We start from the raw sequence: 99298 nt of genomic DNA, 5'->3' as shown, positions 1-99298 counted from the left end.
CTTCTGGATGGAAATCAACAAGGTGTGTGGCCTGAGCCTCCCGAAAATGCCTTGCCGGGCTGGATGCCTGAGATTTAGCCGGTCGATACAGCAGGGTGAGGCGGGCCTCTCCCGGGGAAAGCATGTTCGTTGCATACCAAGCGAATCATGGGCAGCGATGGCCCGCGCGCCAATGCGGCACAGGCCAACTCCACGCTGCAGCGCATCGCCTGCCGCGCCTAGCTGGTCCAGCGTAAAGACGCAATATCGTGCGTATAGATGGGGTAGTTCATCCAAAGGCCCTGCAAGCCCTTGCGTGCCACGGCACTGATCTGTGAATTAAACAACCAGACGTTGGCTGCATCCTGGGCTAAATACCGTTGCATGGCGGCGTACAACAACTGGCGCTCACGCGGGTTGCGGGATGCTGCGTGGCGATGTGTCAGGTCGCGGAAATCTGCGCTGTCATAGCCAAAGTAATACCCGGGATCGGCATAGATCATGTGATCCAGCGGCTCGACATGGTTGATCAGCGTCAGATCGAAGTTGCCCTGGAAGGTATGGTTAAGCCACTCCTGCCACGTCACTGGCTGGAGGCGCACCCGAATGCCAACTTTCTCCAAATACGCGGCGATGAAGGGGCCTCCTTCGCGGGCGTACGGCACGGGAAGCAGGGTCAGCGTGAGTTCCAGGGGCGCCTTCACGCCAGCTTGTTGGAGCAGCTCTTTGGCACGCTCCGGGCTGTAAGCATGCAGGTGCGCAAGATTCAGGAAGCCAGGGTCCGTAGGGGCAAAGTGGCTGCCGATGACATTGCCTTTGCCCTGCAAAATGCTGCTGACGAAAGCTTGGCGATCGATTGCATGGGTGATTGCACGGCGTACCCGTAAATCTTTCAAGACAGGGTGGCGGTGGTTGACGGCCAGCATGCCTTTGCCACTGGACGACCCCAGTAGCACTTGGTAGCGCGGATCGCCGTGGAAGCGGTGCAGATCGTGTGTGATGAAATTGATGAAGACATCCACCTCGCCTTGCTCCAAGGCTCGAGCCTGCTCTTCCAAATTATTGATAAAACGGAACGTGGCGTGCTCGATCGCTGCTTTTTCTGGTGCTCGAAAGGTTGCAGACTTGCGCATTTGCACACTGTGCCCCTTATGCCACCTGACAAATGCATACGGACCAGTACCAATCGGTTGCGTGGCGGCAGAGGCGGCTGAATTAGGGTGAAGGATGACTGCGCTGGCTTCTCCCAGGTGAAAAAGAAAATGTGGATCAGGATTGCGCAGTTCTAGCTCGAAGCGAAGAGCGCCTTTGGCGGTCATGCGCTGAATGTTGTCAAAGACGCTTTTCTTGGCCTTGTTTGGAGAGTTCGGGGCCTGTGCTTGGCGAAAGCTGAAGAGCACACACTCCACATCCAGCGCAGCGCCATCGTGAAAGCGCACATTGGGCACCAACTCAAAGGTGTAGATGCGTTGACTGGCGTCGATCTGCCAGCGGGATGCCAGCAACGGTTCGACGGCTCCGTTTTCGCTGATTTTGACCAAACCCTCAAAGATGTTGTAGAGCACAACTTGGCCGCAGGCTGCTGCTGCAAATCGTGTGGGGTCAAGGCCATCAGGCTCCAGTGCAATATTCAGCGTCACGCTGTCACGCCGGGTTTGAGCGATTGCGGACAGTGGCAGGCAAGCGGCCAACCCAGTCGCACCCAATTGCTGGAGGCAGTGGCGACGAGGAAGATTCGGTGCAGGCTTGAGAGGGGGCATGGCGTGCTTGGTTATTGGCTGGTAATACAGCGTGTATCTATTAGTATCTGATAATGGAGTGAGCGCATGCTGCTTGTTGGCAGTTATTTGACGCCAAGTATTAATGTTAAGAGGCTGGGTTTTATCTTTCCAACCTGCAGACAATCTGTGACCTCGCGTATAGGCATGACCCATCGGTCGCCGACAGATTGCTGAATCGGCATGCACAAGCTTCAACAGTACAAAGACAAACATCTCTGGCATGTGATCGCAGTCGTGATCATCGTGCAAGTTGTACTCGCTTGGGCAGGCATACACGTCTATACAGAGCGTGAGCTGCGTTATCGCCACCAAATAGAGAGTGGGCTCAAGGGCAACAACGACCGGGTACTCCAGAGTTTGGCCAAGTGGCGGGCCAGCACGCTGGCTGCAGCAGAGTCACTGATGGACGATAGGCTGTTTTCCCGGGCCTTATCACGCTGGCTGGTTCAGTACGAAGCACTGGTACGCGATGATTTGGAAAACCGTCTGCGCAGCCTGACGGAGCGCAACGAATTTGCCAAAGTGCTGTTACTTGATACCGATGGGCGCATCCTGCTAGCAACGGCGGGTGCGGAGGAGCGCATGCTCCCTGCGCGTGAACATGCGGCGTTGCAGCAAGCCTTGCAGCAAGCGCAAGCGGTGGTGGTTGAACCTTACCAACAGATCCAGTTTGCATACCCCACGTTCTCCGTGCTCACCCCTTTGTACGATGGTTTGCAGCCTTTGGGTGCGCTGTGGATGGTGGTGGACTTGCGCGCCAACTTGTTCCCACTCTTGAATGCGATTCAGCAAGGCAGCGCTACCGCGGAATCGATGTTGTTGCAGCGCGAAGGCTCGGACGTGGTGCACATCAATCCGTTGCGGCATCGCATTTCCCAGCCATTGGAAAGACTGGCTTCGATGGAGCAGGATGATGACCTGGTGGCGGTGCAGGCGTTCGCTGGTATTCGTGGCGTTCTTTACGGTCCTGACTATCGCAGGCACCAGGTGTTGGCAGCAAGTGGTGTGGTGCCCGATTCACCCTGGTTACTGGTGAGCAAAATCGATGTAACCGAAGCGTTTGCACACGATCAGCGCAAAGAAGGCGTTTTTTTAGGCCTGCTGATTGGGGTTTCTGCATTCCTCATGTTATCCACGGTGCTGTACTGGATATGGCTCACGGGGAAGCGCGAACATGTGCTCAAACTGGAACTCGAAAACCACATGAGGTGGCTGGAGCGAGCGCAGAAAACGGCATTGCTGGGCTTTTTCTCGATTGATTGGTCCAACCAGAAGATCGCGCTGTCTCCGATGGCGGCAGAGATCTTGGGTACGCAAGGGCTGCAGCAGCTCACTTTCTCCGATTTCGCGCGCTACATACCCTCAGAACAAATCAAACCCATACTGCGCAAACTCTTGGACGTACGACGTGACAGGACGGTGCAAAAAATTGAATTTGATCTGCGTACTCAGCACCAGCAAGCACAGATACGTACTGTGGAGTGCTGGTGCGAAATGGAAGATGTCGCTGTATACGATCAAACAGCCAAGATCATTGGAACCATCCAGGACATCACGCAACGCAAGGCAACAGACCAAGCACTGGAGCAATACCGCAACTTGCTGGAGCACCAGGTACGCAAAGACAGCTTAACGGGACTGTCCAACCGCCGAGCCTTGGATGAGGAGCTTGATCGAGCATGGCGACATGCCATTCGGGAAAACCAACCTTTGGCGGTTTTGGTAATTGATATTGACCATTTCAAAGGCTACAACGACTACTATGGCCATTTGCAGGGGGATGTGTGTCTGCAGCAAGTCGCCCAAGTCCTTAAAAAGCATGTGCAACGCGGTCACGATCATGTATTTCGCTTTGGCGGGGAAGAGTTTGTGGTGTTACTGCCGAACACCACGCTCTCGCAGGCACGGCAGATGGCCGTCCATCTTTGCCAGACCGTTCAAATGCAATCCATCGAAAATGAAGCAGCGCCTGAGAGACAGGTGGTCACTATCAGTGTCGGAGTGGCCTGTATGACACCGACAAAGAGCGATAGTCTGCGAGACTGCCCTTTGATGGAAATGGCGGATGCCGCGCTATATCAAGCTAAAAGTGCTGGGCGTAACCAAGTCTGCGTGCAAAGATCAGACTGACCTTGTTCGGGTATTTTTGAAAGCTGCTCCGAGTGGCGCCTCTGCACACATCCTGTGTGAGGCGAGCGTCCCTCCAAGCTGAATCACACCGAGTTGGGTGGCGGTTAGGACGTGTTTACATTGCCCAATTGCTCAAGGATTAGCGCTGAGGTAAAGGCGATGTACCCGACATCCAGCCTGTCGTAACGTGTAAAGAAACGACGATAGGCGTTTATTCGCTGAAACACTTGCTGGCCTTCGTTGCACTGGCGGTATTGCCTTTTATCTAACCGCCTGGGATGCCCTCGTCTTGGGTGTGCAGCCTCGACAGTAGTAAGTTGCGCCGCAGTGCTGCTGCCCGAATGTCATCGCCTTCGTAGGCGCTATCCGTGAGCAGATAGACAAGTGCAGGTTGTGGGCCAATGACTGCTGTTATGCCTACAAGCCGTCCTGTTGATCTGTTCGATGCTGACAGCAGGCGAGTAATGCGCGCCCGTACAACGAGCGGTGCATTGCGCTTCATGCATGGTCAATCTGGCTTATTCAGGGTGCGTGGTACGTTTTCTGATGAACAGGCGGTGAACACCTTGTTCATCTTGCCTTCAGGACGATCTTGCAACAATTTCACCTAAGCAGAAAACTGAACCCATGCTTGCTGTCGTACCAATGGTAAGTGACTTGGATGGTCGCAAGCAGGAGGGGGCTGCGTGAACCGCGCATTGTCATAAGGCGTCAACTGTGCAAGTCTTTATGCATGGGCCATTTGTTGTAGGAACATTCGATGAAATATCCACTTTCTTTGCGCCGTAGCTTGCTGGTGTTGTCGCTGGGTCTGAGCGCCTTGCCCACCTGGGCGGATGACGATTGCGAAGCACCGTTAAATCGCTGGCAGACACGCGAGGCGGTACGTCAAATGGGGGTTGCACAAGGCTGGCAAATTCAGCGCCTCAAGATTGACGATGGTTGCTATGAAGTACGCGGCATAGATGCCCAAGGACGCAGCTTCAAAGCCAAGATTGACCCGGAAACGCTGCAGGTGTTGAAGATGAAGCAAGACCGCCACCAGCGCACTCGGGAGCATGCGCGCGATCACGAGGAGGGGGAGGCGGAGCAGCACAAGCGCTCACCGTCATCGGAAGGTGCGCCGATGTCTACCCCCGCACCTGCATCTGGCTCCATTCCGCGTGGCCAGGTTGAGTAACTGCTGTCCTTCATTCTCACGAGGAGTATCACCATGTCCAAGCCCATATCTACCATTTTGGCCACTGCCTGTGCGCTGGCTCTCCCCACACTGGCGCATAGCCGCCCACTCACATTGACCGCACAGCTCAAGAACTACGGTGGTGATGGCGCTTACCTGGCAGCGTACTTGACCGATGCCAAGGGCACGTATGTCCGCACCCTGTGGGTGGCTGGTGGTAAGGCTAAGTACTACAAACACTTGGCAGACTGGAACCGACTCTCGGCCGCTGATGCCAAACGTCTGAACGGGGTCACTGGTGCCAGCGTGGGTGCGGGGCGGACGCTCAAGGTCACAGCCGATCTGGCCGATGCGCTGATCGACGCTGGCTATGAAATCCGCATCGACGCAGCGGCCGAAGACATGCGGGACAGCCCATCGGAGGTGCGTATTCCGCTGTCTAGTACCAATGCAGGTAAGCCCCAGTCTGGCAAGCAGTACATCCAGTCAGCCACCTTCCAATTCCAGTAAAGAGACGCACATGGCCTGGAAAGCAATTCACCGCTGGCTGGGACTGACCTTGGGAGCCCTGGCGGTGGTGCTGGGACTCAGTGGCGCCGTGCTTGCAATTGACCCAGTGCAGCAAGCCTGGGAGGCTCCGGCGGTTCCAGGCGATTTGCCCGTTGCTACGCTGGTGGATCGTGTGTCCCACACCGTCTCTGGTGTGGAAGAAATCCGGCGGCTTCCCTCGGGTGCCATCGTGGCCTTCAGTTTTACGGGGGATCAGCCACAGGCGTCGTACGTGGACCCTGCTGATGGTCGGGTGCTGGGCGCATGGCATCCGTCGGCACTGCCGCGTTGGGTGAAGAATGTGCACCGTTCTCTGTTGCTGGGTGACGCCGGGCGCTGGGGCACAGCAGCTGTTGCGCTGACCATGGGGCTGCTGTGCATTTCTGCCTGGGTGCTGCTGCTGCGACGTATGGGCGGTTGGCGTCGGCTGGCTGGGCGCGTGCGTGGCTCGCTGGCGCAGCGTATTCACGTGGTTACAGGGCGCGTCGTGCTTGCCATTCTTTGCCTCTCCTCCATCACCGCTCTCACCATGAGCGCGTCGACGTTGGGGCTGGTAGAGCTGGACACCATGACAGAACCTGAGGTGTTGTCGGTGGTCGCCGGTCGGACAGATATGCCTGCTGCGCAGCTTGCGGCGCTGCAAAGCATTCAGGCCAAAGATTTGCGCAAGCTGAATTTGCCCTATGCCACAGACCCGCAGGACACGTGGCAGGTGGTGACCGCCCAAGGGCAAGGGTGGATCGACCGGTACTCGGGTCAGATGCTGGCCTGGCAGGAAGCCACCTTGGCGCAACGTGTGTACGACTTGGCGCTGGTGCTGCACACCGGCGAAACGGCGTGGCTCTGGGCGGTCATCTTGGGATTGGCGGGTGCCAGCGTGCTGCTGTTTTGGTGGTCGGGTATCGTCATCTGGTGGCAAGCACGCCGTCTGGCCCCCCACATCACGGGCAATGCCCCGCTGGCACAGGCGGATGTGCTTATCTTTGTAGCCAGTGAAGGCGGCAGCTCCTGGGGATTTGCCCAAACGCTGCAAGATGCGCTGCGCCAGAGTGGCCACCGTGTGCACAGCAGCGCGCTGGAGCACTTTCAAGTGCCCCCCGCAACGCGGCAGGTGTTTGTGCTCGCCGCGACCTATGGTGAAGGGCAGGCTCCTGCACATGCCCGCCACGCCTTGGAGCGCATCACCCAGCAACCGAATGCCAGTGCGGTGCCCGTCACCGTGCTGGGGTTTGGCGACCGGCAGTTCCCCGCCTTCTGCGCGTTCGCCAAAGCGCTGGATCAAACCCTGCGTGCGCAAGGCTGGCCGGCGTTGTTGCCCATCGAGTGCATCCATCAGCAATCGGGCCAGCAATTTGCGCGCTGGGGTGCTGCCCTGGGGCAAGCGCTGGGTGATTCGCTGGTGCTGGAGCATGTCCCACGCGTGCCGCCAACCACGGCGCTCACGCTGATCGCACGGCAGGACTATGTGGGTGCAACCGGACAAGCCACCGCCATCCTGCGCTTTGCATGGCCCGCACCGCGTTTGGGCACCCGCCTGCGCGGACAAAGTCTGGCGCGATTTGATGCGGGTGATCTGGTGGGCATCCTGCCCCCAGGCTCGCCAGTACCGCGCTATTACTCGCTGGCGTCGGGCTGGGACGATGGGTTCCTGGAAATCTGCGTGCGCCACATGCCTGCAGGCCAGTGCTCTACACACTTGCTGAACCTGCACCACGGGGATCAGATCAAGGCTTTTATCCGTTCCAATCCTGGGTTTGCCCTGCCACGATCCACACGACCAGTGATTCTGATCGGCGCGGGCACGGGAGTGGCTCCGCTGGCCGGCTTTATTCGCCGTAACGACCGTCTGCGCCCCATGCATCTTTATTTTGGGGCACGTGATCCCGCGCGAGATTTTTACTTTGGCCCTGAAATTCAACAATGGTTAGCAGAAGGACGCTTGACCACGCTGCAGACGACGTTCTCTCGCATCCCCGATGGCGGTGGCTATGTGCAAAACGCCTTGCACCGTGATGCCGAGCGCATACGGGCATTGATCACCCAAGGCGCCATCGTGCGTGTGTGCGGCAGCCGCGCCATGGCCCAAGGCGTCGCCGAGGCACTTAATGCGGTCCTGCAACCACTGGCGTGGAGCGTTGCCACGCTGAAAGCCGAGGAGCGTTATGCCGAAGATGTCTTCTGAAGCAGCAGTCCGTAGCCAGCGTATGACATTGCATGGCCCAACGATGGGTACTCGCTGGTCTGCCAGTATCGACGCGGGCTCAGCTGCTGAGTTGTCTGTCTTGCGGCAAGACCTTGCTGCTGCGGTGGAGCAAGTGGATGCACAGATGTCGCCCTGGAAACCGCACAGCGACCTGGTGCGCCTGAACCGTGCGCCTGTGGACGAATGGGTGCCCCTCTCTCCTGAAATATTGGAGGTGCTGGACTGCGCACTGGAGGTGCAGCGCCTGAGTGCAGGTGCATTCCATCCCTGCGTGGGTGCTTTGGTCGATGCCTGGGGGTTTGGTGCAGCGCGCGAGACGGCCGACGCGCAAGCCATTCGCGCAGCACGCCAGTCTTTGCCCCTTGCTGCGCACGGATGCTTGGAACTGGACAAAGCGGCAGGCCGTGTTCGCAAGCATGTGGCGTTGCAAATCGACTTGTGCGGCATTGCGAAAGGATACGCGGTAGACCGCATGGCCGATGTGCTACATAAGCACGGCGTGCAGCATGCGCTGGTGGCGCTGGATGGGGAACTGCGCGCTGTGGGCCCCCAGGCCAGCGGCATGCCCTGGGCCGTGGCATTGGAAAGCCCTGAGACTGGCAGCCGCACAGTACACAGTGTGATTGAGCTGGAAGATCTGGCCGTGGCCACCTCGGGTGACTACCGCCGTTACCTGGAGGTAGGCAATCAGCGCCTGGCACACACCATGGATGCACGCAGCGGTGCTCCCGTGAACAACGCCGTAGCTTCCGTCACCGTGCTGGCACGCACTTGCATGCAGGCGGATGCCTGGGCCACGGCCTTGCTGGTTGCAGGCCCTGATGAAGGGTTGGCGATGGCACAGCGGATGGGCATGGATGTGCTCTTCTTGCTCCGTCATGCGCGAGGGTTGACGGAGGTGGGGTTGGGCAGGTTTGGCAACTCGGTAGATCCGTTCCAGTGTGCTGATCGGGCCAATCGAAATAGGTAAGTGGCGTGCCGGCAGCAGCAATGATCTTGCAGCTTATGCATTAATTTCTTCAGCAAATCTTGCTGGTTTATGAGGCTTCTATTGGCCCTGAACTAGAAGGCCTGCTCGTCTGCTATTTCTTCTCCATACAAAAAATTTTTCTTGTGCTGCTCATAAACAAGCATGCAGCATAAAAAATAATTTAAATAAATTCATGAGTGACAACTTGCGTGAATAATATTTTTTATATTCATCAAAATTTCTATTAATATTTATCGATGCTTTAAAGATCTTATTTTTTAATGGTTTCTTCGCGCTTTTGGTCGATAAAAAATAATTATGCTTTGGTTGTTTTGCATAGGCTCTATTTTATTTTGGCAGTTTGTTGGGTTTTTCGATTTGATGATTAGCCTGGATGCGATTTTTTGCTTTTAATTACCTTGAATAACTTAATTTTACACAGTGTGAGATTTCCGTTTTTCTTACAAAGAATTTAGGGCGCAAAACAGATTGTTTTCTATAATTAAATTTTGAGTTCAGCCGAGGATAAGTAGGTGAAATCTGCAGACTTCTTATGCAGCCGTTGAGGTTTTATTTACAGTCCCGGTATTTCATGTGTGTAGGTATATGCCCACGGCAGCATGCCTGCCTGCCCGACAAAATGGATTATTTGAGATCGGTAGATTCTGTTTTGTGCCACGCAAAAGTGGTCACCCCTTAATAAGTCTTGACAAAGACTATCTGGGTTCTGATAAACAGCAACGATCTAAAGGAGTGCTCATGCAGTTCACGCAAAAAATTCTCTCGGTATGTGTGGCAACACTGATGGCGTCGTCTGCCTTCGCTTTAACACCTGCGGAAAAAAATGCAGAAAAAACACGAATTGAGGCGGAGTACAAAGCTGCCAAGCAGCAATGCAAATCGATGAAGGGCAACGCCAAAGATGTATGCGAAAAGCAAGCGAGTGGTCACGAAAAAGTGGGCAAGGCCGAACTGAATTTTCGTGCAGACGGTAGCGAGTCCAATCGCCATAAACTTGCCAAAGCGAAGGCCGATGCGGACTATGACGTAGCGAAGGAAGAGTGTGACGATCTCTCGGGCAATGCCAAAGATGTGTGTGTAAAAGATGCCAAGGCTGCGCATGTAAAGGCCTTGGAGGCGGCCAAGGTCGCTGAGGCACGCATGGAGACCAATACTAACGCCGCCAGCAAGAAAGCGGATGTAGCCGATGCGCGCCAGGAAGCGGCGGAAAAAGTGCGTGATGCTGAGTACCAAGCCGCCAAAGAACGTTGCGATGCGATGTCAGGCAATGCAAAAGACGCTTGCGTAGCCGATGCCAAGCGCAAGTTTGCGCAATAAGCACGCGACATCCGTGCAACCTGACCCCAGGGGCCTTCGGGCCCTTTTTTATTGGCTGCGTACTGGGGGGGCGGAACCCAAGCTCTCGCGGTTTGTCTTTGTGGGTCATGCGCTCAGAGAGCGAAAGTTAACGCAGGGCTTGGCTGAGACAAATCCGGTGCGCATCTTCCTTCGCGCTGGGATTTGTACGCATAAGACAGACGCATTGCACTGCTTTCTCCATGCCAGCAAAAGCACATAGGGCGGGCTGAAAGCGCTGCCCTAAGAGGTCACAGCGTCAGGGGCCGCTTGTTTCATGGAAGGCTTGGCCCCTAGCTTGGACATCAAAATGGGGTGCGAGGGACTGCTCAGGTCTTGAATCACGAATGCACCGTCTGAGTGCAGGTACAGACACAGTCCAGAGTGCTCAATGCTCTGCAGGTGGCAAGGATCGCCCTCAAGGTTTTGCCAGCCATCCTCCGCACGCAGTTGCATATGCCGAAAGGCTTCAATGTCTTTGTCCGGGGTCGCGGACTCCATATTCACCTTGAGCCAAGTGGAGTGCACCAATTCGAACGCTTCCTCCCGGGAAGCGCAGTCGGGTGCTTTTTCTAGCGCCGCCAAAAAAGCAAAGATTCGGCGTATGCGTTGCTGGGGCATATGGTCTCCCTATATTCTTGTCATAGGTCAATGTAGCTGTTTCAGCACAGCGTGGCGTGAAAAAATTAAAGGTTTTTCACAATCGGCCACAGGTAATTTTAAGACGTGATCGGCGTGCTTTTTTCTGGTAGGACGCCCAGCGCTTCAAGCCTTCAAGCCTTGGGGCGGCGATAGGGTGAACGGAATTCGCGGGGCCTGGTAAGAAACCATTTTTTCGTTGGCCGCGTGGGTGTCAGGCCGCTGTTTACGAGCATGTTCGCCCAGAGTCACCGCCTGTGCGGGCAGGGCACGCAGGCATGGTCTTCAGGGCTATAGGGCATCGGTGGCAGGCATCAGGCCCAGCCGTTTGGCCAGGCGCTGCAAGTTAGCTCGATCCATGTGCAATGCACGGGCGGCGGCGGCCCAGCGGTAACCGTGGGTTTGGAGGGCTTGCTCGACCAGGTGGCGTTCGTACTGTGCCACGGCGCTGCGCAAACTCACACCGTCAGCACAAGCGGTGGGGGCAGTGAAATTTAGGTCAAATTGGCCTTTGCTGCTTGCTGCATCTGCGCCAGCAGCTATCAATGCGGGAGTTAATGCAAAGTCTTGGGCCGTGACCCCCAAGAACTGCCCGGCGGGGCGTGGTCGCCGCAGGGCGTGCAATACAGCGCGGCGCACGGCATGCTCCAGCTCGCGGACATTGCCAGGCCAGTGGTGGGCCAGCAATGCGGACTGCGCATCGGCCTCCAGCCGTAGTCCATCCAGCCCGAACTGTGAGCGTGTGCGCTCCAGAAAATAGCCCGCCAGCACCAGCACATCCCCTTCGCGCGCGCGCAGCGGCGGCACCTGCAGGGGGTAGACGCTGAGCCGGTGGAAGAAGTCTGCCCGCATGCGCCCGGCATGCACCGCAGCAGCCAGGTCTTGGTTGGTGGCGGCGATGATGCGCACATCCACCGTGCGTTCGCGGTCCAACCCCAGTCGCTGGATCTGTCCGCTTTGCAGCACGCGCAGCAGCTTGGCCTGGGTGACCAGGGGCAGCTCCCCCACTTCATCCAGAAACAGTGTGCCTTGGTGCGCCTGCTCGAATTTGCCTTGGCGGTCACCCACGGCGCCGGTGAAGGCCCCGCGCACATGGCCAAACAGTTCGCTTTCCACCAGCGTGTCGGGCAGGGCGGCGCAGTTGATGCTGACAAAAGCCTGGTCGGCACGGTCAGACTGCGCGTGCAGCGCCTGGGCCACCAGTTCTTTGCCCACACCGGTTTCACCCGTGATGAGTACTGCCAGATCACTGGCCGCGACGGTGGCAATGTCGCGCTGCAAGGCGCGCATGGCTGCGCTGTGGCCCAGCAGGCGTGGCGAAGCAACGGGGGTGTGACGGCGAAAGTGTTCGGCGCGCTGGCGTTCGTTGTGCACGCTTTGCTCGAGCTGGCGCAGGTGGGCTGCGGTGGCGACGGTGGCTGAAGCCAAGTTGCAGAAGGCCTGCAGCGTGTGCAGGGGGCCATCCCCCGAAAAACGCCCGGGTTGCAGCGCATCCAGCGTCAGCAGTCCCCAGGGTTGCCCGTCAACCTGCAGCACGCAGCCCATGCAGTCGTGTACCGGCAGCGGTGCGCCGGAATGGTGGGCCACCAAGCCGTCATAGGGGTCGGGCAGGTCGGTGTCGGTGGGAAAGCGCAGCGCTTGGCCTGCCGCCAACAGTGCGGCAAAGCGGGGGTGCTCGGCAACGCGAAAACGCCGGCCCAGGGTGTCTGGGCTCAGGCCATCAATCGCCAGGGGGCGCAACCAGTCATCCCCGTTTTCTCCGCTCTCGCAGCGCAATAGCGCGGCGGCATCGCCGGGGAGCACGGCGCGCAGCGCAGCCAACAAACGGCGGTAACGCTCTGTCTCGGGCAAGCGGCTGGGCAACTCCGCCACCAGAGGCAGCAGGGCGTTCAGCAGGATGGTGGATGTTGTCATATTGACATCATATGTTGTCTATATGACATGAATTGATGCGCGTCAAAAAGACATATTTTTCAATAAGTGATTGATATGTTTCAATAAATTTGTTGGCACAGGCTTTGCGGAGTAGATTGCATGAATGCCGATCCGCACCGCGGCCCATGGGGGGCCGCACGCAGACGGCCATGGAGAGATGTTCCACATGCTGACCGACCGCCAACGCGCCATTGTCAAATCCACCGTGCCCCTGCTGGAAACCGGGGGCGAGGCGCTGACCACCCATTTCTACCGCCTGATGCTGTCTGAAAGCACCGAGGTGCAGCCCCTGTTCAACAGCGTGCACCAGCAAACAGGCGCACAACCCCGTGCGCTGGCCCGCAGCGTGCTGATGTACGCCAAGCACATTGATGACTTGTCCGGTTTGGGCGATCTGCCCGCGCAGATCATCCACAAGCATGTCTCGCTGCAGGTGCAGCCCGAGCATTACCCGATTGTGGGCGGCTTTTTGCTGCGCGCCATCCGCGAAGTGCTGGGCGCCGAGGTAGCCACCGATGAGGTGATTGATGCTTGGACCGCCGCCTACGGGCAACTTGCCGACATCCTGATCGGTGCGGAAAAAGCCACGTACGACGCCAATGCCGATGCTCCCGGAGGCTGGAAGGGTGCGCGCCGTTTTGTGGTGGCCGCCAAGCAGGCAGAAACGCCCGAGATCACCAGCTTCACTCTGCACCCCGAAGACGGAGGCGCCGTGCTGGCCTACCAGCCCGGGCAGTTCATCGGCCTGCGGGTGGAGGTGGACGGCAAGGAGCAGCGGCGCAACTACTCGCTGTCGCAGCTGGCCGATGGCCGCAGCCTGCGCATCAGCGTCAAACGCGAAGCGCAGGGCGTGGTCTCCAACCACTTGCACCAGCAGGTGCAGGTGGGGGATGTGCTCGAGGTCTTCCCGCCCGCTGGGCACTTCACCCTCGATGACACGGCCAAACCCCTGGTATTGATGGGTGCGGGCGTGGGCATTACCCCGCTGATGGCGATGCTGCAACAAGGCTTGCTGGCGGGCCGCGCGGTTACCTTCATTCATTGCGCACGCAGCCCCGAGTTGCAGGCGTTTCGCAGCGATTTGCTGAGCCTGGCCGCGCAGCACCCGCAGTTGCAACTGCGCTTTGGCTATGAACAAGCGGCCGACCAGTTGCCTGCCCGTGGAGCCGAGGTAGCCCAAGGCATGCCCGATGCCGACTTGCTGACCCGCTGGCTGCCCGCCGAGCGCGACGTGCAGGCCTACTACCTGGGCCCGGTGGGCTTTATGCGCCTGGCCAAGCAGGTGCTGCACCGTGCGGGGGTGCCGGATGCGCAGGCGCGCTGCGAGTTTTTCGGCCCTGCCCAGACCTTGGCAGCCTGAAACCCTGCTGATGGTGGTGCCAGCAGCCTGTGGCATGCTGGGGGTGTGGGTGATCTGCACCACTGCGGTGCTTGCACCAATGCACCACCTACCACCTGCCCGCACCGCTGCGGGCTGACCCCGCCTTCGGGCGGGGTTTTGTCGTTTGGAATGTCATGCAATTTGGAAATGGATGGAAACCTGTCGTGGCGCCTGCTGCCCGGCTGGATGTGCTGCGCGTAGGTTTGGGTGCGGTATTGGGGCTGGCAATCGCCGCCGTAATGGTGCAATTGGCGCTGTGGCGTGGCGTGCAAGGCGGATGGGCCTTGTTTGCCCCCTTGGGGGCTACGGCGGTGCTGGTGTTTGCCGTGCACACGGGCCCGCTGTCACAGCCGTGGTCCTGTGTGGTGGGCAATACCGTCTCGGCCCTGTGGGCCTTGCTGGTGGTGGCCTGCTGGCCCTCGCCGGCGCCGGACTGGCTGCTGCCTGCGGTGGCGGTCGGCGGGGCGGTAGCTGGCATGCAACTCACGCGCGCCCTGCACCCGCCAGGGGGGGCGGTGGCTTTGCTGCTGGTGCTGGAAGCCCAGCACGGCGTACACCACAGCTGGAGCTATGCCTTCTTGCCGATTGGTCTGCTGACGCTGGCCCTGGTGCTGGTGGGGGTGGCCTACCACCACGCCTGGGGCAAACACTATCCCTTGCAGGTGGCGGCGCCCCAAGCTGCGGGCAAGAAAGAGCTGCACTTGCAGTCCGATGGGTTGTCGAACGCAGATCTGCAAGCCCTGCTGGCACGTTTTGACCAAGACTACAACCTGACACCGCAAGAGCTGGGGCAATTGGTGCGTGCGGCCGAGGAGCAGGCCATCTCCCGGCGCTTGGGGAGCGTCACCTGTGCACAGGTGATGACGGCTGCGCTGTGGACCTGCAGGCCCACGGACGATGTGGACAAGCTGGCGGCGCAGTTTCGGCAACACCCCATCAAAAGCTTACCGGTGACTGATGCGCAGGGGCGCTTGCTGGGTGTGGTGGCACGCAATGCATTGTTTGACTGGCTGTGGCAGCAGCAACCGCATGCCCGTCACAAGCACCCGCGCAGCATCTGGCGGCTGTGGGGGCGAAAACCTGCGGCGACAGCGTCTGTACATGCGGCAGCGCTGATTGAGGACGCGCCACTGAGTGTGGAAGACCATACCCCGGTGCTGCACCTGCTGGAGACCTTGTCCCAACACAGCGTGCCTTTTGTTGCGGTGCTGCGCCAGGGCAAGCTGGTGGGCATTCTGACGCGTACCGATGTCATGCGCATTCTGATGGAGCTGGCTTTGTAACGCCCTGGGTTGGTGGTGGGCCCTGCGGTGCAGGTGCTGTGTGGAATGGCTCCCGTGTGCAGCGCTTGCTGCAGGAACCCAATGGCCGGTTATGGGCAAGCCGGGCCGTGTCTGCAAGCCACCCCTGGCACTGGGTACATTCCACGCTGTCGCACCCAGGTTTGAAGGCATGGGTGCATTGTTTTTTGTGCACCTTGTCAGCGGCAGGGTGCTTTGCTTGCAGGGGCAGCTTGGCTGCCCCGTGATTGCCCATGACTTTGTTTGCTTCCCCGCCTGCGGCTGCCCCAGCAGCTTGTGATGTGTCTGCCCCCTGGGCGCTGCAGTGCACGGCCTTTGATGCGCCTGCATCCAACCAGTTGCGGGTGCAGGCCGATGTACTGGTCTGTGTGAATGCGCAGGGCGTGATTGAGGCGGTGCTGCAGCAGGGCGACCCGCGCCGGCAGGCTGCGCAAGCCGCCCATGCGGCTGCCGGTACGCTGCGCAGTCTGCCGGCTGGCAGCTACCTGCTGCCCGGCATGGTGGATTTGCATGTGCATGCCCCCCAGTGGCCGCAAAACGGCAAAGCGCTGGATGTGCCGCTGGAAGTTTGGCTGCAGGACAACACCTTCCCGCTGGAGGCGCGCTACCGCGACCCCACGTTTGCCCAGCGCGTGTACGACGTGGTCGTGCCTACGCTGCTGGCCAACGGCACCACCACAGCCATGTACTTTGGCACCGTGGACAACGCGGGCAACCAGGTGCTGGCCGAGCGCTGCCTGGCCCACGGCCAGCGCGCGCTGGTGGGCAAGGTGGCCATGGATGAGCCCACGCAGTGCCCACCGTATTACAAAGACGCCAGTGCGGCCCATGCCGTGGCCGACACCCAAGCCTTTATGGACTGGCTGCGTGCCCACCCTGCTAACGCGCAGCAGCGCGTGCTGCCCGTCATCACCCCGCGCTTTATTCCGTCTTGCACCGACGCGCTGTTGCAAGGCCTGGGCGATCTGGCCCAGCGCACCGGTGTCCATGTGCAAACGCATTGCTCCGAAAGCGACTGGGCCCATGGCCATGTGCTGGCGCGCACCGGCACCACCGATGCGCATGCGCTGCACCGCTTTGGTCTCATGACGCGCCGCACCGTGGTGGCCCATGCCAACTTTCTAACGCTCGAGGACGTGGCGCTGATGGCGCGCACCGGTGCTTCGGTGGCGCATTGCCCGCTGTCCAACTTCTACTTTGCCAACAGCGTGTTTCCCGCACGCACGGGCCTGCAGCAACAACTGGGTATGGGGCTGGCTACCGACATTTCGGGCGGCTACAGCCCCAGCATGTTCGATGCCTGCCGCCATGCAATGACGGCGGCGTTGGCGCTGCACGAAGGCACCGACCCCGACCAGCCCAGCAGCGCGCGCGGTCGCGCCGCCCAAGGCCGCCCCGCCAGGATTGACCATGTGTTTGCGCTGTGGCTGGCCACAGCCGCAGGGGGGCAGGCGCTGGATTTGCCGATTGGCCGTATTGAGTCCGGCTACGCCATGGATGCCATCGCCGTGGATTGCCTGGCGCCGGATTCCAATATCTGGCTGTGGGCGGGCGAGGACAGCGACGCCGATGTGCTGCAAAAAATCATGCACAACGCCACCCGCGCCAATGTGGCGCAGGTGTGGGTGCAGGGGCAGCAAGTCCACGCACGCACCTGATACGTACCAGCGGGTGTCGCAGCCTTGGCCCGCCGCCTTTTTGGCCTGTTTGGATAGTGCTGTATGGGCCTAGCCACTGCGCCTATCCCCAATTTCCTCGTTTTCTTTTTGCCCTTTCGCCCTGTCTGCCATGAACGACCCCCACACCGCTTACGAAGGGCATCTGATTGCCCGCCCCGAAGACCGTGTCACCTTCTCCAAAGCCTTGTTGCTGGGCCTGCAACACGTCATGGCCATGGATGTGTACGTGGTGCCCTTCATCATTGCCTCTGCGCTGGCGCTGTCACAGGCCGATGCAGCGTCCTTCATCCAGTCCACGTTTTTGGCGGCGGGCATTGGCACCATCATTCAGACCGCATGGTGCATGCGCATGCCGGTGGCCCAAGGGCCGTCCTACATTCCGCTGGGCGCCATTTTGGCGATTGCGTTTGCTGCAGGCGGCGGTTACGCCGGCTTGGGCACCGTGTTCGGTGCGCTGATTCCTGGTGCGCTGCTGGTCATGCTGCTGGGCATGACCGGCGGGTTTCACCGCCTGGTGCGCTGGCTGGTGCCGCCGATTGTGGGCGGCACCATCATCTTGGTGGTGGGCTTGTCGCTGCTGCCGATTGCGCTGACGGCCAATGTGTTCAACGTGCACGGTGGCACCACGCTCAACCAGTCGCTGCTGCTGGCCGCTACATCGGCAGTGCTGCTGATTGTGGCCATGATGCTGGGCCTGCGCTGGAACAACCGTCTGGGGCTGTGGATGCGTGTGTCGTCCGTGGTGATTGCGCTGGTGGGCGGCACCTTGGTGGCCTGGGCCATGGGCCTGTTTTCGTGGAGCAGCATTGCCGCGGCGCCCTGGTTCACGTTGCCCAAGCTGGTGGGGGTGGACTATGCCCTGCACTTTTCGCTGCCCGCCATCCTGACTTTTGTGGTGATTTACCTGGTGGTGATTGCCGAAACCACCGGTACCTGGTTTGCCGTGTCGGCGGTCATCGACCAGCCCATCACCGACCAGCAGCTGGACCGTGGCGCGGTGGGCGAAGGCCTGAGCTGCGGCGTGGCCGCGCTGGTGGGCGGCACCCCCGTCACCGGTTACTCCACCAATGCAGGCGTGATCTCCATCACTGGCGTGGCCAGCCGCATGGTGTTTATCGCAGCCGGGCTGGTGCTGGTGGGTCTGGGCTTTTTGGGTAAATTCTCGGCGGCGATTGCGGCCATTCCTTCGTCGGTGATTGGCGGTATGTTTGCTGTGGTGTGCATCACCATTGCCATGGCGGGTATCCGTATCCTGCGCCATGTGCATCTGGATGAACGCGCCATGCTGGTGGTGGGGGTGCCCATCATCTGCTCGTTTTTTGCCACCTTGGCGCCCAAGGAGTGGGTGGCTTCGCTGCCTGACATGCTGCAGTACCTGCTGGGCTCGGCGGTGACCATCGGCGCCATGGCGGCCATGGTGCTCAACCAGATCCTGCCGCGCGCTGCGAGCGATCGCGCGCCCAAGTCCCAGGCTTAAGCGCTGCGCTGGCGCGCTGAACGCACGCCGCCCCTCCGGCACCAGCACAGCGCCTGCCAATCAGCATGTTGGTGGTGGTGCTGTTGTGGCGGCACTTCAACGTACCGGCGGGTACTGCCTTTACACAGCGCGGTAGCGATGGGGGCGTGAAGCCGGTAGAGTGGCGCACTCTTTTAGCCTTCCTTGGGTCATGTCTCGCAAACCTTCCGCCCCACCCACACCCGACAGCTTTGATGCTTTCTTGCAGCCTTCCGATGTAGAGCAGATTTACATCGTGCTGTCGCTGGCCAAGCAGTCCCACGGCAATGATCTGGCACGTGGCATGCAGGCCCTGCTGGAGCTGCCCGCCGCATTCGCCCGCCAGGCGGTGGCGCACCAAGACCGCATTGCCAAGCGCCATTACGGCATTGCCACGCTGTTTGGTGTGATTGTGCTGGCCATGGGCTATGTGATGTACCAAGCGTTCACCACGCCGGGCGTGGGCTTGCCGGGGCTGCTGCTGCCTGCGGCCATGGCCTGTTTTGCGGCCTGGCGCATGGAGCGCTCCGTGCACCGGGGGCGCCAGGGCAATCTGCTGCTGCTGCGCCTGCTGGATGCGCTGGACGGTCAGCCCTACAGCTACGACGCAGCCGCTTTCACGGCGTTTATGGCGCAGCACCCCGCATTGCACGCGGCCCAGCCGCCGCAGCAAATGGCCCTGAAAGATTTGGCACGCTTGAAGTTCGACGAACTGGCGCAGCGCGGGCAGGCGGCGCAGCTTGAGCCGCATGTGAAAAATAAATAGCAGCTAGCGCTCATCAAAAAAGGACTTCAGAGTGTTTTGTCTCTGAAGTCCTTTTTTATTCAGCGCAGGCAGCTCTTATTTTTTAAGCACTGGCACATCCACAAAATCATCCAGGCGCAGGCCTTTCTCGGCCAGCAGCGCCTCCAGCACGGGCTTGAGCTTGCCCAGACTGGCTTGTACGGTTTCGCGCACCGTGTCTACCACTACCTGCGTGCTGCGTTCGATTTCGATGTTGACCTCATCGCCCACGCGCTTGTGGCCAAACACGGTCATGCGCAGGGTTTCAGGAATCAGCCACACCTCAAACCAGCCTTCTTGGCGGCTGACTTCCGCCACCGTCAGGCTGGCGCCATTGATGGCGATATAGCCTTTGGCAAACACATAGGGGCGAAAGGCCTCGGGAATGCCAAAGCGAATCTTGTGGTTGGTGTCGGTGTGCAGCACCTGCAGCACGGGCGCGGTGAAATCCACATGACCCGACAGCGGGTGGCCGCCAATCTCTGCACCGTCTTTGGCAGCGCGCTCCACGTTCAGCACATCGCCCACCTGGCAGCGGCCCAGCGTGGTGATGTTCAGGCTCTGCTGCATCACATCAAAGGTGGCGCGCGTGGGGGAGAGCAGCTCGGTCACCGTCAGGCACACGCCATCGTGCGAGACGCTGGCGCCAATGGCCAGGTCCTGGCAAAAGCCTTCCGGGAATTGCATGGTGAAGGTACGCAGACCGTCTTGGTCGTGCAGCGCGGCAATCGTTGCCACGGCTTGGATGATGCCGGTGAACACGGGGTGAAGCCCTCAATCAAACAGTGAAAACAAAGGTTTGGGCGCAGTGTAAGGCGCGCTGTGGCACAGCAAGATGTGTACGGGCAATCAGGCTACAAAGCGCTGGTACAGCGCCGCAGCCCACACACCGCCGCACAGCAGCAGGCACAGCAGCACGGCGCCGCTGCCCACGTCTTTGGCCATTTTGGACAGGGCATGCCACTCGGGGCCAATCCGGTCAATCGCCGCTTCAATGCCGGTGTTGAGCAGCTCGGCCACCAGCACCAGCACCACCACGGCAGCCAGCAGCGCGGTTTCTACCCAGGTCTGCCCTAGCCAAAAGCTGGCAGGCACCAGCACCACGGCCAGCAGTGTCTCTTGCCGAAAGGCGGCAGATTCTTGGATGGCGGCGACCAGCCCTTCCACGGAATAGCGCCCGGCGTGCCAGATGCGCGAGAAGCCGCGGCGTTGCTTTTGAATGTTGACAGGTTCGGTGGTGGGGGTGGGCATAGCGCAGTCCAAAGCAAAAAAAATCGCCACCCGCTGGTGGTGCTGTGGCGATTGTAGAAACTCTGGGCTGGGTCTGGGTGCCCAGCGCTAGGCGGATTGCGCCTGCAGGGCGGCGCGGCTCAGGCGTTGCACGGCCTCGGCCATGTCCTGCGCCTCGGTAGCGGCGAAGGACAGGCGCAGCGCGTGTCTCTCTGCAGCGTCAGGGTAGAAGGCTTTGCCCGGTACATAGAGCACCCCGTGCTGCACGGCCGCCTCAAACAAGCGCTGCGGTGCGATGTGGGGCGCAATGTCGGCCCAGACAAACATGCCGCCTGCAGGCATGGTGCAGCGCAGGGGCTGATCGGGGATGGCATTCAAGCCCTGCACCAAGGCATGCATGCGCCGTTGGTACTCGGCGCGGGCGCGCTGCACCGTGGGCGCGTAGCGGCCGCTGTGCAAATAGCTGGTGGCCACCATCTGCGCCATGGGCGAGGTGCATAAATCCACGGTTTGCTTGGCCACTGCGCAGCGGCGCAGCAAGGCCTGGTCTGCCAGCATCCAGCCAATGCGCAGTGCCGGGGCCACGGTTTTGGACAGGCTGGAGAGGTAGACCACCGGGTTGCGCCCGGCAGGGGCCAGGTGCGCGGCCATGCTGCGCAATGTGGCGGGTGTGCCGCTGGCCGTGTCCTGTGCGTGGGTAAAGTGCAGTTCGCCATAAGGGTCGTCTTCCACGATCCAGAAGCCGTATTGCAGGGCCAGCTGCACCAAAGCCTGGCGGCGCTGGCCACTGAGCAAACTGCCACGCGGATTGGAGAAGTTGGGCACGGTATAGAGCAGCTTGGGGCGCTGCGCAGCAGGCATCTGCGCCAGCAGTTCGGCCAGTGCATCGGTGTGCAGGCCGTCGGCATCCATGGGTACGCCCACAATGTTTGCTTGGGCCAGGCGTAGGGCTTGCAGGGTGGCGGGGTAGGCGGGCACTTCCACCAAGGCGGTGTCGCCGGGCTGCAGCAGCACGCGCACCAGCAGGTCAAAGGCCTGTTGCGAGCCCGTGGTCACCAACACATCCGGCGCGCTGGCTGTCATGCCGCGCGCTTGCGCTTGCTGCGCCAAGGCATCGCGCATGGCAGGCAAGCCTTCGGTGGCACCGTATTGCAAGGCGCTGATGCCTTGGCCCATGGCGTGGCTGGCAGCCTGTGCCAGGCCTTCGGCATCCAGCAAACTGGCCGAGGGGTAGCCGCCCGCCAGGGACATCATGCCGGGGCGACTCAGAAGTGGAAACAGCTCCCGAATCGGGGAGCCGGCGGGCTCGGCAAACAGCGGGGGAAAAGCCGCCAGCGGCGTGAGGGTGGGCGTGGTGTTCATGCGGACCAAAAATTGAGCCCACGGCGGGTGGTGCCGTGGGCGTTGCGGGATCAGGCCGTCACACCCTGCCAGGCAGCGCGCACTTGCGCCATGGAGCGCTCCTGGGCTTGCGCGTACAGCGCAATCTCATCGTGCACCTGGGCGCCCAGTGCCGCTTCAAACACTTGCTGCGCGGCATTGGCTTGGTAGTGCTTTTGCTCGTCGCCGCCCAGGTTGGATTGGAAGATGCCTGCGGCGCTGACTGGCAAAAAGTCTTCGTAAGTAATTGGTTCTGCCTGCACCAAGCCCTGAGCAATCAGGGCCTCCCAGTCGGCCGTGCTCTGCGGGAGCTGGGCCGGTGCCGGGGCACCCGCAGGCACGCTGTAGCGGTAAAAAGCCAGACCCTGGCTGCGCAGTTGCACATGGGTGTCCGGGAATTGCGCAAATGCCTGCTCCAGGCGCGTGCTGTAGTCAGGCGCGGCACTGCCGGCGCTGCCCATGCTGCGCACCTGGGCCAGCAACTGGTCATACAGCGCACGGCCCTGGTGCGTCAGGGCGACGCCGCGTTGCTCAATTTCGCCAAAACGGGCGGTGTGTGCACCATTGCTGTCGCCTTGCGCATCGGTAAAGCGGATGGCTTCCTTGAGGGCTTTGAAGCTGGTTTGGCGCAACAAAATCGGGCAGCGGCGGCGTGGCGGGCCTTCCACCACCTCCTTGGCATCCATGCCGTGGGCAGGCATGCCTGCTTGCGCCGCATCAATATCCAGCGTGCGTGGCGTCAGGTGGTTGATGTGTGGGCCTTTGAAGCACACCACATCTGCAATCAAGCGGTGGGCTTTTTGCAGCGCATCGTAGGTGGCTGCATCCACGGTGGCATCGCTGTGCCAGCGGAACGTCTCCAGCGTTTCTTGCACAAATGCGTTGGCATCGGCATCGCTGAGGCCGCCTTGAGCTTCCGACTGCGCAATCAGCGCCAGTGCACGCGGGGTGAAGATGTGACGGCGCGCCAGAATGTCGCTGGCTTGCTGGCGCAAGTCGGGGTCGGCAATCAGCTCCAGGCGCAGCAGCGAGGTAAACACGCGAAACGGGTTGACGCGCAGTGCGGCATCGCTGATCGGGCGAAAAGCGGTGGAGTGCACAGGCACGCCTGCCACCGAGAGGTCGTAGTAACCCACGGGTTCCATGCCCATGACGGCAAACAAACGGCGCAGCGTGGCCAGCTCTTGCGCCGTGCCCACGCGGATGGCGCCGTGGCGCTCGATATCCAGGCGCTCCAGCTCCCCGGTGCGCACCATCTGGGCATGCAACTCGGCGTCTGCTTGCAGCGTCTGCTGGTTCACCTCGGCCACCAGCGCCACCAGGCTGCCGTATTGCGGCACTTCGGTGCGGTACATCTGGGACATGGCGCGTGAAAAACGGGTGCGAATTTCATCGCTGGAGACGAAAGCGGCGGTGGGGTGATGCGTGGCGCTCATGAGTAGGCAGTGGGAAAGACGGTGAAAAAGCAGGGTGCGCCAGCGCGCAGTGATCGTATTACTACGCATGGATGCCACCCCAATTCCAAGGCATGGTGGTGCAGGCTTTGACTTTGGTCAAACGATAATCTGGTGCCGATGTCATGCAAGCCAGGAATGACCTCGGATTCCTCCATGTTTGCCAGCACCTGGGTGCTGGGGTTTTTATGCAGCTATCCCGACGTTTTTTGCCCCCGATGTCTTTGTTGTGTGCGTTTGAGGCCTCTGCCCGCCACCAGAGCTTTACGGCTGCCGCTGCTGAGCTGCACCTCACGCAAAGTGCGGTCAGCCGCCAAATCCGCGCCCTGGAAGACCGGCTGGGCATAGATTTGTTTGTGCGCGAACGCCAGACAGTGCGCCTGAGCCCCGCCGGGCAGGCCTATGCCCAAGAAATTCGCGGTGCGCTGATGCGCATCTCCAATGCCACCTTGGGCTTGCGCACCAACCCGCAAGGCGGCAGCCTGAATTTGGCCATCTTGCCCACGTTTGGCACACGCTGGCTGGCACCGCGATTGCCGCAGTTTTTCAGCGCACACCCGGGCATCACCATCAACCTCACCACGCGCTTGTCGCAGTTTGACTTTCAGCTCGAAGCCGTCGATGCGGGCATCCACTTTGGCCTGCCACATTGGCCCGGCGCGGAGCTGGCGTTTTTGATGAGTGAAACCGTGGTGCCAGCCTGCAGCCCTGCAATGTGGGCGCAGCACCAGTTTGCCCAGCCGCAGGATTTGTTGCGGGCACCGCTGCTGCACCTGGCATCACGCCCCGACGCCTGGCACCGCTGGTTTGAGCACCAGGGCCACCCCACCAGCGAGGTGCCCGGCATGTTGTTTGACCAGTTCGCTACGGCAGCGCAGGCCGCTACTGCGGGCGTGGGCGTGGCGTTGCTGCCTTCGTTTTTGATAGCTCAGGAATTGGCCAGCGGAGAGCTGGTGCGCGCCCTGCCGCAGTTGCCTGAAATGGAAAGTGCCGAGCGCTATTACCTGGCCTGGCCCACCAGCCGCAGCGCTTATCCGCCCCTGCAGGCATTTCGCACCTGGATTCAAGCCTCGGCCAGCAGCTTTATGGCGCAGCATGTGCAAGGCCCAGCGACAGAAGCCCACTAGTAGCCCTGAGCGCGGTGCTGGCTAGATCCTGGTGCCAGCCTTTTGGATGATGGCTGCATTGCTGGCGCTTTCTTCGCGCAGCACTTCTTCAAACGTGGCTTGATCCTGTTGCAAGGCGATGTTGTCCGTAGCTTTGAGGATGGCTTGAATGTCATCGGTTTGCACCAACTCCTGCACCAGGGTGTTGATTCGCTGGACTACTTTTGCGGGTGTGCCAGCAGGCGCCATAAAGCCAAATAGCGAGGTCAGGTTGGCTTGGGGCGCGCCGAGTTCGGCTAAGGTTGGAATATCTGGGTGGCTGGGCGCGCGCTGTGGGCCGGTGGTGGCCAGAACGCGCAGCTTGCCTTGCTCAATCAGGCTGTTAATGGTGGAAAAAGGGTTGCCCAGCATCAGCTCAAAATGTCCGCCTACCGCATCGGTCACGATCTGCCCCACGCCCTTGTAAGGCACATGGGTGAACTGCAAACCCGTTTGGGCCTGTAACTGCTCCACCATGATGTGGCCAACCGAACCGATGCCTGATGTCGCAATCCGCACACTGCCCGGTTGTGCTTGGGCCTGCTGCAGCAAATCGTTCCAGCTCTTGCCCAAAAAGCTGCTGGTGGCCAGAACGTATACGGGTGAATACATCATGGGAGCCACCGCAACCACATCCTTAAATGGCTGGTAGGGCAGCTTCATCAGGTGGGGTGACAACGTGAGCGGGCTGATGGCACTGAGTGCCAGCGTATAGCCATCAGGTGCGGCCTTTGTCACGTCTGCCATGCCCAGCGTGCCGCCAGCACCTCCTTTGTTTTCCACAAAAAAGCTCTGGCCCAGCGCTTGTCCCATCTTTTCCACCAGCTTGCGGCCCACGCTGTCCGTGACACCTCCTGCTGCATAAGGAATCACTACGCGCACAGGCTTTTGGGGCCAAGCGCTTTGTGCCCAGACTTGGGGCAGGCCCAGTGCCAGCGCACTGGTACACAGGAAATGTCGACGATGCATCATGTTGATCTCGGTTCGGCAGCGACCGCGCTGTTGGGAGCGCTGTGTCCTGCCTGTGGATTCGACGCAAGACGGTGCCACAAGCGGTGGCCTATAGAAAGAAAGGGCGGCGTGTTGGCACGCGCTGGCAGCGCATGCGTGACGGTCATCTCTGAGGGCATTCAGCCACGCGGGGTTGGCAATGCTGCAATGCCCGCGTGGAGCGCCTTACAGGCTGTACGCTTCCAGCGGCTTGTCGTTGGGTGCTTGCAGCAGCTGCTTGAGGGTGTCACCCATGGGCAGGTTCAAAGACATGTTCTTGGGGGGAATCGGCTGCACAAACCACTTGTCATAGATCTGCGCCACTTCGCCCGACTTCATCATGCTGACCAGGGCATCGTCTACTGCTTTTTTGAAGCTGGGATCATCCTTGCGGAACAGCAGTGCAATCGGCTCGGAGCCCAGCACTTCGCCCACAATTTTGTAGCCCTTGGGGTCTTTGGAATTGGCAATCACACCGGCAAGCAAGTTGTCGTCCAGCACAAAGGCTTCGGCGCGGCCCGCTTCCAGCATCATGAAGCTCTCGAAGTGGTCTTTGCCCAGTTGGGTGGGCAAATTCACGTTGTGGTCCTTGGAAAACTTGCGCAGCAATTGCACCGCTGTGGTGCCTGCGGAAGCCGCCACGGTTTTGCCATCGAGCTGCTTGAACGAGGTGATGGGCGAGTCTGCCCGCACCGCCATGCGCACTTCGCTCACATAGGTGGTGACCGCAAACGACACCTGTTTTTGGCGGCTGAGGTTGTTGGTGGTGGGGCCACAGCCCATGTCCACCGTGCCGTTTTGCACCAGGGGCAATGTGTTTTGGGCCGTCATGGCCATGTACTCAATCTTGGCCTGGGGGGCGATGCGGGCCAGCACCTTCTCGCACAGTTCGACGTGGTAGCCCACAAACTGGGCATGAGAGCCCAGTGCGTACGCCATGGGTGCAGAGCTCTCGCGCACGCCAATCGTGACTTTGCCTTGTTGCTGAATTTTTTCGAGGGTGCTGCCAGTTTGGGCGTGCACGCTGAATGCCGAGGCCAAGGCGACACAGGCCAGGCTCCAGCGGGTGGAAAATTTCGTCATACCGATCTCCTTCGTGGTGTTATCAGCAATCTGCGTGCCAGGCACAGCAGATGCCGTCGTCGTCAAGGACTTGCGTCAACTATCTGGCAATTGGCGACGCAGGCATAACGATGAAACGGAAGGAGGTCATGCGGGGTGTGTATGACCTGGGGGTGACCCTAGGGTCGGGGAGATGCGGCCTTGCTGCGTGACCGCTGCGCAGCAGCCGCCGTCGTCCCCTATGGGTCTCAGGCTCACAGCACCCTGTTAGGTGCAGCTTAAGCCCCCTGCAAGCGGGCGTCTGCAGGCGCATCCCACCAGCCACTGACCAGCCCCTGCGGCTTGCGCAATGCGCGCACCCAGGCGCAATCGGGCCAAGCGGCTTGCTGCACATTCATGCCGGCAAACACGCCATAACCTTCACCGGCCACGATGTCGCCGTCGGCCTGCATGCTCTCGCCAGCGCGAATGCTGCAGGCGGCGCGGATATCGCCCAGCGCCTTGATGCCCCAGCCTGCCTGAATGTGGTTGCCGCAGTGCAGGCTGTCCTGCGTGGCAATGCCGTGGCCCGCCTCCAGCAGGCCTTGCACGTGGATGGCACCGCCCGCCCGCACGCCCTTGGCGCATTGCAGGCTGCCTTGCACCTCAATGCCTTGGCCCGCCACGGCTTCGCCGCTCAAGGTCACGTTGCCTGTGCAGCGCAACTCCCAGCCTGCGCGCACATGCTCGGCACGCATATCGTCCGCCACTTCCACACTCCACGCGGCCTTGACGCTGCCACCCGCTTGCAGCGTCTGGGCAAAGAGGGCGCCACCGCAGTGGATGTCTTCCTTGACCTCCAGCGTGCCCGCGCGAATGCCTGCCCCCACCTGCAGGCTGCGGCCCACCAGCAACTGGCCGGGCACACGCACATCGCCGCGCACGATCAGCGCGCCCGCAAACACAAAGTTATCGGCCTCCAAATGCTCCAGCTCCAGCACGGCATTGGTGCTGCCAAAGTTCTCCAGCAGCCAGCGTGCGTCGTCCACGCGGCCTGCAGCCACCTGGGTGTCCATGGCCGTCTGGTAGTCAGCGCCGCTCAGGTTGTTGCGCACAAACCAGCGATAGCCCATGGCACAGGGGTTTTTGCCGCGTAAAAAAGTCTGGGTCAGTTCCATGTCCATGGGTCAAGCTCGTCGGTTCCGGGGAGAAGGGGACGGACACGTGGCTGGGGCCTGGCTGCCAATGCAGACGTGGTGGGGCCAAGGTGCGCACATGCCCTTGCTGGGTGCAAGAGGTAGAGGCCGTGCGGAGGGGATGAAGGGGTGTGGTCTTACGCCTTCCGCACGGCGGCGGAAAGCATGGCGGTGACACCGCTGAGGCTGACGAAGGCGGTCGGAATGCCGTGGCGCTGGGCCTGCTGGCGGCGCAGCGCACGCGCACAGGCCTGTGGCGCCGCTGCCAAGGCAGAGCGGCGCAGACCAGCAGCAAAAGATGCGAGCGCGTGCAGCATAAGAAGGGGGAGAAGGGCCTGTGCGGCGGAAAAAATTACCGCCTGCAATTATGGCCAGTCCCCTAATCTGGCACGGCCAGGTGCGACATTCTTGCGGCGGCCAAGCCGCAGGCCTGCATGGCGGCAGATTCCTTGCTGCCGTGCAAGGCATCGGGCTTTGGTTAACATCGCTGCCTCCTGCGGGCGCGCGCCCGTGATGGCTGGGCGCACATGGTGCGCACCACCCTGCGCGCGCCACGCCCCCCTTTTTTTGCCTGCGTTGCGCGGTAGCGGCGCTGACGTGGGCAGGTCTTTTGAGACTGTCGTATGACCCAGAACACCCCCCCGTCCTTTTTCAGCCGCATCGCCATTGCGATCGGTAGTTTCTTTGCCATCCTCGGCAACGGCCGCCTGGCCGCCGATGTGGTGCGCGTGCGCGCGGGTGAAGCCTTGGCCGCCGATGTTGCCCCCAAGGAAATCCGCGTCGAAGTCCCCGTGGAAAAGATCGTCGAAGTCCGCGTGGAAGTGCCCGTGGAGAAAGTCGTCGAAAAAACGGTGGAACAGCGTGTCGAAGTCCCCGTTGAGAAGATCGTCGAAAAAACCGTGGAAGTGCCCACGCAAACCGCCGCCCTGCAGCTGCTGGGCCTGCTGCAGCGCGAAGCGCGCTTTGTGGACTTCATCCAGGAAGACGTTGCCCCCTATACCGATGCTGAAATTGGTGCCGCCGCCCGCGTGGTGCACGAAGGTTGCCGCAAGGTGCTGCGCGAGCACTTTGCGATCCAGCCCGTGCGCACCGAGGCCGAAGGCAGCCGCATCACCCTGCAAGCAGGGTTTGATGCCACCGCCGTGCGCTTGACCGGCAATGTGGTGGGCCAGGCCCCCTTCTCCGGCACCCTGGGCCACCGTGGCTGGCAAGTCACCGAAGTCAAGCTGCCCCAGCTGACCGATACCGCCGCCGCCCACGTCATCGCGCAAGCCGAAGTGGAGCTGTAAACCATGAATATGTTGGCTTCCATCGCCCAGTCGGGCCACGCGGCTGCAGCGGGCCAGGCAACTGCAAATACTGTAGCTGTTAGTGCAGATGCAGCAAGCGCTACAGGCCAAAATGGCTTGAAATCTGCCGCCGCCCAATACAGCATTGGTATTGACCTGGGCACCACGCACTGCGCGCTGTCCTTTGTCCACAAAACCGCCAGCGACGGCGAACAGGTGGTGCAGGGCGTGCTGGACATTCCCCAGCTCACCGCGCCCGGCAGCGTGGAGGCCAAGCCCCTGCTGCCGTCCTTTCTGTACCTGCCGCACGAGAGCGAGCTGACCGAGGCCGAGCGCACCCTGCCCGGCGCGCCCAGCGACTGCATCACCGGCGAATTTGCCCGCAGCCGCGGCGCGGCCACGCCCATCCGCCTGGTCAGCAGTGCCAAAAGCTGGCTGTGCCATCCCGGCGTGGACCGCCGCGCAGCGATCTTGCCGGCCGATGCGCCCGAGGAAGTCAGCCGCATCTCGCCGCTGACCGCCTCCACCCGCTATCTGGAGCACCTGCGCCGCGCGTGGGAGCAGGCCCACCCCGAGGCACCGTTTGCCCAGCAAGACATCACCGTCACCATCCCCGCCTCGTTCGACCCCGCCGCGCGCGAGCTGACGGCCGAGGCCTGCAAGGCCGCCGGTTTTGCCAATCTGACCCTGCTGGAAGAGCCGCAGGCCGCGCTGTACAGCTGGATTCAGGCCAGCGGCGGCCACTGGCGCAAACAGGTGCAGCATGGCGACGTCATCCTGGTGGTGGACGTGGGCGGTGGCACCACCGACCTCTCGCTGATTGCCGTGCTGGAGCGCGATGGCAACCTGGCGCTGCAACGCATTGCCGTGGGCGAGCACATTCTGCTGGGTGGCGACAACATGGACCTGGCGCTGGCCTATGGCGTGGCGCGCAAGCTGGCGCAAGAGGGCAAGCCGCTGGACGCGTGGCAGACCCGCGCCCTGGCCCACGGCTGCCGCGCCGCCAAGGAGCAATTGCTGGCCGATGCCAACCTGCCATCCGTGCCCGTGGTCGTGCCCAGCCGGGGCAGCAAACTGATTGGCGGCAGCATCCGCACCGAAGTCACGCGCGATGAAGTGCTGGCTCTGCTGGTCGAAGGCTTCTTCCCCAAGGTCAAGGTCAGCGACAAGCCCCAGACCCGCGCGCGTGCCGCGCTCACGCAGCTGGGCCTGCCCTATGCGCAGGACGCCGCCGTCACGCGCCATCTGGCCGCCTTCCTGACGCGCCAAGTGCATGCGCTGGCCGAGATTGAGGGCCTGAACATCGATCAGGTGCAAGGTTCTACCTTCCTGCACCCCACCGCCATCCTGTTCAACGGCGGTGTGCTCAAGGCCCCGCAGATCGAGCAGCGCATTCTGGAAGTCATCAACGGCTGGCTGGACGACGAGGCCTGCGAGCCCGCCCGCCTGCTGGACGGCGCCAACCTGGACCTGGCCGTCGCCCGTGGCGCGGCCTACTACGGCCACATCACCACCACCGGCCGCGGCGTGCGCATCCGTGGCGGCACGGCCCAGTCGTACTACGTGGGCGTGGAAAGCAACATGCCCGCCATCCCCGGCATGGAGCCACCCATCTCCGCCCTGTGCCTGGCCCCGTTTGGCATGGAAGAAGGCACGGCCACTGCCGTGCCTGACCTGGAGCTAGGCCTGGTCGTGGGCGAACCCGTGCGCCTGCGCTTCTTTGGCTCCTCCGTGCGCCGCACCGACACCGTGGGCACCATGCTGGACTTCTGGGGCCCCGAAGAGCTGGTCGAGTTGCAAGAGATTGAGCTGAACCTGCCTGCTGCGGGCCGTGCCGCTGGCGAGGTGGTGCCGGTGACGCTGGAAGCCCGCGTGGCGGACATCGGCACGCTGGAGCTGAATGCGGTGCCGGTCGGTGGCAGCGAGCGCTGGAAGGTGGAGTTGGATGTGCGTGCGGAGACTACTTCCGACGAGGGGTAAGCGGCCTCGTCGCTCACCGCTGGTGAAAAGTTGTTTTCAAAGCCTGCTGGCCGATGGTTAGTGGGCTTTTTTATTGGTGTTTTTAGGTTCTGGCGCTGATTTGGCAAGCGCTGGCAGCTATTTTTATTTCTTGTTTTGCGCTTCTGCTGCGTGTTTGTTGACAGAGGCCGGTTCGTCGCCCCGGCGGGCGAGTAACTTTCTTGTCCGCGACAAGAAAGTTACCAAAGAAGCGCGTCTGCCGACGGCTCTCCGGCGGAACTCACTGCGCGCTTGCAGCGCTCCGTTCAAACAGCCGCCGAAAATATGAAGGACTTCCACGAAGTGGGGCGCGACGCTTGCGCGCGCTATTAGTGCTCCAAGCTGGGATATCTATTAGTAACAAAGCCTGGGGCTTATATGCCCATTTCTAGAACTGTTCCTGTTCAGGAGTTGGGAAGTTCCAATACTCTCGCGTTTCAATAGTCCAATTTATATGATTTGATATTCCATCAAGATCTGGGAATAGTGTCGCTTCATTAATTCCATAATAAGAAAGCTGAGATCGCAAAGTTTTTCGATAGCTTTCGCATATACGGATTTCTTCTAAGTCGATGATTCCAGGATCACTTTTTGAAAGAGATTCTTGAGGGTTAGGATGAATGCTAAAAATTCCACTTTGATTTGTGATACGGTTTGCAATTCTATTTGCTCTAAAAATTGCAAGCTTTGGATAAGCTTCAGGCGTAATGCTGCGGTCATGTGGAACAGTCCATCGGAATTTGGATGCATAGACAACAGCATCACCTGGAAGTTGGTCGCGAACCGCGAAAAAACAAGCGACTAGAGGGTTGCTGCTCCAATCTAGGAGTCTAGTTGCAAGTCCATGATGTTGGGCTACCGAAAGCCATTCCCATTCATCTTGTGGACGGTTTTTAATATAAGAAATAGCTTGTCTTTTCCAAGTTTGGAAAACGATACTGTCATTTAACTGGTTGTAAGGATGTCTGCCGGCCTTTGGTAAAAGGTTCCAGTCACAGCTGGCATGACCGCGAAAAAGCCAGCGTTTATCTGCACGATATTTATCTAATTTGATATGAAGTTCTTCAAAAGAGGTAATTTTTGACATTTTTAAATGTAGTTACGATTTATATTTGATTTTTTGGGGATTTATTAATTATCATTTCAAATAAGGATTTGATTTCTTAATACTTTCAAAAACTACAGATGACACTATGTCTGTATGGCGTATTTTTTGCAAATTCCCTTCTACCCGTGCCGAGGCGCACAGCCCCAGCCGGGAACAGCCAGACGCGCTGTTTGAGCCTGCTTTAGCAGGCGAGTTTGCGGCTGGCCCGGCTGGGGCGAGCACCGCAGGTTGCCCGGAGCGCAGCGCAGGGACACGGGCAGCAGGGTGTGCTTCTTTGCTTACTTTCTTGCACAAGCAAGAAAGTAAGGCCCTGCCGGGGGCAGCCCGGCCAGCAAAACCTAAAACAACAATAAGCAACAAATAAGCACCTAGCGCTTATCCAGCAAGCACCCCCAGCTCACATTCTTGAAAAGAACGTTTCACCCATCACCGCCCCTGCAGGGCAAAAGTCACCGCCCCCCACGCGTTGTCACCGCTTGATACGATCAAGCCCCTCCGGCTTTCCTCGCCCCCGCGTTGATTTTTCATGACTGCACTGACCGCCTCTCCCACCTACGTTGTTGGCATTGACCTGGGCACCAGCCACACCGTCGTTGCCAGCGTGCCGGTGGGTGGTGCGGCGGCAGATATTGCGTTGTTACCCATTCTCCAGCGCAGCGCTGTGGGTGAGGTGGTGGCGCAGCCGCTGCTGCCTTCGGTGCGCTACCAGGCCGCGCAGGGGGAGTTGGGTGAGGCGTGGCTGCAACCCTGGCCGCCACAAGGTGCCAGCCCCGAGGCCCCCGCCGTGATTGGTCGCTGGGCGCGGGAGTTGGGCGCGGCGGTGCCGGGGCGCTTGGTGGCCAGCGCCAAAAGCTGGCTGTCGCACACGGGGGTAGACCGCACGGCGGCCATCTTGCCCTGGGGCGCGGGGGATGAGGTGGCCAAGGTGTCGCCGCTGGCCGCGTCGGCCTCGTACCTGGCGCATGTCAAAGCCGCTTGGGATGCGGCGCACCCCGGCGCCCCTTTGCAGCAGCAAAGCGTGGTGCTCACGGTGCCCGCATCGTTTGACGAAGGCGCGCGCGCTTTGACGTTGGAGGCGGCGCAGTGGGCCGGCCTGCCGCAGGTGCAGTTGCTGGAAGAGCCCAAGGCCGCGTTCCACGACTGGTTGCTGCTGCAAGGCGCGCAACTGGCGCAGCAGTTGGCGGGCAGCCGCCTGGTGCTGGTGGTGGACGTTGGCGGGGGCACCACCGATTTGACGCTGATCCGCGTGGATGCTGCCGCAGACGGGGGCGTGCCCACGCTCACGCGCACAGCGGTGGGTGAGCATTTGATGCTGGGCGGCGACAACATGGATCTGGCGCTGGCCCACCAACTGGAGCCCGCATTTGCGGGCGCAGGCCAGCGCCTGCCTGCGCAGCGCTTTGCCCAGCTGGTGCAGCGCTGCCGCATGGCCAAAGAGCAGTTGCTGGCCGCCGATGCACCGGCGCAAGTCGGCATTACCTTGCTGGGCGGCGGCAGCCGGTTGCTGGCGGCCACGCAGACGGCCACGCTGACGCGTGACCAGGTGCAGCAGTTGGTGGTGGAAGGCTTTTTGCCCGCCGCGCAGATCACCGATGGGCCCACCAAACGCCAGGGCGCGCTGCGTGGTTTTGGGCTGCCGTACCCGGCCGATGCGGCCATCAGCCGCCATCTGGCGCAGTTTCTGCGCCAGCATGCAGACGGCGCACTGCCCGACACGGTGCTGCTCAACGGCGGCGTGTTCCACGCCCATGCACTGGTGCAGCGCCTGACGCAGCAGTTAGGGGATTGGCGCGGCAGCCCGGTGCGCGTGTTGCACAACCCGCACCCCGACTGGGCCGTGGCACGCGGTGCCGCCGCCTATGGGCTGGCACGGGTGCAGGCACAAGTGCCGCAGCAGGTGCCCCCAAGTTCCGAATCAAATCAGCCCCTGGAGCAGGCGCAGCAAGCGCCAGCAGCTATCAAAACGATCGTCCCGCACATTGGCGGTGGCGCAGCACGCAGCTATTGGCTGCTGCTGCCCGGCAAAGCAGGCGCAGCCCCCCAAGGTATTTGCCTGCTGCCGCGCGGTACCGAAGAAGGGGTGCGCATGGTGCTCAGCGGGCGGCGTTTTGCGCTCAAGCTGGGGCAGGCCGTGCGCTTTGTGTTGCTGGCCAACAGCCGCAGCAATCTGCCCGCCCAGGCCGGGCAGTTGCTGGCGCTGGAAGGCGAGGGCTGGGTGGAGCTGCCCCCGGTGGCCACGGTGCTGCCGGCCCTGCCAGGCAGCACGCAGACGCAGGTCGAAGTGCAGCTGCAAGCGTGCATGACCGAGGTGGGTACGCTGGAGGTGCGCTGCGTCAAGGTTGAGCACGGCGTGGCAGACCCTGCGCAATCGTGGTTGCTGCCGTTTGCGGTGCGCGGCGCGCTGGGCGGGCAAGAAGCTTCAGAAAGCGTAGCTGCCAGCGCAGATGCAGCAAGCGCTGAAGGCCAAAAAGGCTTGTCATCGCCAGCAGGCAGGCTGCCCGAAGCGGTGGCGCTGATCGACCGGGTGTTTGGCACGCAGGCACAGGCCGTGACAGCCAAGGAAGTGCGCCAGTTGCGCCACTCGCTGGAAAAAATCCTTGGCCCGCGCGAGGGCTGGGAGGTGGCGTTGCTGCGCGCCCTGTTCGACGCCTTGCTGGCACGTGCCAAGCGCCGCCGCCGCACGGCCGACCATGAGCGGGTGTGGTTCAACCTGGCGGGCTGGTGCCTGCGCCCCGGCGTGGGGGCCGAGCTGGATGCCTGGCGCATCACCCAGGTGTGGGCGCTGTACGGGCAAGGGCTGGGGCACGGCAAAGAGGCCGCCAATTGGACGGAGTGGTGGGTGTTCTGGCGGCGCGTGGCGGCGGGCCTGAACGAAGCGCAGCAAATGCAGCTGCTGGAAGACGTGGCGGGCCACATGCAAAAGGCTGTGCAGCAAACCGCGCGCAGTGGCGGCAAAAGCAGCCACGGCAGCTATGACGACATGCTGCGCCTGTTTGCCGCGATGGAGGCGGTGCCCTGGCAGTACCGCCAGGAAATGGGCCAGTGGATGTTGCAGCGCCTGCAGCGCCCCGATGAAACCGTGCAAACCTGGTGGGCCATTGGCCGCCTGGCGGCGCGCCAGTCGCTGGCTGCCAACGCCCATCTGGTGATGCCGCCCGAGGCAGCGCAGGAGTTTGTGCACGCTACGCTGGCGCAAGACTGGCGCAAGAACGAAACCGCCATGTTTGCGGCCGTGCAAATGGCGCGCATGACGGGTGACCGCGCCCGCGATCTGCCCGATGCCCTGCGCGCGCAGGTGCTGGAGAAAATGCGCGCCGCAGGTGCCCCAGCGCGCTGGCAGGAACTGGTAGAGCGCGTGGTGCCCATGCAGGCGCAAGACCAGCAGCGCAGCCTGGGCGACAGGCTGCCGCCGGGACTGGTGCTGCTGTAGCGGCCCTCCCGCTGAAGCTGACAATTCGCTGGCTGCGCCTGCGGCCATGGGGGCCGGTGGCGGCACGGCTCTTTATGATGCGGCGCATCCCTTCGCAGCGGGGAGCATGCCAGGAGACCCCGGGCCTTGCTGCCCCTGTTGCCACGCCGCAGCCCACCTGGCCAGCGCGTGGCTTTGCTTGCAGGCCATAAGCAGCAAGTTCGCCTTTTTCACCTTAGACGTACTTGGTGTAGCTATGAATTTGCACTTCTCTTTGTCGCGCCGCCGTGCGCTGGCTGCTGCTGCGGCAGCGTGCGTGTCGGCCGGTGCAGGCCAGGCCTGGGCACAGGCCAGCTGGCCCACCAAACCCATCACCTTTGTGGTGCCGCAAAACCCCGGCGGTGCCAATGACGTGGTGGCACGCGCTGTGGCGCAGGGGCTGGAAAGCACGCTGGGCCAGCCCGTGATTGTGGAAAACCGCCCCGGTGCCAACGGCAATGTGGGCACAGGCCAGGTGGCGCGCAGCGCCGCCGATGGCTATACGTTTTTGGTCACGGCGCAAAGCGCCTACACCATCAACCCGGCGCTGTATTCCTCGGTGCCGTTTGATCCGCTCAAAGACTTCACCCCCGTGATGCAGCTGGCCGTGGCGCCGTACCTGCTGGTGGTGAACCCGAGCTTTCCGGCCCAGAATCTGAACGAGCTGGTGGCCTATGCCAAGGCCCATCCTGGCAAGGTGGAGTACGCATCGGCCGGTAACGGCACGCTCAACCACCTGCTGGGTGAGATGCTGAAAAAGCAAAAAGGCATCGACTTGCTGCACGTGCCCTACAAGGGCGCGGCCGCTGCGGCCACCGATGTGGTGGCGGGGCAGCTGCCGATGACGTTTGGCAGCTTCCCCGGCGTGATGCCTTTTGTGGCCAGCGGCAAGCTGCGCGTGCTGGGCGTGGCCTCAGACCAGCCCACGCAGCTGGCGCCGCAAGTGCCTGTGCTGGGTAAGGACTTGGCCGTGACCAGCTGGTATGGCCTGTTTGCGCCTGCGGGCACGCCCAAGCCGATTATTGACAAGGTGTACCAGGCCGTGCGCACGGTGCTGGCCACCCCGGCCATGCAAGCGCGCCTGCAAACCCTGGGTGCTGAGCGGGTGGAGTCGTCGCCAGAGAGCTTCAAGGCCAGCTTGCCTGCCGAATTGGCGCACTGGAAGCAGGTGGTGGACGCTGCGGGCGCCCGGATTGACTGAGGCTTGGCACCCCCCAGCAGCGCTTTCCTGCGTAAGCCGCGCGACAGCGCAAGGCTTGGCAGGTGCGGTGCGCTTTGCTAGGGTGTGGCCTTTGCAATCTTTGACATTGCCGCATGCCTACTCCCAATCTCTTTAAACGTGGCTTGCAATCCGGTCAGCCGCAGATCGGCTTGTGGTCGACCTTGCCTGCGCCCTATGTGAGTGAGCTGCTGGCAGGCAGCGGTTTTGACTGGCTGCTGCTGGATGCCGAGCACACCCCCACCGATGTACCGCAGATGGTGCAGCAGCTGCAGGCCGTGGCGGCGGCCCAGGTGCGCACGGGCTGCGCACCCACGCAAGCGGTGGTGCGCCCGCCGGCGAATGACACGGTGCTCATCAAGCGCTACCTGGACATTGGCGCGCAGACGCTGTTGCTGCCCTTTGTGCAAAACGTGGAGCAGGCCAAGGCGGCCGTGGAGGCGGTGCGCTATGCCCCGCATGGGATGCGCGGTATGGGCGGCAGCATGCGCGCTTCCAACTTTGGGCGCGATGGCGACTATGTGCACCAGGCCGCCGACGAGATTTGCCTGCTGGTGCAGGTGGAAACGCGCGATGCCTTGGTTCATCTGGAAGAGATTGCCAGTGTGGATGGCATTGACGGCGTGTTCATTGGCCCGGCCGATTTGTCGGCCAGCCTGGGCTATGCCGGCAACTCCAGCCACCCTGATATGCAACTCATCATCAATGATGCGCTGCAGCGGGTGCGCCAATGCGGCAAGGCACCGGGCATTTTGGTGACCCAGCCCGAGCGCGTGCAAAGCTGCATCCACCACGGCGCTTTGTTTGTGGCGGTGGGCATGGACATGCTGCTGCTGCGCAGTGGTGCCGACGCGCTGGCGGCACGTTTTAAGCCGCAGCAGATTGTGCCGGCGGCAAGCGCGGCCATGTATTGAGCGTGGTCTGGCGGTTCAGTCCATGTATTGCATGCTTAGAAAACTGCAGCACCTGGCGCAGGTGTAGCATGGCTTAGAGGGCTTTTTTGATCTCAAAAAGCTTGGTAAGTCTTTGGCTGCTGCCCGCAAATGCAGCGGCGTTATTGATGTTTTTTGGCGAGGTAAATCACCATGTCTCACACATACCCGGATACCCAGTTGCTCATCAACGGCCAATGGCAGCCCGCTGCCAGCGGCAAAACCATGCCCGTGCACAACCCCGCCACCGGCGAAGTGATTGGGCGGCTGGCCCATGCGGGCAAGGAAGACCTGGACCGCGCCCTCGCTGCCGCTGAAAAAGGCTTTGCCATCTGGAAGCACACCAGCGCCCATGAGCGCCAGGCCACCATGCGCAAGGCGGCGGCGCTGCTGCGCGAGCGCGCCGATGCGATTGCCGCGTTGCTGACGCAAGAGCAGGGCAAACCGCTGGCCGAAGCCCGTGTGGAAGTGCTGGCGGGCGTGGGCATCATCGAGTGGTTTGCAGATGAGGCCCTGCGCCTGTACGGCCGCATCGTGCCCGCGCGCCGGGGCGATGTGCAGCAGCTGGTGATCAAAGAGCCGGTGGGCCCCGTGGCAGCCTTCACGCCCTGGAACTTCCCCGTCAACCAGATCGTGCGCAAGATCAGCGCGGCGCTGGCCACGGGCTGCTCCTTCCTGTGCAAAGCACCCGAGGAAACACCGGCTTCGCCCGCCGCGCTGTTCCAGTGCTTTGTGGATGCGGGCGTGCCTGCGGGCGTGATCGGGCTGGTCTATGGCGACCCGCACGAAATCTCCAGCTACCTGATTCCCCACCCCGTGATCCGCAAGATCACCTTCACCGGCTCCACCCCCGTGGGCAAGCAACTGGCGGCCATGGCGGGCGCGCACATGAAGCGCTGCACCATGGAGCTGGGCGGCCACGCCCCGGTCATCATTGCCGAAGATGCCGATGTGGCGCTGGCCGTGAAGGCAGCGGGGGCCGCCAAGCTGCGCAATGCGGGGCAGGTATGCATCTCGCCCACGCGTTTTTTGGTGCACCACAGTCTGGAAAAAGCCTTTACCGAACAGGTGGTGGCTTACTTTGAATCGATCCAAGTGGGCAACGGGCTGGAGGCGGGCACCACCATGGGGCCGCTGGCCAATCCACGCCGCATCACGGCCATGAAGTCTTTGGTGGCCAACGCCCAGGCGCAGGGCGCCAAGCTGCTGCTGGGTGGCAAAACGCTGGGCGATGCCGGTAATTTTTACGCCCCCACGGTGCTGGCCGATGTGCCGCTGAGTGCCGAAGTGTTCAACAACGAGCCCTTTGGCCCCGTGGTGGCCATGCGCACTTTTGACCAGCTGGACGAGGCCATTGCCGAGGGCAACCGCCTGCCCTACGGCTTGGCGGCGTATGCGTTTACCCGTTCACTCAAGCACGCCCACCAACTGAGTCAGCAGGTGGAAACCGGCATGCTGTGGATCAACCAGCCCGCGGTGGCATCGGCCGAGATGCCATTTGGCGGGGTGAAGGACTCGGGCTATGGCTCTGAAGGTGGCAGCGAGGCACTGGAGGCTTACCTGATTCCCAAGGCCGTCTCGATTGCCATGGTGTAGCCCGGCGCACGTTGACTGACCCATACCAAGGCCGCTGCAAGCGGCCTTGTTTTTTGAAGGGCCAGGGAGTGCTCCCATCCAGCGTGGGAAACCCTGTGCCTGGTGAAGGGCACCTGGCGAGCCACTGCAATGCAGCTCCCGCTTCACGGGGCGCCGCGCAGTGAAAACTTTTATTCAGCGGCAGCCAAGGTTGATGTGAACACGCTTAACGGGCAGGGCGGCGGCTGCCCAGCGGGGTACCGTCGGCAGCGCGGGCATCGGTGTCAACCAGGCCTTTTTTCAGGTCGCGGTGGGCTTGTTCTATAACTGGGTCTGGCTGGGGGGCGGTCATGTCGATGGAGGCATCGCGCTCATGGGGTAGCTTGCTAGCAGCTTCTGCATCACTGGGGCGCTGTTTGCGCTGGGTGTTGATGTGCGGCGCTTGGGGTGCTGCGGTATCGGTAGTTGGGTGAGGGGGCTTGGATGCTGAGTTGGGCATAGCGGTTCTCCTTGCTGGCAGTGTGCGCGAGGTCTGCGCACGTGGCTGTAGGGCAAGGGCGGATGGGTGCGCGCGATTGAAAAGTTCTTTTCAATGTGTGACGAACTCCCTGCTGGCCAGATGCGGTGACCAATGCAGTCCTACAGCTGTGCGTGGCAATCTGCGGCAACATGCAGCCATGTGCAGGCAGCGTGTTGGGCTGCAGGCGCTGAAAAAAACTTTTGCCATGACACCAAGGAGGACGTGTATGACGACATTGACCCCCGGCGTATCCCAACCCGGTTTTACCGAACTGTTTGCCCAGTTGGGCTTGGACAATGATGAGGCCAGCATTCAAGCATTTTTGCGCCAGCACCACCCCTTGGCGGACGATGTGCTGCTGCACGATGCCCCGTTCTGGAGCCCCCAGCAGGCGCAGATGCTCAAGGAAAAAATCCGTTGCGACGATGACTGGGCGATTGTGGTGGACCAGTTGAGCGTGGCGCTGCGCAAAAAGCCCGATCTGCACAAGCTGTAGGGATGACAGCGCTACAGGCGGGCGCGGCGCAGAAGCTGTGCATGCTGCACGCGCTGCGCAGCTAGCGTGTCCATCGCAGCCACCCGCCCTAGCAGGCCGCTTTGCAGTTTTGCAAGCGGCCTGTTTTTTTGCGGAATGAGGCCCCCGCCCACCCCACAAAAAACGGCCCCTGTACGTTGTTGCTTCGCGCTGGGTCTGGGTGGTAGCCGCCAACCTGCGGTGGGTTGGCTGGGTGGTGGGCACGGCAAAGTCTCCGGGAACGCGTCAGCGGGATGGTTCTATGCAATATATAGCGGTTCACGCACGCTGGATCTGCGTGAGAGGCACTTTGGAGGCTTGATCCCTGATGCCCTGCCCGTGGCTGCGATCAGCCCAGCCAGTAGGTCAGCAAGCCTCCCGCGCCCAACAGCCAGGCAAACAAGATGGCAGCCAGCAGCAAGGGCTTGATGCCTGCTGCGCGCACAGCTTGCCAATGGGTGGTCAGGCCCAGGGCGGCCATGGCGATGGCCAGCAGCAGGTTGTCCAGCTCCACCCCCATGCGCACTACTGCGCCGGGCAAGATGCCCAGCGAATGGATGCCTGCAACGGCCACAAATCCCAGAGCGAACCAGGGAATGCTGATGCCCCCTGCATCCCCTGCTGCAGCGCCTTCTTGGCGCAGGCTGTGTGCCAGCGCTGCCGAAAGCAGCAGCAAGAAGGGGGCCAGCATCATCACGCGCACCATTTTGGCGATGACGGCAGTGTTGGTTGCTTCGGGGCTGACGGCCGCGCCCGCAGCCACCACTTGTGCCACTTCATGCACGGTGGCTCCCACATACAGGCCGTACTGCTGGGCATCCATGGGTATCCAGCCGTGGGTGGCATTCCATTGGTACAGCGCGGGGTAGAGGAAGGTGCCTACCGTGCCAAACACCACCACGGTGGCAATCGCCACGGCCACATCCTGCGCACGGCCTTTGGCCACAGGGGCGGTGGCCAGCACTGCAGCGGCGCCACAGATGGAGCTGCCCGCGCCGATCAGCAAGGTGGTGCGCTTGTCCAGGCCGAACACCCGCAGGCCCAGGATGCAAGCCAGGCCAAAGGTGCTGGCCAGCACCAGCGCATCCAGCGCAACGCCGGCCCAGCCGACCTGGCTAATGTCCTGGAACGTCAGGCGCAGGCCATACAGCACGATGCCGGCGCGCAGCAGTTGTTGCTTGCTCAGCGCCACGCCGGGCGTGGTGGCGTGGGCCCAGCGGGGGTACACGGTGTTGCCCAGCAGCAAGCCCAGCACGATAGCTACGGTGAGTGCGCCCAGGCCGTGCTGGGTGAACCAAGGAAGCTGTGCCAAGTAGATGGCAGTGAGAGCTACAGCGGTGCTGAGTGCCAAGCCGGGAGCGGTGCGGCGCAGCCATTGCCAGGGTTGAAAAGCCAGTGAGGAAGCGGACAAGGTATTCATAAGCGAGCCTGTCTCTGGGGTTCAAAAAGAGCAGGTGCCTTGCACTTTAGATAAGTTGGTTATATATGTATAACGATTAGTTTTTGTATGATTAACCGGTTAAATCGATAGATAGAAAGCCCACCAAACCATGCTGCATCTCACGCTGCGCCAGCTGGAAATTTTTTGTGCCGTGGCACAAAGCGGCTCCACCGTGGCTGCGGCCGAGGTGGTGGGGCTGTCGCAATCGGCTACCAGTGCGGCGCTGCAGCAGCTAGAAGCTGCGCTGAACACCCAGGTGTTTGAGCGCGTGGGGCGCAACCTGGTGCTGAACGATGCGGGGCGTGCGTTGCTGCCGCAGGCGCTGTCGGTGCTGGAGCAGGTGCGTGGCATGGAGCAGGCCTTTGCCGGTACAGGCGGTGGTGGTTTGCCGGTGCGCTTGTGCGTGGCCGCCAGCACCACGGTGGGCAGTTATGTGCTGCCGCCGGTGCTGGCTTTGCTGGCACGCAGCCACCCGCACATCAGCGTGGATGTGCGCATTGCGAATACGCGGGAGGTGGAGCACGCCGTGCAGGCGCTGGAAGTGGATGTTGGCCTGATCGAAGGCAGCAGCCACGGCGTGGGGCTGGCGGTGCAGCCGTGGATTGCTGACGAATTGGTGGTGGTGGCTGCGCCCGGTGATGCCCTGGTGCGGGCTGCGCAGACCAAACCGGTGGGAGTTGCCATGCTGCGCCAGGCGCGCTGGCTGCTGCGTGAAGAGGGGTCAGGCACGCGGGAGATGGTGGAATACGCCTTGCTGCCGCGCCTGCACCAGTTGCCCGCTGCGGCGGTGCTGGGCAGCTCCGAGGCGATTGCGCGCTGCGTGGCGCAGGGCTTGGGCATCAGCTGTTTGCCCCGGGTGCTGGTGCAATCCATGCTCAACGATGGCAGCCTGGTGGTGCTGCCCACATCGCTGACCCGCATGGAGCGGCACTTTTGCATCGTGCAACGCGCGGGCAAGCATGTGTCTGCAGCGTTGCAGGCCTTTTTGGATGCCTGCGCCGCGCAGGCGGTGCGGCAGGCGGGTGCTGTGGAGGTTTAAAAACAAGAGCTGCTTGCGCTGTATTTGCAAGCATTTGCTGTGTAGTTCGATTTGAAATACTTTCAAATCAAGCGCTGGAAGCTCTTATTTTTGCAGCGAGTTATTTCACCGGAATGGGGGTGCTGCGCGGCACGGGCACGGCCGCCACGCTGTTTTGGGGTGAACCCTCGATCACCCGGTCCGAATAGGTCATGTACACCAGCGTGTTGCGCTTGGCGTCCACCATGCGCACCACGCGCAGGCGCTTGAACACCAACGAGGTGCGCTCGCTAAACACCTCTTCCTGCTGCCGGATGGGGGCGGCAAAGCTGACCGGGCCTGTGGCCTGGCAGCTGATGGAGGCCTCGGAGCGGTCTTCGGCCAGCCCCAGCCCACCCTTGATGCCGCCCGTCTTGGCGCGCGAGACATAGCAGGTCACGCCCGCTACCTTGGGGTCGTCATAGGCGTCCACCACAATTTTGTGGTCAGGGCCTATGAACTTGAACACGGTGTCCACCGCGCCAATGGTTTCCGAGTCCGCTGCGGCATATCCGCAGCCCAGCAGGAGCAGGGCGCTGGCCACCCACAATCTTTGTGCTTTCATAGTGCGCAAGCATACGGCTTGCACGCCTGCTTTGCACCGCTGTGATGCACCAGCACGGCTTGCAGGTTTGCAGGCCCTGGCCTGCAGCAGAGGCCTTAGCAAGAGAAAATTGCGGTCTTGCTGTTCAGCGCCACTCCAGAGCCAAGCCTTTGGGTGGGGCGCAGCGCGGTCTGTGCCCACAGGCCGTTGCTTTTATTCTGCTTTTTTCCATGTCCCGACTTTCTTCTGCGGCGCAGCCCACCGTATTGGCTGCGCCAGCTTTGCTGTTGATGGCCGTTGCCTGCGGCCTGTGCGCAGGCGGCAATTACTACAACCAGGCACTGCTGCACTCTATCGCTTTGTACTTTGGGGTGGACGATGCTGCGGCAGGCCTGTCGGTGACCGTCGCGCAGGTGGCCTATGCCGTGGGCCTGCTCTTGATTACCCCGCTGGGCGACAAGCTGGAGCGCCGCCGCATGGCCGTGGTGCTGATGTTGCTGGCAGCGGTCGGCCATGCCTTGGTGGGCTGGTCAGAGAGTTTTGCGGTGTTCATGGCGGGCACGCTGATGGCGGGGCTGTTTTCGGTGGCAGCGCAGGTGCTGGTGCCCATGGCAGCGGCTTTGGCCGCACCCGGTCATGCGGGGCGCAATGTGGGGCTGGTGCTCAGCGGTTTGCTGGTGGGCATTTTGCTCTCGCGCAGCGTAGCCGGTGGTTTGTCTGCCGTGGGTGACTGGCGGCTGGTGTACCAAGTCACCGCCGTCACCATGGTGCTGATGGCACTGGGCATGCGCAGGATCTTGCCCACTTCCCGCCACCCCCAGCCCTTGCCCTACGTGCACGTGCTGCGCTCCATGGGCCACCTGCTGCGCACCCAGCAGGCACTGCGGCTGCGCACCACCGCCAGTGCGCTGGCCTTTGCTTCGGTCAGCGTGATGTTTGCCACCATGGCGCTGGTGCTGTCGGCACAGCCTTTGCAACTGAGTGATGCACAGATTGGCCTGGTGGGGCTGGCGGGGGTGACCGGTGCACTGATTGCACAAATGGCAGGCCGCTTGGCAGACCAAGGCCGTGGCAATGCGTTGCTACGCTGGGGTGCGCTGACTTTGCTGCTGTCGTGGCTGCCGCTGTGGTGGGGCCAAGCCAATGTGTGGTGGTTTGTGGCGGGGGTGCTGGTGATGGACTTGGGCCTGCAAGCCGTCAATGTGACCAACCAGTCGAGCATCGCCAACTTGCTGCCGGATGCGCGCAGCCGCATGAATGCGGTTTATATGACGGGTTACTTTGCGGGTGCTTCTGCAGGCTCTGCCTTGGGGGTGTGGGCATGGAATGCAGCGGGCTGGCTGGGCGCTTGCAGCATGGGGGCCGTGCTGGCTGCTTTGGCCGCCCTGAGCGTTTGGCGCGGCGTGCGCTGGAGCCAGCGCCAGGGACTGACTCAGGCAGCACCAGCGGCCTGAGCACCGCAGTTCCCCTCTGCGTGCTTGGCCGTCACGGACTCTGAGTCAGGGGCGTTGCGGCCACGTGTTCAATCCGGTTGCGGCCATGGTGCTTGGCGGCATACAGCTGCTGATCCACGGCATTCAGGAAATCGGTGTGCAGGGCCACTTCGTCAGGCACTACGGTGCCCGCACCGATGCTGACGGTCACGCGCCGGTTGAACGGCGACAGTGCATGGACGATGGATTTTTTCTGGATCAGGCGCTGGCAACGTTCAGCCACCTTGTGCGCGACTTCGGCGTTGGCTCCAGGCAGCAGCACGATAAATTCCTCGCCGCCGTAGCGCGCCACCAGATCCCGGGGGCCGTCCAGTGCCAGACTCAGCATCTGGGCGATATCTATCAGGCAGCCATCGCCCTGGATGTGGCCGTACAGGTCGTTGTACTGCTTGAAGAAGTCCACATCGAAGAGCAGCACGGACAAGGGCTGCTGTTCGCGCTGTGCCTGCTCCCAGGCCGCTTCGAAGTGGGCATCAAAACTGCGGCGATTGGCGATGTTGGTCAACCCATCCTTGAAGGACAGCACCTCCAGCTCCTTTTGCAGGCTCAGCAGCTTTTCCTCGGTTTTCTTGCGCTCGCTGATGTCGAACATGAAACCGACCAGCGCTTCCGCCTCACCCTGGCTGTTACGCACCACGTGCACCACGTCGCGGATCCAGACGTAGCCGTTGTCCTTGGTCAGTGCCCGGTAGTCGGCCTCGTGGTCTATGCCCGCCTGCGACTGGGTCACGCAGAAATTCACCACCCGTTCGCGGTCGTCGGGGTGCATGCGCATGGCCCAGTCTTCCACGCTCACCCAGCTGTCGGCACTCCATCCCAGCAGTGCTTCGATCTGGGGGCCGATGTAGCTGAACTTCATTGAGGCCCAGTCAATCTTCCAGGGAATTGCCTTGGTCGACTCCAGTAGGGTCTTGTAGACGCCGTCATCGTTCTCGAAATTACCCACCTTGGACATATGCATTTCCTCTCCGGATCACTGCGGCGCCGTGTTTGTACTGCGAAGCAAGTTGTGTGTGTAAATGTAGAACATCTCGGCCGGTGCGCAACAGTCTGTAAGGGCTTGTCCGCTGAACGGTTGCAGTTGCGGGGTATGGTTGGCCCATCAGCCCAAAAAAATGGCTCCTCAAGGAGGAGCCATGCGCAGGCGATGTCGCGTCCAGATCAGGCTTTGGCAGCCTCTTGCACATGCTTGCGCAGGTGTTCAAGCGACTCCTCCACCTGGTCCACCAGCACCAGGCACAGGTCGCCCGGTTGCAGGCGGCTCAGTGCATGGTCGATGGCGATGAACTCACCGTGGATGTCGGTGCTGTAGCTGGTGCGTGCAGCACCTTCCAAGCCCTTTTTCAGCAAGGCAATCACTTCACCGTCTTCGCGGCCACGCTGGCAGGCGTCTTGATAGAGGATGACGTCGTCAAACGCAGCGCCCAGAATGCGGGTTTGTTCAATGATGTCCTGGTCACGGCGGTCACCGGCACCGCTGATGACCACGCTGCGGCGCTTGGCGGGGATAGCAGATACGGCCTGTGTCAGCGCACGGATGGCATCGGGGTTGTGACCGTAGTCGGCCACGATGGTCGCGCCCTTGTAATCCATCACATTGAAACGGCCTGGCGCATTGGCGGCATCGTTGTTGAACGAGGCCAAGCCACGGCGAATGGTGTCCCACGGCAGGTCGGCGGCCCATGCGGCTCCTACAGAGGCCATGGCGTTGTCCACCTGGAAGCCAATCGTGCCGTTGCGCGTCAGCGGAATCTCAGCCAGCGCAATGCTTTCCTTGAACGCACCTTCGGCGCAGACGATGTGGCCGTCATCCACATACACCACGCGGTTGCCCTGGGCGCGGTGCGTAGCCATGACGTGGTGGTGGCGGTCGGCACCAAAGTAGATGGTCTTGCCTTGGCAGACATTGGCCATGGGGGCCACGTGGGGGTCGATGGCGTTGAGCACGGCGTAGCCTGTAGGGGCCACGTTTTGCACGATGACGCGCTTCAAGACCATCACGTCTTCCACGGTGGTGATGAAGTTCAGACCCAGGTGGTCGCCTTCGCCCACGTTGGTGACCACGGCCACCTGGCAGCGGTCAAAGCCCAGACCTTCGCGCAAGATGCCACCGCGTGCGCACTCCAAAATGGCGGCATCCACTTCGGGGTGGGCCAGCACATTGCGGGCGCTTTTGGGGCCCGAGCAGTCGCCGCTGTCGATCTGGCGGCCATTCACATACACGCCGTCGGTGTTGGTCATGCCCACCCGCAGGCCTTGCGTGGCGAAGATGTGGCTGATCAAGCGGGTGGTCGTGGTTTTGCCGTTGGTGCCGGTAACGGCCACCACAGGAATGCGGCCATCCTCACCGGGGCCAAACAGCAGGTCGATCATGGGTGTGCCCACGTTGCGGGGCTTGCCAAACGAGGGGGCCAAATGCATGCGCAGGCCGGGTGCGGCGTTGACTTCCACAATGCCGCCGTTTTGCTCTTCCAGCGGTTTGAGCATGGTTTCGCACACCACGTCCACGCCGCAAATGTCCAGGCCCACGCAGGCCGCAGCTTCAATCGCGCGGGCAGCAATGTCGGGGTGCACATCGTCCATCACGTCGGTGGCGCTGCCGCCGGTGGACAGGTTGGCGTTGTTGCGCAGCACCACACGCTGGCCTTGGGCCGGGATGGAATCGGGGGTCAGCCCTTCGGCAGCGATGCGGCCCAGAGCGATGTCGTCCAGGCGAATCTTGGTCAGTGCCGTGCCGTGGCCCGATCCGCGGCGCGGGTCTTGGTTGACGATGTCCACCAGCTCCCGGATAGTGTGCTGGCCATCGCCCAGCACCTGGGGCGGATCGCGGCGTGCCGCAGCCACCAAGTGGTCGCCCACCACCAGCAGGCGGAAGTCATGGCCGGGCAAGAAGCGCTCCACCATGACCACGGTGCCGAACTCCATGGAGGTGGCGTAGGCCTTTTCCAGCTGCTCGCGGGTGGTGATGTTGACCGTCACGCCCTTGCCCTGGTTGCCGTCCTGGGGTTTGACCACCACGGGCAGGCCCACCTCCAGCGCGACGGCCCAGGCATCTTCTACGTCCTTGACGGGGCGCCCCATGGGCACGGGTACGCCGGCGGCGTGCAGCAGGCGCTTGGTCAGGTCCTTGTCCTGGGCAATTGATTCGGCGACCGAGCTGGTCTGGTCGACTTCCGCAGCCTGGAATTTGCGGGCTTTGCTGCCCCAGCCCAGTTGTACCAAGCTGCCTGCCGTCAAGCGGCGGAAAGGTATGCCGCGCGAAATCGCTGCGTTGAGCAGCGAGCCGGTGGAGGGGCCCACGCGTTCGTCTTCATCGAGGGCGTGCAACTCGGCAATCGCGGCTTTGGCGTCAAAGTCTGTATCGTTCAGCGCCGCGCGGATCAGAGCCTCGGCCAATGCCACGGCACGTTTGCCCACGGCTTCCTCGGTGTATTCCACCACCACCTGGTAGGTGCCGGTTTCCACGGTTTCGTGCGTGCGGCTGAAGGTGACGGGGCAACCGGCTTGCGCTTGCAGGGCCAAAGCCGCGGCTTCCAGGGCGTGGGCCAGGGACAAGGTGTTGTCCATGCCTTGGCCTTGCAGGCCGCCAATCGCCGGAAAACGCGCGCGCAGCTTGTCTTCAAAGCCGGGAATCAGCGTGAAATTCTGCTCCTCCGGGGTGCAGTGCACGATGGATTCGATCGCAGTGTTGCGGCTCCAGAGGTTGGGGCCGCGCAGGGCGCGGGTGCGGGAAATTTCCATGGTCTGTCTTTCCGCCAACTTAATGGTCAAATTGGCTTCTAACGTAGATGTGACAAGCGCTGATAGCTATCTTTTAATTCATGCAGGCTGGTAATCAAACGTCTTGATACCGGCCGCAATCAATTCGGGGGAGATGTCCAGCGCCCACGCGGTGGCAATCGCCGCCAGCAAGGCCGAGGAGTCAGGCTCAAAACCATTGACGGGGCGCAGTGCCTCCAGCTTGCCCAAGGCGCGCTCGGTGCTGCCGTGCGCCAGCAGTACGTCGGTGCCGCTGAGCACAACGGCACGGCCACCGGCCTCGCGGTGGGCCAGCACCATCGCGCTCTTGGGGTCGTGGGTATAGAACAACACCTGGCCATCGCACAGGCGGGCCAAGTCTGCGGTGCGCTCATCGTCCGCGTTGAGCACGCCTGCGCCGTGGCTGAGCACCACATCAATTTGGGTGCGCATGACGCGGGTCATTTGCTCGGCTTCCAGCACATCGTGGTCGGCCAGTTGTTCAAAGCCATCCATATCGGTGACCACGCCGACTTGGCAGCGGTCATAGGCCAGGCCTTCTTCCAGGATAGAGCGGGCGGTGGTTTGAATGACGGCGGCTTCGGCCAGGCGGTTGACCAGCAGGCGGTGGGCGGCGTGCCAGTTGGTGTTGTCGCCTTTTTGCGTCAAGCGGCCTTCCAGGAAAGTGCCCTCGCTGCTGGCCACGCCGGTGCGTTTGCCGCTCAGTTGCAGCAACCAGCCCACCAGGCGCGCGATGAAGGCGTTGTGGCGTGTGCCCGCAATGCCCACCACGGGAATGCGTGCGGCTTGGCCGTCGCTGTCACCGTCGGTGGTGGGGAACAGGTGCTCCACAATCGCTTGGCCCACGGGGCGCGCCACGCCCACGCTGGGCTTGAGGTGCATCAGCAGACCTGGGCCGCCGTTGACTTCCAAAATCGCGCCGCCTTGGGCTTGCAGCGGCTGGGTGATGTCGTGGCACACCAGGTCGACGCCTGCAATATCCAGTCCCACCACCTTGGCCGACAGGGCGGCCATGTAGGCAGTCTCTGGGTGCACCGCATCGGTGCAGTCCACGGTGACCACCTTGGCGCGCGGGTTGGGGCCGCCTTCGGGGTATTCGCCGCGCGAGGCCGCCACCATCTTGCCGCCCACAATCAGCAGGCGGTGTACGTGGCCAGGAATGTGGCGCTCCACCATCACGTAGCGCGTGAGCTTGCGCGCTTCGTCATAGGCGGCGCGCACTTCGGCTTCGGTGCTCAGGTTGACGCCCACGCCTTGGCCTTTGTTGGAGTTATAGGGTTTGACCGTGACGGGCAGGCCCATGTAGTCAGCCTCTTCCCAGGCTTGGTCGGCGGACTTCACCAACTCCCACTCGGGCACGGGCACGCCGCAGGCTTTGATGAGTTGTTTGCTCAGGTCTTTGTCTTCAGCAATGCCAAAGCCAATCGCGCTGGTCTTGTCGGTCTCGGTGCTCCAGATGCGGCGCTGTGCGGCGCCATAGCCCAGTTGCACCAGGTTGCCGTCGTTCAGGCGGATGCAGGGAATACGGCGTTCTGCGGCAGCATTGACGATGCTGGCGGTGCTGGGGCCGAGGTAGCGGTTCTCGATCTCGGCTTTGATGGCTTGCACGGCGGCAGGCACATCAAAAGGCCGGTCGTTGATGGCCGCCATGATGAGCGCATGGCCTTGCTGCAGGGCCACGTGGGCCACCGACTCTTCGGGGCAGCGGAACACCATGCGGTAGACGCCGTGCTGCGACACCGAGCGGGTCTGGCCAAATTCGGCCGGCATGCCCGCCATGTTCAGCAACTCGATGATGGTGTGCTCCAGCACATGGCCGCACCAGGTGCCATCGCGCAGCCGCTCTAGAAAGCCCCCGCGGTGACCTACGCCACAATGGTGCTCCATCAGGCCGGGCAACCACGCCGTCAGGCGGGGGGTAAAGCCCTCAATCTTGTTGGACGGGTAGTCTTCCAACTCGCCCAGGTCCAACCACACTTCAAGAACTGGACGGTAAGTCCAGACGCTGGGGCCACGCAGGTAGGTGGTACGAAGCAGTTGGATGTCTTTGAATGTCGCCATGAATATCAGCGTTGAAGTGAAAGGCTGGGGTCAAAGGCCACAGTCCGGAAATGAAGGGCTATTGTGTGCAGCAGGTAAAGCCAAGGCTGTTTGTCAGCCAAACTCACCCTTGATGCGTTCAAGGAAGTAGCTCCTACTTGGGTGTGCTGTGTTCTTGCAGAGAATACGCCATACCCCCACCCTTTGGCAGTGTGGCCAACGCTGGGTTCTAACGATTCAACATGCAACATCACCATCCTGTAGATACCTCTGGTGTCTTCAATGGCCCTCTGGGGGCTGAACTGCGAGCGCAACTCGCACCCCATGAAAACGTGCAAGCAGCCCTGGCGGTTGACTTGACGGTCTCGCTGCGCTTTGCACCCGGGGTGCTGGCGCTGACCGAAACCCGTATTGTGGGCAAAGATGCGGACAGTGAGTGGCTAAGTTGGCCTTTGACTGCAGATTTACAGTTGCGGCTGATAGACCACGCTGGCGTAGGCACGCTGGAGTTGCATGACAGCCACCAGCGCTTGGCCTTGTGGCGCTTTACCCTCAACCAGCAGCCGCAGGTGCTGCGCTTTTTGCAGCGTTTTGAGCAGTTGCGCGATGCCACTGCTGCTGGCACCTTGGCGCAAGCACTGGTGCAGGTGGATGAAAGCCGCTGCAGCGTGTGCAGCGAAATTTTGCCCCCCGACAGTGACGAGTGCCCCGCCTGCGCACGCCAAGCCGGGCCCAAAACCTCGACCTGGGTGTTGCTGCGCATTGGTCGTTTTGCCAAGCCTTACAAGGGTTTGCTGATTCTGGGCTTTGTGCTGACGCTGCTGTCCACCGCTGCCACCTTGGTGCCGCCTTATCTGACGATTCCGCTGATGGATGACATCCTCATCCCCTACCAAAGCGGCACGCCGATTGATCCGTGGCTGGTGTCCCTGTGCTTGGGTGGCTTGCTGCTGTCAGCGCTGCTGGCCTGGGGCTTGGGCTGGGCGCGCACCTGGGTGATGGCCAAGGTGTCCGAGCGCATTGGCGCCGACATGCGCACCACCACCTACGCCCACATGATGAAGCAGTCGCTGGAGTACTTTGGCGGCAAGCGCACGGGCGATTTGATGAGCCGTATCAGTGCCGACACGGACCGCATCAACATGTTTCTGTCGCTGTACGCGCTGGATTTTGTGACCGACGTGATCATGATCGTCATGACGGCCGTGATCTTGGCATCCATCAACCCGTGGCTGGCGCTGGTGACCTTGGTGCCGCTGCCATTCATTGCCTGGCTGATTCAAAAAGTGCGTGGCCGCCTGAGCGTGGGCTTTGACCGCATCAGCCGTGTCTGGGCGGATGTGACCAATGTGCTGTCAGACACCATTCCGGGCGTGCGCGTGGTCAAGGCGTTTGCGCAGGAAGAGCACGAAATCGAGCGTTTTCGCCAAGCCAACGTACGCAATCTGGAGGTCAATGACCGGGTGAACAAGGTCTGGTCGCTGTTCTCGCCCACCGTGGGTCTGATGACCGAAATCGGACTGCTGGTGGTCTGGGGTTTCGGTATCTGGCTGGTCTCGAACGACCAGATCACCGTCGGCGTGCTCTCGGCCTTTATTGCCTATATCGGGCGTTTCTACACACGGCTGGACTCCATGAGCCGGATTGTGAACATTACGCAAAAAGCGGCGGCCGGGGCCAAGCGCATTTTTGATGTGCTGGACCAGGTCAGCAGCGTGCCAGAGCCGACCAACCCCGTGCAGCTGCCGCAGCCGGTGAAGGGTCGCATCTCGTTGCACGATGTGGGCTTCCGCTATGGCAGTCGCCAGGTGATCCGCAATTTGAATTTGGACATTCAGCCGGGCGAGATGATCGGTCTGGTGGGCCATAGTGGCTCGGGCAAGAGCACCTTGGTCAATTTGATTAACCGCTTTTACGACGTGACTGAAGGCAGCATTCAGCTCGATGGTGTGGATGTGCGCCGCTTGGCGGTGGCAGATTACCGCCGCAATATTGGTCTGGTGCTGCAAGAGCCTTTCTTGTTCTTCGGCACCGTGGCGGAAAACATTGCCTATGGCAAGCCCAATGCCACACGTGCCGAGATCGTTGCGGCGGCCCGCGCCGCCCATGCGCACGAGTTCATCCTGCGTCTGCCGCACGGCTATGACTCGGTGGTGGGTGAGCGTGGCCAGGGCCTGTCGGGCGGTGAGCGCCAGCGCATCAGCATTGCGCGCGCGCTCTTGATTGACCCGCGCTTACTGATCCTGGATGAGGCCACCTCGGCGGTGGACACCGAGACGGAAAAGGAAATCCAAAAAGCGCTGGATAACCTGGTGCAAGGGCGCACCACGATCGCAATTGCCCACCGCCTTTCCACATTGCGAAAAGCCGACCGTCTGGTGGTGATGGATCGGGGCGAGATTGTGGAAGTAGGCCCGCACGACGCACTCATGGCTGCCAAGGGCGCTTATTGGCGCCTGTACGAGGCGCAGGCGCGCCGCGCCGAGGAAGATGCGCAAGCCGCAGGCCTGACCTTGGCAGCGCATGAAGGAGAGAAAGTATGAACGTCACCGCGCTCCAGCTGAGCCGCAACTCCCATGGCCGTTTGTGCCTGACGCTGCCCAACGGCACCGTACATGAGGGGCTGACCCCGGTGCGGGCGTTCCCCATCGAAGCGCCTGAAGAAGCGATTTCTCTGGTGGGCGGCGATGGCAAAGAGGTGTACTGGATTGCCCAGCTCAGCGAGGTACCCGCTGCCGCGCGCCAGTTGCTCGACGAAGAATTTGCGGTGCGTGAGTTTGTCCCCGAAGTGCAGCGCATTGAAGCCATTGATGCCATCTCGGTGCCCAGCGTCTGGACTGTCATTACTGACAAAGGGCCTGCGCAACTGGGCTTGAAGGCCGAGGAAGACATCCGCAAACTGCAGGGCCACCATCATTTGCTCATCACCAGCCGCGACGGGGTGCAATACCGGATTACCGACGCACGCAAACTGGATCGCCAGTCGCAAAAGTTCTTGGAGCTGTTTTTGTAAGGCGCGTAAGTGCTTGATTGGGCTTGAAAATGTCAGGTGTGGCGCGGGGCAGAAAAAAAGATGAAAATTTCTCTCAAGTTCTGTTGCAGTGTGCCGATAAAGAAGACGGAACCAATTCCTGTCGCTGTGTTTGACCGTTAACCGAGGGCCCCACTATGCAAATCCCACCTGTAGACCGTAACCCTATCCAGTGGACGAATACCCAAGGTGCCAATTTGTATTCCACGGGTGCCTCGGGGCCTGCCGCCATTCGCCCGGTGCATGCGGTGAATGCGGTGGAGTCCACCGACCAGCTGGGCGAGGGTGTCACGGTCACCATCAAAAATCCTGAAAGGCCCACCGACAAAAGCGTGCAAGACCGCGATTGGACCGAAGTGCAGGCCAAGCAGATCAAGGAAGAAGAAAAACAGCCGCCCAAAGAGCCCATCTACAAAGAGCTGATTGAGCACATCCAGTCCATGTGGCGCGCCAGCGCGATGGCAGTGGAGGCGGCCCAGGAAGCCCAGAAGGTGGACCAGCAAGAGCGCAATATGCTGCTGGTGCGCAATGAGCCGCTGACGTACGACGAGCCCAAGGTCAAGCGTACCGGCGGTTTGTAAGCAGCCTTGAGAGCGACAAAAAAAGCCACCTGCGGGTGGCTTTTTTCATGGGGTGAAATTTCGTGGCTCAGCGGGCACGGTTGGCAATTCCGCTGCTGACATGCCCGGCAGGCACGTGGGCGCTGGCCGATTGCACATGGCCGGTTTGGTCGTCAAAAAAGAAGTCGGGCGCAAATTCGCGCAGGAACTCGCCTTTGGAGAGGCCGCCGAGGAACATGGCCTCGTCCACCTCAATCTGCCAGTCCATCAGCGTGCGAATGGCGCGCTCGTGCGCTGGGGCGCTGCGCGCGGTGACTAGGGCAGTGCGCAAGCGCATACCGCCCGTGGCGCCTTGGCCAGCAGCTTGTTGCAGGCGGTGCAGGGCTACCAGCAAGGGTTTGAAAGGGCCATCCGGCAGCGGCAGGGCCACGTGTTCCACTTCGTGGCGCAAAAAAGCATCCAGCCCTTGCGACTGGTAGACGCGCTCGGCCTCATCAGAAAACAGCACGGCGTCGCCGTCAAAGGCGATGCGCACCTCCTGCGGGTGGGCGTTGCTGGCGTCGGCCGATTCAGTCACCACCCGCGCAGCTGGGTAGCCCAGGCCCAGTGCCTCGGTCACGTCGGCTGCGTTGGCGGATAGAAACAAATGGGCGCCCAGCGGGCGCAGATAGCCGAAGGGGTCGCGCCCTTGGGTGAATACGCCGCGCTGGATGCTGTCCAGCCCATGCGCTTTGGCGCTGCGAAACACGCGCATGCCGCTGACCGGGTCGTTGCGCGAGAGCACCACCACCTCCACGCGGCGCTGGCCGTCCTGGTTGAAGGCCAGCAGCTTGCGCACCAGCGGCAGCGCCACACCGGGTGCAGCGGGCACATCCAGCCGCTGGCGCTGCAGCTGCACATAGGCGCTCGGGTCTTGCTCAAACAGCTGGTTTTCCACTTCAAAGTTGAAGAGGGCGCGCGATGAGATGGCGACGACGAGTTGGTCTTGCAGCGATGCGGCCATGGGGAGGACTGCGGTTTAGGCGGGTTGAACAGCTTGCGCGGCAATCTCCAGACTGCGCAGGCGCAAAGCCGGATCGTACACATCGCTGACCAAAATCAGCTCATCGGCCTCGGTGGCTTCCTGGATGCTCGCAAAGCCTGCGCGTACGGTGTCGGGGCTGCCCACCACAGACATGGCCAGAAAGTCGCGGATGGCGGCCTGCTCACGCGGGCCGATGCTGTCCATAAACCCGGCGATGGGCGCTGGCAGCTTGCCGCGCTGGCCGGTCAAGATGCCCAGCACGCGCTGCTCGGTACTGCTGGCCAAGAACTGTGCTTCAGCATCCGTCGGGGCGGCCACCACGGGCACCCCTACCATCACATAGGGCTTGGCCAGGGTGGCCGAGGGGCGAAACAGCTGGCGGTACAGCGCAATCGCCTGGTGCAAAAAGCGCGGTGCAAAGTGCGAGGCAAAGGCGTAGGGCAAGCCCTTCATGGCCGCCAGCTGGGCCGAGAACAGGCTGGAGCCCAGCAGCCAGATGGGGATGTGGGTGTCTGTGCCTGGCGTGGCGCTGATGCGGGCATGTGGGTCGGCCGGGCCCAGCAGGCGCTGCAGCTCGGCCACGTCGCGGGGGAAGTCTTCCTCCGTCTCGACGCGGTCGCGGCGCAGGGCGCGCATGGTGGCGCCGTCCGTGCCGGGCGCGCGGCCCAGGCCCAGGTCAATGCGGCCGGGGTACAGCTCGGCCAGCGTGCCAAAGGCTTCGGCCACGACCAGCGGTGCATGGTTGGGCAGCATGATGCCGCCCGAGCCCACGCGGATGCGCTCGGTCTTGCCTGCAATATGCCCAATCAGCACGGCAGTGGCCGAGCTGGCAATGCCTGGCATGTTGTGGTGTTCGGCCAGCCAGTAGCGGGTAAAGCCCAGCGCTTCGGCTTTTTGGGCGGTTTGCACGGCCAGATCCAGCGCTTGGCGCGTGGTGCCGCCTTCGCGCACGGCCACCAGGTCCAGCATGGAAAGCTTGGGGGGGTTGAAAGGCATAGGACACGTTCTCCCGACGATGGCTCTTGAAATGAAAGCGGCTAGCGCTTGTAGGTATTGGTTTTCAGCGCTAAATGGCTGCGAAAACCAATGATTTCAAGCGCAAGAAGCTCACTTTTTTTGCATGGCGCGTGCAGTGACCGCATTTTTGCTGATGATGGCCACAAGCACGGCCCAGGCCACTGCTACCGCGGCCACACCCCAGTGCTGCTCGCCCAGTTCCATGGCGATGATGGTCAGCGGCAAGGCAATCAGCGCCCCCAAGCGGATAAAGCGCTGCAGCAGCACGGTGCTCAGGCGGTCACGCAAGACCAGCAAGGCGATCACACTGACCACGGCCAAAAAACTGATGTAGAGAAAAGCATCGCCACCATACGGAGTGGCCCAAGTACGCAGAGATTCAAGCATGCGCACATTGTGCGGCAGAGCCGTTTTCCCCGGTCGCGGCAAAGCCTTGTGGGGCCCAGGTAATCTGGGCAACCAGGCGAGTTAGGCCAGTGCCTGCAAGGCTGCGGCGTGCGCCTTCCACGGCAGCTGTTGCCACTGGCCAAAGCCTGGGGCGGGCAGTTGCCAGTCTGGCGCGCTGGGCTGGGCGTGGCCATAGCGCAGCAGCCATTGCACGCAGCGGATCACCCCTGCATGCGTGACCCACACCACATCGCGCGTGCCCAGGCGGCTGTCGTGCTGCCAACTCTCGACCAGTGCGCTGCGCACGCGCGCCAGCATGGTGGCCAGGCTCTCGCCGTCGCCGGGGGCATGGGCATACAGGTCTTGGGACCAGGCATCGACGGCGGCGCGGCCAATGTCGTTCCACGACTGCCCTTCCCAGCGGCCAAAATCCATTTCCTGCAAACGTGCATCCCTACTCAAAAATGCCTCTGGCGCTTGCAGGGAAAGCGCAAGCTGATCACATCTTTGCAAGGGAGAGTGGCGTACCATGGTGCCGCCTGGCATGGCTGCGGCAAAGCGCATGCCCGCTTGCAGCGTGGAGCTGGGGTCAGCCGGTACATCCAGCTGGCCGTAGCACACGCCTGGGGCAATCAACGGTTGGGCATGGCGCAGCAGCCACAGTGATGCCTGGGCCATGGCTTAGATCACGTAGGGGGCCAGCAGCAGCCCGCAGACCCCATACATGGTCAGTTCACACACTTGCTGGGTGGCGCCCAGGCAATCGCCCGTCATGCCGCCCAAGCGGCGCTCAAAGCGCCAGCCCATGTAGCTGGTGACCACGGCAGCCGTCAGCAGCAGGGCCCACACCGTGGTCCAGCCCAGATACACCGAGACGGCAGCCAGCGCAGGCAGGCACCACAGCATGCCCGTGGCAACGCCGCCCCAGGACAGTGGTGTGCCCGCAATGTGCAGGGTTTTGGAGGCCGCAGGCTTGCTGACATGCGGCAGCACGCGCATCAGCACCAGGGGCGCGCCGCGCGAGAGCACGTGCACGCAGCACAGCAGCAGCGCCGCAGCGGCCACATCAATCTGCACCAGCAAGGCTACGCACACCACCTTGGTCAGCAGTCCCATGCACAGCGCCATCACCCCGTAGGAGCCCAGGCGCGAGTCTTTCATCACCTCCAGCGCACGCTCTGCAGGCAGGTGGCCGCCCAAGCCATCGGCCACATCGGCCAGCCCGTCTTCGTGAAACCCACCGGTGATTGCCAGCGTGGCCACGGTGCTGAGCACGGCCGACATCCACGGCAGCATGGGGTGCGTGGCCAGTGCGTAATTGCAGGCCAGCACCACGGCCGCCGCTGCCAGCCCCACCAGCCAGCCCACGCCCGGCAAATGCGCCGCGCTGGCGCGCTGCAAGGCAGGGCTCCAGCCTACCCAAGCCGCCAGCCGCCCTGTCACCGGAATGCGGCTGAAGAATTGCACGGCCAGTAAAAAGTGGCGAAGCGCTTGCATGGTTGCTTAAAAAGTAGAGCTGCCAGCGCTTGTCCGATAAGCGCTAGCGGTCAAAAAGGCTGCAAACTTTATTTCAAGAACAGCTGGTAGGCGGGGTTGTGGGTTTCTTCCACCCAGGGGTAGCCCAGTTGCTTGAGGAAGGCGTCGAACTTCTTGCTGTCCTTGGCGGGCACCTGCATGCCCACCAGAATGCGGCCATAGTCCGCACCCTGGTTGCGGTAGTGAAACAGCGAGATATTCCAGGTCGGCGCCATCAGGCTCAAAAACTTGAACAGCGCGCCGGGCCGCTCGGGGAAGACAAAGCGCAGCAAACGCTCGTCCTGCGCCAGGGGCGAATGGCCGCCCACCATGTGGCGCAGGTGCTCTTTGGCCATTTCGTCAAACGTCAGGTCGATCGCTTCAAAGCCGTTTTTCTGGAAGTTCTTGCAGATCTTCTCGCTCTCACCCTTGGTGGGCGTGGTCAGGCCGACAAAGACGTGGGCCTTGTTCTCGTGGCTGATGCGGTAGTTGAACTCCGTCACACTGCGGGGGCCGCCGGGCAGCTTGCCCACCACTTCGCAAAAGCGCTTGAAGCTGCCGCGCTCTTCCGGAATGGTCACGCCAAACAGGGCTTCGCGCTCTTCCCCCACCTCGGCGCGCTCGGCCACAAAGCGCAGGCGGTCAAAGTTCATGTTGGCGCCGCACAAAATGGCGGCGTAGGTCTCGCCCTTGGTCTTGTGCTTGGCCACGTACTGCTTGATGGCGGCCACAGCCAGCGCGCCCGAAGGCTCGACGATGGAGCGCGTGTCCACAAAAATGTCTTTGATGGCGGCGCACACCTGGTCGGTATCGACCTCGATGTAGTCATCGACCAGGCCCTTGGCCACGCGGAAGGTTTCTTCGCCCACCAGCTTGACGGCTGTGCCGTCAGAGAACAGGCCCACATCCGCCAGTTCCACCCGCTCGCCTGCCTTGATGGACTGCAGCATGGCGTTGCTGTCTTTGGTCTGCACGCCAATCACCTTGATGTCGGGACGCACAGCCTTGATGTAGTTGGCCACGCCGCTGATCAGGCCGCCACCGCCAATCGCCACAAAGACCGCATGCAGATCGCGGCTGCCCAGCTTTTGCAGTTGGCTCAGCATTTCCATGGCAATCGTGCCCTGGCCGGCGATGACGTCGGGATCGTCAAAGGGGTGGATAAACGTCAGGCCTTCAGCTTTTTGCAGCTTCACGGCGTGCTTGTAGGCGTCGGAGTAGCTCTCTCCGGCCAGCACCACTTCGCCACCCAGGGCGGCGACGGCGTCAATCTTGACCTGCGGCGTGGTGGTCGGCATCACGATCACCGCACGGCAGCCCAGCTTTTTGGCGCCCAACGCCACGCCCTGAGCGTGGTTGCCTGCGGAGGCGCAAATCACACCCTTGGCCAGTTGGTCTTTGGTCAGGTGCGCCATCTTGTTGTACGCGCCGCGCAGCTTGAAGCTGAACACGGGCTGCTGGTCCTCGCGCTTGAGCAGCACCTTGTTGTGCAGGCGGCGGCTGAGGTTCTTGGCAATGTCCAGATCCGATTCCACAGCGACGTCATAGACGCGGGCATTCAGGATTTTGGTGAGGTAGTCAAAGGGGGTGAGTGTCTTTTGCGCAGTCATACAGCGGCCATCCAAATGGGTGCAGGGGCCTTGCTAGAGGGCCTGCACAAGCCCTCCATCATAGGCATATGCCTTGTGTACCACCCATGTTCATGCTGCAGCGGCGCCATCGCGGGCAAAAAAAAAGCCCCGAGCCGCGAGGGCTTGGGGCTGAATCCACCGTTAGAGGAGGTGGAGGAGACAATGGGTGCGCTACAGTTTGGGCTGTGGTGTGTCGCTTGCCGGGCAAACGATTAACGCGAGTTTGGGATTGTACGCGGATTTTGCTGCGTTGCAACAAGATTTCAATGTTTTCTGAAATTCCAGTCCTGCCGAGGGCGACAATCGATTCAGAAAACCCACTTATCCTCTTTCAGAGTTGCACAGGAGAAACACTATGGAATGCACCGTCAGCTGGACCGGCGCGGCCGGAACACGTTCGGGCATGGGCTTTATGGCAGAAACCGGCAGCGGCCACATGGTGCCTATGGATGGCGCCCCCGACGAGAAAAACCCCGCCAATGGCGGACAAAATCTGGCAGCACGCCCCATGGAGTTGCTGCTGGCTGGCACCGGCGGCTGCACCGCTTATGACGTGGTACTCATCCTCAAGCGCGGTCGTCACGATGTGCGCGGCTGTTCCGTCAAACTGCAGGCAGAACGCGCCGAGGTCGAGCCCAAGGTTTTCACCAAGATCAATATGCACTTCACAGTGGCCGGCAAGGGTGTGCCTGCTGCGGCGGTCGAGCGTGCGATTACCATGAGCCATGAGAAATACTGCTCAGCCAGCATCATGCTGGGCAAGACGGCAGAAATCACCACCAGTTTCGAGCTGGTGGAGGTTTAAATCCTTCGCCCTATCTTCATGCATCCAACCATGCAGTAAAAGCGCCTAAATGGCGCTTTTTTATGGAACGGTGCCCAATCACAGCATGCTGGCTGTGCGTAAAGCCTGGGCAGATGGACGACGTGCGAAATCTTCGACAGGTGGGGGGGCGTGAAATGTGAGTAATCGCTTTAGGTGCAAGCGAGATTTTTCAAGGGCATCGTGCGTATTTCCAGCGTGCAACATTGGTGCGCAGCTGCAGTGTTTGCCGGGGCGTGTTGCATCGGGGCAACAGAAAACGGCGTTTTTTGCCTTGTGGTGGGGAATTTCTTTGCGCAAGGCAGTCCAGTCTGGTGCAATAACCCCCAACTTCCCCACCAGGAGGTTGGCGCGCTTGGCGGTAACAGGCTTGTTACAAAGTCAGATAAAACCGCTACGTGCCTTCAACAAACCTTGGAGTATCAAATGAAGAAATCTCTGATCGCTTTGGCAGCTGTTGCTGCTTCCGGCGCCGCTTTTGCACAATCTTCCGTGACCGTGTTTGGTGTGGTTGACGAAGCTGTGTCCTATGTGAACGGCCAAGACAACTGGTCTGGTCTGAATTCTGGCGGTAACCAAACCAGCCGTCTGGGCTTCCGCGGCGTGGAAGACCTGGGTGGCGGTCTGAAGGCTAACTTCTGGCTGGAAGCTGGTATCTTGGCTGATGAAGGCAGTGGTGGTTCCGGTTACGAAGGTGCTAAGGCTACTGACGGTTTGGCATTCAAGCGTCGTTCGACCTTGGGCCTGGAAGGCGGCTTCGGTGAAGTGCGTATGGGTCGTGATCTGACCGAAGCTTACAAGGCCACCAGCCGTTACGACGTGTTCGGTCAAGTAGGTTATGGCGTGTCCCGTCTGTGGGCAGATGCTAAGGTGGGTTCGGTCGCTACGACCAACCAACGCGTTAGCAACATGATCACTTACGTGTCGCCTAACCTTAGCGGCTTCAAGGCTGCTGTGAACTACGGTTTCGGTGAGCAAGACTCCAACCGTACCAGCCGCTACTTCGGTGGTGGCCTGACATATGACAACGGTCCTCTGAGCATCGGTCTGTCGGGCGAGCGTCAGAACAACAAGGGCTACGTTGCTGCGATTACTACTCCGGCTCCTGTTGCCGCTGTGTATGGTCGTGATGTGACTGCTTGGGCTTTGGGCGCTTCTTACAACTTTGGCGTTGTTAAGCTTGCTGGTGCTTACCGCGATTCCAAGGCCAAGGCTGAGAATGGCAACAAGGACAAGATGAAGGGCTACTACATCGGTCTGTCCGCTCCCGTGGGCGCAGCTGGTGAAGTGAAGGCTTCTTACAACCGTTCCGAAGCGACTTTGTTTGGTGCCAACAAGCTGAAGGCTGACCAGTTCGCCCTGGGTTATGTGCACAACTTGTCTAAGCGCACAGCTGTGTACGGTACCTACGCTTATATCAAGAACAAGAACGATAATGGCGCAAACCTGGGCTTGGCTCTGCAGTCTGGCGTTGCTCTGAAAGACAACGGTTCGCAGCACGGTCTGCAAGTTGGTGTTCGCCACGCTTTCTAATTTGAAGCTGAGCTAGCCTCAGTTTTGTTTAGATAAAAAAGCCAGCCTTCGGGCTGGCTTTTTGCGTTGTCGCTGCTCTGTAGCACGGGAAAACGAGTGTGGTTTCCACGCGAAAACAAGAATTAGAACGTCTGTGCTTTTCTAGAATGAATTTGCATCCTGAATCGAACAATTCACTTCAAGGAGACAAACAGATGCAAAAGAAAATCTTGGCTGCAGCCGTGGCTGCTTTGTGCGGTGTAGCTACCACGGCAATGGCGCAGCAGACAGGTGCCAGCAAGGTGGAGTTGTGGGGGATCGTGGATGCAGCGGTGCGCCACACCACCAACGAAGGGACGGGCCAAAGCGGGTTGACCAAAATGATTGGTGGCGGCATGTCGCAAAGTCGCTGGGGCATCAAGGTGGAAGAAGATCTGGGTGGTGGCACCAAAGCCTTGGTTGAGTTGGAGCATCGTTTCAATACCGACACCGGCGACAAGGACACCACAGCGCCCTTTTTTCAACTGGCTTATGTTGGCCTGCAAGGTCCTTATGGTCGGCTGACCATGGGGCGTCAGTGGAACGTGCTGTTTGATGTGGTGACTTCAACGTACGCATCCTTCCCTTATTCCCCCTATATGGACGCTTACAAGCCAGAGTTGGGTATGGCGATGGGTGCTCGTACCAGCAATCAGTTGAAGTACCTGATCGCTACGCCTGACCGTAAGTGGGTCGGTGCCTTGCAGTATTCGTTTGGTGAAAATAACGACACCAAGGATCTTGAGGCCGGATTCCCCGGAAATGCGGCCGCTTTGCCTGGCTTGATTCAGCAACGGACTTTGGCGTCATTGTCGGGTGGTGCGGTCAAAACGATGGGTGGTTATCTGCGCTATTCCGCGAATGGTGTGGCGCTTGGTGGTGGCTATCTGCGAACCGAATTGCCAGGCGGCACCAAGGTGGATGCTTGGACGCTGGGTGGCTCTTACCGTACCGGTCCTTGGTACTTCAATGCAGGTTATGGCCTGAACAAGGCAAAATTCGATACGCCAAACTCCCTGTTGTCCCCAGTGAACGTCCGCAATGCGGTAGATCGTGCACTGCTTAATGCGTACTGGTCTGGTCAGACTAACGGTGGCTTCCAATCCGGCGATGCTGACAAGCGCCAGTTGTTCAAGGTGGGCTTTGGCTATCAACTGACGCCTCAGCTGAACTTGGGTATGCACTATTTCCGCGGTAAGCAAAGTGGTTCTGTGTCGGGCAACTTCAACAGCACGGCGAACTTCTTGGTAGCTGCAGCTGACTACGCCTTCAGCAAGCGCACTGATGCTTATTTGGCGATTGACCACACCAACATCAGCGGCGGACAAGGCACGGTGCTGGATAACACCAGCGGTGCACGCAGCCGTACAGGCTTCACTGTGGGTGTGCGCCATCGCTTCTGAAGTTGATGGATGCGATAAAAAACCGGCAGCGATGCCGGTTTTTTTATGTCCGCAGATGCAGTAGAGATGCAGCAGTGCAGCGAAGGTGTGGGCGTACTGAGGAGTTTTTGCTATTAAAAATAAATCTAAAAGCGCTTGATAAATCTAGATTTCGAAACGTTTTATGCCTTAAAGCATTGAAAAATCAGCACTGCAAGCTCCTCTTTATGAGAAGTCGGCCCGCAACAGCTTTAGATGCCATAGCGTTTTTGCTGTAGTTGGTTTTGCAAGTTTTGCAGGTTGTGTGCAAGACCATCGCCCATTTTCAAGGCCACAGCCGTGGCCAAAATATCAATAATGAGCAAATGCAGCAAACGCGATGCCATGGGGCTGTACAGGTCGGAGCCCTCTAAATTATTCGCACTCAGCAGAATCTGGCTGCTGTTGGATAGCGGCGTATGGCTGGAGGTGATGGCAATGACGGTTGCACCGTTTTCGCGGGCGATACGGGCTGCATCTACCAAGTCGGTGGTGCGCCCTGAGTTGGAGATGACGATCAAACAGTCGCCGCTGCGCAGCATGGTGGCGCCCATGGCCTGGATGTGGGTGTCACTGGTGGCTTGGCTGCTGATACCTAAGCGAAAGAATTTGTGCTGCGCATCTTGCGCCACGACGCCGGAGTTGCCGACGCCGTAAATTTCTAGCCGTTTTTTGTGCTGCCAGGCATTCACGATGGCATTGGCAGCTTGTTCAATGGCTGCGGGGTTGGCATCGTTGCGGTATTGCAAAAATGCGGCGACCGAGTTGTCTATGACTTTGACCATGACATCGGCGGTTTTGTCATCCACATCTACGCTGCGGTGCACAAACGGTACACCTTCGGCCACATTGCCCGCCAGCTTGAGCTTGAAGTCGGCCAGCCCGTCATAGCCCATGCTGCGGCAAAAGCGCACCACGGTCGGTTTGCTGACGTTGGCTTTGGCGGCAAGCTCTCGAACAGGTAAGCGTGCAAAGCTGTGCGGGTCTGCAAGTACGAGTTGGCCGACCCGTTGCTCTGCAGGGGCCAGAGATGGAAGGGAAGCGGAAATTCGGTCAAGCATGCAGAGCCTTGAAAATAATGCGTGTAAAGCCGAGATTTTGCGTCAGTTGCAACAAACCAAATCCTTCACGGGATTGACGCAAGGTATTCCCCAGGAGAGGGCACTACACTCAAATCTTCATTTTTGAAAACAGACTACAACAGCAGAGACAAGATGAACCAGCTAGAGCAATTGAAGCGTTACACCACGGTGGTTGCGGATACCGGGAGTTTTCAGCAGTTGGGACAGTTCAAGCCCCAGGACGCAACGACCAATCCTTCCCTGATTTTGAAAGCGGTGCAGCAGCCTCAATACCAGCATTTGCTGGTAGATACGGCCACTGCATGGAAGGGCAAGCCACTGGACGAGGTGGTTGACCGTCTTCTGGTCAAGTTTGGTTGTGAAATTTTGTCCATCGTGCCGGGGCGTGTGTCTACCGAGGTGGATGCGCGCTTGTCCTTTGACACCGAGGCAACCGTGGTACGGGCGCAGCGGTTGATTGACCTGTACCAGGCGGCAGGCATTGCCACCGAGCGTGTGCTGATCAAGATTGCGGCGACCTGGGAAGGGATTGAAGCTGCGCGCAAGCTAGAGCAGCGCGGTATTCACACCAATTTGACGCTGCTGTTTTCCCAGGTGCAGGCCATCGCTTGTGGGCATGCCAAGGTGCAACTGATATCGCCTTTTGTAGGGCGTATTTACGATTGGTATAAAAAACAGGCGGGCGCGCAGTGGGATGAGCAGGCGATGTCTGGAGCCAACGACCCAGGCGTGCGTTCTGTGCGAGCCATCTACGAGTACTACAAGCACTTTGGGATTGCCACAGAGGTGATGGGGGCCAGCTTTCGCAACACCGGCCAGATTGTGGCATTGGCGGGGTGTGATTTGCTCACGATTGCACCTGAATTGTTGAGCCAGCTCAGCCAGAGCACGGCACCTGTGCACCAGGTGCTGCGCGCAGACAACGCTTTGCAGCAGCCGCTGCAAGCGGTGCAGTACGACGAAGCAGGCTTTCGCTTTGCGCTGAACGAAGATGCCATGGCCACGGAAAAGCTGGCGGAAGGCATTCGGGCTTTTGTGGCCGATGCCATCCAGCTTGAACAGCTGATTGTGGCGGTCTGATCATTACACTTACAGGCTACGCCGCACATGGCGCGCCATGGAATTATTTTTATGCATTCAGTCGTCATTAGCGGCACGGGTTTGTATCAGCCTCCGCACACCATCACCAACGCTGAATTGGTGGAAGCATTCAACCGCTATGCGGATATTCAGAATGCGCGGTATGCGGCAGACATTGCCGCTGGCACCCATGAGGCGCTGCAACACTCCAGCGTAGAGTTCATTGAAAAAGCCTCGGGTATCCGCCAGCGGTATGTGATGGAGAAAACAGGGGTGTTGGATCCGCTGCGCATGTACCCGCGTTTTGAAGAGCGCGGCGATAATGAGCTTTCACTGATGGCTGAAATTGCTGTTGCTGCTGCGCAAGAAGCGTTGCAGCAAGCGGGCAAGACTGGCGCAGACATCGACATGGTGCTGTGTGCCGCCTCCAATATGCAGCGCGCCTATCCTGCCATGGCGGTGGAAATCCAGCAGGCTTTGGGGGCTGGGGGCTATGGCTTTGACATGAACGTGGCGTGCTCGTCGGCCACATTTGCCATAGAGCAAGCCGTCAATGCCGTGCGCTGTGGCACGGCCCAGTGCGTGCTGGTGGTGAACCCTGAGATTACTTCGTCACACCTAGAGTGGCGCGATCGCGATTGCCATTTTATTTTTGGAGACGTGTGCACCGCAATCATTATTGAGCGCGCCGACACAGCGGCCGGCACAGATGCGTGGGAGGTCGTCGGCACCCAGCTGGCCACCCAGTTCTCCAACAATATTCGCAACAATTTTGGCTTTATGAACCGCAGCGAAGACAGCGACCCGGCTGCGCGCGACAAGACCTTTCGACAAGAAGGCCGCAAGGTGTTCAAGGAGGTGGTGCCGATTGCCGCTGCACATATTGCAACGCATTTGGAAAAGCTGGGGCAAACTCCGCAGCAGGTGCGTCGTTTCTGGTTGCACCAGGCCAATTTGGGCATGAACCAATTGGTCTTGAAAAAGCTGGTGGGTGAGTCCACCGATGACCGCGCGCCGTTGATTCTGGATGAGTTTGCCAACACGGCGTCCGCAGGCTCCATCATTGCCTTCCACAAATACCGCGCTGACCTGGCTGCCGGTGATACGGGGGTCATTTGCTCTTTTGGTGCGGGGTATTCGGTAGGCAGCGTGGTGGTGCGTAAGCGCTGAATGGAGCATGGTTTTGGTTTGTGATGCAACGCAGCAATGGGCGCAGCTGGAGGCGCACTTTCAGTCATGGGGGGCGGGGTTTGACTTGGTGCAAGCATTTGCCATGGATGCGCAGCGCTTAGAAAAGCTCAGTCAGCAGGCACCGTATGTGTTTGCGGATCTGTCCAAAAATTGGCTGCAAGAAAGTACGGAGCAGCAGTTGAGCGCGCTGGCACGTGCCTGCAGTGTACACACTGTGCGCGATGCCATGCTGGCTGGGGCGGAGGTCAACACGACCGAGGAGCGCGCAGTGATGCACTGGCTGCTGCGTGCCCCCCCAGATGCGGGTTTGCTGCAAACCCATCCGGTTGTGCAGGCGTGGGATGCACCCGTGCAGCAGGCGCTCCAGCAGGTGCACAGCACGCTGGACGCCATGCTGGCACTGGCCGAACAAGTACGCAGCGATGCGCGCATTACGGATGTGGTCAATATCGGGATTGGTGGCTCGCACCTGGGCCCCGAAGTGGTGGTGCAGGCACTGGAAGACTGGGTAACGCCCGGTAAGAATTTCCACTTTGTCTCGAATGTCGACGGCCATGAGCTGGGACACGTGCTGCGCAAGGTCAAGCCGCAGAGCACCTTGTTTTTGATTGCCTCTAAATCGTTCACGACGGCAGAGACCATGCTCAATGCGCACTCCGCGCGCACCTGGTTTTTGGCCAACGGCGGCACGGAATCTGGGCTTCAGCAGCATTTCGTGGCCTTGACCACCAATACGGCTGCTGCGGCGCAGTTCGGGGTCACGCGCACACTGGGGTTTTGGGACTGGGTGGGCGGACGGTTCTCGTTGTGGTCTGCGATTGGCCTGCCGATTGCGATTGCGATTGGTGCAGAGCAGTTCAAAAACCTGCTGCACGGTGCACATGCCATGGATGCGCATTTTTTTAGTGCCCCTGATGCCCACAATCTGCCTCTGCGCTTGGGGATGCTGGATGTATGGAATCGCAATTTCTGCGGTTTTGGCAGCCGTTGCATTGCGCCTTATAGCCATGGTTTGCGCCGCCTCACGGCTTACCTGCAGCAGTTAGAAATGGAAAGCAATGGCAAGCGTGTCACACGCGATGGCAAGCCCTTGCAGGTGGCTACCGCGCCGGTGGTGTGGGGTGAGCCTGGCACTAACGGCCAGCACGCTTTTTTCCAAATGCTGCACCAAGGCCCTGATGTCATTCCGGTGGAGTTCATCGCGCTGCGCGATGGCGGCAAGTACTTGGGGGCCCACCACCAAAGCTTGGTGATCAATGCGATCGCCCAGGCGCAGGCGCTGATGGTAGGGCGCAGTGGGGAAGGTATAGAGCGGGATTGCCCCGGCAACCGGCCCAGTACCTTCTTGCTGTTGCAGGCGCTGGACCCAGCTTCGCTGGGCGCGCTGATTGCCTTGTATGAACACCGCGTGTTTGTGGCGGGCGCGGTGTGGGGCATCAACAGCTTTGACCAGTGGGGCGTGGAGTTGGGCAAAAAGCTGGCGCAATCCCTGCGTGAGCGCCAACAAAGCAATGATTGGGCGGGGGTGGATCCTTCAACCCGGGCGCTGATGCAGCGCTTGGCGGAGTCGCCTGTGAATGGTAATTAAAAAGCAGAGCTGCTAACGCTTGCTGGATAAGCGCTAAAGCCGCTTTTGATACATATTTAAAGCGCAAGCAAAGTGCGTAAGCCGCAAAAACAAAAGGCCGCTTTCGCGGCCTTTTGTGTGTGGGAGCAGCAACCGAAGCGGTGAAGCTTCGGTCAGCAGCGGGGCAATTACATGCCCATGCCGCCCATGCCACCCATACCGCCCATACCGCCCATGTCAGGTGCAGCGCCTTCAGCCTTAGGGGCTTCAGCAATCATGCACTCGGTGGTCAGCAGCAAGGAAGCCACGGAAGCAGCGTTTTGCAGCGCTGTACGTGTCACCTTGGTGGGGTCCAGGATACCCATTTCCAGCATGTCGCCGTAGGTGTCGTTGGCAGCGTTGAAGCCGAAGTTGCCCTTGCCCTTCAACACTTCGTTCACGACCACCGAAGGCTCGCCACCGGCGTTGGCCACGATTTCGCGCAGAGGTGCTTCCACGGCAGCCAGCACCAGCTTGATACCAGCGTCTTGTTCGGCATTGCCAGTCTTCAGCTCGCCCACGGCTTGCTTGGCGCGCAGCAGGGCCACGCCACCACCGGCCACAATGCCTTCTTCCACAGCAGCGCGGGTCGCGTGCAGCGCGTCTTCCACGCGCGCCTTCTTTTCCTTCATTTCGACTTCGGTGGCAGCGCCAACCTTGATCACGGCAACACCGCCGGCCAGCTTGGCCACGCGCTCTTGCAGCTTTTCACGGTCGTAGTCGCTGGTCGCTTCTTCGATTTGCAGGCGGATTTGCTTGACGCGGGCTTCGATTTCAGCAGCTTGGCCAGCACCGTCGATGATGGTGGTGTTTTCCTTGCCGATTTCCACGCGCTGGGCTTGGCCCAGGTCTTCCAAAGTGACCTTGTCCAGTGTCAGACCCACTTCTTCAGCGATGACCTTGCCGCCCGTCAGGATGGCGATGTCTTCCAGCATGGCCTTACGACGATCGCCAAAGCCAGGAGCCTTCACAGCCACCACCTTCAGGATGCCGCGGATGGTGTTCACCACCAAAGTCGCCAGGGCTTCGCCTTCAACGTCTTCGGCAATGATCAGCAGAGGACGGCCAGCCTTGGCCACTTGCTCCAGGGTAGGCAGCAGGTCGCGGATGTTGCTGATCTTCTTGTCGAACAGCAGCACGAAGGGGTTATCCAGAACAGCGGATTGCTTTTCTTGGTTGTTGATGAAGTAGGGCGACAGGTAGCCGCGGTCGAATTGCATGCCTTCCACGACATCCAGTTCGTTGGCCAGCGACTTGCCTTCTTCCACAGTGATCACGCCTTCCTTGCCCACCTTGTCCATGGCTTCAGCAATGATGCTGCCCACGGATTCGTCGGAGTTGGCGGAGATCGAACCCACTTGGGCGATTTCCTTGGAAGTGGTCGTCGCCTTGGATTGCTTCTTCAGCTCTTCCACCAAAGCAGTCACTGCCTTGTCGATACCGCGCTTCAGGTCCATGGGGTTCAGACCTGCGGCGACGTACTTGGAGCCTTCGCGCACGATGGCTTGGGCCAGCACGGTGGCGGTGGTAGTGCCGTCACCAGCGATGTCGTTGGTCTTGGAAGCTACTTCCTTCACGAGCTGAGCGCCCATGTTTTGCAGCTTGTCCTTGAGTTCGATTTCCTTGGCCACGGACACACCGTCCTTGGTCACGGTAGGGGCACCGAACGAGCGCTCCAGCACCACGTTACGACCCTTGGGGCCCAGGGTGACCTTGACCGCGTTGGCCAGAATGTTCACGCCTTCAACCATGCGTGCACGTGCTTCACCGCCGAATACTACGTCTTTTGCTGCCATTTTTGGCTCCTAAAGAATTTGGTTCAAACTGGCTGCTAAGGCTTATCTGTTAAGCGCTAGCAGCTATGAAATTCAATGTTCTGGGAAGAACTTTGGTCTTCGGCCGGACTTTGTATCCTTTACTTTGCAGCGCAAAGTGAGCCTTCGACCCAACTAAATCGCGAGCGCGATTTAGTTCTCTACGACTGCGAACAGGTCGTCTTCCTTCATCACCAGCAGTTCGTTGCCGTCGACCTTGACGGTCTGGCCCGAATATTTGCCGAACAGCACGCGGTCGCCCACCTTCACGTTCAGAGCGATTTGCTCGCCCTTGTCATTGCGCTTGCCGGGGCCCACTGCCAGCACTTCGCCTTGGTCAGGCTTTTCAGCAGCGTTGTCAGGGATATAGATGCCCGAAGCTGTCTTGGTTTCGTTTTCCAGGCGCTTGACGATCACGCGGTCGTGCAGAGGACGCAGGTTCATAACATCTCCTAGATATCAATCAACAAGGTTGAAGTGGTCAGCAGCTTGGCGGGTGCCCAACTGCTTCAAAAAAACTGTGGGGAGTGTTGTTAGCACTCAAGCCCATCGAGTGCTAATAATAAGGTGAAAAATTTGCCTTTCAAGAGGCAAGGGCTGTCCAAGCTGCTACTTTTTGGCATTTGTTTTGTAAGTTGTTGTTTTGATTGGTGGGGAGAAGGTGGCGGCAGCAGGCGGTCAGGTGCGCATCCTTCATGCTGATGCAGGAACAGTTGCTTGCTGGGCCAGAGCTTGCAGTGCTTCACCGGTCATGCGGTAGCGAATCCACTCGCTTTGCGGCTTGGCGCCCAGGCTGTCATAAAACTCTATGGAAGGCGTGTTCCAGTCCAGCACGCTCCATTCAAAGCGGCCGCAGTTGTTGTCCAGCGCAATCTTTGCCAAGTGGCTGAGCAAGGCTTTGCCGGCGCCCTTGCCGCGCTGCTCGGGCGAGACGTACAGGTCTTCCAGGTACAGGCCGTGCTGGCCTTGCCAGGTGGAGTAATTGAAGAAGTACACGGCAAAGCCCACGGGCGTGTCGCCCTCCAGGCAGATCAGGCCAAACACTTTGGGGTTGTCGCAAAACAAGGTGCGGTGCACGTGCGCGGGCGTGGCCAGCACTTCGTGCTCGGCTTTTTCGTAGATGGCCAGCTCACGCACAAAGTGCAGGATCAAATCGGCGTCGGCAATCGTGGCGGGGCGGATGGTCAGCGATGTCATGGCAATTTCCAAAATGCGAAGTGCCTTGCCTGCAAGGGGCAGGCGTGGCAAAAAAAGCAAAACCAGGCTGCGCAGGTGCGCTGCGGGGGGCTGCGGTGATTGTGGGACGGGTGGGCAATCAGGTCGAATACTTGGGCTGGCTGGGCGTGTTGGTTGGGGCTCTGCTGAGCAGGTGCCTTCATTGGCTCGGCGATGGCGGGCGATGGATAGCGAGGCTTTGCGGCGCGAGCGGTGCTGTGGGCGTGCTTTACGGCAGAGCCATCGGCAGCCCTGCAGTGCCAAAGCGTGCTAAGCAGCGGCGCAGCACATGAAAGTGGTCTTCAAACATCTGGCTTTCCAAACCGGTTAAATCCCCCAGTGGTACCCAGCGCGCTGTAGCGGCGTCGTCGCCGCCTTGCACGGGGGGCAGCTGTGTGCCGGGAACATGGAACACAAAGACGTGCGTGATGGTGCGCCCGCGCAGGCTGCGGTCGGGGTGGTCAAACACTTCCACGCCTTGCAGGGCTGTTTGCAAGGTGTCGGTGCTCAGCGGCAGGGCGGTTTCTTCCTCCAGCTCGCGCAGGCATGACTGCCACAGCGTATCGCGCGGCTCCACAAACCCGCCGGGCAGTGCCCACAAGCCTTGGCCGGGGGCGTGGCCGCGCTGGATCAGCAGCACATGGCCGTGGCACAGCAGCAGCCCGTCGACCGTCACAAACACGGGAGGATAGGGGGCGCTGGCCCAGGCGGCGTGGTAGCCGCTGAGCATGCGCCACTCGGCGCGCAGGGCGGTGTAATCAGCACTGGTTTGCCACTGGCGCAACCAGTCGGCCACGGGTGCGGGCAGCAGTGGGGCGAGCTGTGCCCATAGCGCGTCGTGGGGCAGATCGGCCAGGTTCCAGTACAGCTCGCGCGTGGGGGTGCCATCAAAGTCACCTTGGCGCGGCAGGCTCAGCAGCTCCCAGCCGGGAAAGCGTGCCAGGTAGTTGCTGCTATCGTCTTTGAAGTGCCCGACCAAGTCCACACGCGCGCCGGGCGGTACTTGGGTGTGTACGGCGGCCATGACGGCCTGCACCCAGCGTGGCTCATCGTAATAGTCGCGCACAGGCACGCAGTGGACGCGGGCGGCATCGGCGGCGGGCAAGCTGCTGCGGATCAGGGCAGCGCGCTCTTGCCAAGTGAACGGGTTTTTGGGGCTGCGGGCCTGGAAGGCACTGCCCAGCACCACCACCACTTGCTGCGCGGTCTGCAAAGCCTGCTGCAGCAAGGCCAGGTGGCCGAGGTGAAAGGGCTGAAAGCGGCCAATCAAGACAGCGGTGTGGGGAGCGTGGTGGGGCACAGGCATAAATAAAAAGGAGCGGCTAGCGCTTGTTTTTAAAGGATTTCAATATGTTTTGTATTTGAAACTGCCTTTGAACCAGCGCAAGCAGCTATGTTTTTTCTTTGAGGCGGGATTGCAAACAATTTAAGCAATCGGATCGGCAATGCCAAACACCTGGCGCAGATAGGCCAGATAGGTTTCGTCGTCGCACAGGGTTTTGCCGGGTGTGTCAGAGATTTTGGCAACTGGCTGGCCATTCGCGCGCACCAGCTTCATCACAATGTTCAGCGGCTGCAGGCCCACGTCGTTGGTCAGGTTGGTGCCAATACCAAAGCCCAGCTGAATGTGCGGCGCAAAGTAGCGCCACAGCTCCAGCGCTTTGTCGATGTTCAGGCCGTCGGAGAACACCATGCGTTTGGTGTGCGGGTTGATGCGCAGCTTGCGGTAGTGCGCCAGCGCTTGGTCGCCCCAGTCAAACGGGTCGCCCGAGTCGTGGCGCAGGCCGTCAAACAGCTTGGCAAAGTACAGGTCAAAGTCTTGCAAGAAGGCGTGCATGCCGACGGTGTCGGTCAAGGCAATGCCCAGGTCGCCACGGTATTCCTGCACCCAGTCTTCCAGCGCGGCTTTCTGAAAGTCGCGCAGGCGCACGCCCAAGGCCTGAAAGCTTTGCAAATACTCGTGTGCCATGGTGCCAATGGGCACGATGTTCAGCTCCTTGGCCAGCAGCACGCTGGAGGTGCCTTTGAACCACTGCGGCACCTCGCGTGTGAGGGTGGTGACGACCTCGCGGTGCCAGGGCTCGGCAAAACGGCGGCGCAGGCCAAAGTCAGACAGCTCAAACGGGTGCGCCAGGGTGGGCTCATCCCGCAAGGCGCGCAGCTGTGTGATTTTGGCTTGCAGACGGCGGCGACCTTCCTCCAAGGTGCCCGGCTGCGCCAAGCGGCGGAAATACAGCTCGTTGACGATGGCCAGCACATGGATTTCAAAGCCCATCACATGCACCTGGGGGCCGTGGGCTTCAATGCGCAAGCCACCTTCGGGCGTGGCCTGCACGCGGATGAAGTTGCGCTGGAACTGGAACAGACGCAGAAAGTCGATGAAGTCGCTTTTGATGTAGCGCAGGCTGGCCATGTACGCCAGCTCATCGGGCGTAAAGCGCAGGCTGCACAGGTGATCCAACTCGGCATTCACTTCGTCCACCAAATCGGCCAGCGGATAGGCGGTGGCATTGCGGCAGGCAAAGCGGTATTCGGCCTGCGTTTGGGGGTGGCGGTGCAGCATGGCCTGCCACATAGTGAATTTGTACAGGTCGGTGTCGAGCAGGCTGTGGATGATGGGCATGCGGGCAGCTTTCGTGGCTTTACAGGTGCAATTCGGTGGTGGTGCACAACTGTGCGCCCGCAGCTTGCAGGTGCTGCAAGAAGGCGGTGTGCTGCGCCTCAAAGCCGCTCACAGGGCTCATGCCATCGGTCAGCACGGTGATGCGTGGGGCAAAGTCGGCAGGGGCTTGCTGCAGCAAATGTTCGACCGTGGCGCGCACGCAGTGGCTGCTGGCCTCGCCCGCCACAATCAGCCGCTGGGCTTGCAGCAAGCTAGTCAGCAAAGTCTGGTTGAGGCAGGTTTCTGGCGCGCTGGCATCGGGCACTTCGGCTTCCAGCGCGCTGTAGTGCTCTGTCCACGGGTTGCTGCCTTTGAACACGTTGCACACGGCACGCTGCTGCTTGCGTTGCCAGTCTGCGCAGGCCGACAAAATGTGGGCGTGTACGCCATGGCCCCAGCTGCCGATCTCGCAGTGCACCGGCCACACCATCAGCGTGTAGCGCCCACGGGCTTCCAACGCATCCAGATAGGCCAAGGTGCGCGCAAGGTGCGCAGCCTTGCGGGGCTGGAACTGCCCCTGGCGCACCTGGGCGGCGGTGATGGCGGTAAATGGCGCCACCTCGTCGCCGCTGCCTTGCTGCCAAAACGCTGGGTGCGCAATGTCAAACACCTGGTGGGAATCGAGTGTGACGGTGATGTGGTCGATGTGCGCGCTGTGCTGGCGCAACCACGTGGCCACACGCTGCATGTCGGCGTGCGCACCGGGCACGGGCAGTGCAGGGCGCAGGCCACTGGGGCAAAAGTTGGCGGGCAAATCGCAAAAATCGTTTTGCGGATCAATCAACAGCAAGTGGGTGTCAAGCGTCATGGCAGCAGTGGCACAGCGAAGAAAGCATGCGCCTGAGTGTAGAAGCTTGTGCAGCCTCTCCCAATGAAAAGGGCTGCATGCGCAGCCCTTGGGAAGATGTTTTCAACACCGCTTACTTGAGCATCTTGCGCGCAGCGCCCACGCCCATGGCGGCCAGCACCACAAATACGACGGCCAAAACCAAGAACAAAATGAACAGAACCTTGGCAATGCCGGCCGCACCGGCGGCAACACCGGTAAATCCAAACAGTCCGGCAATCAACGAGATGATGGCAAAAATGATGGCGTACTTCAGCATAGTGCTCTCCTTGTAGTGGGCTGCCACGTTGCGGTGGCAGATGCGTTCAACCATAAAGGCGCGTGCTAAATACCGTTCGTCGGTGGTGCCTGGGTTGCCGTGTAGGAGTGCGGCCCACCTAGGCGCAGGCATGAAAAAGCCCGCAGCAGCGGGCTTAGTGATGGTGGGCCGAACTTGTTGCAGCCAGCAGCGCGAGCAGTAATGCAGCGTTATCTGTGGGGGGATTGGTGCACATGGCTATCGCCGTATGCGCTGTTCCCCCGAACAGATACCGCGCGGATCGCGCGGCAGTTTGCATTACTTCAAACCGGCTGCGGCGCGCAGCAGTGCCGCTTTGTCGGTCTTTTCCCAGGTGAACTCGGGCTCTTCGCGGCCAAAGTGGCCGTAAGCAGCGGTCTTGGCGTAGATGGGGCGCAGCAGATCCAGCATTTCGATGATGCCTTTGGGGCGCAGATCAAAGTGTGCCGCTACCAGCTTGGCGATTTCTGCATCGGGAATCACCCCCGTGCCTTCGGTGTAGACCGTGATATTCATGGGGCGAGCCACGCCGATGGCGTAGGCGACCTGCACTTGGCACTGGCGCGCCAGACCCGCTGCCACCACGTTCTTGGCCACGTAACGCGCAGCATAGGCCGCGGAGCGGTCCACCTTGGAGGGGTCCTTGCCGGAGAATGCGCCACCGCCGTGGGGGCAGGCGCCGCCGTAGGTGTCCACAATGATCTTGCGGCCAGTCAGGCCACAGTCGCCCTGGGGGCCGCCCACGACGAAACGGCCGGTGGGATTGATCAGGTACTTAGTGTCCTGCAGCCATTCCTTGGGCAGCACGGGCTTGATGATTTCTTCAATGATGGCTTCGGTGAACGAGGCCTTCATTTTGGTAGCAGTTTCTGACTGGTCGGGGCTGTGCTGAGTGGACAGCACCACGGTATCGATGCTGTGGGGCTTACCATCCACATAGCGCATGGTCACTTGCGACTTGGCATCCGGGCGCAGGAAGGGCAGGCGGCCATCTTTGCGCAACTGTGCCTGGCGTTCCATCAGGCGGTGGGCGTAGTAGATGGGCGCTGGCATCAGCTCGGGCGTTTCGTCGCAGGCGTAACCAAACATAAGGCCTTGGTCGCCCGCGCCAATGTTCAGCTCATCGTCGCTGGCCTTGTCCACGCCCTGAGCGATGTCCTGGCTTTGCTTGTCGTAGGCCACCAGCACGGCGCAACCCTTGTAGTCGATGCCGTAGTCGGTGTTGTCGTAGCCAATGCGCTTGATGGTGTCACGCGCCACCTGGATGTAGTCCACATTGGCGCCAGTAGTGATTTCACCGGCCAATACCACCAGACCGGTGTTGGTCAGCGTTTCGGCTGCCACGCGGCTGTGGGGGTCTTGGGTGAAAATTGCGTCCAGAATCGAGTCGGAGATCTGGTCAGCTACTTTGTCGGGGTGGCCTTCGGAAACCGATTCCGAGGTAAAGAGAAAGTCGTTCGCCATTGAATAAACTCCTGTGTTGGGCAATTGCGTTGCTCGGCTACACGGAAGTCGGGCGAACGCTTTAGCAGTTTTGTTTTACGTCGCCCTGCAAGTTGCTCTATTAACTCGGCGACACCCAGCTATTGTAATGCCAACCCTTTTTCGTTTTTTGTCTGCAGTGCCATTGCCCCTCGCACACCTCATCGGTGCCTGTATGGGCTGGTTGGCATGGGCGTTTTCACCGACCTATCGTCGTCGCTTTGCGGCCAATAGCGCACAAGCGGGCTACACCTTTGCACAGGTGCGGCCGGCCGTGGGCCATGCGGGGCGGATGGTGGCCGAGCTGCCACGCTTGTGGCTCAAACAGACCCCAGTCAATACGGTGCATGGCACCGATGTGGTTGAGCAGGCATGGGCCAAGGGAAAAGGCATTTTGTTCCTGACGCCGCATCTGGGCTGCTTTGAGCTGTCGGTGCAGGGTGCTGCCAGTCTGTGGTCACAAGCGCATGGCCCCATCACGATTTTGTACCGCCCCGCCAAGCAGCCATGGTTGGCGCAGATGATGCTGACGGCCCGCAATCGTGGAGGCATTCAGGCGGTACCGACCACGTTGTCGGGTGTGCGCCAGATGATCAAAGCACTGCGCAAAGGGCAAGCGGTAGGGCTGTTGCCGGACCAAGTACCCCCGCACGGTCAGGGTCAGTGGGCCCCGTTTTTTGGCAAAGATGCCTACACCATGACACTGGCGGCACGGCTTGCATTGCAAACCGGGGCGAGCGTGATTTTGGCGCGCTGCGAACGTTTGCCAGCCGGGCGCGGTTATGAACTCTTTTTTGAAGCGCTGCCCATGCAACTGTCAGAGCAGTTGGATGCTGCGGTGGTGCAATTGAACCAGGCCATGGAACATACGATTCAACAATGCCCCACCCAGTATCTGTGGGGGTATGGCCGTTACAAGCAGCCGCGCCAAGAAGCTGCAGCTTCTGCGGATGAGGGTGGTGCGGCATGAGCTTGAGCAAGCTGGGCATTGCCTGTATGCATGGTTTGGCCAAGCTGCCATTGCCCGTGTTGCGTGGGCTGGGGCGTGTGGTGGGCAATGTGCTGTATCTCGTGGCCGCACCCCGGCGCAAGGTGGCGTTGCGCAATTTGGAGTTGTGTTTTCCTGAGAAAACGCTGGCAGAGCGCAAGGCGATTGCCAGAGAAAGCATCGTGGTGTTTTGCCAGACGTTTTTGGACCGCAGCTGGCTGTGGTTTGGCTCGGAAGCCTTGGTGCGCAGCCGTGTGAAATTGACCGGCGCTGTCCATGAGCTGGAAGGCGACATCCCCACCATCGTGTTTGCACCGCATTTCTACAGCATGGATGCGGGCGGGCTTGCGCTGCCTTTGAACACCGAGCGTGAATTCACGTCGATCTTTGCCACCAACCCCGACCCGGTGCTGGATGCCTGGTTTATGGCGGGGCGCCAGCGTTTTGGCAAGGTGCGCATGCTCAACCGGGCAGATGGCGTCAAACCCATTATTTCAGTGCTGCGCAAAGGTGGCTTGCTGTATTTGCTGCCCGATATGGACTATGGCAAAAACGATTCGGTGTTCGTGCCTTTTTTCCAGGTGCCAGAGACGGCGACCATTCCCTCGCTCTCGCGTTTTGCCCGCTTGGGTAAAGCCAAGGTGGTGGGGCTGTACAACCGGATGACGCCTCAAGGCTATGTGGCAGAAATGACGCCTGCGTGGGACAACTTTCCTACGGAAGACCACATCGCTGATACAGCACGCATGAACCGTGAGCTGGAGGCAGCCATTCGCACCATGATTCCGCAGTACTACTGGGTGCATAAACGCTTCAAGACACGCCCTGATGGGCAGGCATCGCTGTATCAATAATCAAGGGTGAAATCAGTGTTTTGGCTAGTGCTGTCAAGCGTTAGTAGCTCTCTTTTTGGTAAAGACTGGCGCAGTATCAGGTGCAGTTGGCGAATCACCAAGTCTGGGAGCTCGTGCACCAGCCAGTGGCTCGCATCCGGCGCATAGGTGAGGGAGAGGTGCGGCACCCATCGTTCCAAGCCGTTCAGGAGTTCGGGGAGCAGGGCCTTATCTTGTTGCCCCCACAGAATATGGGTGGGAACCACCGTATGCAGCAGCGCATCAGGCAGCTGAAGCTGGTGAATGCCTTGGTCATCGCCGCGTGGCGGGGCCAAAGGGCTGGCGCGGTAGTAGTGGCAGGCCGTGGCAAGTGATTGCTGCCAATGCGCCAGGTAAACGGCTTGCAACTGCGGTGTGAGCCAGGCCGGCAAGTCGCCCTGGGGCGTGCGGAAAAAATCCCACAGCCGCTGGGCGCCATCGGCCAGGAGCAAGGCAGGCGCATCGCTTCGGCGCAGAAAGTGCATGTATTGACTGGCCGCTTGCTGCGCAGGGTTGTGCTGCAACTCACGCACAAAAGCACCGGGGTGTGGTGCGTTGATGATGAGCAGCTGTTGCAGCACAGAGGGGTGCTGAATCGCCAAATTCCATGCCAGCGCGCCACCCCAGTCGTGGGCGATCACGGCTGCCGCTGGCTGGCCGGGGCTTTCGGCGGCGATCAACGCCACCAAGTCTTGCACCAAAGCTTTGGGTTTGTAAGCGTCGACGGATGACGGCTTGCTGGATTGCCCGTAGCCGCGTAAATCGGGCGCCAGGCAGCGCCAACGGTCTGCAAAAGGCGTCATCACCCCATCCCAGATAAAGGCACCTTCAGGAAATCCGTGCAAAAACAGCAACAGGGGTTTTCCAGGGGAGCCACAGCTGCGGCACTCGAGCGTGACGCCGTGTGGGAGCTGGTGGCGGATGGTTTCGATCATGGCACCTCCTTGTAGGAGTCGCCATGGTGGCGCAGCGGCGCGCCCGCGTCTATGCGTTATTGCGCGGGGGTGTCGGTGGCAGGGGGCTGCACTGCGGGTGCGGCACCCGCCTCTGCAGCAAGGGGCGTTGCCGTAGGGTTCAAGCCTGCAGGGTGGCACCAGTGCCACAGCAATTGCGCCACCTCATCCACACCTTGCTTTTTCAGTGCCGAGAACATGCGCACTTCACCGCCGCCCGCATTGAGTTTGGTGATGGACAAAATCTTGGCTTGCTCGGAGCGCGTCAACTTGTCGGCTTTGGTGAGCAAGATCAAAAACTTCAGGCCACGTTCTACGCGTGGGCGAATAGCGTCCAGCAACGCTTCATCCAGCTCCGTCAAACCCAGGCGGGGGTCGCACAGCAACACCACGGCGCTCAGGCTTTCGCGTTGCATCAGGTAGTTGAGCATCACCCGTTGCCAGCGCTCTTTGTCCGAGCGCGATACTGCGGCATAGCCATAGCCGGGCAAGTCAGCCAACACCGCATCGGTGGTGCCTTGTTTGCCCAGCGAAAACAGGTTGATGTGCTGGGTGCGGCCCGGTTTTTTGGAGGCAAAGGCCAGTTGCTTTTGCTGCGTTAAGGTGTTGATGGACGTGGATTTGCCTGCGTTGGAGCGGCCCACGAAGGCAATTTCAGGCACGTCTACCGTGGGCAGATGGTGCAGCTGAGCAGCCGTGGTTAAAAAGCGTGCCGTGTGCATCCAGCCCATGGCGAGCTTGGGATCAATCAGGTCAGAAGTTTGACCCGAAGCAAATGCGGGGGAGTTGGTCGTCATGGGGGGTATTAAGCGTTGGGGCCTCATTGTAGAATCTGGCAGTTTTGCGCACATAACCAGACCCACAATATGAAGTTGCTCGCCTCTTTGCTGACGTCTGCCGCACTGGCAGCACCCGCTCTCCCGGCCTTCGCGGCGGGCGATACACCGGCCAAACCCGACCTCGTCAAAGGTCAAGCCAGTTTCGAAGCTGTATGCGCAGCTTGTCATGGTGCTGATGGCAATTCGACTATTGTCCTCAATCCTAAATTGGCACAACAGCATCCAGAGTATTTGCTCAAGCAGTTGCATGACTTCAAGGATGACAAACGTGCAGACCCGATCATGAAGGGTTTCGCCACGATGTTGTCCGAAGAGGAAATGCGCAACATCACGGCCTGGTTGGCCACACAGCCTGCGAAGAACGGTTTTGCAACCGACAAGAACCTGGTGCAGTTGGGTGAGCGCATCTACCGTGGCGGCGTACCAGATCGCAAGATTGCGGCATGTGTCAGCTGCCATAGCCCTAACGGCGCTGGTATTCCTGCACAGTACCCCCGACTGTCAGGGCAGCATGCCGATTACACTGTCAAGCAATTGAATGCTTTCCGTGATGGCTCGCGTGCCAACAACCTTCAAATGAAGGACGTGGCTGCCAAGTTGAACGATCGCGAAATCAAGGCTGTGGCGGATTACATCGCCGGCTTGCGTTAAATCAAGTTTTCGCTGTTCAAGCGGGAACTTGCCGCCCATAACAAACCCCAATAAAGGCGGGACCATCGAAATGTGATGGCCCCGCCTTTTGTCTTTAGGGCCTTGTGTCTTTTTTCATGTCAGATTCTTCTTCCGGCAAGCCGTCCCATCTTGAGCAACCGCAGCGCATGCGCGCATTGCTGGAGTTGCTGGCTTCCATGCGCTTTGCGATTGCCCTGCTCACCATCATTTGTATTGCTTCGGTGATTGGCACGGTGCTCAAGCAGCATGAGCCCAGTGTCAATTACGTCAACCAGTTTGGCCCTTTCTGGGCGGAGCTGTTTTTGGCGCTCAAGCTCAATGCGGTATATAGCGCGTGGTGGTTCTTGCTGATTTTGGCGTTTTTGGTGACCAGCACCACGCTGTGCCTGTTGCGTCACACGCCCAAATACATGGCGGATTTGCGCAATTACAAAGAAAACATTCGCGAGCAAAGTCTCAAGGCTTTTCACCACAAGGCACAGGCTGCATTGAACGAGCAGCCACAAGCTGCCGCACAGCGCATCGGGGGCATTCTGGCGCGCAGTGGCTGGAAGGTAAAGTTGCAAGAGCGGGAGACGCCCGCAGGCAAGGGCTACATGCTGGCAGCCAAAGCCGGCGCGGCCAACAAGCTGGGCTATATCGCAGCACACTCGGCGATCGTGATGATTTGTATTGGCGGCTTGCTCGATGGCGATATGGTGGTGCGAGCCCAAATGTGGCTGGGAGGCAAGACCCCATACACCGGTGCGGGGCGTATCTCCGATGTGCCGCCAGAGCACCGTCTGTCCCTGCGCAACCCCACCTACCGTGGCAACTTGATGGTGGCAGAAGGCACGCAAGCTGGCACGGCCATCTTGAACCAGTCAGATGGGGTGTTGCTGCAAGAGCTGCCTTTCTCGGTGGAACTCAAGAAGTTCGTGGTGGAGTACTACGACACCGGCATGCCCAAGTTGTTTGCCAGTGATGTGATCATTCACGACAAAGAAACGGGTGAACAGCTCGAAAAGCGCATTGAGGTGAACCACCCTGCCAGCTACAAAGGCATTGAGATTTACCAGTCCAGTTTTGACGATGGTGGCTCGCAAGTGAAATTGCGTGCCGTACCGTTTACAGCCGGTGGTGAGGCGTTTGAGGTGGAAGGCTACATTGGCAGCGCCACCGAGTTGATGCGCGCAGGCTCATCCAAGCCCGAAGATGTGATGACACTCGAATTCACCGAACTGCGCACCATCAACGTGGAAAACTTCAGCGGCCAAAAAAATGCGAATGCGGCAGTGGATGTGCGCAAGGTGGATTTGCGCAGCTCTATTGAGTCCCGCTTGGGCGGAGGCCACAAAACGGCGAAGCCCCAAGAGCTGCGCAATATTGGCCCCAGCATTGGCTACAAATTGCGTGATGCCTCGGGCCAAGCGCGTGAGTACCAGAACTACATGAGTCCTGTCGATTTTGGCGATGGTGTGTCCATGTTCTTGCTGGGTGTGCGAGAGAACCCTTCTGAGGCTTTCCGCTACCTGCGTATTCCTGCCGATGACCAAGGCAGCATGCAAGGCTTTATGCGCATGCGTGCTGCACTGCAAGATCCCGCCATGCGCGAAGAGGCGGTGCGCCGCTATGCCAAGCAGGCCGTCCCCGCTGAGCGTGAAGATCTGCGTGAGGCCTTGACGCAGTCGGCACTGCGTGCGGTGAACCTGTTTGCTGGCAGCGGCAAGCTGGTCAACGGCGTGCCGGATGGCGGTTTGCAGGCGATTGGCCAGTTCATGGAAGCGAATGTGCCCGAGGCTGAGCGCGAGCGTGCCAGCGAAGTGCTGATTCGCATCTTGAACGGCGTGTTGTACGACCTAGCGCAACTCAGCCGCGAAAAAGCAGGTCTGAAGCCGCTGGAAGCTGGCGAGCAAACCTTGGGGTTCATGACGCAGTCGGTCTTTGCCCTCAGCGATGCGCAGTTTTATCCCGCACCGATGGCCTTCATGATGGAGGACTTCAAGCAGGTGCAAGCCAGTGTGTTCCAGGTGGCGCGCGCTCCCGGTAAAAACATTGTGTATCTGGGCTGCCTGTTCCTGATCATCGGTGTGTTTGCCATGCTTTATATCCGTGATCGCCGCTTGTGGATTTGGGTAGCGCCGCAAGGCGATGCGGCACAAGCAACCATGGCGCTGTCCTCCAATCGCAAGATCATGGACACTGACCGCGAATTTGATAATTTGAAGCAAAAGCTGCTGGCCACTTCGGCTGCAGCCGCCTCTCCCACGGAGCGTTCTGTATGAGTAGCACCACGACTACTTCCACCATCACGTTGAATGAAGGCTATTTTGTGCGGCGCAACTGGTTTGACTGGTTGTTTGCTGTGCTGGTCGTCGCTGGTGGCTTGTTTTCCTTGAACCAGTACAGCCATGCGATGAATGGCTACGAAAAAGGCATTTTGATTGGCACGATGCCCGCCATGATTTGGCTGGGCTGGTTCTGGCGTCCGCTGAACAAGCTCATGCTGGCGATTGCGGCCCTGTCTCTCTTGGCCATCTGGCTCTATCACGGCCCTGATGGCGCGGCGCACATTGACCGCTCGGAGACGGTGTTTGGCCTGAAATACTTTTTGTCGAGCCAATCCGCCATTTTGTGGATGAGCGTGCTGTGCTTTATGGCCACCATCTTCTACTGGATCAGCCTGTTTGCGAAGGGCGAGCGCGATACGTTCGGCGCGATGGGCTCACGCATGACCTGGGTGGCCATCACGCTGGCGCTGGTGGGCACCATGGTGCGCTGGTTTGAGAGCTATTTGCTGGGCCCTGATATTGGCCACATCCCCGTGAGCAATTTGTACGAAGTGTTCGTCATGTTCATCTGGATGACGGCGCTGTTTTATCTCTACTACGAAGACCAGTACCAAACACGTGCTTTGGGCGGCTTTGTGATGCTGGTCGTCAGCGCAGCGGTAGGCTTTTTGCTGTGGTACAGCATTGTGCGTGAAGCACATGCCATCCAGCCTTTGGTGCCTGCGCTGCAAAGCTGGTGGATGAAGGTGCATGTGCCTGCGAACTTTATTGGTTACGGCACATTCGCCTTGGCCGCCATGGTGGCGTTTGCCTACCTCATCAAGCAGCAGGCGCAGGAGACCAAGTGGTACAAGCTGGCGCCTTTGTGGCTGCTGGGCGTGGCGCTGTGTTTTGAGCCTTTGGCTTTCCGCCAGAGCCAGGAAACTGGCAGCAGCTACTGGATCATTTATTTCGGTATTTCTGCGCTGATCGTCGCGGCCATTTTGGCAGCGCGCAAACCGATTGCCGCGCGTTTGCCAGCCTATGAAATCTTGGACGATGTGATGTACAAATCCATCGCCGTGGGCTTTGCCTTCTTCACCATTGCCACTGTGCTGGGTGCGCTGTGGGCGGCAGAGGCATGGGGCGGTTATTGGAGCTGGGACCCCAAAGAGACGTGGGCGCTGATCGTCTGGTTGAACTATGCCGCCTGGCTGCACATGCGCCTGATGAAGGGGCTGCGTGGTACCGTCTCGGCATGGTGGGCGCTGGTGGGCCTGGCCATCACCACCTTTGCCTTCCTGGGCGTGAATATGTTCTTGTCGGGTCTGCACAGCTACGGTGAGCTGTAAGCCATAGGCCATAGCCCATAGCCGGTCAGCAGCACAACCGCTGCACATCCTCAATAAAAAAGGAGCGCAACGCGCTCCTTTTTTATGGGATTTTAGGGTGCAGCCGTATCAACGGCCACCCAGTGCTTCTTTGATTTTCTGGTCGGTTTTGTACTGGCTCAAGGCATAAACCGCCCAGATCGCTGCTGGCACCCAGCCGATCAATGTGATTTGCAGAAGCAAGCACAGCAAGCCCGCAAAAGGGCGGCCGATGGTGAAAAACACGGAAAAGGGCAAAAGCAAAGCAAGCAGCAGGCGCATGGCAGAACGGGGTGAAAACCAGAAAAAGTCGACAACGAAGGTCGCAATCTAGCATTCGTCAGCAAAACCGTGGCTGCCTTGGGTCAAGCCGCAGGCAGGGATGCTGCCTGCTGTGGGGCTCGCTTCGGGCTAGATGCTGTGTGCGGTTACACCTGTGGCACCTGGCGCAGGGCTTGGGCCAGCGGCATCGTGCCCACCCCGGCTGTGCATGCGCTGCGCCAGCAGCAAAGCACAAGCGTGGAAACAAGAGGTTTTCTTGAATAAAGCCATGCGCTTGCAGGCTCCGTGAAACGGGCTGCCTGCAGCAGGCATACTGCACAGCTTGTGACCAAGGAGATCGCCAACATGACAACTTTCACCCTGACCAGTCCCGACATTCCTGCAGGCGGCACGATTGCGCCCGTGTTTGAGTCCGACATGTTCGGATGTGGCGGCGCCAACGCATCGCCGGTTTTGCAATGGAGTGGCGCCCCCGAAGGCACGCAAAGTTTTGCAGTGACCGTGTACGACCCCGATGCACCCACAGGCTCCGGCTGGTGGCACTGGATGGTGGTGGACATTCCTGCCAGCGTGACCCGTCTGGCGGCCAATGCCGGGGAAAAAGGCGGTGCCAACTTGCCCGCAGGCGCGCGCCAAATGCGCAACGACTACGGCATTTTTGCGTGGGGCGGCATGTGTCCACCGCCCGGTGACAAGCCGCACCGCTACATCTTCACCGTGCATGCGCTGTCGGTGGCCAAGCTGGATATGCCAGACGACGCCACCACCGCCATTGGCGGCTTCATGATCAACGCCAACACGATCGCCAAGGCGTCGTTCACATCGACCTATGCACGTGCCTGAATGGCGTGAGTTTTTATAGGGATTGCCTGCACCCGCCAGCAGGGGCTCTCAAATAAAAGAGCGGCTAGCGCTTGTCTATCAATGGTTTGCGATGCAAAACTATCGTAAATCGTTATAGAGCAAGCGCTGGCTGCTTCTTTTTTCTTCGCCTGTGCCGCAGCCCCGGTGTGCGCAGACGTGCACATGCGCTGCAGCCTGGCAGGTGATGAATCAGCTGATGAATTCGTCGCGTACCGCTTGCGACAGGTGGGCCGTATCGCCCCAGCCCACCAGCGTCAGCCCCTCGGGGGTCCACAGCAGGCGGTTGATGGCGGCGTTACCCAGCTCCCAGCTGCGCGGCGCTTGCAGGTCTTGGCGCGTGGCCAGGCGGTACAGCATGTCCATCACGCCGCCGTGCGCCACTAGCGCAATTTGCCCGCCCAGGTGCTGGGCAGCCAGACGGTCTACGGTGTGCTGAATGCGCCCGCGCAGCATGTGCAGCGATTCGCCGCCGCCGTCGGGCACAAATTCGGGGTCGCGCTTGCGCCAGCGCAGCGCGTGCTCGGGCGACTCGGCCTCAATCTCGTGGAAGGTGCGGCCTTCAAAACTGCCAAAACAGCGCTCGCGCAGCCCCGTGTCGGGCTGCACGGGGCAAGCGGTGGCGCTGCCCACGGCCTGCGCGGTTGCCAAGGCGCGCTGCAAGTCACTGCTGTAGATGGCGTCAAACTGCTCATCGGCCAGCGCAGCGCCCACACGCTGGGCTTGCCACAGGCCCACGTCATTGAGCGGAATGTCCAAATGCCCCTGGATACGGGCATCCACATTCCAGGAGGTTTCGCCATGGCGGATGGCAACGATACGGGTAGCGTGCATGCGGCATACAGGCGGGTTCAGCGCCCAAAGTCAAAACAGAGCAAACAGGCCCGAGCGCTGCAAAGCGCAGCGCGGGCCAGCCCACCATTGTCCGGCATTCGTGCATACCTTGCCTGAAGCGGCAGCACAAGGATTTTTGCGTGAAGGCACAGAAATGCATGAGCTTATTGCGTGGCGTTACGTGTGCTTCGCTATAAAGATGAGCGGATAACAAATCAAACGACAGGCGGTAAGGGCGCAGCAGGTGCATTTTTTGCTTGCTAGGCCTAACCCTAGAGCGACTTATCCGTGGCTCGTGGCATACCGTCAACTTCACCTTCCTTTTTGGAGACAACATGATCTTGAAGACCCTGGGCACTGCGATGCTGGCCGCTGGCCTTTTGACTTCCGCCGCATTGGTGCAAGCTGAAACCGTACGCTGGGCACGCTCTGCCGATGTGACCACCCTGGACCCCCACGTCTTCAACACGGGCACCAACTTTGTGTTGATGCACCAGATGTATGAAACCCTGGTCAACCGTACCAACGACGGCAAGCTGGTGCCCCTGCTGGCCACCGAGTGGAAGTTGCTCGAAGGTGATCCGACCGTGTGGGTCTTCAAGATTCGCCCCAATGTGAAATTCCACGACGGCAAGCCGCTGACCGCCAAGGACGTGGTCTTCTCGCTCAACCGTGCCAAAGGCCCGAATGCGCAGGTGAAGTCGCTGCTGGCTTCGGTGGAAGACATCAAGGCGGTCGATGACTTGACCGTGCACGTCAAAACCAAAGGCCCGAACCCGATTTTCCCGAACAATCTGACCAACATCTTCATCATGAATGAGGCGTGGGCCAAGGCCAACGGCGCGCTGGAGACGCAAGACGCCACCAGCAAGACCGAAAATGGAGCCACCCGCGCCGTCAACGGCACCGGCGCTTTCACGCTGGCCAGCCGCGAAGTGGACAGCCGCACCGTGATGAAGCAAAACCCCAACTACTGGGGCAAAGGCAAAGTGGGGGATGTGACCGAACTGGTGTACCTGCCCATCAAGTCGCCCGCCACCCGCGTGGCGGCCTTGCTGTCCGGTGAGGTGGACTTTGCCCAAGACATCCCTGCGCAAGACGTGGCGCGCCTGAAGCAAGACGCCAAGCTGCGCATCAACGAGGGGCCAGAAAACCGCTCCATCTTCCTGGGCCTGAACGTGGGTGCGGCAGAACTCAAGTCCAGCAACGTCAAGGGCAAGAACCCCCTGGCCGACCCCAAGGTGCGCCACGCGATGGAGCTGGCGATTGACCGCGACGCCATCAAGCGCTCGGTGATGCGCGGCCTGTCCAACCCCTCGGGCGTGATGGCGCCGTCGTTTGTCAATGGCTACGACAAAGCCATGGCCGCCTACCCCAAGGCCGATGTGAACAAGGCCAAGGCCTTGCTGGCGGAAGCGGGTTACCCCAATGGTTTTACCCTCACCTTGCACTCGCCCAACGACCGCTATGTGAACGACGAAGCCATCAGCACCGCGATTGCTGGCTTCCTGGGCCGCGTGGGCATTAAGACCGAAGTGTCCTCGCGCCCTATCGCGCAGCACAGCGTGTCCATCGTGAATGCCGACAGCGACTTCTACCTGTACGGCTGGGGTGTGCCCACCTATGACTCGGCCTACATCTTCGACTTCCTGGTCGCAACACGCGGCAAGGAAGGCCGCGGCGCGCAGAACGCCACGCACTACAGCAATCCTGAGCTGGACGCCAAGATCATCTCGCTGTCTTCGGAAAGCGATGTGGCCAAACGCAACGCCACCATCAAGGACATCTGGCAAGTGGTGCAAAAAGAGCGCTTCTACATTCCGCTGCATGACCAGGTCATCCACTTCGCTTCGGTCAAGTCCATCAACGTTCCCGTGCACCCCGACAACGTGCTGCACTTCAAGGACGTGAAGATCAACAAGAACGCGAAGTAAAACCATGCTGGTCCATCTGCTGCGCAGACTGGGCCAGTCAGTTTTGGTACTGCTGGCCGTCTCGCTCATTTCCTTCATGGTGTTTCGCCATATTGGCGACCCCACCATCAGCTTGTTGGGCGAAGACGCCACGCTGGAAGAACGCACCGCCCTGGTCGAAGAGCTGGGCTTTAACAAATCCGTCCCCATGCAATACCTGTCCTATGTGGGCAAGGTGGTGCAGGGGGATCTGGGGATCTCGTACCGCTTGAAGCGCCCCGTGGCCGACGTGATTGCCGAACGTCTGCCCGCCACGCTGGAGCTGGCCATGACCGCCGCCGTGCTGGCGCTGGTGATCGGCGTGGTGCTGGGTGTCTATACCGCGATCCGCAAGGATGGGTGGCTCAGCCGCTCCATCATGACGGTGTCGCTGGTGGGTGTGTCGCTTCCGACCTTCCTGATTGGTATTGGTCTGATCTATCTGTTCGCCGTCGAATTGCGCTGGCTGCCGTCCTTCGGGCGGGGCGAGACCGTCAAGATCGGCGGCTGGGAAACCGGTTTCCTCACGGCCTCGGGCTGGGCGGCGCTCATCATGCCGGCCATCACGCTGGGCTTCTACAACATGACGCTGATCATGCGCCTGGTGCGTGCCGAGATGCTGGAGGTGCTGCGCTCCGACTACATCCGCTTCGGCCGTGCGCGCGGCCTACATGAGAAAAGCCTGTACTTCGGCCATGCGCTGCGCAACACGCTGATCCCCGTGATCACCATTGCCGGTCTGCAGATCGGCTCGCTGATCGCCTTTGCCATCGTCACGGAAACCGTGTTCCAGTGGCCGGGCGTGGGCCTGTTGTTCATCTCTTCGGTGCAGGGTGTGGACGTGCCGCTGATTGCCGCCTACCTGATGTTCATCGCGCTGCTGTACGTGGTGATCAACCTGTTCGTGGACTTTTTGTATGTGCTGGTGGACCCCCGCCTGCGAAAGAAATAAGGGGGCTGCAATGACCGAATCTCTCAAACCTGCGCCGGCCCCGACTGGCTGGAAGGCCAGCGACTCGCCCGTCAAGCGCGCGTTTGCCAAGTCGCGCCTGGTCCAAGTGGCCACCGGCGTGCTGGCCCTGCTGGTGCTGGCCACCATTTGCGCGCCGCTGCTGGCGCTGCACAACCCCTTCGATCCGGGCAGCCTGGACCTGATGGACGCCTTCACCCCGCCCTGGAGCCAGGGCATGGGCGAGATGTTCTACCCCCTGGGGGCGGACGACCAGGGCCGTGACGTGTACTCGGCCATCCTGTATGGCCTGCGCATGTCCGTGTTCGTGGGCGTATCGGCCGTGGCGCTGTCGCTGATCATCGGCGTGCCGCTGGGCCTGATCGCCGGCTATGCCGGTGGCTGGTTCGACACGCTGCTGATGCGCATCGCCGACGTGCAGCTGACCTTCCCGGTCATTCTGGTGGCGCTGCTGATCTTCGGCATCGCCCGTGGCCTGCTGCCCGAGGGCTACCGCGACGACATGGCCGTGTTCGTGATCATCATCGCCATCGGCTTGTCCGACTGGGTGCAGTACGCGCGCACCGTGCGCGGCGCCGTGATGGTGGAAAAGCAGAAGGACTATGTACTGGCAGCTCAGCTCATTGGCCGCTCGCAAACCGCCATCCTCACCAAGCACATCCTGCCCAACATGCTGGCGCCCATCCTGGTGATCGCCACCATCAGCTTTGCGCACGCCATCGTGGCAGAGTCCACGCTGTCCTACCTCGGCGTTGGCCTGCCGCCCACCGCGCCCTCGCTGGGCACCCTGATCCGCATCGGCCAGAGCTTTTTGTTCTCCGGCGAATGGTGGATCCTGCTGTTCCCCTCGCTGGTGCTGCTGGCCCTGGCCCTGTCCGTGAACCTGGTCGGCGACTGGCTGCGCGACGCCCTGAACCCCAAGCTGCAATAAACATGACCCCAGACACACACCAACCCGTGCCTGCCGGTGATGTCACCGGCACCCCCGTGCTGCGCGTGCGCAACCTCAGCGTCACCTTCGACACCTACAAGGGCCCCGTGCACGTGCTGCACGACGTCTCTTTCGACATCTTCCCCGGTGAAATCCTGGGCGTGGTCGGTGAATCCGGCGCCGGCAAGTCCATGACCGGCTCGGCCGTCACAGGCCTGATCGAGGCACCGGGCCGCATCTCCGGCGGCACGGTGGAGCTGCAGGGCCTGCGCATCGACCACCTGCAGGGCGAAGACCTGCGCCGCATCCGCGGCAAGCGCATCGGCACCATCTTCCAGGACCCGCTGACCAGCCTGAACCCGGTCTACACCGTGGGCGACCACCTGGTCGAAACCATCCGCACCCACCTGCCGGTGAGCGAGAAGGAAGCCGAAGCCCGCGCCCTGGCGCTGCTGGAAGAGGTGGAAATCCCCCATGCCAAGGAGCGCATGGCGCAGTACCCGCACCAGTTCTCGGGCGGCATGCGCCAGCGCGTGGCGATTGCCCTGGCGCTGTGCGCCGAGCCCGAGCTGATCATTGCCGACGAGCCCACCACGGCGCTCGACGTGTCGGTGCAGGCGCAGATCATTGCCCTGCTGCGCCGTGTCTGCAAGGAGCGCGGCGCTGCCGCCATGCTGATCACGCACGACATGGGCGTGATCGCCGAGACGGCCGACCGCGTCATGGTCATGTACCACGGCCGGGTGCTGGAAACCGGGCCCGTGCGCCAGGTGCTGGACGCCCCGCGCGACCCCTACACCCAGGTGCTGATGGCCGCCATCCCCAGCGTGCACCAGCGCGTGGAACGCCTGCCCGTGCCCGAAGTGGGCGGTGGCCCGGTCGCCAAGGCCGTGCCGTGGACGCCCAAGGATGTCGCTGCGGGCGCCGATGCAGCCAGCGCAAAGCCGCTGTTGGAGGTCAAAGACCTGTGCAAGGACTATGACCTGTCAGCCGGCTGGCTGGCCCGCCTGCTGGCGCGCGAGGAGAAGAAAATCCTCAAGGCGGCCGACCACGTCAGCTTCAGCATCCGCAAGGGCACGACCTTCGGCCTGGTGGGCGAATCCGGCTCCGGCAAATCCACCGTGGCACGCATGGTGGCCGGGCTGACCCCGCCCACCAGCGGCCAGATCCTGTTCGACGGCGTGGACAAATGGAGCCCCGCGGCCAACACCGTGGCCATGCGCCGGCGCTTCCAGATGATCTTCCAGGACCCGTACGCCAGTCTCAACCCGCGCTGGACGGTGGAGCAGCTGATTGCCGAACCCCTGGTGGTGCTGGGCCTGAGCAGCGGCCCGGCCGAGACGGCCGAGCGCGTGCAGGAAGCCCTGCGCCGCGTGCGCATGAAGCCCGACGACGCCAAGAAGTACCCGCACCAGTTCTCTGGCGGCCAACGCCAGCGCATCGCCGTGGCGCGCGCCCTGGCCAGCAAGCCGGAGTTCATCATCTGCGACGAGCCCACCTCGGCCTTGGACGTGTCGGTGCAGGCCCAGGTGCTGAACCTGATGCGCGATCTGCAGGACGAGTTCGGCCTGACCTATCTGCTGATCAGCCACAACCTGGCCGTGATCCGCCACATGTGCGACGACATCGGCGTCATGCAGCGCGGCAAGCTGGTGGAAGTGGGCGATGCGCAGGTGGTGCTGGACGATCCGCAGCATGCCTATACCAAGGATTTGATGGCGGCGATTCCGGACATTGCGCACGTTCATTGAACGTGGGGCAGCTTGGGGACCGCTGCTTTCACAACTTGGTTTGGATGAGAAGGCTCACGGCTTCGGCTGTGGGCCTTTTTTGATTGTTGGTATTTTTGGCTTCTAGCGCTTATGTAAAAAGCGCTGGCAGCTATGTTTTTTGTGTTTCTTGGTTTGGCGCTTGCTGCGTGTTTGTTGGCAGAGGCCGGGAGTCGCCCGGCGGCGACCCGATTTCTTTTGCTTCGTCAAAAGAAACCGGGGAAAGAAAAGACGACGCTTGCAGCGGGCTGATCCGGCGGAACTCACTGCGTTCCTGCGTCGCTGCGTTCAAACAGCCGCCGGAAATATGCAGGACATCCACGAAGTAAGGCGCGACGCTTGCGCGCGCGGGGCTTTGGCAAGTGGAGTCGAGAAGTTTGAGAGGCTGTTTTCGACCGAGGCTGTGTGAAAACTCGCCCGAACATGAAATTCAGGGGTCTTCTCACCATTACCTCGGTCAAAAAAAAACGCATACAGAGCGATCTGAGAGGTCGTTTTTTTGTTGATGCCAGTGCTTCATGCGTTTTCACACAGCCTCGACCCAAAGCAGACATCCACTAACGTTCGACATAAGCGCCATGACGCGGCAGGCGAAGCCTGCCGTGGCATGTCCGCTTGATGGGGGGGGTAGGTTCAACCGGGCTTCTTGCGCACGGAACGTTTCGCCGGAGCTTTGCTCGCACTCTTGGCGCTCGCAGTGGTTGCATCACCGGATTCACCCTTGGCATCCACTATCGCCCGCTCCGTAGCGTTTTGCGAAGCAGCATCATCCTTTAATAGAAGCTTCCGCTCCATTTCGGCAAGAAATGCACTGCCTTCCCTAGTAATGGCGTATCTACGGTAGCGGGCACCAGCAACCTTTTCGTTGACCGTCAATCCGTGAACTTGGAGCTTTGGACACACGTTGTAGAAGAAGAACGTCTCAGCTTCACTCGTGCCGGCTGCGTTCGTAACACCGTTGATGAACGTATCCTTGTTTCCATAGAAGAGACTGAGCAAATCGAGCTTCGTTTCCTTGCCGTCAGCGAGAGAAGCCGGAATCTTTACCTCTATGGCGCGGAGCACCTTGCGCAGTTGCTGGAACGACTCATTAGCCTTGGTTGTTTGAGAAGAGGCGCGCTTCTCCTGCTCAGCAAGAGATTCCTTGAGCTGGCGGTTTTCCTCGGCAAGCTTGCGAATCTCGTCGAAGAGCGGCTTTGTGTCGATGACCTCGTCCGCGGACACCCAGCCTTTCAGATCGCGGTTAGCCGCAAAGTCTGCCAGGCTTTCGTGCACACAGAGTTTGATGTCTTTTGGATCATCAAAAAATGAAGATATGTTGCTAAGTACTTTTTCTCGAAAGAGTGCCAGCTCTTTCGGATTCTCCTTCTCCATGTACACGGTGCCACCTGCTTTGACTTTGGCCTCGAGCGCCGACTCGGTTATCACGACAGCGAAGAGTGGCTTCGACTGCTGAACAGCGTAGTCATACTCAAGCTCGGTGTAGCTCATTCCCGAGGTCTTTTCGACAGAACCGTAGCGGCCGCCAAGGATCAGCATGTAGACATCTGACTCATCTATCCACTGCTTGATCGTTTCCATCTGCGAACGGTCTCCCGCTGTGAACAACTCCATGCCGGCTGGGATATGGCCGGCTTTCAATATAGCGCTGACGGCAGCTTGCCTTTCTGGCAGCAGATCGGTGTACGTGCTTGAGACGAAGATTTGTAGGCGGCGCTTCATGCGATTCTCGTTGGTGCTGTGGAACCTAACTAGATTTAGACGACAGACGAAAAATCCTGTCGTTCTCATAAAAATGAATCTATTTGGATTTTTGAGGGTGAGCAATCACAATCAAAATTTTTAGGCAAACCTAAAATTTTCCAGATTATTGCAAGGAGTCCGAAGACCAATGATGGAATGACGGCTTGTGGCCGATAGCCGCGATAGGTTGCAGAGCGCTAACGTCCCCACCCCACGCGCGCGTAAGCGTCGCGCGTGCCAAGATTTAAAAATCCAATCTCCGGCGGCTGTTTGAGCGAAGCGCTGTAAGCGCGCAGCGAGTTCCGCCGGATAGCCGCCTGCAAGGCGCGCGTTTTCTTTCCCCGGTTTCTTTTGGCAAGACAAAAGAAATCGGGTCGCCGCCGGTCGACTACCGGCTCCTGTCTTAAAACAAAGCAAGTCGTAAAAAAGAAAAAAGGCCTGAGACCCCCAACAAGGTTTCAAGCCTTTTATGCCGCTAACGCTGACGTATCAAGCGCCACCAGCTACGTTTTTAGATCAAGCAGCCTCCGCCACCGCGGGCGCTGGCTTCACCCGCCGCGCCTGGGCCGTCAAGGCGCAGCCCATGGAGGCGGTCATGATCAGGCCAACCGCCACGCATTGCGTGAAGCTCAGCACCTCGCCCAAAAACACCAGGGCCAAGAGCGCGGCCACGGCGGGTTCCATGCTGGTCATGGTGCCGAAGACGTGCTTGGGCAGGTGCTTTAGGGCGAACAGCTCCAGCGAGATCGGGATGGCGCTGGAGATCAGGGCAACGCCCAGGCCGGTCAGCAGCACGCTGGGCGACAGCAGCGCGGCACCTGCATGCGCCACGCCCACGGGCACGACTACTAGGGCGGCCACCGCCGCACCTAAGGGGGCGGTAATGCTGATGGGCAGGTGACCCACGCGCTTGCCAAAGACGATGTAGCAGGCCCAGCCGATGGCGCCGATGCTGGCGTAGGCAATGCCTGCGGGGTCGAGCGTGTGCACGTCATGGCCCAGGGGCAGCAGCAGGCCCAGACCGATCACGGCCAGCGCAATCCACCCATAGTCCAGCGGCCGGCGCGATGACCACACGGCCACACTCAAGGGGCCGGCAAATTCAATCGCCACGGCAATGCCAAACGGCAGGGTGCGCAGTGCCAGGTAAAACGACAGGCACATGATGCCCAGCGTGGCGCCGTACAGCGCAATCGAGCGCAGGTCTTGGCGCGCAATCGGGGTGCGCCAGGGGCGCCAGAACAGCAGCATGAGCGTGGCCGAAAAGCCCAGCCGCAGCGCGGTGGTGCCTTGTGCGCCCACTTCGGGGAAGAGGGCGTTTTTGGCCCACGACGTGCCAGTGCACAAGAACACGATGGAGCCAAAAATGGCCAGTATGGGAAGCAAATAAGCGGGGCGCTGGGCAGACATAGAGCGTGAATGTAGCGCTTTGGTGTGGGGCCTGCTGCTTGCTGGGATGGCCGGGCGGCGGCGCATGCCGCAGGTGCGGCGCAGCGTGTGACAAAAGCAGGGGGGGCAGTGGTTTGCTGCGGGGCTGAAGTGCGGTTTTTGCAGCGGACGGGTGCGCAAGATGACAAGCTGGTTTGTAAGCCTTTTCATGCGCCAGCGCTTGTCGGCAAGCGCTGGCTGCTATTTTTTCTGCTGCCAAGGGCTGAGGGCGCACCGTGCCCCTGTGCTTTACAGCCAGCGGCGCACCTGCGCGCGATAGCGCTGAAACCCGTCACCAAAAATTTGCGCCAGTGCGCGCTCTTCGGGGGCAATCTGAAAGCGCTGGATGTACAGCACAAAGGCCAGCACGCCCAGCAAGGCCCACGGCGCGGCCAGGTAGCAGGCCCAGGCCAGCAGCAGCAAGGCAAACCCCACATACATGGGGTTGCGCGAATAGCGGTACACGCCCGTGCGCACGAGGCTGGAAGCGGTGTCTGGCTTTAAGGGGTTGACCGTGGTGTGCGCCTGCCGAAAAGACCACACCCCCGCCACACAAAACGCTGCGCCGGTAAGCAGCGCCAGCAAGGCCACGCCCCAGCGCAGCGGCGCAGCCAGTGCCACGATGGGGCTGTACTGCGCGATGCCCCACATCAGCAGGGCGCAAGCGGTAGCGACCAGTGGCGGGGGGATTTTGTGTTCCAAGGCGTGCATGCATCACTCCGGGTAGGGGGACAGTTAGAAAGTTGCCAGCATGAAGCTTGAAGTCGCTGCAAGGTCAAGCAGCTGGAAAGTGCCTGAAAAATGCCTGCATGGGTTGCCGAAGCTGAGGCAGTCTGCAGAAAAAATTTGTGGCAGGGGTTTAAGGTGTTTTTGGCACTTAGCGCAGGTGCAGCAAGCGCTGAAAGCTCTTGGATTGATAGCTGAGATGCATGCATGGAACCGCTTGACCTTGCCACCATGTCAATGCTTACGCTGTCTGCATTCCCTAGACACAAGGAGTGGAACCATGCAATTTCAGATTGACAGCATGACCTGCGGCGGCTGCGCCCGCAGCGTCACCAAGGCAATCCAATCCGTGGATGCCGCCGCGCAGATGACGGTGGACATTCCCACCCACACGGTGCAGGTGCAGACCACGGCCCCGCAGGCTGCGGTGGTGGCGGCGCTGGAAGAGGCGGGCTACCCTGCGCAGGTGCTGTAAGCGCTGCCTCCGCGCAATAAAAAGGCCATGTGCGTTGGTGCATGGCCTTTTTTTGTGGATGGCAGAGGACGTTGGACCGCAGCGCAGCCCATGGCTAATGCTGCTTGGGTGGGCAGCAAGTTGCACCGTCTGCAGGTTGTGCGCTGTCCGTGCGGTTTGCATTGCCGCGGGTTGGTGGATGTGGTGCGCAGAGGTCGGCCGTCTCCAGCCCTTGCAAAATCGGGCAGTCGGGCCGTTCATCGCCCGCGCAGCAGGCGGTCAGCGCCTGCAGGGTGTCGGACATCTGCTGCAGCTCCTGGATGCGCCGCTGCAGGTCCTGGATGTGCTGCAGCGCCACGCGCTTCACGTCCGCGCTTTTCCGGCTGCGGTCCCGCCACAGGTCCAGCAGGTCGTGAATCTCCGCCACCGCAAACCCCAGATCGCGTGCGCGGCGGATGAAGCGCAGCATGTGCACATCCGACTCGCTGTACGCGCGGTAGCCGGACTCGGTGCGGTGGATGGGCGGAATCAGCCCCACCGACTCGTAATAGCGAATCATCTTGGCCGACACGCCCGAGGCCTTGGCCGCTTCTCCGATGTTCATAGGCTTTCTCCGAAAATTTTCACAGTGCACCGATGGTTGGGAACATGTGGCACAGCGCTGGCACTACGGCAGACCTGCCGCAGCGCTGCTGCGAGACAGGTCTGCATCCATCTCCTGACTCGCCGTGGATGTTTGAGCGGCGCGCTGGTACAGCGCATCTTTGGTGACTTTCTGGGCGCACCCAGAAAGTCACTCGGCCGCCGGGACGAACTCCCGGCCTCTGCCGTCAAAGACGGGATGGTCGCAATCGATCAGGCCGCAGCCTCTGCCATCGGCGCCTTAAAGCTGCGCAAGCGCAAGGCATTGCCCAGCACAAACACACTCGACAGCGCCATGGCTCCGGCCGCAAAAATCGGCGACAGCAGGACACCATACGCGGGATAGAGCGCGCCGGCGGCCACGGGGATCAGCGCCGTGTTGTAGGCAAAGGCCCAGAACAGGTTCTGCCGGATATTGCCCATGGTGGCCTTGGACAGCGCAATCGCATTCGGCACGCCCTGCAGGTTGCCAGACATCAGCACCACGTCGGCGGCTTCCACGGCCACGTCGGTGCCGGTGCCGATCGCGATGCCGACATCGGCAGCGGCCAGCGCGGGGGCGTCGTTGATGCCATCGCCGACAAAGGCGACATGGCCGTGCGTGGCCTGCAGCTGCTGCAGCGTGGTCACCTTGCCTTCGGGCAGCACCTCGGCCACCACTTCGTCAATGCCCAGGCGCGCGGCAATCGCCTGCGCGGTGCGGGCGTTGTCGCCGGTGATCATGATGACCTTCAGTCCCAGGGCATGCAGGGCGGCAATCGCGCCGGGCGTGCTGGGCTTGATGGGGTCGGCCACGGCGATGATGGCGGCCAGTTGCCCATCGATTGCCACGTACAGCGGCGATTTGCCTTCGCTGCCCAGGCGCGCCGCCGTGGGGGCGAAGCGCGCCACGTCCAGCCCCAGGGCGTGCATGAAGCGGTCGGCACCGACCTCCACGCGCTGGCCCAGGGCCGTGGCGCGCACGCCCATGCCGGTGATGGAGGCAAAGTCGCTGAGGGCGGGCACGGTCAGCTGCTCGTGCTCGGCGGCTTGCACGATGGCACGGGCAATCGGGTGCTCGGAGCGCGATTCGGCGGCCGCGGTCAGCGCCAGCACCTGGGCGCGGTCAAAGCCCTCGGCCACTTCCAGGTCGGTCAGCGCGGGGTGGCCTTCGGTCAGGGTGCCGGTTTTGTCTACTGCCACGGCCTGGGTGTTCTTCAGCAGCTGCAGCGCCTCACCCTGGCGGAACAGCACGCCCAGCTCGGCGCCCCGTCCGGTACCCACCATGATGGAGGTGGGGGTGGCCAGGCCCATGGCGCAGGGGCAGGCGATGATGAGCACGGCCACGGCATTGACCAGCGCAAAGCTCAGCGCCGGCGCGGGGCCGAACACCAGCCACACCAGGAAGGTGAGCACGGCGGCGGCCATCACGGCGGGCACGAACCAGAGCGTGACCTTGTCCACCACGGCCTGGATGGGCAGTTTGCCGCTCTGTGCCTGCTCCACCAGCCGGATGATCTGCGCCAGCACGCTGGCACTGCCCACGGCCGTGGCGCGCAGGGTGAAGGCACCAGTCTGGTTGACGGTGCCGCCCACCACGCGGTCATCGATGGTTTTGGCGACGGGCACGGGCTCGCCGGTGATCATGGATTCGTCCACATAGCTCTGGCCGTCCAGCACCGTGCCGTCCACGGGCACGCGCTCGCCGGGGCGCACCTGGATGAGGTCGCCAGTCTGCACGTCGGCGGCCGGCAGCTCCACCCACTGCCCGTCGCGCTGCACGCGCGCCGTCTGCGGCTGCAGGCCGATGAGCCGCTGGATGGCCTGCGAGGT

83 protein-coding genes (1 of these 83 running past the window's edge) are annotated in these 99298 nt (G+C 60.7%); 41 read left to right on the top strand and 42 right to left on the bottom strand.

The window, feature by feature from the left end; genetic code table 11:
* Positions 1–218: 218 nt before the first annotated feature.
* Positions 219–1982, bottom strand: a complete 1764-nt coding sequence (locus B3R00_RS08055) for an ABC transporter substrate-binding protein (RefSeq protein WP_286998548.1) — start codon at positions 1980–1982, stop codon at positions 219–221.
* Here B3R00_RS08055 and B3R00_RS08050 point away from each other — a divergent pair.
* From B3R00_RS08050 to B3R00_RS08025, 6 genes are all read left to right on the top strand, one after another.
* Positions 1941–3890: a diguanylate cyclase domain-containing protein gene (locus B3R00_RS08050; RefSeq protein WP_286998547.1), complete on the top strand. Its 1950-nt coding sequence runs from the start codon at positions 1941–1943 to the stop codon at positions 3888–3890. The genes B3R00_RS08055 and B3R00_RS08050 overlap by 42 nt on opposite strands.
* Positions 3891–4650: 760 nt before the next feature.
* A complete protein-coding gene (locus B3R00_RS08045) occupies positions 4651–5070 on the top strand; it encodes a PepSY domain-containing protein (RefSeq protein WP_286998545.1) in 420 nt (139 codons plus the stop codon).
* Between the two features lie 33 nt (positions 5071–5103).
* Positions 5104–5580: a DUF2271 domain-containing protein gene (locus tag B3R00_RS08040; protein WP_286998544.1), complete on the top strand. Its 477-nt coding sequence runs from the start codon at positions 5104–5106 to the stop codon at positions 5578–5580.
* Positions 5581–5590: 10 nt separating this feature from the next.
* The gene (locus B3R00_RS08035; protein ID WP_286998543.1) at positions 5591–7801 is read left to right on the top strand and encodes a PepSY domain-containing protein; all 2211 of its coding nucleotides are present in this window, start codon (positions 5591–5593) and stop codon (positions 7799–7801) included.
* The gene (locus B3R00_RS08030) at positions 7782–8792 is read left to right on the top strand and encodes an FAD:protein FMN transferase (protein WP_286998542.1); all 1011 of its coding nucleotides are present in this window, start codon (positions 7782–7784) and stop codon (positions 8790–8792) included. The genes B3R00_RS08035 and B3R00_RS08030 overlap by 20 nt, the downstream gene beginning before the upstream one ends.
* Positions 8793–9551: 759 nt before the next feature.
* The gene (locus B3R00_RS08025) at positions 9552–10130 is read left to right on the top strand and encodes a hypothetical protein (RefSeq protein ID WP_286998541.1); all 579 of its coding nucleotides are present in this window, start codon (positions 9552–9554) and stop codon (positions 10128–10130) included.
* A 261-nt stretch (positions 10131–10391) separates the two neighbouring features.
* Here B3R00_RS08025 and B3R00_RS08020 read toward each other — a convergent pair whose 3' ends face one another.
* Both B3R00_RS08020 and norR read right to left on the bottom strand, forming a co-directional pair.
* Positions 10392–10769, bottom strand: coding sequence for a hypothetical protein (locus B3R00_RS08020; protein ID WP_286998539.1), 378 nt, complete (start codon positions 10767–10769; stop codon positions 10392–10394).
* A 309-nt stretch (positions 10770–11078) separates the two neighbouring features.
* Complete coding sequence (gene norR, locus B3R00_RS08015) at positions 11079–12701, bottom strand: nitric oxide reductase transcriptional regulator NorR (protein WP_286998538.1); 1623 nt, start codon at positions 12699–12701, stop codon at positions 11079–11081.
* A 187-nt stretch (positions 12702–12888) separates the two neighbouring features.
* Here norR and hmpA point away from each other — a divergent pair, with 187 nt between their 5' ends.
* From hmpA to B3R00_RS07990, 5 genes are all read left to right on the top strand, one after another.
* Positions 12889–14082, top strand: coding sequence for an NO-inducible flavohemoprotein (gene hmpA / locus B3R00_RS08010; protein ID WP_286998554.1), 1194 nt, complete (start codon positions 12889–12891; stop codon positions 14080–14082).
* Positions 14083–14237: 155 nt separating this feature from the next.
* On the top strand, positions 14238–15386 hold the full coding sequence (locus B3R00_RS08005) for an HPP family protein (protein ID WP_286998536.1): 1149 nt from the start codon (positions 14238–14240) through the stop codon (positions 15384–15386).
* 251 nt (positions 15387–15637) lie between these two features.
* Entirely contained in the window at positions 15638–17062 is a 1425-nt protein-coding gene (gene guaD / locus B3R00_RS08000) for a guanine deaminase (RefSeq protein WP_286998535.1), read from the top strand.
* Between the two features lie 130 nt (positions 17063–17192).
* Positions 17193–18560 carry a uracil-xanthine permease family protein gene (locus tag B3R00_RS07995; RefSeq protein ID WP_286998534.1) on the top strand — a complete coding sequence of 456 codons (1368 nt, stop codon included), beginning with the start codon at positions 17193–17195 and terminating at the stop codon, positions 18558–18560.
* Positions 18561–18750: 190 nt separating this feature from the next.
* Positions 18751–19344, top strand: a complete 594-nt coding sequence (locus tag B3R00_RS07990; protein WP_286998532.1) for a hypothetical protein — start codon at positions 18751–18753, stop codon at positions 19342–19344.
* A 75-nt stretch (positions 19345–19419) separates the two neighbouring features.
* Here the strand turns inward: B3R00_RS07990 and B3R00_RS07985 are convergent, their stop codons facing one another.
* From B3R00_RS07985 to hglS, 4 genes are all read right to left on the bottom strand, one after another.
* A complete protein-coding gene (locus B3R00_RS07985; RefSeq protein ID WP_286998531.1) occupies positions 19420–20124 on the bottom strand; it encodes a riboflavin synthase subunit alpha in 705 nt (234 codons plus the stop codon).
* An 87-nt stretch (positions 20125–20211) separates the two neighbouring features.
* Positions 20212–20613, bottom strand: a complete 402-nt coding sequence (locus B3R00_RS07980) for a diacylglycerol kinase (protein WP_219162927.1) — start codon at positions 20611–20613, stop codon at positions 20212–20214.
* 87 nt (positions 20614–20700) lie between these two features.
* Entirely contained in the window at positions 20701–21954 is a 1254-nt protein-coding gene (locus B3R00_RS07975) for a PLP-dependent aminotransferase family protein (RefSeq protein ID WP_286998529.1), read from the bottom strand.
* A 50-nt stretch (positions 21955–22004) separates the two neighbouring features.
* Positions 22005–23408, bottom strand: coding sequence for a 2-oxoadipate dioxygenase/decarboxylase HglS (gene hglS, locus B3R00_RS07970; protein ID WP_286998527.1), 1404 nt, complete (start codon positions 23406–23408; stop codon positions 22005–22007).
* A 206-nt stretch (positions 23409–23614) separates the two neighbouring features.
* Here hglS and B3R00_RS07965 point away from each other — a divergent pair, with 206 nt between their 5' ends.
* The gene (locus B3R00_RS07965; RefSeq protein ID WP_286998525.1) at positions 23615–24553 is read left to right on the top strand and encodes a LysR family transcriptional regulator; all 939 of its coding nucleotides are present in this window, start codon (positions 23615–23617) and stop codon (positions 24551–24553) included.
* Positions 24554–24574: 21 nt separating this feature from the next.
* On the opposite strand, the gene B3R00_RS07960 is transcribed toward B3R00_RS07965, so the two are convergent.
* The 4 genes from B3R00_RS07960 to B3R00_RS07945 all read right to left on the bottom strand — a co-directional run bounded on the left by B3R00_RS07960 (position 24575) and on the right by B3R00_RS07945 (position 28115).
* Positions 24575–25540: a Bug family tripartite tricarboxylate transporter substrate binding protein gene (locus B3R00_RS07960; RefSeq protein WP_286998523.1), complete on the bottom strand. Its 966-nt coding sequence runs from the start codon at positions 25538–25540 to the stop codon at positions 24575–24577.
* 207 nt (positions 25541–25747) lie between these two features.
* Positions 25748–26644 carry a transporter substrate-binding domain-containing protein gene (locus tag B3R00_RS07955; protein ID WP_286998522.1) on the bottom strand — a complete coding sequence of 299 codons (897 nt, stop codon included), beginning with the start codon at positions 26642–26644 and terminating at the stop codon, positions 25748–25750.
* Positions 26645–26901: 257 nt separating this feature from the next.
* Positions 26902–27786 (bottom strand): hypothetical protein, encoded by an 885-nt coding sequence (locus tag B3R00_RS07950; RefSeq protein WP_286998521.1) that lies wholly within the window; start codon positions 27784–27786, stop codon positions 26902–26904.
* Positions 27787–27935: 149 nt separating this feature from the next.
* Positions 27936–28115 (bottom strand): hypothetical protein, encoded by a 180-nt coding sequence (locus B3R00_RS07945; protein ID WP_284213004.1) that lies wholly within the window; start codon positions 28113–28115, stop codon positions 27936–27938.
* Between the two features lie 306 nt (positions 28116–28421).
* Between B3R00_RS07945 and B3R00_RS07940 the strand changes: the two genes are divergently transcribed.
* The gene (locus B3R00_RS07940) at positions 28422–29087 is read left to right on the top strand and encodes a DUF2760 domain-containing protein (RefSeq protein ID WP_286998519.1); all 666 of its coding nucleotides are present in this window, start codon (positions 28422–28424) and stop codon (positions 29085–29087) included.
* Between the two features lie 3 nt (positions 29088–29090).
* Entirely contained in the window at positions 29091–31067 is a 1977-nt protein-coding gene (locus B3R00_RS07935; protein ID WP_286998518.1) for an Hsp70 family protein, read from the top strand.
* A 406-nt stretch (positions 31068–31473) separates the two neighbouring features.
* Here the strand turns inward: B3R00_RS07935 and B3R00_RS07930 are convergent, their stop codons facing one another.
* Positions 31474–32172 (bottom strand): FRG domain-containing protein, encoded by a 699-nt coding sequence (locus B3R00_RS07930; RefSeq protein ID WP_286998517.1) that lies wholly within the window; start codon positions 32170–32172, stop codon positions 31474–31476.
* Between the two features lie 547 nt (positions 32173–32719).
* Between B3R00_RS07930 and B3R00_RS07925 the strand changes: the two genes are divergently transcribed.
* From B3R00_RS07925 to B3R00_RS07910, 4 genes are all read left to right on the top strand, one after another.
* The gene (locus B3R00_RS07925) at positions 32720–35623 is read left to right on the top strand and encodes an Hsp70 family protein (RefSeq protein WP_286998516.1); all 2904 of its coding nucleotides are present in this window, start codon (positions 32720–32722) and stop codon (positions 35621–35623) included.
* A gap of 235 nt (positions 35624–35858) precedes the next feature.
* Entirely contained in the window at positions 35859–36842 is a 984-nt protein-coding gene (locus B3R00_RS07920) for a Bug family tripartite tricarboxylate transporter substrate binding protein (protein WP_286998515.1), read from the top strand.
* Between the two features lie 113 nt (positions 36843–36955).
* Positions 36956–37774 (top strand): aldolase/citrate lyase family protein, encoded by an 819-nt coding sequence (locus tag B3R00_RS07915; protein WP_286998514.1) that lies wholly within the window; start codon positions 36956–36958, stop codon positions 37772–37774.
* A 171-nt stretch (positions 37775–37945) separates the two neighbouring features.
* Positions 37946–39388: an NAD-dependent succinate-semialdehyde dehydrogenase gene (locus B3R00_RS07910; protein WP_286998512.1), complete on the top strand. Its 1443-nt coding sequence runs from the start codon at positions 37946–37948 to the stop codon at positions 39386–39388.
* 205 nt (positions 39389–39593) lie between these two features.
* Here B3R00_RS07910 and B3R00_RS07905 read toward each other — a convergent pair whose 3' ends face one another.
* The gene (locus tag B3R00_RS07905; RefSeq protein ID WP_286998510.1) at positions 39594–39866 is read right to left on the bottom strand and encodes a hypothetical protein; all 273 of its coding nucleotides are present in this window, start codon (positions 39864–39866) and stop codon (positions 39594–39596) included.
* 247 nt (positions 39867–40113) lie between these two features.
* Between B3R00_RS07905 and B3R00_RS07900 the strand changes: the two genes are divergently transcribed.
* The gene (locus B3R00_RS07900) at positions 40114–40383 is read left to right on the top strand and encodes a DUF2789 domain-containing protein (protein ID WP_286998509.1); all 270 of its coding nucleotides are present in this window, start codon (positions 40114–40116) and stop codon (positions 40381–40383) included.
* Positions 40384–40750: 367 nt separating this feature from the next.
* Here B3R00_RS07900 and B3R00_RS07895 read toward each other — a convergent pair whose 3' ends face one another.
* Positions 40751–41821 (bottom strand): YeiH family protein, encoded by a 1071-nt coding sequence (locus B3R00_RS07895; protein WP_286998508.1) that lies wholly within the window; start codon positions 41819–41821, stop codon positions 40751–40753.
* Between the two features lie 130 nt (positions 41822–41951).
* On the opposite strand from B3R00_RS07895, the gene B3R00_RS07890 reads away from it, so the two are divergent.
* The gene (locus tag B3R00_RS07890) at positions 41952–42881 is read left to right on the top strand and encodes a LysR family transcriptional regulator (RefSeq protein ID WP_286998506.1); all 930 of its coding nucleotides are present in this window, start codon (positions 41952–41954) and stop codon (positions 42879–42881) included.
* A 100-nt stretch (positions 42882–42981) separates the two neighbouring features.
* Here B3R00_RS07890 and B3R00_RS07885 read toward each other — a convergent pair whose 3' ends face one another.
* Positions 42982–43464, bottom strand: a complete 483-nt coding sequence (locus tag B3R00_RS07885; protein ID WP_286998505.1) for a CreA family protein — start codon at positions 43462–43464, stop codon at positions 42982–42984.
* 209 nt (positions 43465–43673) lie between these two features.
* Between B3R00_RS07885 and B3R00_RS07880 the strand changes: the two genes are divergently transcribed.
* Positions 43674–44897 (top strand): MFS transporter, encoded by a 1224-nt coding sequence (locus B3R00_RS07880; RefSeq protein WP_286998504.1) that lies wholly within the window; start codon positions 43674–43676, stop codon positions 44895–44897.
* 31 nt (positions 44898–44928) lie between these two features.
* Here the strand turns inward: B3R00_RS07880 and B3R00_RS07875 are convergent, their stop codons facing one another.
* From B3R00_RS07875 to B3R00_RS07865, 3 genes are all read right to left on the bottom strand, one after another.
* On the bottom strand, positions 44929–45891 hold the full coding sequence (locus tag B3R00_RS07875; RefSeq protein WP_286998553.1) for a sensor domain-containing diguanylate cyclase: 963 nt from the start codon (positions 45889–45891) through the stop codon (positions 44929–44931).
* Positions 45892–46097: 206 nt separating this feature from the next.
* Complete coding sequence (gene cphA, locus B3R00_RS07870) at positions 46098–48677, bottom strand: cyanophycin synthetase (RefSeq protein ID WP_286998503.1); 2580 nt, start codon at positions 48675–48677, stop codon at positions 46098–46100.
* Positions 48678–48755: 78 nt separating this feature from the next.
* A complete protein-coding gene (locus B3R00_RS07865) occupies positions 48756–50756 on the bottom strand; it encodes a cyanophycin synthetase family protein (RefSeq protein WP_286998502.1) in 2001 nt (666 codons plus the stop codon).
* Between the two features lie 221 nt (positions 50757–50977).
* Here B3R00_RS07865 and B3R00_RS07860 point away from each other — a divergent pair, with 221 nt between their 5' ends.
* The 3 genes from B3R00_RS07860 (at position 50978) to B3R00_RS07850 (ending at position 54347) form a co-directional block, all read left to right on the top strand.
* Positions 50978–53278 (top strand): ABC transporter ATP-binding protein, encoded by a 2301-nt coding sequence (locus B3R00_RS07860; RefSeq protein WP_219162904.1) that lies wholly within the window; start codon positions 50978–50980, stop codon positions 53276–53278.
* A complete protein-coding gene (locus B3R00_RS07855; protein WP_286998501.1) occupies positions 53275–53748 on the top strand; it encodes a DUF1854 domain-containing protein in 474 nt (157 codons plus the stop codon). The genes B3R00_RS07860 and B3R00_RS07855 overlap by 4 nt, the downstream gene beginning before the upstream one ends.
* A gap of 155 nt (positions 53749–53903) precedes the next feature.
* Entirely contained in the window at positions 53904–54347 is a 444-nt protein-coding gene (locus tag B3R00_RS07850) for a hypothetical protein (RefSeq protein WP_219162902.1), read from the top strand.
* Between the two features lie 67 nt (positions 54348–54414).
* On the opposite strand, the gene B3R00_RS07845 is transcribed toward B3R00_RS07850, so the two are convergent.
* From B3R00_RS07845 to ilvA, 6 genes are all read right to left on the bottom strand, one after another.
* Positions 54415–55329 carry a 5'-nucleotidase gene (locus B3R00_RS07845; RefSeq protein WP_286998500.1) on the bottom strand — a complete coding sequence of 305 codons (915 nt, stop codon included), beginning with the start codon at positions 55327–55329 and terminating at the stop codon, positions 54415–54417.
* Between the two features lie 15 nt (positions 55330–55344).
* Positions 55345–56346 carry an LLM class flavin-dependent oxidoreductase gene (locus tag B3R00_RS07840; RefSeq protein ID WP_286998499.1) on the bottom strand — a complete coding sequence of 334 codons (1002 nt, stop codon included), beginning with the start codon at positions 56344–56346 and terminating at the stop codon, positions 55345–55347.
* A gap of 111 nt (positions 56347–56457) precedes the next feature.
* Positions 56458–56754, bottom strand: coding sequence for a hypothetical protein (locus tag B3R00_RS07835; RefSeq protein ID WP_286998497.1), 297 nt, complete (start codon positions 56752–56754; stop codon positions 56458–56460).
* 81 nt (positions 56755–56835) lie between these two features.
* Positions 56836–57432 carry a histidine phosphatase family protein gene (locus tag B3R00_RS07830; protein ID WP_286998496.1) on the bottom strand — a complete coding sequence of 199 codons (597 nt, stop codon included), beginning with the start codon at positions 57430–57432 and terminating at the stop codon, positions 56836–56838.
* A gap of 3 nt (positions 57433–57435) precedes the next feature.
* Positions 57436–58251 carry an adenosylcobinamide-GDP ribazoletransferase gene (locus B3R00_RS07825; RefSeq protein WP_286998495.1) on the bottom strand — a complete coding sequence of 272 codons (816 nt, stop codon included), beginning with the start codon at positions 58249–58251 and terminating at the stop codon, positions 57436–57438.
* Between the two features lie 68 nt (positions 58252–58319).
* Positions 58320–59879, bottom strand: coding sequence for a threonine ammonia-lyase, biosynthetic (gene ilvA, locus B3R00_RS07820; protein WP_286998493.1), 1560 nt, complete (start codon positions 59877–59879; stop codon positions 58320–58322).
* Positions 59880–60255: 376 nt separating this feature from the next.
* Here ilvA and B3R00_RS07815 point away from each other — a divergent pair, with 376 nt between their 5' ends.
* The 3 genes from B3R00_RS07815 (at position 60256) to B3R00_RS07805 (ending at position 63677) form a co-directional block, all read left to right on the top strand.
* Positions 60256–60705, top strand: a complete 450-nt coding sequence (locus B3R00_RS07815) for an OsmC family protein (RefSeq protein ID WP_286998491.1) — start codon at positions 60256–60258, stop codon at positions 60703–60705.
* Between the two features lie 444 nt (positions 60706–61149).
* Positions 61150–62256 carry a porin gene (locus B3R00_RS07810; protein ID WP_286998490.1) on the top strand — a complete coding sequence of 369 codons (1107 nt, stop codon included), beginning with the start codon at positions 61150–61152 and terminating at the stop codon, positions 62254–62256.
* Between the two features lie 194 nt (positions 62257–62450).
* Entirely contained in the window at positions 62451–63677 is a 1227-nt protein-coding gene (locus tag B3R00_RS07805) for a porin (RefSeq protein WP_286998489.1), read from the top strand.
* Positions 63678–63907: 230 nt separating this feature from the next.
* Here B3R00_RS07805 and B3R00_RS07800 read toward each other — a convergent pair whose 3' ends face one another.
* Positions 63908–64756 (bottom strand): MurR/RpiR family transcriptional regulator, encoded by an 849-nt coding sequence (locus B3R00_RS07800; RefSeq protein WP_286998488.1) that lies wholly within the window; start codon positions 64754–64756, stop codon positions 63908–63910.
* A gap of 153 nt (positions 64757–64909) precedes the next feature.
* On the opposite strand from B3R00_RS07800, the gene tal reads away from it, so the two are divergent.
* From tal to pgi, 3 genes are read left to right on the top strand one after another with little or no spacing between them, the layout of a single operon-like run.
* Entirely contained in the window at positions 64910–65857 is a 948-nt protein-coding gene (gene tal, locus B3R00_RS07795) for a transaldolase (protein WP_286998487.1), read from the top strand.
* Positions 65858–65908: 51 nt separating this feature from the next.
* Positions 65909–67027, top strand: coding sequence for a beta-ketoacyl-ACP synthase III (locus B3R00_RS07790; protein WP_286998486.1), 1119 nt, complete (start codon positions 65909–65911; stop codon positions 67025–67027).
* Between the two features lie 7 nt (positions 67028–67034).
* The gene (gene pgi, locus B3R00_RS07785) at positions 67035–68636 is read left to right on the top strand and encodes a glucose-6-phosphate isomerase (protein ID WP_286998484.1); all 1602 of its coding nucleotides are present in this window, start codon (positions 67035–67037) and stop codon (positions 68634–68636) included.
* Between the two features lie 167 nt (positions 68637–68803).
* On the opposite strand, the gene groL is transcribed toward pgi, so the two are convergent.
* The 8 genes from groL to metK all read right to left on the bottom strand — a co-directional run bounded on the left by groL (position 68804) and on the right by metK (position 76933).
* Positions 68804–70450: a chaperonin GroEL gene (gene groL / locus B3R00_RS07780; protein ID WP_286998482.1), complete on the bottom strand. Its 1647-nt coding sequence runs from the start codon at positions 70448–70450 to the stop codon at positions 68804–68806.
* Positions 70451–70621: 171 nt separating this feature from the next.
* A complete protein-coding gene (gene groES / locus B3R00_RS07775; RefSeq protein ID WP_286998480.1) occupies positions 70622–70912 on the bottom strand; it encodes a co-chaperone GroES in 291 nt (96 codons plus the stop codon).
* A gap of 249 nt (positions 70913–71161) precedes the next feature.
* Positions 71162–71665, bottom strand: coding sequence for a GNAT family N-acetyltransferase (locus B3R00_RS07770; protein WP_286998478.1), 504 nt, complete (start codon positions 71663–71665; stop codon positions 71162–71164).
* A 247-nt stretch (positions 71666–71912) separates the two neighbouring features.
* The gene (locus B3R00_RS07765; protein WP_286998477.1) at positions 71913–72989 is read right to left on the bottom strand and encodes a bifunctional nicotinamide-nucleotide adenylyltransferase/Nudix hydroxylase; all 1077 of its coding nucleotides are present in this window, start codon (positions 72987–72989) and stop codon (positions 71913–71915) included.
* 120 nt (positions 72990–73109) lie between these two features.
* Positions 73110–74306, bottom strand: a complete 1197-nt coding sequence (gene pncB, locus B3R00_RS07760) for a nicotinate phosphoribosyltransferase (protein ID WP_286998476.1) — start codon at positions 74304–74306, stop codon at positions 73110–73112.
* Between the two features lie 19 nt (positions 74307–74325).
* Positions 74326–75153: an isochorismatase family protein gene (locus B3R00_RS07755; protein WP_286998475.1), complete on the bottom strand. Its 828-nt coding sequence runs from the start codon at positions 75151–75153 to the stop codon at positions 74326–74328.
* Between the two features lie 112 nt (positions 75154–75265).
* Positions 75266–75451 (bottom strand): DUF1328 family protein, encoded by a 186-nt coding sequence (locus B3R00_RS07750; protein ID WP_286998473.1) that lies wholly within the window; start codon positions 75449–75451, stop codon positions 75266–75268.
* Positions 75452–75748: 297 nt separating this feature from the next.
* On the bottom strand, positions 75749–76933 hold the full coding sequence (gene metK / locus B3R00_RS07745; protein WP_219162882.1) for a methionine adenosyltransferase: 1185 nt from the start codon (positions 76931–76933) through the stop codon (positions 75749–75751).
* A gap of 127 nt (positions 76934–77060) precedes the next feature.
* Here metK and B3R00_RS07740 point away from each other — a divergent pair, with 127 nt between their 5' ends.
* Both B3R00_RS07740 and B3R00_RS07735 read left to right on the top strand, forming a co-directional pair.
* Positions 77061–77921: a lysophospholipid acyltransferase family protein gene (locus tag B3R00_RS07740; protein WP_284213029.1), complete on the top strand. Its 861-nt coding sequence runs from the start codon at positions 77061–77063 to the stop codon at positions 77919–77921.
* Positions 77918–78793 (top strand): lysophospholipid acyltransferase family protein, encoded by an 876-nt coding sequence (locus B3R00_RS07735; RefSeq protein WP_286998470.1) that lies wholly within the window; start codon positions 77918–77920, stop codon positions 78791–78793. The genes B3R00_RS07740 and B3R00_RS07735 overlap by 4 nt, the downstream gene beginning before the upstream one ends.
* Here the strand turns inward: B3R00_RS07735 and B3R00_RS07730 are convergent.
* A complete protein-coding gene (locus B3R00_RS07730) occupies positions 78787–79746 on the bottom strand; it encodes an alpha/beta fold hydrolase (RefSeq protein WP_286998469.1) in 960 nt (319 codons plus the stop codon). The two genes, B3R00_RS07735 and B3R00_RS07730, sit on opposite strands and share 7 nt — an antisense overlap.
* A 56-nt stretch (positions 79747–79802) precedes the next feature.
* Positions 79803–80561, bottom strand: coding sequence for a ribosome biogenesis GTP-binding protein YihA/YsxC (gene yihA, locus B3R00_RS07725; protein ID WP_286998467.1), 759 nt, complete (start codon positions 80559–80561; stop codon positions 79803–79805).
* A 69-nt stretch (positions 80562–80630) separates the two neighbouring features.
* Between yihA and B3R00_RS07720 the strand changes: the two genes are divergently transcribed.
* From B3R00_RS07720 to ccsB, 3 genes are all read left to right on the top strand, one after another.
* Positions 80631–81254 (top strand): c-type cytochrome, encoded by a 624-nt coding sequence (locus tag B3R00_RS07720; protein ID WP_286998466.1) that lies wholly within the window; start codon positions 80631–80633, stop codon positions 81252–81254.
* Positions 81255–81370: 116 nt separating this feature from the next.
* The gene (locus tag B3R00_RS07715) at positions 81371–83539 is read left to right on the top strand and encodes a cytochrome c biogenesis protein ResB (RefSeq protein WP_286998464.1); all 2169 of its coding nucleotides are present in this window, start codon (positions 81371–81373) and stop codon (positions 83537–83539) included.
* Positions 83536–84876 carry a c-type cytochrome biogenesis protein CcsB gene (ccsB, locus tag B3R00_RS07710; RefSeq protein WP_286998463.1) on the top strand — a complete coding sequence of 447 codons (1341 nt, stop codon included), beginning with the start codon at positions 83536–83538 and terminating at the stop codon, positions 84874–84876. Before B3R00_RS07715 ends, ccsB begins: the two co-directional genes overlap by 4 nt.
* Positions 84877–84984: 108 nt before the next feature.
* On the opposite strand, the gene B3R00_RS07705 is transcribed toward ccsB, so the two are convergent.
* A complete protein-coding gene (locus B3R00_RS07705; RefSeq protein ID WP_219162874.1) occupies positions 84985–85176 on the bottom strand; it encodes a YqaE/Pmp3 family membrane protein in 192 nt (63 codons plus the stop codon).
* 345 nt (positions 85177–85521) lie between these two features.
* Between B3R00_RS07705 and B3R00_RS07700 the strand changes: the two genes are divergently transcribed.
* Entirely contained in the window at positions 85522–86019 is a 498-nt protein-coding gene (locus B3R00_RS07700; RefSeq protein ID WP_286998461.1) for a YbhB/YbcL family Raf kinase inhibitor-like protein, read from the top strand.
* A 210-nt stretch (positions 86020–86229) separates the two neighbouring features.
* On the opposite strand, the gene B3R00_RS07695 is transcribed toward B3R00_RS07700, so the two are convergent.
* Complete coding sequence (locus tag B3R00_RS07695) at positions 86230–86871, bottom strand: histidine phosphatase family protein (protein WP_286998459.1); 642 nt, start codon at positions 86869–86871, stop codon at positions 86230–86232.
* Between the two features lie 335 nt (positions 86872–87206).
* Between B3R00_RS07695 and B3R00_RS07690 the strand changes: the two genes are divergently transcribed.
* The 4 genes from B3R00_RS07690 to B3R00_RS07675 are packed head-to-tail and all read left to right on the top strand — an operon-like array spanning position 87207 to position 92475.
* Positions 87207–88805, top strand: coding sequence for an ABC transporter substrate-binding protein (locus B3R00_RS07690; RefSeq protein WP_286998458.1), 1599 nt, complete (start codon positions 87207–87209; stop codon positions 88803–88805).
* 4 nt (positions 88806–88809) lie between these two features.
* Positions 88810–89775, top strand: a complete 966-nt coding sequence (locus tag B3R00_RS07685; protein ID WP_042414653.1) for an ABC transporter permease — start codon at positions 88810–88812, stop codon at positions 89773–89775.
* A gap of 10 nt (positions 89776–89785) precedes the next feature.
* Entirely contained in the window at positions 89786–90724 is a 939-nt protein-coding gene (locus tag B3R00_RS07680) for an ABC transporter permease (protein WP_286998454.1), read from the top strand.
* Between the two features lie 2 nt (positions 90725–90726).
* Complete coding sequence (locus tag B3R00_RS07675) at positions 90727–92475, top strand: ABC transporter ATP-binding protein (protein ID WP_286998453.1); 1749 nt, start codon at positions 90727–90729, stop codon at positions 92473–92475.
* A 651-nt stretch (positions 92476–93126) separates the two neighbouring features.
* Here B3R00_RS07675 and B3R00_RS07670 read toward each other — a convergent pair.
* The 3 genes from B3R00_RS07670 to B3R00_RS07660 form a co-directional block, all read right to left on the bottom strand.
* Positions 93127–94215: a DUF4062 domain-containing protein gene (locus B3R00_RS07670; protein ID WP_286998451.1), complete on the bottom strand. Its 1089-nt coding sequence runs from the start codon at positions 94213–94215 to the stop codon at positions 93127–93129.
* A 537-nt stretch (positions 94216–94752) separates the two neighbouring features.
* Positions 94753–95646, bottom strand: coding sequence for an EamA family transporter (locus B3R00_RS07665; protein ID WP_286998449.1), 894 nt, complete (start codon positions 95644–95646; stop codon positions 94753–94755).
* Between the two features lie 267 nt (positions 95647–95913).
* Complete coding sequence (locus B3R00_RS07660; protein WP_286998448.1) at positions 95914–96375, bottom strand: methyltransferase family protein; 462 nt, start codon at positions 96373–96375, stop codon at positions 95914–95916.
* A 295-nt stretch (positions 96376–96670) separates the two neighbouring features.
* Between B3R00_RS07660 and B3R00_RS07655 the strand changes: the two genes are divergently transcribed.
* Positions 96671–96865 carry a heavy-metal-associated domain-containing protein gene (locus B3R00_RS07655; protein ID WP_286998447.1) on the top strand — a complete coding sequence of 65 codons (195 nt, stop codon included), beginning with the start codon at positions 96671–96673 and terminating at the stop codon, positions 96863–96865.
* Positions 96866–96959: 94 nt separating this feature from the next.
* Here B3R00_RS07655 and cueR read toward each other — a convergent pair whose 3' ends face one another.
* Positions 96960–97448 carry a Cu(I)-responsive transcriptional regulator gene (cueR, locus tag B3R00_RS07650; protein ID WP_286998446.1) on the bottom strand — a complete coding sequence of 163 codons (489 nt, stop codon included), beginning with the start codon at positions 97446–97448 and terminating at the stop codon, positions 96960–96962.
* A gap of 251 nt (positions 97449–97699) precedes the next feature.
* Positions 97700–99298 carry the 3' portion of a heavy metal translocating P-type ATPase gene (locus B3R00_RS07645; protein WP_286998444.1) on the bottom strand. It continues 897 nt past the right edge of the window, so 1599 of the gene's 2496 nt are visible here — the last part of the coding sequence; its start codon lies off the right edge, out of view; the stop codon is at positions 97700–97702.

The sequence above is a fragment of the Comamonas sp. UBA7840 genome (genome assembly GCF_002501455.1).
Taxonomy (GTDB): domain Bacteria; phylum Pseudomonadota; class Gammaproteobacteria; order Burkholderiales; family Burkholderiaceae_C; genus Comamonas; species Comamonas jiangduensis.
Note: the sequence above shows the minus strand (reverse complement) of the source record. Positions and strands in the feature narration are given on the sequence as shown.

Bases quoted from the DNA above. Each gene is read 5' to 3' on its own strand.
- B3R00_RS08050 (WP_286998547.1), top strand. From the start codon at position 1,941: ATGCACAAGCTTCAACAGTACAAAGACAAACATCTCTGGCATGTGATC.
- B3R00_RS08055 (WP_286998548.1), bottom strand. From the start codon at position 1,982: ATGCCAGAGATGTTTGTCTTTGTACTGTTGAAGCTTGTGCATGCCGAT.
- B3R00_RS08045 (WP_286998545.1), top strand. From the start codon at position 4,651: ATGAAATATCCACTTTCTTTGCGCCGTAGCTTGCTGGTGTTGTCGCTG.
- B3R00_RS08040 (WP_286998544.1), top strand. From the start codon at position 5,104: ATGTCCAAGCCCATATCTACCATTTTGGCCACTGCCTGTGCGCTGGCT.
- B3R00_RS08035 (WP_286998543.1), top strand. From the start codon at position 5,591: ATGGCCTGGAAAGCAATTCACCGCTGGCTGGGACTGACCTTGGGAGCC.
- B3R00_RS08030 (WP_286998542.1), top strand. From the start codon at position 7,782: ATGCCGAAGATGTCTTCTGAAGCAGCAGTCCGTAGCCAGCGTATGACA.
- B3R00_RS08025 (WP_286998541.1), top strand. From the start codon at position 9,552: ATGCAGTTCACGCAAAAAATTCTCTCGGTATGTGTGGCAACACTGATG.
- B3R00_RS08020 (WP_286998539.1), bottom strand. From the start codon at position 10,769: ATGCCCCAGCAACGCATACGCCGAATCTTTGCTTTTTTGGCGGCGCTA.
- norR (WP_286998538.1), bottom strand. From the start codon at position 12,701: ATGACAACATCCACCATCCTGCTGAACGCCCTGCTGCCTCTGGTGGCG.
- hmpA (WP_286998554.1), top strand. From the start codon at position 12,889: ATGCTGACCGACCGCCAACGCGCCATTGTCAAATCCACCGTGCCCCTG.
- B3R00_RS08005 (WP_286998536.1), top strand. From the start codon at position 14,238: ATGCAATTTGGAAATGGATGGAAACCTGTCGTGGCGCCTGCTGCCCGG.
- guaD (WP_286998535.1), top strand. From the start codon at position 15,638: ATGACTTTGTTTGCTTCCCCGCCTGCGGCTGCCCCAGCAGCTTGTGAT.
- B3R00_RS07995 (WP_286998534.1), top strand. From the start codon at position 17,193: ATGAACGACCCCCACACCGCTTACGAAGGGCATCTGATTGCCCGCCCC.
- B3R00_RS07990 (WP_286998532.1), top strand. From the start codon at position 18,751: ATGTCTCGCAAACCTTCCGCCCCACCCACACCCGACAGCTTTGATGCT.
- B3R00_RS07980 (WP_219162927.1), bottom strand. From the start codon at position 20,613: ATGCCCACCCCCACCACCGAACCTGTCAACATTCAAAAGCAACGCCGC.
- B3R00_RS07975 (WP_286998529.1), bottom strand. From the start codon at position 21,954: ATGAACACCACGCCCACCCTCACGCCGCTGGCGGCTTTTCCCCCGCTG.
- hglS (WP_286998527.1), bottom strand. From the start codon at position 23,408: ATGAGCGCCACGCATCACCCCACCGCCGCTTTCGTCTCCAGCGATGAA.
- B3R00_RS07965 (WP_286998525.1), top strand. From the start codon at position 23,615: ATGCAGCTATCCCGACGTTTTTTGCCCCCGATGTCTTTGTTGTGTGCG.
- B3R00_RS07960 (WP_286998523.1), bottom strand. From the start codon at position 25,540: ATGCATCGTCGACATTTCCTGTGTACCAGTGCGCTGGCACTGGGCCTG.
- B3R00_RS07955 (WP_286998522.1), bottom strand. From the start codon at position 26,644: ATGACGAAATTTTCCACCCGCTGGAGCCTGGCCTGTGTCGCCTTGGCC.
- B3R00_RS07950 (WP_286998521.1), bottom strand. From the start codon at position 27,786: ATGGACATGGAACTGACCCAGACTTTTTTACGCGGCAAAAACCCCTGT.
- B3R00_RS07945 (WP_284213004.1), bottom strand. From the start codon at position 28,115: ATGCTGCACGCGCTCGCATCTTTTGCTGCTGGTCTGCGCCGCTCTGCC.
- B3R00_RS07940 (WP_286998519.1), top strand. From the start codon at position 28,422: ATGACCCAGAACACCCCCCCGTCCTTTTTCAGCCGCATCGCCATTGCG.
- B3R00_RS07935 (WP_286998518.1), top strand. From the start codon at position 29,091: ATGAATATGTTGGCTTCCATCGCCCAGTCGGGCCACGCGGCTGCAGCG.
- B3R00_RS07930 (WP_286998517.1), bottom strand. From the start codon at position 32,172: ATGTCAAAAATTACCTCTTTTGAAGAACTTCATATCAAATTAGATAAA.
- B3R00_RS07925 (WP_286998516.1), top strand. From the start codon at position 32,720: ATGACTGCACTGACCGCCTCTCCCACCTACGTTGTTGGCATTGACCTG.
- B3R00_RS07920 (WP_286998515.1), top strand. From the start codon at position 35,859: ATGAATTTGCACTTCTCTTTGTCGCGCCGCCGTGCGCTGGCTGCTGCT.
- B3R00_RS07915 (WP_286998514.1), top strand. From the start codon at position 36,956: ATGCCTACTCCCAATCTCTTTAAACGTGGCTTGCAATCCGGTCAGCCG.
- B3R00_RS07910 (WP_286998512.1), top strand. From the start codon at position 37,946: ATGTCTCACACATACCCGGATACCCAGTTGCTCATCAACGGCCAATGG.
- B3R00_RS07905 (WP_286998510.1), bottom strand. From the start codon at position 39,866: ATGCCCAACTCAGCATCCAAGCCCCCTCACCCAACTACCGATACCGCA.
- B3R00_RS07900 (WP_286998509.1), top strand. From the start codon at position 40,114: ATGACGACATTGACCCCCGGCGTATCCCAACCCGGTTTTACCGAACTG.
- B3R00_RS07895 (WP_286998508.1), bottom strand. From the start codon at position 41,821: ATGAATACCTTGTCCGCTTCCTCACTGGCTTTTCAACCCTGGCAATGG.
- B3R00_RS07890 (WP_286998506.1), top strand. From the start codon at position 41,952: ATGCTGCATCTCACGCTGCGCCAGCTGGAAATTTTTTGTGCCGTGGCA.
- B3R00_RS07885 (WP_286998505.1), bottom strand. From the start codon at position 43,464: ATGAAAGCACAAAGATTGTGGGTGGCCAGCGCCCTGCTCCTGCTGGGC.
- B3R00_RS07880 (WP_286998504.1), top strand. From the start codon at position 43,674: ATGTCCCGACTTTCTTCTGCGGCGCAGCCCACCGTATTGGCTGCGCCA.
- B3R00_RS07875 (WP_286998553.1), bottom strand. From the start codon at position 45,891: ATGTCCAAGGTGGGTAATTTCGAGAACGATGACGGCGTCTACAAGACC.
- cphA (WP_286998503.1), bottom strand. From the start codon at position 48,677: ATGGAAATTTCCCGCACCCGCGCCCTGCGCGGCCCCAACCTCTGGAGC.
- B3R00_RS07865 (WP_286998502.1), bottom strand. From the start codon at position 50,756: ATGGCGACATTCAAAGACATCCAACTGCTTCGTACCACCTACCTGCGT.
- B3R00_RS07860 (WP_219162904.1), top strand. From the start codon at position 50,978: ATGCAACATCACCATCCTGTAGATACCTCTGGTGTCTTCAATGGCCCT.
- B3R00_RS07855 (WP_286998501.1), top strand. From the start codon at position 53,275: ATGAACGTCACCGCGCTCCAGCTGAGCCGCAACTCCCATGGCCGTTTG.
- B3R00_RS07850 (WP_219162902.1), top strand. From the start codon at position 53,904: ATGCAAATCCCACCTGTAGACCGTAACCCTATCCAGTGGACGAATACC.
- B3R00_RS07845 (WP_286998500.1), bottom strand. From the start codon at position 55,329: ATGGCCGCATCGCTGCAAGACCAACTCGTCGTCGCCATCTCATCGCGC.
- B3R00_RS07840 (WP_286998499.1), bottom strand. From the start codon at position 56,346: ATGCCTTTCAACCCCCCCAAGCTTTCCATGCTGGACCTGGTGGCCGTG.
- B3R00_RS07835 (WP_286998497.1), bottom strand. From the start codon at position 56,754: ATGCTTGAATCTCTGCGTACTTGGGCCACTCCGTATGGTGGCGATGCT.
- B3R00_RS07830 (WP_286998496.1), bottom strand. From the start codon at position 57,432: ATGGCCCAGGCATCACTGTGGCTGCTGCGCCATGCCCAACCGTTGATT.
- B3R00_RS07825 (WP_286998495.1), bottom strand. From the start codon at position 58,251: ATGCAAGCGCTTCGCCACTTTTTACTGGCCGTGCAATTCTTCAGCCGC.
- ilvA (WP_286998493.1), bottom strand. From the start codon at position 59,879: ATGACTGCGCAAAAGACACTCACCCCCTTTGACTACCTCACCAAAATC.
- B3R00_RS07815 (WP_286998491.1), top strand. From the start codon at position 60,256: ATGGAATGCACCGTCAGCTGGACCGGCGCGGCCGGAACACGTTCGGGC.
- B3R00_RS07810 (WP_286998490.1), top strand. From the start codon at position 61,150: ATGAAGAAATCTCTGATCGCTTTGGCAGCTGTTGCTGCTTCCGGCGCC.
- B3R00_RS07805 (WP_286998489.1), top strand. From the start codon at position 62,451: ATGCAAAAGAAAATCTTGGCTGCAGCCGTGGCTGCTTTGTGCGGTGTA.
- B3R00_RS07800 (WP_286998488.1), bottom strand. From the start codon at position 64,756: ATGCTTGACCGAATTTCCGCTTCCCTTCCATCTCTGGCCCCTGCAGAG.
- tal (WP_286998487.1), top strand. From the start codon at position 64,910: ATGAACCAGCTAGAGCAATTGAAGCGTTACACCACGGTGGTTGCGGAT.
- B3R00_RS07790 (WP_286998486.1), top strand. From the start codon at position 65,909: ATGCATTCAGTCGTCATTAGCGGCACGGGTTTGTATCAGCCTCCGCAC.
- pgi (WP_286998484.1), top strand. From the start codon at position 67,035: ATGGTTTTGGTTTGTGATGCAACGCAGCAATGGGCGCAGCTGGAGGCG.
- groL (WP_286998482.1), bottom strand. From the start codon at position 70,450: ATGGCAGCAAAAGACGTAGTATTCGGCGGTGAAGCACGTGCACGCATG.
- groES (WP_286998480.1), bottom strand. From the start codon at position 70,912: ATGAACCTGCGTCCTCTGCACGACCGCGTGATCGTCAAGCGCCTGGAA.
- B3R00_RS07770 (WP_286998478.1), bottom strand. From the start codon at position 71,665: ATGACATCGCTGACCATCCGCCCCGCCACGATTGCCGACGCCGATTTG.
- B3R00_RS07765 (WP_286998477.1), bottom strand. From the start codon at position 72,989: ATGCCTGTGCCCCACCACGCTCCCCACACCGCTGTCTTGATTGGCCGC.
- pncB (WP_286998476.1), bottom strand. From the start codon at position 74,306: ATGCCCATCATCCACAGCCTGCTCGACACCGACCTGTACAAATTCACT.
- B3R00_RS07755 (WP_286998475.1), bottom strand. From the start codon at position 75,153: ATGACGCTTGACACCCACTTGCTGTTGATTGATCCGCAAAACGATTTT.
- B3R00_RS07750 (WP_286998473.1), bottom strand. From the start codon at position 75,451: ATGCTGAAGTACGCCATCATTTTTGCCATCATCTCGTTGATTGCCGGA.
- metK (WP_219162882.1), bottom strand. From the start codon at position 76,933: ATGGCGAACGACTTTCTCTTTACCTCGGAATCGGTTTCCGAAGGCCAC.
- B3R00_RS07740 (WP_284213029.1), top strand. From the start codon at position 77,061: ATGCCAACCCTTTTTCGTTTTTTGTCTGCAGTGCCATTGCCCCTCGCA.
- B3R00_RS07735 (WP_286998470.1), top strand. From the start codon at position 77,918: ATGAGCTTGAGCAAGCTGGGCATTGCCTGTATGCATGGTTTGGCCAAG.
- B3R00_RS07730 (WP_286998469.1), bottom strand. From the start codon at position 79,746: ATGATCGAAACCATCCGCCACCAGCTCCCACACGGCGTCACGCTCGAG.
- yihA (WP_286998467.1), bottom strand. From the start codon at position 80,561: ATGACGACCAACTCCCCCGCATTTGCTTCGGGTCAAACTTCTGACCTG.
- B3R00_RS07720 (WP_286998466.1), top strand. From the start codon at position 80,631: ATGAAGTTGCTCGCCTCTTTGCTGACGTCTGCCGCACTGGCAGCACCC.
- B3R00_RS07715 (WP_286998464.1), top strand. From the start codon at position 81,371: ATGTCAGATTCTTCTTCCGGCAAGCCGTCCCATCTTGAGCAACCGCAG.
- ccsB (WP_286998463.1), top strand. From the start codon at position 83,536: ATGAGTAGCACCACGACTACTTCCACCATCACGTTGAATGAAGGCTAT.
- B3R00_RS07705 (WP_219162874.1), bottom strand. From the start codon at position 85,176: ATGCGCCTGCTGCTTGCTTTGCTTTTGCCCTTTTCCGTGTTTTTCACC.
- B3R00_RS07700 (WP_286998461.1), top strand. From the start codon at position 85,522: ATGACAACTTTCACCCTGACCAGTCCCGACATTCCTGCAGGCGGCACG.
- B3R00_RS07695 (WP_286998459.1), bottom strand. From the start codon at position 86,871: ATGCACGCTACCCGTATCGTTGCCATCCGCCATGGCGAAACCTCCTGG.
- B3R00_RS07690 (WP_286998458.1), top strand. From the start codon at position 87,207: ATGATCTTGAAGACCCTGGGCACTGCGATGCTGGCCGCTGGCCTTTTG.
- B3R00_RS07685 (WP_042414653.1), top strand. From the start codon at position 88,810: ATGCTGGTCCATCTGCTGCGCAGACTGGGCCAGTCAGTTTTGGTACTG.
- B3R00_RS07680 (WP_286998454.1), top strand. From the start codon at position 89,786: ATGACCGAATCTCTCAAACCTGCGCCGGCCCCGACTGGCTGGAAGGCC.
- B3R00_RS07675 (WP_286998453.1), top strand. From the start codon at position 90,727: ATGACCCCAGACACACACCAACCCGTGCCTGCCGGTGATGTCACCGGC.
- B3R00_RS07670 (WP_286998451.1), bottom strand. From the start codon at position 94,215: ATGAAGCGCCGCCTACAAATCTTCGTCTCAAGCACGTACACCGATCTG.
- B3R00_RS07665 (WP_286998449.1), bottom strand. From the start codon at position 95,646: ATGTCTGCCCAGCGCCCCGCTTATTTGCTTCCCATACTGGCCATTTTT.
- B3R00_RS07660 (WP_286998448.1), bottom strand. From the start codon at position 96,375: ATGCACGCCTTGGAACACAAAATCCCCCCGCCACTGGTCGCTACCGCT.
- B3R00_RS07655 (WP_286998447.1), top strand. From the start codon at position 96,671: ATGCAATTTCAGATTGACAGCATGACCTGCGGCGGCTGCGCCCGCAGC.
- cueR (WP_286998446.1), bottom strand. From the start codon at position 97,448: ATGAACATCGGAGAAGCGGCCAAGGCCTCGGGCGTGTCGGCCAAGATG.